Raw genomic sequence first — 115,343 nt, forward strand, 5'->3', positions numbered from 1 at the left:
CGTGGCCGGAGGACGCCCAGGAGATCACGTTGCCCTGCGGGTCCGTGATGGACACGATGGTGTTGTTGAACGTGCTCTTGATGTGAGCGGCACCGTGCGGAACGTTCTTCTTGTCCCTGCGCCGTGCCTTCTGGGTCTTCTTCGGACCGGTGCTGCGTGACTTGGGAGGCATTACTTCTTCTTTCCTGCGACGGTGCGCTTCGGACCCTTGCGGGTGCGGGCGTTGGTCTTGGTGCGCTGTCCACGCACGGGCAGACCACGACGGTGTCGCAGGCCCTGGTAGCAGCCGATCTCGATCTTGCGGCGGATGTCCGCCTGAACCTCGCGACGGAGGTCACCCTCGACCTTGTAGCTCTCCTCGATGTACTCGCGGAGCTTGGCGAGGTCCTCGTCCGTCAGATCCTTGCTGCGCAGGTCCGGGTTGACACCCGTGGCCTCGAGGATCTCCTTGGAGCGGGTACGGCCGATGCCGTAGATGTACGTGAGTGCGATCTCCATCCGCTTTTCGCGGGGAAGATCGACACCTGCGAGACGTGCCATGTGGCATTCCTATTCGGTGTGCGGAGGTCTGCTCCCAGCCCGTCCCCTGCGTCGAAGAACTGTGTGATTCATAAACACAGTGGGGCCCCGGCCTCCGTACCGGGGGTTGATCGCGCAGCTCCTCGACGGATCGAGGATCGTAACCACGCGACTGGTGCTGGAAGGTCTTCGTGCTTGTTGCCAAGCAGATCTTCGAGACGAAGGTGGATCTAGCCCTGACGCTGCTTGTGGCGCAGGTTCTCGCAGATCACCATGACCCGACCGTTACGGCGGATCACCTTGCACTTCTCGCAGATCTTCTTGACGCTAGGCTGAACCTTCACGTAAGTCCGATCTCCTGTATGTGCGCCGCCGGACACGGCAGAGCCGGCCCGGCGACATGATTCTCCCCGACCGTGTGGCCGGGGAAGCTTCGTTACTTGTAGCGGTAGACGATGCGTCCACGCGTGAGGTCGTAGGGAGAAAGCTCCACGACAACGCGGTCCTCGGGAAGGATACGAATGTAGTGCTGACGCATCTTTCCGCTGATGTGGGCGAGAACCTTGTGCCCGTTCTCCAGCTCGATGCGGAACATCGCATTGGGCAGCGGTTCGATTACCCGGCCCTCGACCTCGATTGCCCCGTCTTTCTTAGCCATATCCTCCGCGATCCGTTGTTCGGCGTTGTGGTTGCATCGGCATCCGTTACCGTGACGCTCGGCAACTCCGGGACCGGACACGAACCGAGATTCGAAGGAATTCGACACGGGACCGATCGGAGCGCAGCGCGCACCACCGATCAATGGTACGGGAAGTTGACCGTCCAGGACAAATGAGCTCGGGCACACTCGTGCCCACGACCAGGAGGAGGACCGCACGTGCGGGCGTTGATCCAGCGGGTGACCACGGCGGCAGTGGCGGTGGACGGAGCCGAGGTGGCCCGTATCACGCCGGCCGAAGGTGGTCACGGCCTGCTCGTGCTGGTCGGCGTCACGCACGACGACGACGAGGCCAAGGCCGCGACACTCGCCCGGAAGGTGTGGACGATGCGCATCCTCGAGGACGAGCGCTCCGCCTCCGACGTCGGCGCCCCGATCCTGGTGGTCAGTCAGTTCACGCTCATGGCCGACACGAGGAAGAGCCGGCGTCCGTCGTGGTCGGCCGCCGCTCCCCGCCCGATCGCCGAACCTCTCGTCGATGCGTTCGCGAACGCTCTACGAGATCTCGGCGCGACGGTGGAGACCGGGAAGTTCGGGGCCCACATGGAGGTGAGCCTCGTCAACGACGGACCGGTCACGCTCCTCGTCGAGGTCTGAACCACGCGGCGTGACCGCGACCGTCACTCCGGCCGGACGGTGAGGATGCGGGGGCCGTCCTCGGTGACCGCGACCGTGTGCTCCCAGTGCGCGGCCCGGCTGCCGTCGACGGTCACGACCGTCCACTCGTCGTCGAGGACCTCGGTCTCGTAGGTACCGAGGGTGAGCATCGGCTCGACGGCGAGCACCGACCCGACGACGAGCTTCGGGCCCTTGCCCGGCTTGCCCTCGTTGGGGAGGAACGGATCCATGTGCATCTCGCGCCCGATGCCATGACCGCCGTAGCCGTCGACGATGCCGTACGAGCGGCCGTGCAACTTCTCGGCGACATGCGTGCCCTGCTCGATCGCGTGCGAGACGTCGGTCAGGCGGTTGCCCGGGAGCATCGCCGCGATACCGGCCTCGAGCGACAGGCGGGTGGCCTCGCTCAGGTCGATGTCGGCCTGCGACAGCTCCCCGATCCCGAAGGTCCACGCCGAGTCGCCGTGCCAGCCCTCGAGGATCGCGCCGCAGTCGATCGAGACGAGGTCGCCCTCGGCGAGCACCACCGACGCGGACGGGATGCCGTGGACGACGACCTCGTTGACCGACGAACAGATCGAACCGGTGAAGCCGTGGTAGCCCAGGAAGGACGGAACGGCCCCCGCATCACGGATGACCGATTCCGCCACCTGGTCGAGTTCCAGGGTGCTCACGCCCGGCTTGGCCGCCTCACGCACTGCGACGAGTGCGGCACCGACCACGGCTCCCGCCGCCGCCATCGCGTCGAGTTCACCCGAGGTGCGGAACGGAACCACTGAGCGCTTGCGCCCGAAACCCATATCGAACTACCCGTCTACTTTCCGAGTGCGGACAGTGCCCGCGAATTGATCTCCTCGACCTCACCGATCGCGTCGACCGTGATGATCGAGTCGGCGTAGTAGTCGAGCAGCGGGGCCGTCTCCTCACGGTAGACCCGGAGACGGTTGCGGATCACGTCTTCGGTGTCGTCGGCGCGACCGCGGGCGAGCATGCGCTCGACCACGACGTCCTCGTCGATGACGAAGGAGAGCACGCCGTCGAGCTCGACGCCGAGATCCTTCAGGATGTTCTCGAGTTCCTTGGCCTGCTCCACGCTGCGCGGGAAGCCGTCGAGGAGGAAGCCGTTGGCGGCGTCGGGCTCGGCCAGACGCTCACGCACCATGTTGTTGGTGATCTCGGCGGGAACGAGCTCCCCCGCGTCGATGTACTTCTTGGCCTCGACTCCGAGCGGGGTGCCCTGCCCGATGTTCGCGCGGAAAAGATCGCCCGTCGAGATGGCGGGGACGCCGAGCTTCTCGGACAGAATCGCGGCCTGTGTGCCCTTGCCGGCACCGGGAGGACCGAGCAGTACAAGTCTCACTTGAGGAACCCTTCGTAGTTGCGCTGCATCAGTTGACTTTCGATCTGCTTGACAGTGTCCAGCGCGACACTGACGAGAATGAGAACCGCGGCGCCACCGAAGATGCTCGAGGCCGTCTGGCTGCCGGACAGGAAGAAGTTCGGCAGCGTCGCGATGAGACCGAGGTAGATCGAGCCCGGAACCGTGATGCGGTTGAGCACGAAACTGAGATATTCGGCGGTCGGGCGACCGGGGCGGATGCCCGGGATGAAGCCGCCGTACTTCTTCATCTCGTCGGCCCGCTCCTCCGGATTGAAGGTGATGGCGACGTAGAAGAAGACGAAGAACACGATCAGCGCGAAGTAGATCGCGATGTAGACCGGGTTGTTCGGATTGACCAGGTACTCGTTGATGATCCGCTGCCACCAACTCGGATCCGGGTTCGTCGTGGCACCGGTGAGCTGCGCAACGAGGTTGGGCAGGTACAGCAGCGACGACGCGAAGATGACAGGGATGATGCCCGCCTGGTTGACCTTCAGCGGCAGGTAGGTCGACGACCCGCCGTACATACGACGGCCGACCATGCGCTTGGCGTACTGGACCGGGATGCGGCGCTGACCCTGCTCGATGAACACGACGCCGGTGATGAGGGCCAGGGCCACGACGCAGACGATCGCGAAGACGAGACCGCCGCGGGATTCGAGGATCATGCGACCCTCGCTCGGCAGCGCGGCCGCGATACCGGAGAAGATCAACAGCGACATGCCGTTGCCGACACCGCGTTCGGTGATGAGCTCACCGAACCACATGACGACGGCGGCACCGGCGGTCATCACCAGCACGATGACGACCATCCCGAAGATGCTGTCGTCGGCGAGGATCGGCTCCGAACAGCCCTGCAGCAGCTGCCCTCGGGCGGCGAGGGCGACGATGCCGGTGGCCTGCAGGACGGCGAGCGCGACGGCGAGATAACGCGTGTACTGCGTCATCTTGGCCTGGCCGGACTGGCCCTCCTTGCGCAGTTCCTCGAAGCGTGGAATGACCACGGTGAGCAGCTGGACGATGATGCTCGCGGTGATGAACGGCATGATGCCGATCGCAAAGACCGACAGCTGCAACAGTGCGCCGCCGGAGAACAGATTGATCAGCGAGTAGATGCCGGCCTGCTCACTGCCGGCGAGCTGATCGACACAGGCCTGGACGTTGCCGTAGTCGACGCCCGGGGACGGCACGGTAGCACCGAGGCGGTACAGCGCCACGAGCCCGAGGGCGATGAGAATCTTCCGCCTCAGGTCCGGTGTCCTGAGGGCCGAGACGAAGGCGGAAAGCAAAGATCCTCCTGGCGGGCCGATCGGGGACGACGGATCGAGAAGGATCCGTCGGACGGTGGACAACTCTGAAACTCTAACAGTGGGCCCCGATGAGAGGGGTAGCCCGGTAGCCTATGTCACCGCTGCGAACGCAGCCTGTGACACCGCTGTGAACGCGCGAACGGCCGCGGTGCAGATATCTGCACCGCGGCCGTTCGACAGCCGTGACTCACACGCGAAAGTACAGGTCAGGCCTGGACGGTCGCGCTGCCACCGGCTGCAGCGATCTTCTCCTGAGCGGAGGCCGAGAACTTGTCGGCGGTGACCTGCACGGCCACCGTCAGCTCGCCCTCGCCGAGGACCTTGACGAGCTGGTTCTTGCGAACCAGACCCTTCGCCACGAGGTCCGCGACACCGATCTGTCCACCCTCGGGGAACACGCGAGCGATGTCCCCGACGTTGACGATCTGGTACTCGGTACGGAATGCGTTCTTGAAGCCCTTGAGCTTCGGCAGACGCATGTGGATGGGCATCTGGCCACCCTCGAAGGCCGGCGACACGTTCTTGCGTGCCTTCGTGCCCTTCGTACCGCGGCCGGCGGTCTTGCCCTTCGAACCCTCACCGCGTCCGACGCGGGTCTTGTCCGTCTTCGCACCCGGAGCCGGGCGCAGGTGATGCAGCTTGATGGTCATTCTCAGACCTCCTCAACAGTGACGAGGTGACGCACCACGTTGATGAGGCCGCGGTTCTGCGCGTTGTCCTCGCGGACGACGGACTGGCGGATCTTCCGCAGACCGAGGGTCCGGAGGCTGTCGCGCTGATTCGACTTGGCCCCGATGGTGCTCTTGATCTGGGTGATCTTCAGCTCTGCCATTACTTCACGCTCCCAGCAGCCTGTGCACGTGCGCGCAGCATGCCGGCGGGAGCAACTTCCTCGAGGGTGAGGCCACGGCGAGCCGCGACTTCCTCGGGACGCTGCAGACCCTTGAGGGCCGCAACCGTCGCGTGCACCACATTGATGGCGTTGTCGGAGCCGAGCGACTTCGACAGGATGTCGTGGACACCCGCGCACTCCAGCACCGCGCGCACAGCGCCACCGGCGATGACACCGGTACCGGGGGAAGCCGGACGCAGCAGGACGACACCGGCTGCAGCCTCTCCCTGGACGGGGTGGGTGATGGTTCCGCCGATGAGCGGGACGCGGAAGAAGTTCTTGCGAGCTTCCTCGACACCCTTCTGGATGGCCGCGGGAACTTCCTTGGCCTTGCCGTAGCCGACGCCGACCAGGCCGTTGCCGTCGCCCACGATCACCAGAGCGGTGAAGCTGAAGCGACGACCGCCCTTGACGACCTTCGACACACGGTTGATCGAGACGACACGCTCGATGTAGTTCGACTTCTCGGCAGCGTTGCCGCCGCGCGAGTCGCGGTCGCGGCGGTCGCGACCGCCACGGTTGTCACCGCTGTTGGGGTTCTGTCCGGCGGGGCCGTTGCCGCCGTCACGCCGCTGACGTCCCGGCATCAGGCGTTCCTTCCGTTCGAGAAAATGGTCATCAGAACTTCAACCCGCTTTCGCGAGCCGCGTCCGCGAGGGCCGCGATGCGTCCGCTGTAGGTGTGGCCACCGCGGTCGAAGACCACGGCTTCCACGCCGGCAGCCTTCGCGCGCTCGGCGATCAGCTGACCGACCTTCGCGCCGCGAGCCTTCTTGTCGCCCTCGAGAGCGCGCACATCGGGTTCGATGGACGACGCTGCGGCGAGGGTGGTGCCCGTCAGATCGTCGACCAGCTGCACGTGCAGGTGGCGCGACGACCGGTTGACGACGAGGCGGGGACGCTCGGCGGTGCCGGAGATCTTCTTGCGGAGGCGGAAGTGACGACGCGTCTTCGAAAGGCGACGCGTGGTGGAGGCGTCCTTGCCGCGCGGGATGCGCTTGGCCTTCTGGTTCTCGGTCTGGCTCATGATCACTTACCCGTCTTTCCGACCTTGCGACGGACCTGTTCACCCTCGTAGCGGATGCCCTTGCCCTTGTACGGGTCGGACTTGCGCAGCCGGCGGATGTTGGCCGCGATCTGGCCGACCTTCTGCTTGTCGATGCCCGAGATCGAGAAGCGCGTGGGGTTCTCGACGGCGAACGTGATGCCCTCGGGAGCCTCGATCAGCACGGGGTGGCTGTAGCCGAGCGAGAACTCGAGGTCCTTGCCCTTGAGAGCCACGCGGTAGCCGACGCCGTGGATCTCCATCTTCGTGGTGTAACCCTCGGTCACGCCGACGATGAGGTTCTGCACGAGCGTCCGCGACAGGCCGTGCAGCGCGCGGCTGCGACGCTCGTCGTTCGGGCGCGTGACGTTGATTGCCCCGTCCTCGCCCTTGGCGACGGCGATCGGCTCGGCGATCGTCAGGGACAGGTTGCCCTTGGGACCCTTGACTGCAACATCCTGGCCGTCGATGGTGACCTCGACGCCCGAAGGAACTGCAACGGGGAGTTTTCCGATTCGCGACATTGTGGTGGCCTCCCTTTACCAGACGTAGGCGAGGACTTCCCCGCCCACTCCCTGCTTGGCCGCCTGGCGATCGGTGAGCAGACCGGAGGACGTGGAGATGATCGCCACGCCGAGGCCGCCCAGGACCTTGGGCAGGTTGGTGGATTTCGCGTACACGCGCAGGCCGGGCTTCGACACGCGACGCACGCCGGCAAGGCTGCGCTCACGGGAAGGTCCGTACTTGAGGTCGACGATGAGGGTCTTGCCCACCTCGGCGTCCTCGGTGCGGTAGTCGGAGATGTAGCCCTCGCGCTTGAGGATCTCGGCGATGTTCACCTTGATCTTCGAGGACGGGAGCTTGACCTCGTCGTGGTACGCCGTGTTGGCGTTACGCAGACGCGTCAAGAAGTCTGCGATGGGGTCGGTCATGGTCATGGCTGACCTGTTCACCTTTCTCGATGCGGTTCCCATGCAACGCCGGAACGTGCCGGCCGTGGGCCTACATCGAAACTCGGTTCGATAGCGGGTTCGTCGGCCGGATCGGCGACGAACCCATGACAGCGTGACAGTGGGCGGAGAACATCTCGTCCTCCGCCCACCGCTCACGTCACCAGGAGCTCTTGTGAACTCCCGGAAGTTCTCCGCGGTGTGCCATCTCGCGAAGGCAGATGCGGCAGAGTCCGAACTTGCGGAAGACCGAGTGCGGGCGCCCGCAGCGCTGGCAGCGGGTGTAGGCGCGCACCGCGAACTTCGGCTTCTTGTTGGCCTTGTTGACCAGTGCCTTCTTAGCCATGGGCTCAGTTCTCCTTGAACGGGAAGCCGAGGTGCTTGAGCAGGGCACGGCCTTCTTCGTTGTTGGTAGCGGTGGTCACGACAGTGATGTCCATGCCGCGCGGGCGATCGATCTTGTCCACGTCGATCTCGTGGAACATCGACTGCTCGTTCAGGCCGAACGTGTAGTTGCCGTTGCCGTCGAACTGGTTGCCGTTGAGGCCGCGGAAGTCCCGGATACGGGGAAGCGCGATGGACACGAGACGGTCCAGGAACTCCCACATGCGGTCGCCGCGCAGCGTGACGCGCGCACCGATCGGCATGCCCTCGCGCAGCTTGAACTGTGCGATGGACTTGCGGGCCTTGCGGATCTCCGGCTTCTGACCGGTGATGAGCGCGAGGTCGTTGACGGCTCCGTTGATGAGCTTCGCGTCGCGGGCGGCGTCGCCGACACCCATGTTGACGACGACCTTCACGACGCCGGGGATCTGCATGACGTTCGCGTAGTCGAACTCCGCGTTCAGCGCGTCCTTGATCTCGGCGCGGTAGCGGGCCTTCAGGCGCGGCTGGGTCTTGTTCTCGGTGGAAGTCATGTCAGAGGTCCTTCCCGTTCTTCCGGGAAATCCGAACGCGCTTGCCGGTTTCCTCATCGGTGCGGTAGCCCACGCGGGTGGGGTTTCCGTCCGAGTCGACGACCGCAACGTTGGAAACGTGGATCGGGGCCTCCTGCGTCACGATGCCGCCGGAGGAGGCGCCACGCTCGTTCGCAGAGACGGCGGTGTGCTTCTTGATACGGTTCACGCCCTCGACGAGGACCTTGTCGGTCGCCGGGTAGGCCGCGATGACCTTGCCCTTGGCGCCCTTGTCCTTGCCCGAGATGACGAGCACGGTGTCACCCTTGTGCACCTTCATCACAGCACCTCCGGAGCGAGCGAGACGATCTTCATGAACCGCTTGTCGCGGAGCTCGCGACCGACGGGTCCGAAGATGCGGGTGCCGCGAGGATCGTTGTCGCCCTTGATGATGACGGCAGCGTTCTCGTCGAACTTGATGTAGGAACCATCCGGACGGCGGCGCTCCTTGGCGGTGCGCACGATCACGGCCTTGACGACATCGCCACGCTTGACGTTGCCGCCGGGGATCGCGTCCTTGACGGTGGCGACGATGACGTCACCGATTCCGGCGTAGCGACGGGACGAGCCACCGAGAACGCGGATGCAGAGGATCTCCTTGGCACCCGTGTTGTCGGCGACGCGCAGTCGCGACTCCTGCTGGATCACTTACTTCTCCTTGACCTGGATTGGTGTGTACGTCAGATTTCCGACCTGGACGTACGCGGTCGTCGGTCGCCTGCGGCGCACGTGCGAATCACACACGGGTCCCGTAAGCAACCCGTCCAGAGTAGGCCATATACCGTACGCAGGGCAAATTCGCGAATTGTGATGTCACTCCCCACCCCGGAACCGGGCGTGTCGCAGCGACGTCCACCGCTCCCCCGCGCGAGGGCTGTACCTACTACCGGACGCACAGCACCCCACCGCCCGCGGTGCAGGTGGTGGGGTGCTGCATGTTCTCGGTCCCGTCGAGGACGAGGAGGCCTTACTTGGCCTTCTCGAGCACCTCGACCAGACGCCAGCGCTTCGACGCGGACAGCGGACGGGTCTCCATCAGCTGCACGCGGTCGCCGATGCCGGCCAGACCGTTCTCGTCGTGCGCCTTCACCTTGGTCGTACGGCGGATGATCTTGCCGTACAGCGGGTGCTTCACGCGGTCCTCGAGCTCGACGACGATGGTCTTCTCCATCTTGTCCGAGACGACGTAACCGATGCGGACCTTGCGGCTCGCGCGCTGTTCCTGGTTGCTCACTGCCTTTTCCTCACTCATGCCACGTCACCCGCATTCGGGCCGGTGGCCAGTCCGAGCTCGCGCTCGCGCAGCACCGTGTAGATACGGGCGATCTCGTTGCGCACGACGCGGAGCCGACGGTTGTTGTCCAGCTGGCCGGTGGCCATCTGGAAGCGGAGGTTGAACAGCTCTTCCTTGGCTTCGCGGAGCTTGTCGGTCAGCTCTTCGTCGCTCAGCTCGCGGAGTTCCGCGGCGGGGGTACCGGTAGCCATCAGAACTGCTCCTCCCTCGTCACGATGCGGCACTTGCAGGGGAGCTTGTGCATCGCGCGACGCAGGGCCTCGCGCGCAATCTCCTCGTTGGGGTAGCTCATCTCGAACAGCACGCGACCGGGCTTGACGTTCGCGACCCACCACTCCGGCGAACCCTTACCGGAACCCATGCGGGTCTCGGCAGGCTTCTTGGTGAGGGGGCGATCCGGGAAGATGTTGATCCAGATCTTGCCGCCACGCTTGATGTGCCGGGTCATGGCGATACGAGCGGACTCGATCTGCCGGTTGGTGATGTAGGCCGGCTCGAGAGCCTGGATGCCGTAGTCACCGAAGGCCACCTGGGTTCCGCCCTTGGCGCCACCCGTACGGCTCGGATGGTGCTGCTTGCGGTGTTTGACCCGCCGGGGGATCAACATTGCGTCAGCCCTCCTTGTTCTCGGTCGAGGCAGGGGCGTCGCTCGATGCGGCGCGGCCGGCCTCGGTGCTCGTCGCGGTGGTGCCCGACGCGCCGGAACGACGCGGGCGGCTCGGACGCTCACGACGCGGCCGGTCGGCGGGAGCAGCTGCAGCAGCAGCGAGCTCACGACGGCCACCGACGATGTCGCCCTTGTAGATCCAGACCTTCACGCCGATGCGGCCGAAGGTGGTCCGTGCCTCGTAGAGGCCGTAGTCGATGTCCGCGCGCAGCGTGTGCAGCGGGACGCGACCTTCGCGGTAGAACTCCGAACGCGACATCTCGGCGCCACCGAGGCGGCCCGAGCACTGCACGCGGATGCCCTTGACGTTCGGCTGACGCATGGCCGACTGGATGGCCTTGCGCATCGCACGACGGAAGGCGACGCGGTTCGAGAGCTGCTCGGCGACGCCCTGCGCCACGAGCTGAGCCTCGGACTCCGAGTTCTTGACCTCGAGGATGTTCAGCTGGACCTGCTTACCGGTCAGCTTCTCGAGCTCGGCGCGGATGCGATCGGCCTCGGCGCCGCGGCGTCCGATGACGATGCCCGGACGAGCGGTGTGGATGTCCACACGCACACGGTCGCGGGTGCGCTCGATCTCGACCTTCGCGATGCCGGCGCGCTCGAGGCCGGAGGCCAGGAACTTGCGGATCGCGACATCTTCCTTGACGTAGTCCGCGTACTGCTTGTCCGCGTACCAACGAGACTTCCAGTCGGTGGTGACGCCCAGACGGAAGCCGTGCGGGTTGATCTTCTGGCCCACTACTGAGCTCCCTTCCGGCGGTTACGAGTCGAGGCCGACCCGACGCTTTCCACGATCACGGTGATGTGGCTCGACCGCTTGCGGATGCGGAACGCACGGCCCTGGGCACGCGGCTGGAACCGCTTCAGGGTCGCACCCTCGTCCACGTACGCAGTCGCGACGACGAGCGTGCTGGGGTCGAGGTTGTAGTTGTTCTGCGCGTTCGCAGCGGCCGACGCGATCACCTTGGCGACCGGCTCGGCCGCGGCCTGCGGCGCGAACTTGAGGATGGCCAGGGCCTCCTCGACGGACTTACCGCGAACGATGTCGACGACGCGGCGCGCCTTCATCGGGGTCACGCGCACGTGGCGCGCAACAGCCCGAGCGCTGTTGGTGGTGGTTTCAGTGCTCATCGACGCTTGCTCTTCCGGTCGTCCTTGATGTGGCCCTTGAACGTACGGGTCGGCGCGAACTCACCGAGCTTGTGACCGACCATGGACTCCGAGACGAACACCGGCACGTGCTTGCGTCCATCGTGGACAGCGAACGTATGACCGATGAAGTCGGGCAGAATCGTGGAACGGCGCGACCAGGTCTTGATGACCTGCTTGGTGCCCTTCTCGTTCTGCGTGTCCACCTTCGCCAGGAGGTGGTCGTCGACGAACGGGCCCTTCTTGAGGCTGCGTGGCATTCTCTAACTCCCTCCTTGACTAGCGCTTCTTGCCGGTACGGCGACGACGGACGATGAGCTTGTCGGACGCCTTGTTCTTGCGGGTGCGGCCCTCGGGCTTGCCCCACGGGCTGACCGGGTGGCGACCACCCGAGGTCTTGCCCTCGCCACCACCGTGCGGGTGGTCGACCGGGTTCATCACGACACCACGGACGGTCGGGCGCTTGCCCTTCCAGCGCATACGGCCGGCCTTGCCCCAGTTGATGTTCGACTGCTCGGCGTTGCCGACCTCGCCGACGGTGGCGCGGCAGCGCACGTCGACGCGGCGGATCTCGCCGGAGGGCATACGCAGCGTGGCGTAGGTGCCTTCCTTACCGAGGAGCTGAATGCTCGCACCGGCGGAGCGGGCCATCTTGGCGCCGCCACCCGGACGCAGCTCGACCGCGTGGATGGTCGTACCCGTCGGGATGTTGCGCAGCGGCAGGTTGTTGCCGGGCTTGATGTCGGCGTTGGGGCCCGACTCGACCGGAGCACCCTGCACGAGGCCCTTGGGGGCGATGATGTAGCGCTTCTCGCCGTCCACGTAGTGGAGCAGCGCGATGCGCGCGGTGCGGTTGGGGTCGTACTCGATGTGAGCGACCTTGGCCGGCACGCCGTCCTTGTCGTTGCGACGGAAATCGATCAGGCGGTAGGCGCGCTTGTGTCCGCCACCCTTGTGACGGGTGGTGATGCGGCCGTGCGCATTACGTCCACCGCGACCGTGCAGCGGGCGCACCAGCGACTTCTCGGGCGTCGACCGAGTGATCTCGGCGAAGTCCGCCACGCTGGCGCCACGACGGCCCGGCGTAGTCGGCTTGTACTTACGGATTGCCATGAGTCTTCTCGTCCTCTATCTCTCGAGAGTTCCGATCGCTAGGCGACCGGGCCTCCGAAGATCTCGATGGGCTTGCTGTCGGCCGTGAGGGTCACGAGCGCGCGCTTGGTGTTCTTGCGCTTGCCGTAACCGAACCGGGTCCGCTTGCGCTTGCCCTGACGGTTGGCGGTGTTGACGCTGCTCACCTTGACGCCGAAGACCTTCTCGACGGCAATCTTGATCTGCGTCTTGTTCGAGTCCGGGTGGACCAGGAAGGTGTAGGTGCCCTCTTCCATCAGCCCGTAGGACTTCTCGGAGACGACGGGAGCCAGCAGGATGTCGCGAGGATCGGCGATCGTGCTCACTTGCTCTCCTCCTTAACTTCCTGGCCGGACTCGGCCGGCCCGTGGATGAACGTGTTGAGCGCCTCGACGCTGAACACGACGTCATCGCTGTAGAGCACGTCGTAGGTGTTCAGCTGATCCGGCGCGAGCGCGTGGACGTTGGGAAGGTTCTGAACCGACTTCCACGCCGCCACGTCTTCACGGCCGACGACGAGCAGGACCTTCTTGCGGTCGCTGATCTCGCCCAGGAACGTGCGAGCACTCTTCGTCGACGGGGTCTGACCCGCGACGAGTTCGGTGATCACGTGGATGCGCTCGTTGCGCGCCCGGTCGGAGAGGGCTCCGCGCAGGGCGGCGGCCTTCATCTTCTTGGGGGTGCGCTGGCTGTAGTCGCGCGGCTGCGGGCCGTGGACGGTGCCACCGCCGGCGAACTGCGGCGCACGGGTCGAGCCCTGACGTGCGCGGCCGGTGCCCTTCTGGCGGTACGGCTTCTTGCCACCGCCGCGGACGTCGCCGCGGGTCTTGGTGGCGTGCGTTCCCTGGCGGGCCGCGGCGAGCTGCGCGGTGACGACCTGGTGCAGCAGCGCGATGTTCGCGGGAGCGTCGAAGATCTCGGCGGGGAGATCGACGGAGCCGGAGGTCTGGCCACCGGGGGCCTTGACGTCCAGGGTCAGCTTGGTTGCGGTCTCGGTGCTGGTCATGCCCGTGCACCACCCTTCACTGCGGTCTTGACGATCACGAGGCCGCCCTTGCGACCCGGGATCGCGCCCTTGATCAGCAGCAGACCGTTCTCGGCGTCCACCTTGTGGACCGAGAGGTTCTGCGTCGTGATGCGGTCGGAGCCCATACGGCCGGACATGCGCGTGCCCTTGAACACGCGGCCCGGGGTGGCGCAACCACCGATGGAGCCCGGACGACGGTGCACGGCCTGCGTACCGTGCGACGCACCCTGGCCGGCGAAGCCGTGACGCTTCATGGTGCCGGCGAAGCCCTTGCCCTTCGAGGTGCCGGTGACGTCGACGTAGGCGCCGTCCTCGAACACCTCTGCAGTGAGTTCCTGGCCGACCTCGTACTCGGAGGCGTCCTCGATCCGGAGCTCGACCAGGTGACGGCGCGGCGTGACGCCGGCCTTCTCGAACTGGCCGCGAACCGGCTTGTTGACCTTGCGCGGCGCGATGGCACCGTAGGCGAGCTGCACGGCGTTGTAGCCGTCGCGCTCCTCGGTGCGGATCTGCGTGACCACGTTCGGTCCGGCCTTGACGACGGTGACCGGGACGACCCGGTTGTTCTCGTCGAAGACCTGGGTCATGCCGAGCTTGGTGCCCAGGATTCCCTTGATCTGGTTAGTCATGTGTTGTCTCCGCTGCGTCTTTCACAAGCTCGCTGTAATCGAATGTCACTGAATGTTGACGTCGACACTCGCCGGGAGATCGATGCGCATGAGCGCGTCGACGGTCTTCGGCGTCGGGTCGAGGATGTCGATGAGCCGCTTGTGCGTCCGCATCTCGAAGTGCTCGCGCGAGTCCTTGTACTTGTGCGGCGAGCGGATGACGCAGTACACGTTCTTTTCAGTGGGCAACGGCACCGGGCCGACCACGCGGGCACCCGTACGGGTCACCGTCTCGACGATCTTGCGCGCAGATGCGTCGATCGCCTCGTGGTCATAGGCCTTGAGCCTGATGCGGATCTTCTGTCCCGCCACGCTTAGTGTCCTTTTCTTGCCGCGTTTCGTGATCCCCGGCGGAGCCGGAAACCACCTCGTCTGCACAGTTCCCCAGGGAACGGCGACCGAGAACAGCACTCGAAACACAGTGCGAGCCGGACGTATCCGATCCGCTTGCCGCTGTTCATCTGTCATTGTTCTCCGGTCCACGCGGTCGGGCGTGTCGGCCCGCCGCTCATTCCCCGGCGTCGATGCTCGAAGGCTTCGACACCACAAGGAACGGAACCGGCTGCGCTCCGCAGGAGCACACAGGGGTACTGCTTCCGTCTTGCATGTGGCCGCGACCAGGCCGTGAGGCTCGATCCGCGACTGTCACGTCTTTCCCGTTCCGAGCCGCGAAACATCCATGGCCCGGTCAAGGCAACCCGACCAGTATGCAGGAGCACGGCCGAGAGTTCAACTCACGACGGTGCGTGATCTGCACCTCGGCGATACGCCGCGCGGTGGGGTCCGCGTGGTCGAGCCTAGCCGATGGGGTTCATCGGCAGGGTCCGAACCGGAGCGGCCGCCCCGATCGTATTCGTCGGGTCGGGGCCGGGACCCGGCGGCACCTGCGCCACCTCGGGGACCCGCGCGCCGGCGGCGACGAGTTGCGGCTCGTCACGCCAGACCGGCAGCGCCTCCTGCAGTTCGAGCCCGATGCCGATGAGACGTTCGTCCTGCCACGGCCGCGCGCCGAGCTGCACACCGACCGGCATCCCTGTCGCGGTGGAGTACCCGGCGGGCAGCGTCACCACGGGGGCACCGGAGTAGTTCGCCCAGCGCACGGGACCCGTCACTCCGGCCGTGACGCTGATGCCGAGGAACTCCTGGCGCCGTGCGCCGTCGACGGAGGCGCCGGGCAGCATGATCGCGTCGAGATCCTGGTCGACGAACATCCGGTTGTAGTCGCTCTGGTAGCGCAGGCGGTCGCGTTCGAAGGTGAGGTAGTCGCCTACCGGCACGGCCAGCGAGGCCACTGCCGTGCCTGCGGCCACCGCGTTCTCGGGACGGTACAGGCCGAGCCGGTCGGTGAACTGCTGGTGGTAGGCGCCCATCTCGACCTGGTCGCCGGTCGCGAGGGATTCGGGCAGCGGCGGCATCGTCACCGGGACGGTGACCGCGCCGAGCGACTCCGCCACCCGCGCCGCGTCGTCGACGACGCGCTGCACGGCCTCGGGAGGTGCGGGATTCGTGTTCACGGGCAGGCCGATGCGCACGCCGGCGAGGGGACTCGCTCCACCGGCCGGCGTCACCGGATAACCACCCTCGGGAACGTCGGGGCCGAGTGCCGTGATCGGGTCGGCCGGGTCCGCGCCCGCGAGCACGGTCATCATCAGGGACGCGTCCGCAACACTGCGGCCCATCGGACCCACGTGGTCGCGGGTCCAGGTCAGCGGGATCATGCCGTGCGAGGTGATGCGCCCGTAGGTCGGCTTGATCGAGGAGACACCGCAGGCGCTCGCCGGGAACCGGACCGAACCGCCGGTGTCGCTGCCGAGCGCGAGGGGCGCGAACCGTGCGGCGAGCACGGCCGCGCTGCCGCCCGACGATCCGCCGGGCGACATCTCGGTGTTCCACGGGTTGCCCACCTGTGGGGTGGCGACACCGATCGCGAACTCGTCGGTGTGCGCGTGCCCCATGAGCACCGCGCCGGCGTCCTCGAGTCGACGCCACACACCCGAGTGGCCGGCCGCGATGTTGCCCTCGAGCACGCGGCTCGACGCCGTGAGCGGTAGTCCGGACACCGCGAAGATGTCCTTGAGCGCGATCGGAAGCCCGCACACGAGCGGTGCCGGGGCCTGATCGCGGCGCGCGCGGGCGAGTCGCTCCCCCGCCGCGTCGGCCGCCGCGTAGGCGACCTCGGGGTAGAGCCGGATCCACGCACCGATCGCTCCGTCGTACGAGCGGGTGCGGTCCAGACAGGCGTCGAGCAGTTCCCGGGGGTGCAGTTCGCCGGCGTGCAGCAGCGCTGCCGCCTCGACCGCACTCATCCTCGCGGGATCGGTGACGGTGTCGGGTGGAGGAAGCCTGCGTGGCGGAGCCGCACGACCGCTCCCCGCGGTCGCACCCCACGCGAACAATCCGCCGGCGGCCCCTCCCAGTAACCGTCGGCGTGATACTCCGGTGCTCACCCCGCCAACCAAACCACGAACTGCGTCACGATCCGGGCGAGGCGGGGAATGTGTGCCACATGTCACCCCCGGCCGTGATGCCGTCGAGACCGTGCGGTGATAATGCGAGCCGTCCACCAGAGGAAGGCGCATGCCATGAACTCGTCCGCTTCGTCCGGATCATCACGGTCTCCGAAGATTCGTCGGCGACCGCAGCTCTCGGACGACGTGGCGGCGCACGTGAGAAACCTCATCATGTCCGGCGGTGTGCGACCCGGCGATTTCGTCCGTCTGGACGAGACCGCGGCCGAACTCGGGGTGAGCGTGACCCCGGTGCGCGAGGCTCTGCTCACCCTCCGTGGTGAGGGGCTCGTCGAACTCGTCCCCCATCGCGGGTACGTGGTGTCCCCGCTCGACAGATCGGACATCGACGACATCTTCTGGCTCCAGGGCAGACTCGCCGAGCGGCTCGTGGAGCGCGCCGCGACCCTGATGACGGCCGAGACCCTCGCGGAGCTCGACGAGCTGGCCGCGCGTTTCGCCGAGGCCGTGCGGGCCGGTGACGGCGCGCGCATCGAGGACCTCGAATTCGAGTTCCACCGGACGTTGAACCGGGTGGCGCGTTCGCGCAAGCTCGCGTGGTTCCTCCACAACGCGACCCGGTACACCCCCGTGCACTTCTACTCCGACGATCGCAACTGGGGGACGGCGGCGATCGCCTCGCACGAGCGGTTGCTGCAGGCGCTGCGCACCGGTGACGTCGAGGCCGCCGGACGCGAGACGCGCGAACACTTCACCGACGGGGCCCACCGACTCGTCGAACACCTCGAAGATCTCGGCGTCTGGTCCTGACCGACCGGCGTGAACACCCCGAGGGGAACGGACGTCGGCGCCGACGCGCATGTCCGTCCACCCCTCCCGGGATCGTGCGCACCGGTACGATTCCGACGGTGACGGACCGACCCGTCCCCGACGGGGACCGAGATCTACGGCGGGGTGTGATGTGAGCGATCACGACCAGGCAGTTCTCGTGGAGGACGTCCACAAGTCGTTCGGCGACGTCCACGCACTCGACGGGATCAGCTTCTCTGCACCGCCGGGCCGTGTCCTCGGCATCCTCGGCCCGAACGGCGCCGGCAAGACCACGATGGTCAAGGTGCTGTCGACCCTGTTGCGTCCCACCTCGGGTCGCGCCGTGGTCGCCGGGCACGACGTGGTCGCCGACGCCGCAGCGGTCCGGCGTTCGATCATGATGACCGGCCAGTTCGCCGCGCTCGACGACACCCTCACCGGCCGGGAGAACCTGATCCTGTTCGGCCGCCTGATGGGCCTGGACAAGAAGTCCGCCACCCGGCGTGCCGACGATCTGCTCCGGGAGTTCGATCTCGTCGACGCCGGTCGCCGCCCCGTGAAGGGCTACTCCGGCGGTATGCGCCGCCGGGTCGACATCGCGTGCGGCCTCGTGGTCCGTCCCAAGGTGGTGTTCCTCGACGAGCCGACCACCGGTCTCGACCCGCGCAGCCGACAGGGCGTGTGGTCGCTGGTGGCGGCGCTCAAGGACCAGGGCATCACGGTGTTGCTGACGACGCAGTACCTCGAAGAGGCCGACGTGCTGAGCGACAACATCATCGTCATCGACAAGGGCATCGTGATCGCGGAGGGCACCGCGAACCAACTGAAGTCCTCCGCGGGTGGCACCCACTGCGAGATCGTTCCGGCCGACCCACGGGCGATACCCGATATCCTGCACGTCCTGGACGGCCTTCTCCCCCAGGACGTCCTGGTGGGCACGGTCCCCGACACGGATCGGGTGTCCGTCCCGGCGCCGGACGGTGCCGCGACCCTCACCGAGGTGCTGCGGCGCATCGAACCCCTGGGCATCGAACTCGCCGACATCGGTCTGCGACGTCCCTCGCTCGACGACGTCTTCCTCCGACTCACCGGGCACTCCGCATCCGCTCCGGACGGCAACCCGACGGACGGCGACCCCACGGACGGCGGCCCGACAGCACTGCCCGAGGCGGAACGAGCGGAGCCTGCGCCGGCAGGTGAGCGGCCGTGACGGCCCGCACCGACGAGACGGTCCGCGGGACGGAAGCCCCCACCGTCTCGTTCACCGACTCCTCGTCCACCCCTCCCGCACGCCGGGGAGGTGTCCACCGCCGGATCACGCCGTCGGGAGTCGAGCAGTGGTGGGTGCTGACACTCCGGTCGTTGCGCACGATGGCGCGGTACGGCGAACTGGTCCTCGCGGTCCTGGCACCGTTCGTCTTCGGTCTGAGTTTCTATCTGCCGCTCAAGTTCGTCATGCAGTTACAGGGCATCGACTACGCGCAGTTCCTGATGCCCATCATCGTGTTGCAGTCGATGGCGTTCACCGCCATCTCCGCGGCGCAGCTGGCAGCACAGGAGGGCACGACCGGTGTGACCTCGCGTCTGCAGACGATGCCCGTCGCCCCGGCGGCGCCCCTGGCGTCACGGATGACGGCGAGCATGGTGCGGTCGGTCATCTCCTTGGCCGCGGCGATCGGATTCGGTTATCTCATCGGTTTCCGTTTCTCCGCCGGGCCCGGGCAGGCAGCGTTGTTCTGCGCGACCGCACTGATCATCAGCCTGTTGTTGTGCCTGGGCGCCGACGCGATCGGATGTCTGTTCCGGAGCCCCGAGGCCACAGCGCAGGCGCTGACCCTGCCGCAGCTGATCCTCGGGATGCTCTCGTGCGGTTTCGTGCCCGAGGAGGGATTCCCCGAGTGGATCAGACCGTTCGTCCGCAACCAGCCGATCTCGCAGTTCTCCTTCGCGATGCGCGACATGGCCCAGGACGGCGTGACCTGGGAGGTCTTCCGGCCGAGCCTGTTCTGGATGATCGGGCTGGCCGTGATCTGCATCCCGGGCGCCGTGTGGGCCGCGACGAGGCGGGAGTGAGTCGATGAGCAAGACCGTCGAGACACAGCGGGCACGGGCCCGATCGCGGGAGCGGGCAGGGACTCCGGGTCGCGCCTTCGCCTATCCCGAACCGGATCGTGTCCGCAGCGAGAGTTCCCTCGGCGCACTGTGGGAGCACAGTCGCCTGCAGTGCGGTCGACTGCTGCTCAGATGGGCCCGCGATCCGGCCACGATGATCCAGGCGCTCATCTATCCGGCGCTCACCCTGGTGATGTTCCGCATCGTGCTCGGCGACAGCATCACCGCCGCGACCGGCTATTCGTCGATCTTCGGCACCGTGCCCATGATCGTGCTCGTCGGCGCGATGTTCGGCTCGGTCGTCAGCGCGGTGGGGCTGCGCACCGAACGCGATTCCGGCCTGCTGAGCCGGTTCCACACGCTGCCCGTCCACCGCTCGTCCGGTCTGGTGGGACGATTGATGGCGGAGATGGTGCGCGTGTTCGTCACCTCTCTCGTGATCTTCGCCGCCGGCATGGCGTTGGGTTTCCGGTTCACGCAGGGCATCGGCCCCACCCTGCTCAGCCTCGTGGTCCCGCTGATCTTCGGTCTGGGATTCGCGATGATGGTGACGGCTCTGGCGACCCTGCCGGGACGCACACCCCTCGTCGAGACCGTCTCGATCCTGTGCACCCTGCTCATGTTCTTCAACTCGGGGTTCGTGCCGGTCATGGCATACCCGAGCTGGCTGCAACCCGTGGTGGCGAACCAGCCGATGTCCTGCGCGATCGACACCATGCGCTCGCTCGCGATGGGTGGTCCGATCGCGGAACCGTTCCTGAAGACCGTCCTGTGGTCGGCCGGGATGGTGGCGATCTTCGTGGTCCCCGCCGTCGTCGGATACCGGCGCTCGGCCGAACAGAATTGATCTTCCACTCTCCGGACCACCCCGCGACCTGCTGTTACGCTGTCCCGCGATCCCGACCCGTGTGAACGCCGTACCCAGAGCGTTCGCCGAGGAGTTTCGTATGTTCCGTTTTCGTCGCAGCACACTCGTGTCCGGCGTCGCCGTCCTCGCCGTCTCCGCATCGGCACTCGTCGCGCCGGCGATCTCGGCCGCCGATCCGATCCCGGCCGACCGGCGGGATGCCGATCCGGCGGCCACCGCCCCCGCTCCCGTACCGCTCCCCACCTCGGCGGATGCGCCGGACAGTCGCCTCGCTGCCCTGCTGAGCACGATGGGCCAGGGCATCGACGGTGCGAACGACCTCGGGTGTGTGCCGTCGCCGGAGCATCCACGTCCGGTCGTCCTCGTGCACGGCACCGGGGCGGGCATGTACCCGACATGGACCTATGTCGCGCCCGAACTCGAACGGCTCGGGTACTGCGTCTACGCATTGAACTACGGCGCCGCGCAGGGGTATCTCGATCCCGATCGCACGGTGTGGGGCGTGTCGAACATCGAGAGGTCCGCCGAGGAACTCGGAACGTTCGTCGACGCGGTCCTCGAGCACACCGGCGCCGGGCAGGTCGATCTCGTCGGTCACTCCCAAGGTGGTGTCGTCTCCCGCCAGTACCTGAAGTTCGAGGGCGGCGCGAACCCGGCCGATCCTGCCCTCAACCGCGTCCGGAACCTCGTGATGCTGGGTGCGACCAACCACGGCACCACCTTCAACGGTCTCCAGCAGCTCTACACGGTGCTCGCCGTGCTCGGCCTGACGAACGGCAGCGATGCGGTGGCCGAGTTGTTGTTCCGCGGCACCGATCTCGGTGCCGCCGGCCAGCAGCAGTTGATCGGCTCGCGCATGCTCAGCAATCTGAACAAGGACGGCGACACCCGTCCCGGCGTGACGTACACGTCGATCGCCACGCGCTACGACCAGATCGTCACGCCACCGGAGAGCTCGTTCCTGCGGCCCGGACCGGGCGCCGAGGTCCGCAACGTGTGGGTCCAGGACGGCTGCCCGAGTTCCCCCGCCGACCACTCCACGATCCTCATGCGGCCCGAATCGCTCCATCTGGTGAAGGCCGCCCTCGACCCCGACTACGCGGCCGGAAACTCCGTGCCGTGCCCGGCGCCCGAGGCCGGATAGCGCCGTCGCACCTCGGTCGACCGTCGAACACCGAACGTCGAACACCGAACGTCGAACACCGAACGTCGAACACCGAACGCAGAAGGCCCCTACCGCTACGCGAGCGGTAGGGGCCTTCTGCTGTGCTCTGTCGCCGAGCCTGTCAGTCCGAGAGACCGAGGGCCTTCTCGAGGACGGGCCACGAATCCTTGAGGTCGTCCTGCCAGTAACCCCACGAGTGGGTGCCGGAGTCGCGGAAGTTGTAGGTGGCGGGGATGCCCAGCTGGTCGAGGCGGCCACGGAGGTTGTGCGTGCAGTAGTTGGTCGCAGCCTCGATGACACCGCCGACGACGATCTGGTTGGCGAGCACGTCGACCTCACCGTCGATCTGCGGGCCGTTCAGGGTGTCGTGGACACCCGGCAGTCCGGTGCCGTTGGAGATGTACAGATCGAGCCCGCGCAGCTCCTCGGCGTGCACGTAGGGGTCGTTCTCGACCCAGGCCGGATCATCGAGCTCGCCCCACATGTTGCGGGTGTCGCCGCCACCCCAGGTCTCGACGACGAGCTTGACGAACTGCTGACCGATCGGGTCGGAGGTCTGCGCGCATCCGCTGTAGGCCGCGACGCCCTGGTACAGGCCGGGGGCAGCGATGGGCAGCTGCAGGACGGACGTACCCGAGGACGACAGACCGGCGATCGCGTTGACGCCGTTGGTGCCGAGCGCGGCGTCGATCAGCGGCGGGATCTCCTTCGTCAGGAAGGTCTCCCACTTGTTGACGCCGAGCTCCGGGTCCTCGTTCTTCCAGTCGGTGTAGTAGCTCCACTTGCCGCCGACCGGCGAGACGACGTTGACGTTCTTGTCCTTGAAGAACTCGATCGCGTCGGTACGGAAGCGCCAGGTCGCGCTGTCCTCGCCGCCGCCGGCGCCGTTGAGGAGGTACAGCGTCGGGCGCGGTTCGCTCGTGTCGGCCGGACGCCAGACGTCGAGCAGGATCTCCTTGTCCATCGAAGCGGAGTACACGTAGACCAGCAGCTGCTGCTCGCCGTAGTTCTCGATACGAGTGATCTTCGAGCCGTTCTCGCTGGTCACCGACTCGATCGGCTGAAGCGTGTCCGCGACCGGGTCCGCCCCGGCGGTCACGCCGCCGAAGAACAACGGCAGGGCGACGACCGCCGCGGAGACCGCAGCGAACCTCACCTTCCGAGCTCGCGTCCTCGACTGGACAACCTTCATTCCGACAACCTCCTCAGACCCGCTTCCGGGCGTGGGCTACAGACCTCGGGCGGGGCCGAGGCGCGCCGTCCGGCGCAGCACAACGTGTATCGACGAATCGTTCGTGCACATTACCGCGACCGACGGTCTCCTCCACTTTCGGCGACCACCCGTGTGGCGGCGTCGAGCGCCGGCGCGATGATCTCGATGGCGGACGGCTCCATCATCTCGCCGTGCGCACCCGGCACGAACCGGGTCCGGATACGGCCCGACACGAACGGTCGCCACAGATCTGCGGCGTCCGCCTCCGTCGGGTGCTCCTCCGTCGCACTGAAGAACTCCATGTCGCCGGCGAACACCTCAGGGTCGTGACCGTTGATCAGTTCGGGCGAGGTCACGGCCGCGGAGAACAGGCCCTGCACCCGCTCCACGTCGAGGTCGATCAACCCGTCCGGCACGGCCCGGACCAGCGCTTCCGCAGCTTCCTGCGGAAGACCGCCGTCGAGTGCGGTGGTGTCCACAAAGACCCCGAAGGCACGCAGGTTCTCCGCGAGTTCGGTCGCGAACCGGTCGGTGTCGATCCGCGGGATGCTGTCGATGAGGGCGAGGCCCTCGACCTGCAGTCCGCGTGCCTGCACCTCGACCGCGACGGCGTGCGCGAGCACACCGCCGAGCGACCATCCGATGAGGCGGTATCGGCCGCCGGGTGCGGCGGCGACGATCTCGTCCGTGTACCTCCGCGCGAGATCGGCGAGCGAGGATGCGACGAAGCCGGGTTCGCGCAGAGCCGGCGTCTGTACGCCGTACACCGCGCTGCTCGTCGCGAGTCGCGCTGCCAGAGGCGCATACGGCCAGGCCAGTCCGATCATCGGGTGGAAGCAGAAGACCGGTGTCGTCGCATCGCCCGGACGCAGCGTGACGAGCACGTCCGACGCCGCGTTCGCGGTCCCTGCGGAATCGACGTCCGCTCCGTCCACGGCCGCGGCCAGCCGCGACGCGAGAGCCTCGACAGCCGGCGTCTCCAGCAGCCACGGGACGCGGACCTGCAGTCCGGTCTCGTCGCGCAGCCGCGCGACCACCTGGGTGGCCACGAGGGAGTTGCCGCCGAGGTCGAAGAAGTCGTCGTCGAGACCGACCTGCTCGGCGTCGAGGGCGTCGGCGTACACCCGCGCGACGACCTCCTCGAGGTGGGTGCGCGGAGCGCGGTACGGGCGGGTCCGTGTCTCCGGTTCCGGCAACGCCGCGCGGTCGAGCTTGCCGACGTGCGTCAGCGGCACGGCGTCGAGCACGACGATGTCGTCGGGAACCATGTGCTGCGGCAACGCTCGGGCAGCCGCGCGGAGCAGATCGTCCGTGTCGACGACGTGGCCGGCCGTCGCGGTCACGTACGAGACGAGCCGGACACTGCCGGTGTCGTACCGGCGGGCGACGGTGACGGCGAAGTCCACGCTCGGATCGTGTCGCAGGACGGCGTCGATCTCGTCGAGTTCGATACGGAAGCCGCGCACCTTCACCTGGAAGTCCGACCGACCCACGTAGGCGATCTTCCCGTCGTCGGTCCACCGGACCACGTCGCCGGTACGGTAGAGGCGTCCACCGGATCCGAACGGATCGGCGACGAAGCGCTCCGCCGTGAGACCGGGCCTGCGGTGGTATCCGCGTGCGATCTGCACTCCCGACATGTACAGCTCGCCGGGCACACCGACCGGCACCGGCCGCAGGCGCCTGTCGAGCACGAGCGCGCGGACACCTCGGATCGGTCCTCCGATCGTGATCGGGTCCCCGGGCGCCAACGGTTCGCTGATCGTGGTCACGATCGTGGTCTCCGTCGGACCGTAGACGTTGTGGAACGCCCGTCCGGGCGCCCAGCGCGCGACCAGTTCCGGCGGCACGGCCTCGCCGCCGGCGGCGAGCACCCGGAGCCCGTCGAGTCCCTCCGGATCGAGGGTGGCGACCGCCGCGGAAGTGATGAACGCGTGCGTCACGCGCTCGGAGCGGATCAGCTCGGCGAGTTCGCTGCCTCCGTAGATACCCGGGGACGCGACGACGAGGGTGCCGCCTCCGCCCACGGCGAGGAGCAGTTCGAGCATGGAGGCGTCGAAACTCGGCGACGCGAAGTGCAGCGCCCGGGTGTCGGCATCCAGTCCATAGTGTTCACGCTGCGCCGCAGTGAAATTCGCCAATCCGGAGTTCGACACCACGACGCCCTTCGGAAGGCCCGTGGACCCCGAGGTGTAGATGACGTAGGCGGTGTTGTCCGCTCGGACCGGACGGACCCTCTCGTGCGCGGCGAACGGTTCGTCGGACAGGGCCTCCAGCTCGGTGAGCGTCGCGGGGTCGGTCAGGTCGACCCACTGCACGTCGCCGGGCAGCCGCTCCCGCTCGGCCGAGACGGTGAGGCCGAGGACGGCCCCCGAGTCGGAAAGCATGTGGGCGACACGGTCGGCCGGATAGTTCGGATCGACCGGCACGTAGGCGGCTCCGGCGCGGGCGACCGCCCACACGGCGGTGATCGAGTCGAACGACCGCGTCAGTCCGAGCGCGACCACATCCTCCGTCCCGATGCCCCGGCCGACGAGCAGCCTCGCCAGTCGCGACGACCGGGCGTCGAGTTCGGCGTAGGTCAGCGAGCGTCCGTCGTGGACGACCGCGACGCCGTCGGGGTTGCGGACGGCGGTCTCCGCGAGCAGATCACCGAGCGGCACCGCGGGCAGTGCGGGTCCGCCCCACCGGTCGGCGAGGTCCTCGATCTCGGCCGCGTCGAGATACGGCAGCGAGTCCACCGAGGCGTCGGGATCGGCGACGAGCGCATCGAGGATACGGACGTACCTGGCGGCCAGCGTCGCCACGTCCTCCGCGGCCAGGATGTCGCTGCGGTACTTGAACGCGAGCGTCAACGCCTCCTCGGAGGTGACGACGGCCGTGAGCGGATAGTGCGTCGCGTCCCGGGCGTTGACACCGGCGACGACGAGTCCGTCGATCGATCCCGCGGCTTCGATTCCGCTGCGGTCGACCGGATAGGACTCGTACACGAGCAGCGTGTCGAACAACGCTCCCGTACCGGCACGCTGCTGGATCTCGGCGAGCCCGACGTGATGGTGATCGAGCAGTTCGGCCTGCTCGCCCTGGATGCGGCGGAGCAGATCGTGCCCGGTCTCGCCGGCGCCGAGGCGCACCCGCACCGGGAGGGTGTTGATGAACAGTCCCACCATCGCCTCGACGCCGGGGAGGTCCGCGGGCCGGCCCGACACGGTGGTGCCGAATACGACGTCGTCGCGGTCGGTCGTGCGGGCCAGGAGGACGGCCCAGGCGCCCTGCAGCACGGTGTTGACCGTGACGCCGAGCCGCGTGGCCGTGTCCGCGAGGAGGTCGGACCGTTCACGACCGAGGTCGATCCGGTGCTCGTCCGGGGTGCCGCCCGTGCCGTCGGTGTTGCCCCCGGCCAGCAGGGTGGGCTCCTCGATCCCGTCGAGCGAGCGTATCCACGCTTCGACGGAGGTCTCGTGGTCGCGACGCGCGAGCCACTCGAGATACGCCCGGTAGGACGGTGCCCGGCCGAGGACGCCCGCATCACCGCGGGTCGCGTAGAGCACCAGCAGGTCCTTCATCAACAGCGGCATCGACCAGCCGTCGAGCAGGATGTGGTGACTCGTGACGGCGAGGGTCCAACTGTCGTCACCCGTGCGGACGAGGACGAAGCGGATCAGCGGCGGCTCGGCCATGTCGAACGCGACGGCCTGTTCCGCTCGCAGCACATCGGCGAGTACTGCGGAGTCCTCGCCCCGGATGTCGACCTCGCGCCACGGAAGGGTGACCTCGTCGACGACGACCTGGACGGGGATGCCCGATTCGCTCGCGACGAATGCCGTGCGGAGGTTCGGGTAGCGCCCCAGCAGCGCATCCGCCGCCGCGCGCAGCCGCTGCGCGTCGACCACTCCCGCGAGGTGGACGAGCACCTGCGTGCTGTAGGCGTCGGAGTGCCCCTCCGCCAGGAGTGCGTGGTAGAGCAGGCCGGCCTGGAGCGGAGCGAGCGGCCAGGCGTCCGCCGCGCCGGGGTACCGCGACTCCCACAGGTCGATGTCGCGTTGGGTGACGTCGACCAGCGACAGGTCGGACGGGGTCCGTCCGCCGGCAGCCGGGCGCGTGGCGTGCGCGGCGAGGGCTTCGAGTGCGCGCACCCAGCGCTGCGCGAGATCCTCGACGTCGGCGCGGTCGAGCAGACCGGACGCGTAGCCGAAGTTCGCTCCGAGCTCGCCTCCGAGGACGACGGCGTTGATGTCGACGGCGGCGAGGGCCGGGGCGTCGGGATCGTCGGTTCCGGACAGGTCCCCGAGGTCGCCGGCGGGCAGCCACCCGAGTTCCGGCACGCGGTCGGTCGAGACCTCACCGGCGTCGAGCCGGCCGAGATAGTTGAAGCTGATCTGACCGGCGGGAGTCGCAGCCAGACGGGTGGAGGTCTCGGGGTTGCAGTACCGGAGGAGCCCGTAGCCGATGCCCTTGTCGGGGACGCGGCGGAGATCCTCCTTGACCGCCTTCAGTGCCGCACCCGCGCTCGCACCACCGGCCGCGGCGTCGTCGAGGTCGACGTCGGTCAGGTCGAGCCGCACGGGGAACATCGTCGTGAACCAGCCGACGGTGCGCGAGAGGTCCGAGCCCGGTACGACGTCCTCCTCGCGGCCGTGGCCCTCGAGACGGATCAGTGCCGATCGCACGTCCGTACCCCGCGCCCGCCGCCACTCGGCCAGGGCCAGTGCGAGACCCGTGAGCAGCACGTCGTTGACCGAGCCGTGGTAGAGCTCGGGAAGGGTGGTCAGCAACGTCTCGGTGGTCGCCGCGTCGACCCGGACCGGCACCTTCACGACCGTCGACGCCAGGTCGACCGACGGGTCGAACGGGCGGTCGCCGAGCAGCGGGTCGGGTCCGTCGAGAACGGATGTCCACAACGGCAGTTCCGTCACGCGTCCGGCGGCACCGTCGACGAGGGCGTGCGCCCAGGTGCGGAACGACGTGCCGACGGGCTGGAGGGCGGGCTGCTGCCCGTGATCGATCTGGGCCCACGCGGTGACGAAGTCGGGCACCAGGATCCGCCACGACACCCCGTCGACGACGAGGTGGTGCGCCACCACGATCAGCCGTCCGGTCCGTGTCGCCCCGGCAGCGGGGTCGAGCCAGACGAACTGCGTGACGATGCCCTGCGACGGAGCGAGACGCCCCTCGGCGGCGTCGAGTTCGCGCGCGGCGATCTCGACCCACTGGTCGTCGCCGGCATCCGCGGGAACCTCGACGCGCGTCACGAGCGCATCGACGTCGACACTTCCCGGCACGGAGGTCGACAGCACCCACTCACCGGAACCGTTGTTCCGCAAGCACGCCCGGAGCATGTCGTGCCGGTCCACCACGGCGGCGATCGTCGCCACCACGTCGCTGCGTCCGATACCGGCGGGCAGTTCGAGTGCGATGGTCTGCGTGTAGCGATCGAAACCGCCGCCACGCTCGACCATGTACCGCACGATCGGGGTGAGCGGGATCTCGCCGACGCCGCCGCCCTCGAGTTCGCGCAGCACCGGTTCGGATCCCGTTCCGGCGCGCGCCACTTCGGCGAGACCGGCCACCGTGCGCTGCTCGAACACCTCGCGCGGGGTGAACACGACACCCCGCGCCTTCGCGCGGGACACCAGCTGGATCGACACGATGCTGTCGCCACCGAGGGCGAAGAACGAGTCGTCGATCCCGACCCGTTCGAGACCGAGCACGTCGGCGAAGACCTCGGCGATGGTCTCCTCCGTGGGTGTTCGCGGCGCTCGGAACTCGCGGTCGCTGGTGAACACCGGCGCGGGCAGCGACCTGCGGTCGAGCTTGCCGTTCGGGGTCAGCGGCAACTCGTCGAGCACGAGCACCGCATCGGGAACCATGTAACCGGTGAGGAATTCACCCACCCGTTCGAGCACCTCGGACGGGGCGACCGTGTGCCCGGCCCGCGGCACGACGTAACCGACGAGCTTGTCCCCCGTGTGCTCGTCCGACCACACGGACGCGACGGCGTGCGCGACACCCTCCACACCGGTCAGTGCCGCCTCGATCTCGCCGAGTTCGATGCGGAAGCCGCGCAGCTGCACCTGCAGGTCGCTGCGACCGGCGTATTCGAGCTGCCCGTGCGCGTTCCATCGGGCGACGTCACCGGTGCGGTACATGCGCGAGCCCGGCGCACCGTAGGGATCGGCGACGAACCGCCCGGAGGTCAGCTCGGCACGACCGAGATAGCCGCGTGCGAGCTGGCCACCGCGGACGTAGATCTCGCCGGGCACGCCCACCGGGACGGGCTGCAGACGGGCGTCGAGCACGTAGATGCCGAGGCCGGGGATCGCGCGACCGACGGCGCTCGCCTGATTGTCGACGTCGGCAGCGGACAGTTCGAGATGCGAGACGTGCACGGTGGTCTCGGTGATGCCGTACATGTTGACCAGGCGCGGCGCTCGCCCTGAATCCCCGTGCCGCCGATACCAGCCGGCCAGGCGACGCAGATCGAGTGCCTCACCACCGAACACGACGTACCGCAGGGACAGCGGCTGCGCATCCGGATCCTGCTCGGCCACAACGGCGTCCGCCTCGGCGATCTGGTAGAAGGCCGACGGGGTCTGGTTGAGCACCGTGATCTTCTCGCGCCGCAGGAGGGCGTGGAAGTCCTCCGGGGACCGGGAGGTGTGGTAGTCGACGACCACGAGGCGACCACCGTGGAGCAGCGGACCCCACAGTTCCCACACGGAGAAGTCGAAGGCGTAGGAGTGGAACAGGGTCCACACGTCGTCGGCGTCGAATCCGAAGGCGGGCGCGGTGTTCTCGAACAGTTCGAGCACCGTGCGGTGCGGGATCTGCACGCCCTTGGGCCGGCCTGTGGAACCGGAGGTGTAGATGACGTAGGCGAGGTTGTCGCTGCGCAGCGGTGCCGCGCGCTCGTCGTCGGAGAGCGGATCGGCCGACCGCGTCGACAGGTCGAGCCGTTCGAGGTCGATCACCGGGACGTCGGTGGCGGGCAGCGCATCCGGCTCCCCCGCCACGAGCACACACACCGGCGCCGCGTCCTCGAGCATGAAGGTCAGACGCTCGGCCGGGTAGGTGAGGTCGATCGGCAGATAGCCACCGCCGGCCTGCTGCACCGCGAGCAGCGCGACGACGAGTTCCTCCGTGCGCGGCAACGCGACTCCGACGAGGGCGTCGGGACGGACACCGCGGTCGACGAGTTCGCGCGCGAGGCGGTTGACCCGCGCGGACAGTTCGGCGTAGGTGAGCTGCCGGTCGCCGAAGGTCACGGCGACCGAATCCGGGTGCGCCTCGGCGGCCTCGCGGAAGCGGTCCACGAGCGTGACGTCGGGGACTCGGGTACCGGGCTCGTTCCACGCCTCGAGCACCTCGGTGCGTTCGGCCGGGTCGAGCAGCGGGACGTCGCCGATCACGGACTCGGGATCGGTCGCCACCGCGGCGAGCATGCGACCGAGACGGTCGCCGAAGCTGCGTATCGTCGCCTCGTCGAACAGGTCGACGGCGTAGGTCAGCACGACGTCGAGGCCGCCGGGAGCGCCGTCCGCGTCGAACCGCTCGACGACGGTGACCTGCAGGTCGAACTTGGCGTGGGCGACCGGGACGTCGAAACCTTCGACGGCCAGGCCCGGCAGTTCGAAGCGGGACTGCCCGAGATTCTGGAAGGTCAGAGCGATCTGGAACAACGGGTGGCGCGCCTGCGACCGTTCCGGGTCGAGGACCTCCACGAGCCGTTCGAACGGCAGGTCGGCGTGCCCGAACGCCCCGAGGTCGCTCTCGCGCACCCGTCCGAGGAGGTCGGCTAAGGTGTCGGAGGGGCGCACCTCGCTGCGCAGCACGAGCGTGTTGACGAACATGCCGATCATGTCGTCCAGCAGCTGCTCACCGCGTCCGGCGATGGGGGCGCCGATCACGATGTCCTCGGTGCCCGACAGTCGTGCGAGGACGGCCGCCAGGGCGCTGTGGAAGACCATGAACAACGACGCGCCGCGCTCGCGCGCGAGACGATCGAGTGCCGCGTGCGTCCGCGCGTCGATCTCCACGGCGGTGTTCGCACCCCTGCCCGAGGCGACCGCGGGCCGCGGACGGTCGGCGGGCAGGTCGATCTGCTCCGGGATGCCCTTCAGGGCGTGACGCCAGTAGGCGAGCTGGCGGGCGATGGGGGACTCCGGGTCGTCCTCGGAGCCGAGCACCTCCCGCTGCCACAGGGTGTAGTCGGCGTACTGGACGGGAAGCGGCGCCCAGTTCGGCTGCAGCCCTTCGGTTCTGGCGCTGTATGCGACCATGACGTCGCGGGCGAGCGGGCCCATCGAGAAACCGTCACCGCTGATGTGGTGGAGCACCACGACGAGCACGTGGTCGTCGTCGGCGAGACGCAGCAGCCGGATCCGCAGCGGGACCTCCGCCGTGACGTCGAAACCGGCATCGAGGATCGCGGCGACCTCGTCCAGGATGTCGGCAGGATCGACCTCGGACGGTTCGATGTCGGGAACGACGGACGCCGCCGGGAGGACGACCTGGTGGGCGATGCCGTCGGTCTCCGGGTAGACGGTCCGCAGGGACTCGTGCCGCAGCACCACGTCGCCGACGGCACCGCGCAGGGCGTCGAGATCCAGCGATCCGCGCAGCCGGATCACGAGCGGCAGGTTGTTCACCGCCGAATCCGGTTCGAACCGGTTGAGGAACCACATCCGCTGCTGCGCCAGCGAGAGCGGCACGTGGTCGGGCCGGGTGCGTGCCGTGAGCGGGACGGCTGCGGCACCGGCCGTCGACGACTCGATGTGGGCGGCGAGGGATTCGACGACGGGGTGTTCGAAGAGCGACCGCACCGCGACGCGCATGCCGAGTGCGGCCCCGAGTCGCGCAGCGACCTGCGTGGCGACGAGCGAGTTGCCGCCGAGGTCGAAGAAGTGGTCGTCGCGTCCGACCCGGTCGACGCCGAGGACGTCGGCGTAGACGTTCGCGACGATCTCCTCGATCGGGGTGCGGGGAGCGCGGAATTCGCGGACCTCGAAGACGGGTTCCGGTAGGGCCTTGCGATCGAGCTTGCCACTGGTGTTGAGCGGGAACGCGTCGAGCACGACGACCGCCGACGGCACCATGTACGACGGCAGGACGCTGCGCACGGCATCGAGCAGGACCGCCTTGTCGACGGCGTGCCCGGGCGCCGGCACGACGTAGGCGACCAGCTGCTCACCGGTCGGTGTCGGCACGACGAGCGCGACGGCCTGGCTCACCTCGGCGCAGCCGAGCAGCGCCGTCTCGATCTCACCGAGTTCGATGCGCTGACCGCGGAACTTGACCTGGAAGTCGGTGCGGCCGAGATAGTCCAGGACGAGGGCACCGTCGGCGCTGCGGCGCCACCGCACGAGATCGCCGGTGCGGTACATCCGGCTCCCCCGCGCCCCGAGGGGGCTCGCGACGAACCGGTCGGACGTGAGATCGGGGCGCTTCTCGTAACCGCGCGCGAGTTGCACGCCACCGAGATACAGCTCGCCCGGCGTACCCACCGGGGTGGGACGCAGACGCGAATCCAGCACGTACACCTGCACGTTCGCTTCGGGAACGCCGATCGGCACGGAATGGTCGCCGTCCTCGGCGGGCCAGTAGGTCGCCGAGACCGCGGCCTCGGTGGGGCCGTAGAGGTTGTGGACCGCCGCGTCACCGAGACGCCGGAAGGCCGTCACGGTCTCCGGCGGCAGAGCCTCGCCGATGACGAAGACGTGGCGCAGACCCGCGCAGCTGCCCGCCGGGGCGTGAGCGGCGAAGACGGTGAGCATGGACGGGACGAAGTCGGTGAGCGTGACGCCGTACCGGACGATCGCGTCGGCCACGTAGGCCGGGTCGCGGTGACCGTCGTGGGTCGCGACGACGAGTGTTCCGCCGGTGCGCAGCGGCAGGAAATAGCCCCACAGCGACACGTCGAAGGTCGTGGCGGTCTTCTGCAGGTACACGTCGTCGGCCGAGATGTCGTACTCCGCGGCCATCCACTCGAGCTGGTTGACGATCGCCTCGTGCGGGACGGATACACCCTTCGGACGTCCGGTGGATCCGGACGTGAAGATCACGTAGGCCGGCGAGGCCGGCCGGACGGCGCCCCGCAGTTCGTCCTCGCGCACCGGCTCTGTTGACAGTTCGGGCAGATCAGGGTCGTCGACGAGGATCACCTCGACGCCGGCGGGAAGGTCGTCGGCGTCGGCGGTGGTGCTCAGTACGCACACCGGTCGTGCGGTGTCGAGGATATGACCGATCCGGTCGGCCGGGTGGTCGGGGTCGAGCGGCACGTAGGCGCCACCCGCCGTGACGACGGCGTACATGGCGACGACCAGGTCGATCGAACGCCGGATGCCCAGTGCGACGAGCGATTCGGGTCCGACACCCCCCGAGATCAGGTGACGGGCGAGTCGGTTGACCAGCGCATCGAACTCCGCGTAGGTGAGCGCGTCGTCGCCGAAGACGACCGCGGTGGCGTCCGGGGTCGAGGCGACCTGCGCACGGTAGCGCGAGAGCAGGGTCTGCGCGGCCACCGGACGTTCGGTGGCGTTCACCTCGACGGTGAGCGTCTGCCGCTCCGGCGCGGCCAGCAGGTCGACGTCACCGACAACCGTGTCGACGTCGCCGGTGAGCGCTTCGAGAACCGTCACGAGGCGGACGGCGAGCGACCGCACCGTCGCCTCGTCGAAAAGGTCCGTGGCGTACGTGAACTGGGCGCCCATACCGGCCGGCCGTCCCTCGACCTCCCGCGGTCCGACGGTGAGCTGCAGGTCGAACTTGGCGATGCTGCCACCGAGATCCACCGGCTCGACGTCCAGTCCGGGCAGGGCGAGTTCGGGTTGTTCCATGTTCTGGAAGAACAGGGCCACCTGGAAGAGCGGATGGTGACCGGCGGAACGAACGGGGTCGAGGACCTCCACGAGCCGCTCGAACGGCAGGTCGGCGTGGGCGAACGCGTCGATGTCCGAGGCGCGGACCTCGCGCAGGACGTCGGCGAACGTCCGATCGGGCGTGACGGTGGTCCGCAGCACGAGCGTGTTGACGAACATGCCGATCAGATCGTCGAGCGCCTGCTCGCCGCGGCCCGCGACCGGGGTGCCGATCGCGATGTCGCTCGCACCCGAGATCCGGGACAGCAGAACGGCGAAGGCGGCGTGGACGACCATGAACGGCGAACATCCTGCCGCCCGGCCGAGTTCGACGACGGCCTCGTGCAGGGCCGGGTCGATCTCGAACTCGACGGTGGCACCGCGACCCGACGCCTCGACCGGACGGGGCCGGTCGGTGGGCAGTTCGAGACGATCCGGCAGATCGGCGAGAACTGAAGTCCAGTAGGCGATCTCCTTCGAGATCGTCGACTCCGGATCGTCCTCGTCGCCGAGGACCGCGCGCTGCCACAGGGTGTAGTCCGCGTACTGCACGGCCAGCGGTTCCCAACCGGGCGCCGTGCCCGACGTGCGGGCGAAGTAGGCGGTGACGAGATCGCGCACGAACGGCTCGATGGACGTGCCGTCGGCGGCGATGTGGTGGACGACGATGATCAGGACGTGCTCGTCCTGCGCCGTGGTGACGCCGGCGGCGTCGCGCGAGATGCGGAGCAGTTCGAGGCGCAGCGGGACCTCGGCGGTGACGTCGAAGCCGGTCGTCACCGCGCGCACCACCCGGCCGTGCACCTCGGCCTCCGTGACGTCCTCGGCCCGCAGCGTCGGTGTCGCTTCAGAGGCGGGCAGGATCAGCTGACTGCCCACCCCGTCGTGGTCCGGATAGACGGTGCGGAGCGTCTCGTGACGTTCGACGAGGTCGGCGACCGCGGCGCCGAGCGCTTCGGTGTCGAGTGTCCCGCGCAGACGCAGTGCGACGGGGATGTTGTTCGCGGCCGAGGCGGTGTCGAATCTGCTCAGGAACCACATGCGCTGCTGCGCGAGCGAGAGGGGGATCGTCTCGGGGCGCGGACCGGCCACGAGGGGGATCCGGTCGTCACCGGTGAGGGGTTCGACCAGGGCCGCGAGCTGCGCAACCGTCGAACCCTCGAAGAGCAGGCGTGCAGGCACCCGCACGCCGAGGCGCTCGCTCAACCGCGCCGCCACCCGCGTGGCGACCAGCGAGTTGCCGCCGAGATCGAAGAAGTCGTCGTCGAGACCGACCCGCGTGGAGTCGAGTCCCAGCACGTCGGCGAACACTGCGGCGATCGCGAGCTCGGTGCCGGTCTCCGGGGCCCGGAACTCGGTGACGATCGGTCCCGGATCGGGCAGCGCGTCGCGGTCGAGCTTGCCGGTGGGCGAGAGGGGGATCTCGTCGATCGGCACGATCGCCGAGGGCACCATGTGGGCCGGGAGGCGCTCCGCAGCGAGGGCCGACAGTTCCTGCGGGTCGACCGTCGCGCCGGGCGCGGCGTGCACGTACGCGACCAGCTGGGTCTGCCCGGACGGGCCCGTCCGCGCGAGCGTCGCCGCGAAGTCCACTGCTGGCGCGGACGCCAGCACGGCGTCGATCTCGCCGAGTTCGATGCGGAAGCCGCGGACCTTGACCTGGAAGTCGTTCCGGCCGATGTAGACGATGGGTGATGCGGCGTCGCGGGGTCCGCGGACGAGGTCGCCGGAACGGTACATGCGCGCGCCGCCGGGGGCCGCGACGAACCGGGCGGCGGTCAGCTCCGGTCGTCGGTGGTATCCGCGGGCCACGCCCGGGCCCGACAGGTAGAGCTCGCCCGTCACTCCGGCCGGAACGGCGTGCAGTCGCGTGTCCAGCACGTGCGCGGTGGTGTTCCTGATGGGCGCACCGATCGTGATCTGGTCACCCGGAGCCAGCGGGTCCGAGATGTTCGTCATGATGGTCGTCTCGGTCGGACCGTAGCCGTTGAAGAATCGTCGGCCCGGAGCCCACCGCTCCACCAGATCCGGAGGGCACGCTTCACCGCCGACAACGATGCAGTCGAGCACCTCCAGGCCCGTCGGGTCGACCGAGGCCAGCGCGGCCGGCGTGACGAAGGCGTGCGTGACGCCCTGTCGCACAACGAGTTCAGCGAACTCCTCGCCGCCGTACACGGAGGTCGGGGCGATCACCATCGTCGACGAGGCGCCGATCGCCAGCAGCAGTTCGAGGATCGAGGCGTCGAAGCTCGGGGACGCGAAGTGCAGCGTGCGCGAGTCGGAGGTCAGGGCGTACCGCTCCACCTGCTCGGTGCAGAAGTTCCCCAGACCCGAATGGGTCACGACGACGCCCTTCGGCCGTCCCGTCGACCCCGAGGTGTAGATGATGTATGCCGTGTTCTCGACCCGCAGCGTCCGTACCCGTTCGTCGAACGAGACGGGCTCGGACGGAAGAGCCGCGAGTTGCTGCGCGATCGCGGGGTCGTCGAGTGCGATCCATCGGGTCGTGGAGGGCAGGGCGGGTTCGTTCTCGGCGAGGGTCAGGCCGAGTGCCGCGCCGGAGTCGACCGTCATGTGCTCGACGCGGTCGGCGGGATAGTTCGGGTCGACGGGCACGAAGGCGGCACCGGTCTTCGCGACCGCCCAGGTAGCGAGCACCGAGTCGATCGACCGGGCGATCGCGAGCGCGACGACGTCCTCGGGACCGACACCGAGGCCGATGAGATACCGCGCGAGACGCGACGACGCCTCGTCGAGCTCGGCGTAGGTGAGCGAACGGTCGTCCTCGACCACTGCGGTCGCGGAGGGGTCGCGTTCGACGGCAGCGGTGATCAGCTGGGGAAGCAGCGCGGCCCTGGCTCCGCGACGCTCGGGACGCCTGCGTGGCCGCCGCCGCTCGGTTGCCGCAGGGCGGGCATCGCCGGAGGCTTCGATACGAGCACCGCCGGTGGCTCCACCGTTCCCCTCGGCCCCCTGCTCGCCGACCTTACGCAAGGCTTCACTCACCACTGGTCCCGATCCCTCGTACGTCCCGTTCCGGCCGCGGCCACCCGGTTGTTACCGGGCAGTCATGTGCCCATTAGAGCATCGGCGGCCGGAGAGCCATGTTACGGCCGTGGGCGCGCACGTCACGGTGGGACGACCCGGTCCGGGCCGCCCCACCGTGGCGGGATGTCGAGTTGTGGCCGGTCAGCGCCTCTCGTCGAGACGGCGACCGATGGCGGGTCCGATGACCGCCCACGCCTTCCTGGTGGCCATGTCCCAATGGGAGACCGGCACCTCACGCGTGGTCACCAGCCCGTTCACGTAGGGATACCAGGCCTCGGTGGAGGACATCGGGCGATCGGTCTCGGCGACGAAGACCGTGAGGTCACCGTCGTAGACCTCGGGACGATGCACCGCGAGGACCGAGTACGAGTGCCGGACGCCCTCGACGATCCGGGTGATCCGTTCCGGGGAGAGGCTGTCGAACGGCGCCGGCAGAGCCTGCACCACCTGCTGCGCGCTCTCGGCGGTGAGCTCGGTGAGGGGGATCTCCGCAGCCGGGCCCTCGGCCGGGATGCCGAGTACGTTCGCGACCGTCGGGGCGGTGGCCGCGGTGCGCTGCGCGTCGGTCCGCGCGGCCCCGGTCTCGGGGTAGGCGTCGAGGATCGCGAGGGTCGGGACCTGCTCCCCCGCCCGTCGCAGCCGGACCGCGACGGCGTGGGCCAGGATGCCGCCCATGGACCATCCGACGAGATGGTAGGGGCCGTGCGGGTGCGCCTGCCGGATGAGCCGGACGTACTCGTCCGCCCAGGCGCCGATGTCGCCGGGCAGGTTGCCCGCCTCGCCGAGCGCGGGCGACTGCAGACCGTAGACGGGACGGTCGCCGAGGTACGGCACGAGACCGGCGAAGCCCCACGCGAGGCCGGTGACGGGGTGGATGCAGAACACCGGTGCACCGTCCCCACCGGAACGCAGCGGCAGCAGCGGGTCGAGACCGGCACTCCCGAGCGTGTCCGTCTCGGACGTGCTGTGCGAGTCGATCCGGGCGGCGAGTTCCTCCACACCCGGGCGCAGGAACAGCCACGGCAGCTCGACGTGGGCGTCGAGGCGGTCCCGCAGGCGCGCGGCGACCTTGACCGCGCTGAGCGAGTTGCCGCCGATGCCGAAGAAGTCGTCGTCGAGACCGACCGGGTCGTCGCTGCCGAGCACTTCGGCGTAGACCGACGCGACCGTCGCCTCCGTGCCGGTGCGCGGGGCGCGGTAGGGCGCCGTGACGACCTCCGCCTCCGGGAGGGCCTTGCGGTCGACCTTGCCGTTGACGTTCAGCGGGAGGGCGTCGAGGGTCACGAAGCCCTGCGGGACCATGTAGGACGGCAGCGTCCGCGCCAGCGCGCCGCGGATCGCGGTGATGTCGGGGGCTCCGCCGGTGGGGACGACGAAGGCGACGATCCGGTCGCCGTGCTGCACCGTCACCACCGCGTCGCGGATCTGCGGCAGCGCCCGCAGCGCGGACTCGATCTCCCCGAGCTCGATGCGGAAACCACGCACCTTCACCTGGAAGTCGGCCCGGTCGAGGTATTCGAGCGTGCCCGACAGCTGATCGTCGTCGAACCGCCAGCGCACGAGGTCGCCGGTGCGGTACAGGCGTGTGCCGGGGTCGCCGAAGGGGTTGGCGACGAACCGCTCGGCGGTCAGTTCCGGTCGGCCGGAGTAGCCGCGCGCGAGCTGGGTTCCTGCGAGGTAGAGCTCCCCGGCCACTCCCGGGGGCACCGGGTGCAGCCGCTCGTCGAGGACGAAGACCTGCGTGTTGGGGATCGGGCCGCCGATCGGAACCGAGCTCTCCCCCGTCTCGGTGACGCGGTGCGCGGTCACCGAGACCGCCGCCTCCGTCGGCCCGTACAGGTTGACGAGGTCGGTGTCCGACCGTTCGAGGGTGCGTTCGGCCGTGTCGACGGGAAGCACCTCACCGATCGCGAGCACTCGTCGCAGCGAGTCGGGCAGTTCTCCGTCGGCGTCGTCGAGCAACGCGTCGAGCATCGAGGGCACGACGTGCAGGGTCGTCACGTGCTCGCGGCGGATCAGGTCGTTGAGGTAGGCCGGGTCGCGGTGGCCGTCGGGTGCGGCGACGACGAGTTTCGCGCCGGAGGTCAGCGACGACCAGAACTCCCACACCGACAGGTCGAAGGTCGCTGCGGTCTTGAGCAGGACGGCGTCGCCCACACCGAGGCGGTATTCCTTCCGCTTCCAGACGAGCTGGTTGACGATCGCCTCGTGCGGCACGACGACGCCCTTCGGCCGTCCCGTCGACCCGGACGTGTAGATCACGTAGGCGGCGTTGCTCGCGCGCAGCGGAGCGAGGCGGTCGGCGTTGCGGATCTCCTTGCCGCTGTAGGCGGCGAGGTCGACGGTGTCGACCTCGATGGTCGGCCGGTCGCCGGGCAGGTCGAGGCGGTCGCGGCTCGTGGTGAGGATGCAGGCGGGGTCGGCGGATCCGAGGATGTACTCGACGCGTTCGCGCGGGTGGTCGGGGTCGAGCGGCAGATACGCGCCGCCGGCCTCGACGACCGCGTACATCGCGACGACGAGGTCGATCGAACGTCGGATCGGGAGCGCGACGACCGTCTCGGGACCGACGCCGTGCTCGATCAGCATCCGCGCGAGGCGTCGGACCCGGTCCGCGAAGTCCCCGTAGGTGAGTTCGCCGTTCGCGTCGACGAGCGCGCATGCCGTGGGCGTCGTGCGGGCCTGATCGTCGAACAGGTCGGCGAGGGTCCGGCCGGGGCCCACCGCGATCTGCTCGGCCTCCCAGGCTTCGAGCATCGCGGCGAGCTGGTCGGGCTCGTGCAGGTCGATGTCGCCGACGACGACGTCGGCGTCCTCGGCGACGGAGCGCAGGATGCGCAGGTAGCGGTCGACCATTCGCCGGATCGAGGCTTCCTCGAACAGGTCGGTGGCGTAACCGAATTCGATGTCGAATCCACCCGGCCCGCCGTCGATGCCCTTGTCGACGATCGTCACGTGCAGGTCGAAACGGACCGACGAGGACGACGCGTCGAGCGCCTCCACACGCAGGCCCGGCAGCTCGAGCGTGTCGATGGTGAAGTTGTGGTACGACAACCCGACCTGGAAGAGGGGGTGCCGGGACGGCGACCGAACGGGGTCGAGCACCTCGACGAGCCGTTCGAACGGGATGTCGGCGTGGTCGAAGGCGTCGATGTCGACGGTGCGGGCCTGCTCGAGCAGATCGGCGAAGGTGCCGCCGAGATCGACCTCGGTGCGCAGCGCGAGCATGTTGACGAACATGCCCACGACACCGTCGAGTTCGGGCGCCGAACGCCCGGCGACCGGGGTCCCGATCACGACGTCGTGGGTGTTCGACAGGCGTGCGAGGAGTGCGGCGAGTGCGGCGTGCACGACCATGAACGGGGTGGTTCCCGCCCGGCGGGCGAGGCCGGTGATCGCCTCGTGGACGTCGTCCTCGAGTTCGACGCGCACGGCACCGCCGCCCGCGCCGAGGATCGCAGGTCGCACGTGGTCGGTGGCGAGATCGAGATGCTCGGGGACACCGGCGAGCGCGTCCGTCCAGTACGCGAGCTGACGGCCCGCGATCGATTCGGGGTCGTCGTCGGTGCCGAGGACCTCCCGTTGCCACAGCGTGTAGTCGGCGTACTGCACCGGCAGCGGCGCCCAGTCGGGCGCGTGCCCACCGACACGTGCGGTGTACGCGGTGACGAGGTCGCGCACGAGCGGCGCGAGCGAGGTGCCGTCGCCGGCGATGTGGTGCAGGACGAGAACGAGCACGTGCTCGTCGGGTGCGGTCGCGAACAGGTGCGCACGGACCGGAACCTCGGCCGTGACGTCGAATCCGCGGCCCGCGACGCGCGCGAGATGCTCCGGCAACTCGCCGGCGGGCACCTGCTCGACCGGAACGTCGACGACGCGTGCTCCCGGTTCGAGGATGCGCTGCTCACCCACACCGTCGATCTCGGGGTAGACGGTACGGAGGGTCTCGTGGCGCTCGACGAGGTCGGCGAACGCCGCGCGCATCGCGTCGACGTCGAGTCCACCGGTCAGACGCACCGCGAGAGGGATGTTGTACAGGGCGGATTCGGGATCGAGGCGGTTGAGGAACCACATGCGCTGTTGCGCGTAGGACAGCGGCAGGTGTGCGGGTCGCGGGCCGGCGACGAGCGGTACCGCGCGATCGGAGCCGGCCGCGTCGAGGTGCCGGGCGAGTGCCGCGACGGTCGGCTCGTCGAACAGCGCGGCCGCGCGGACGGTGACGCCGAGACGCGCCCGGAGGCGGCCGACGACGGACGTCGCGAGGAGCGAGTTGCCGCCGAGATCGAAGAAGTCGTCGTCGAGTCCGACCCGGTCCACACCGAGGACATCGGCGAAGACATCGGCGACGGCCTTCTCGGAAGCGGTGACGGGAGCGCGGAATTCGGCGACGGTCGTTCCCACCTCGGGAAGTGCCGCGCGGTCGACCTTCCCGGAAGGGGTCAGCGGGATGCGGTCGAGGGGCACGACCGCGGCGGGGACCATGTACGTCGGGAGCACGCCGGCGACGTGTTCGACGAGGCTGCCCGGATCGGGCGGGCCGTCGGTGCCGTGCACGTAGGAGACGAGTTGGGTCTCCCCGGCAGGGGTCTCGCGGCCGACGGTGAGGGCGAAGTCGACCCCCGGGTGCGACGCGAGTGCGGCGTCGATCTCCCCGAGTTCGATGCGGAATCCGCGGACCTTGACCTGGAAGTCGTTACGGCCCACGTAGACGATGCCCGACGAGGGCGTCTCGGGTCCGCGCACGACGTCGCCGGTGCGGTACATCCGCGCACCTCCCGGCGCTGCGACGAATCGCGCTGCGGTGAGCCCTGGGCGACCGAGATACCCGCGGGCCACCCCCGGCCCTGCTGTGTAGAGTTCGCCCGCGACACCGACGGGGACGGGGTGGAGTCGCGAATCGAGCACGGTCTCCGTGACATTGCCGATGGGAGGTCCGATCGTCACCCGGTCGCCCGGGGTGAGGGGTTCGGAGATGTTCGAGACGATGGTCGTCTCGGTGGGTCCGTAGACGTTGTGGAAGCGGCGGCCCGGCGCCCATCGCGTCACGAGTTCGGGCGGGCACGCCTCGCCGCCCACCGCGACGGTGCCGAGTACCTCGAGACCGGCCGGGTCCACCGAGGCCAGCGCAGCGGGTGTGACGAATGCGTGGGTGACCCCGTGCTTCCGCACGACGTCCGCGAACTCGGTTCCGCCGAAGACGGTCAGCGGGGCGACGACCATCGTCGACGACGCACCCACCGCCAGCAGGAGTTCCAGCACGGAGGCGTCGAAACTCGGTGACGCGAAATGCAATGTGCGCGACTGCGGCGAGAGCCCGTAGCGCTCCACTTGTTCGGCGCAGAAGTTGGCGAGTCCCGAATGCGTCACCACGACGCCCTTGGGGCGACCGGTCGAGCCGGACGTGTAGATGACGTACGCCGCGTTCTCCGCGCGGACGACACCGCGTCGCTCGTCGAAGAAGACGGGCTCCGAGGACATCCCGGCCGAATCGGCGCGCACCTCGGCCGAGTCGAGCACGAGTGCGGGTGCCTCTCCCGGCAGCGCGCCGGCGTGTTCCTCGGTGGTCAGGACGAGCCCGGCCCCCGAATCGTTCAGCATGTAGGCGATGCGATCGGCAGGGTAGGTGGGGTCGACGGGCACGAACGCCGCGCCTGTCTTCGCCACCGCCCAGGTCGCGAGGACGGATTCGAGCGAGCGAGTGAGGAACGGTGCCACGCGGTCCTCGGGACCGATTCCGCGCGAGATCAGAAGACGTGCAAGGCGTGACGATGCCGCGTCGAGTTCGCGGTAGGTGAGAGCGCCGGATTCGGAGACGACGGCGATACCGTCCGGATTCCGTTCGACGGCGACGGCAAGCAGATGGGCCAACGATGCGGTCGGTGCGCTGCGGCGCAATCTCCGAGGCCTGCTCGACGTGCGGATCCCGGAAACGGATCCCTCGTCCGAGGGGGCCGAGTCGAAGTCCATCGCATTCGTCGTCATACCACTCCCCGCTTCGCGCCGGGGGACGGTACGGCTGATCAACGCACGCCGAAACAGGCACGCGTCCTAGCGCATCGACGTGATCAGGCCCCCGACAGCCGGATCACGTTCGCCGAACTACACGAGTTTTGCACAGTAGTACAGACGCTGCCACTTCAATCGCCGACACGGAGTGTCGAGTCGCGCTCGTAGGCTTCACAATTCGGACATACGCGTCGGTTGCACCAGGCGGCGAGGAGTGGTCCGACGGTGCGACACGCATGCTCTCCCGTCATCGCCCAGTGGGACACGTCGATGTCGTGGCGATGTACCCGTCCGGTGACGAACTCGGTCCAGTCCCGCCGGGAATCGTCTTCCGGCGACGACGAACTCCGCGACCCCACGAAGAGCAGGTCGCCGTCGAAGCGTTCCGGCAGATGCCGTTCGAGGACGTCGAACGAGTGGCCGATACCGGCGAGCAACGACTCGACGGACGGGAAGACGTCGCCACCGTGTTCGACACGCTCGAGAATCGATGTGATATCCCCGACATGCGGCGTCGCGCGGTCGCCGTTGTCGAGACCGCTCAGCGCCGCGAGGGCCACCGACTGCGGATCGACGGACTCCGGCAGCGGGGCCGGGACGTGCGCGTCGAGCAGGACGAGGGAGCCGACGGAGCTCCCGCGTCGTTGCAGTTGCACGGCCATCTCGTGCGCGATCACTCCGCCCATCGACCACCCCACGAGGTGGTAGGGACCGTCGGGATGTGCGCGCCGGATCTCGTCCACGTACAGGGCCGCCCACTCCCGGATCGATCCGGGAAGCTCCTCGGTGCCCGACAGCGCGGGAGACTGCAGTCCGTAGACCGGACGACCGGCCTCGACGAACTCCGCGAGCCGCGAGAATCCCCAGGCGAGGCCGACGACGGGGTGGACGAAGAAGACCGGCTCACCGGTGGCGGGTCCCGTGCGCAGGGGGAACACGACGTCGAACGCCGTGGACGCCGACTCCTCACCGTCGCGCTCGCTACGTTCGATTCGCTCCGCCAGCTCGGCGACGACGGGGTGGGCGAACAACCACTCGAGAGGCACGGGACGCTCCAGCGCCGCCGCGAGTTCGCTGACCGCCCGGACCGCGACCAACGAGGTACCGCCCGAGCGGAAGAAGTCGTCGTCACGTCCGACCGACTCGATGCCGAGGACCTTCCCGAACACCTTCGCCACGGCGGATTCGACGGCGGTGGCGGGCGGACGGTGCTCGGCCGGCGCGGCCGGGACGAGTGGGAGGGCATTCCGGTCGAGTTTGCCGGTGCTCCCCTTCGGCAGGCAGTCGATCGCGCGGATGTCGACCGGCACCATGTAGTTCGGTAACCGTTCGCCGAGTGAGGTCCGCAGGGCGGCGGTGTCCGGTGCGGTGCCGTCCGAGGTGACCACGAAGGCCACCACGCGGTCGCCACGATGTGCGTCCTGCTGCACCGTTGCCGCCGCGGCAGCGACGCCGGGGCATGCCCGGAGTGCGTCCTCGATCTCACCGAGCTCGATCCGGAACCCACGGATCTTCACCTGGAGATCCCGGCGACCGACGTAGTCGAGTTCGGGTCCGCGTGCGGTCGTCACCCAGCGCACCAGGTCCCCGGTCCGGTAGAGACGCCCTCCGCTGCCGAAGGGGTCGGCGACGAACCGGCCGGCGGTCTCACCTGCCCGCGCGACGTAGCCGCGCGCGAGTTGCTCGCCGGACAGGTACAACTCCCCGACCGCGCCGAGCGGGACCGCACCGAGACGGTCGTCGAGCACGTGGACGCCCGTGTTCCACACCGGTGTCCCGATCGGCACGCCGTGGACGTCGGCGTCGGTCACCGGGTGATCGGTCACCGAGACGGCCGCTTCCGTCGGCCCGTAGAGATTCACCAGTTCGGCGTCGCTGCGGGCCGCGAACTCCCGCGCGGTCGCGGCGGGCAGGGACTCGCCGATGGACAGCACACGCCGAAGCGTCGACGGGAGTCGGTCCTCGACCCCCGACAGGAGCATGCCGAGCATCGTCGGGACCCCGTGGAAGGTGGTGACCCGTTCGCGTTCGAGCAGGGCGATCATGACGCGAGGGTCGGGGTGGCGTCCCCGGTCGGCGATCACCAGCCGGCCACCGCACGTCGACCAGCCCCAGAACTCCCAGACCGACAGGTCGAAGGTCGCCGGGGTGTGCAGGACCGACACGTCGTCGGGTCCGAGGTCGAACCGCTCCCGCAGCCAACGCATCTGATTGGTGACCGCACGATGGGTGACCGCAACACCCTTGGGGACCCCCGTCGAACCGGAGGTGAACAGGACGTACGCGATGTTCTCCGGTCGCAGCGGGGCGAGCCGCTCGGCATCGGTCACCGGCGCCGCGGACAGTCTCGCGTGGGTGGGATCGTCGACCTCGATCACCGCAGCACCGCCGAGATCGACGTCCGCGGACGCCCCACCCGCACGCACGACGACGGCGGGTTCGGCGGCCGCGACGATCTGCGCGATGCGTCCGGACGGCAGGGAGGGGTCGAGTGGAACGTAGGCTCCGCCGGCGACGGACACCGCGTACATCGCGATGACCAGCTCGACGGATTGCCCGATCATGAGGCCGACCCGGGTCTCGGGGCCGACACCGGCCGCGATCAGCGCACGCGCACACCGGTTGACGCGCTCGTCGAATTCCCTGTAGGACACCGACGTTCCCTCGTGGACGAGGGCGATCGCATCGGGGCGACGATCGGCGTGCGCCCGGAACGGATCGGGAAGGACGGATGCGTCCGGACTGCAGTGCTCTCCCCTGCCGATGTCGAGCAGCCTGGTCCGCTCGCTCTCTCCGATCATGTCGGCATCGCCGACGGGACGTGACGGGCAGTCCACGAGTGCGGCGAGCACGCGCGTGAACATGGACGAGAACGAGCGGGCGGTCTCCTCGTCGAACAGGTCGGCCGCATACGTGAGCCGACCCGCCAGCCCACCGCACCGTCCGTCCTGGTCGACGCGCTCGCCGACGAGCAGATGCAGGTCGAACTGCGAGATACGGGTGTCGGGGACCAGACTCTCGACGGACAGACCGGGAAGGTCGAGCCGGGACGGTGCGAGGTTCTGGAACGACAGGCCCACCTGGAAGAGCGGGTGCCGTGCCAGGGATCGGGCCGGATCGAGCGCTTCGACGAGCCGCTCGAACGGCAGGTCGGCGTGGTCGAAGGCCTCCAGCACCGTCGCGCGACTGCGGTCGAGGAGTTCGTCGAAGGATTCAGCGGGGTCCACGACGGTCCGGAAGACGAGGGTGTTGACGAACATGCCGATGAGGTCGTCGAGCAGTGGATCGGTGCGCCCGGCGACGGGGGTACCGATGGCGATGTCGCGCGTCGCCGACAACCGGGCGAGCATCACCGCGAAGGCGGCCTGGGCGACCATGAACGGGGTCGCACCGTGACGCGCGGCGAGTTCGCGCAACTGCTCGTGGACGTGGGCGTCGACCTCGACGTCGACACTACCTCCGCGGTGCGACTGCACGGTCGGCCGGGGACGGTCGGTGGGCAGATCGAGCTGGTCGGGCAACCCGTCGAGGGCGCGCCGCCAGTAGTCGAGTTGCCGCGCGGCGACCGATTCCGGGTCGGATGCATCACCGAGCGCATCCCGTTGCCACAGTGCGTAATCCGCGTACTGGACGGCCAGCGGCGGCAGCTCCGCCGTGGTCCCGGTCGCGCGGGCGGCATAGAAGGCGGCGAGGTCGCGGGTCAGCGGCGCGAGCGACGCTCCGTCGGCGGCGATGTGGTGGACGACCACGACGAGCACGTGTTCCGTTGCGTCACGGCCGCTTTCGACACTGCCGCTGCACCGGAGCAGTCGGGCCAGAACCGGAACCTCACGGGTGACGTCGAACCGGGTCGAGAGGACTGCGTCGACCTCGGACTGCACGGCGTCGAGTTCGACCTCGACCGGCAGGAGCTCCGGCAGGAACGCCTCGACCGGAAGGACCTCCTGCACCGGGACACCGTCGATCTCGGGGTAGACGGTGCGGAGCGATTCGTGCCGAGCGACGAGATCGCGCACCGCCGCCTGCATCGCCTCGGCATCGAGATCTCCGGTCAGCCGGACGACGATCGGAATGTTGTATGCCGCAGAAGAATCGAATCGTCCGAGGAACCACATGCGTTGCTGCGCCAACGACAACGGCACCCGCTCCGGACGCTGCCGCGCCGCCAACACCACACTCCCGACCCCGGCACCGGCGGTGCCGGTATCGAGACGGGCCGCCAACTCCTGCACCGACGACGCCTCGAACACCACCGGCACCGCCACCCGATACCCCAACCGCGCCGACAACCGCGCCACCAACCGCGTCGCCGCCAACGAATTACCACCGAGATCGACGAACGAATCGTCCAACCCGACCCGCTCGACCCCCAGAACCTGCGCGACCTCCTCGGCGACGGCCACCTCCACCGGCGTCCGCGGAGCCCGATACTCGGCCACCTCGAACACCGGCGCCGGCAACGCCGCCCGATCGACCTTCCCCACCGGCGTCAACGGCACCTCGTCGAGCACCGTCACCGACGACGGCACCATATAACCGGGCAACACCTCCCCCACCGCGGCGCGCACCTGCCCCGGATCGAGCACCACCCCCGCCTCGGGCACCACATACGACACCAACGCCGACTCCCCCGACGCCAACGCCGCCCCCACCGTCACCGCGAAACCGACCCCCGGCACCGACGACAACACCGCATCGATCTCCCCCAACTCGATCCGGAACCCCCGGATCTTGACCTGGAAATCACTGCGCCCCACATACTCGAACACCCCATCGGCGCCGCGACGCACCAGATCCCCCGTCCGGTACATCCGAGCCCCCGGAGTGAACGGATCGGCCACGAACCGCGCCGCGGTCAACCCGAACCGACCGTGATAACCCCGCGCCACCTGCGCCCCGGCCACATACAACTCACCGACCACACCCTCGGGCACCGGACGCAACCGCTCATCGAGCACGAACGCCCCCACCCCCGCGATCGCCGACCCGATCACCACCGGCGCATCGGACACCAACTCCGCCGACGAGGTCGCCAGAATCGTCGTCTCCGTCGGACCATAGGCATTGAAGAACCGCCGCCGACCCGGCACCGACCACCGCCGCACCAGATCCGGGGTGAACGACTCCCCCGCCACCACCACCACACGCAGATCGTCCAAGCCCGCAGGATCCATCGACCCCAACGCACCCGGCGTCATGAACACATGCGACACCGACTGCGACGCAATCACATCCGCCAGATCCGGACCACCACCGACCCCCGCCGGCGCCACCACCACCGTCGCCCCCGCCGAGAACCCCACCCCCAACTCGAGCAACGACACATCGAAACTCGGCGAACACACATGCAACACCCGCGACGAAGCATCGACCCCGAAATGCTCACGCTCGGCCGAGATCACCCCACCGACACCGGCATGCGAGACCACCACACCCTTCGGCCGCCCCGTCGACCCCGAGGTATAGATCATCCACGCCGCATCCGACAGCTCGAGCGAACGCACCCGATCCGCATACGACACCGGACGCGACGACAACTGCCCCACCTGCGCAGCCACCGACACCTCGTCGACCGCCACCACCGGCACCGACCCCGCCGCCTCAGCCACCACCTGCGCCACCGACGCCACCGTCAACGCCAACACCGCACCCGAATCGGCCACCATGAACTGCACCCGCTCGGCCGGATAACCCGGATCCACCGGCACAAAAGTCGCCCCCGACTTCGCCACCGCCCACAACACCACCACCGACTCGAGCGACCGCGGCACCGCCACCACCACCGCATCCCCCGGCCCCACCCCACGACCGATCAACCACCGCGCCCACCGCGACGACACCGCATCGAGCTCCCGATACGACAACGACCGAGAACCCTCCACCACCGCCACCGCATCACCGGCCGACTCCACCGCCGACACCAACAACTGCGGCAACAACACACCACGACGACCACGGGTCATACGCGGAGCACGAGGGCGAGCACGGTCCTGGCTCCGTGCCCTCATGCGGTGGGTTCCCCCATCCGTGTGCGCGTCCCCGAGCGTGCTCGGCCCCCGACAAGACCTCTGTGCAACACGGAACAGCTCTCCTTCCGGCCGTGGACACCCCGAACGAACTCGGCCGGGAAGTAAAGTTACCTTTCCGCAATCATTCCTGCAGGACCCAGGGGGAACGCAGGTCGGAGAGTTTGCCGGCGAGACCGGCGGACAGCTCCGCACCGTCGTGCGCCGGTCCGTCCGTGACGACGACCGCCACGAGATCCTCGGTGTCGGGCAGAGCGGCGAGTTCGTCGGCCGGGACGAAGCCGTGGGTCACCCACTCCTCGTCGACGAGGATGCCCGGATCATGGTCGGGACCGGCGGGAACGACGACGGCACCGGTGATCGCCGCGGCCAGGACGGCGAAGACCGTCCACTGGTCGAGGCGGGAACCGGCGAGAAGGACCCGCGACTCGTAGGTCAGATCGAGATCCTTCCGGCCGCGCCGCAGCGCCGCGACGACCGCACCGTGGGTGAGCTCGAGTTCACTCGTCCGGACGGCCGTGTCATCGGGGCCGAGGACACCGGAACGGTCGGTGTACGCAATCGAGCGGGTCGGCTGCTCCGCGACGAGGGCGAGCGTCTCCGGATCGTCGACGAACGTCCCCGCGACCGAGGACGGCAGATCGTCGCTGCGTGCGAGGGTGGTCAGCACGTGGTCGGCAGTGACCGTGGGGTCGACCGTGACGGCGGCTCCCGTCTTGACGGCGGCCCACACCGCAACGATCAGGTCGGGACCGACCGGAAGGTCGACGGCGACGGTGCGACCCGGACCCGCTCCGCGGGAGATGAGGTACCGGGCCCACTGCGACGACCGGCGCTCGACGTCGACGAAGCCGAGCTCGGTGTCGCCCACCACCACGGCGGGCGCCTCGGGATCGGACTCGACCGCGATCTGCAACTCCTGGACGACGGTCCGGTCGACCGTCTCGAGAGCGGTTTCCCGCACCGGAACGGCGACCGAGGTGGTTGCCGCCTCGCGCTCGGTCTCGGTCCGGACCTCGATGTCGCCGACCACCGAACCGGGATCCGCGGCAACGGCGTCGAGGACCGTCACGAAGCGTTGCGCGAGTGCCTGCGCCGTCGTCTCGTCGAAGAGATCGACGGCGTAGGTGAGCGCGATCCGCATGCCGTTGTCGTCGGCGAGCGGCTCCACGGTCACCTGCAGGTCGAATTTCGCGGCGAGCACCCCCGAATCGAGTGCTTCCACCGTGAGCTCGGGCAGTTCGAGCCGGGCCGGTTCGAGGTTCTGGAACGAGAGCATCGTCTGGAAGACGGGATGACGTGCCGGCGACCGGGTGGCGACGACCTCGTCGACGATGCGCTCGAACGGGATGTCGGCGTGCGCGAACGCTTCGAGATCGGCGGTGCGTGCCTGTCCGAGGATGTCGGCGAAATGCGCGCCCGGATCGACGTCCGTGCGCAGCGCGAGTGTGTTCACGAACATGCCGACGATGTCGTCGAGCACCCGTGAGCCGCGTCCCGCGACAGCGGTGCCCACGACGACGTCGCGCGAACCGCTCATCCGCGCGAGCAGGACGGCGAGCGCGGCGTGGACGACCATGAACAACGACGCGCGGTTCTCGGTCGCCAGTGCCTCGAGCCGCTGCCGGGTCGACGCGTCGACCTCGGTGAAGACCGTGGCCCCGCGCAGGCTCGGTACCGCGGGGCGCGGCCGGTCGGTGGGAAGGTCGAGCAGGTCCGGCACCCCGGCCAGCTGCTGCTTCCAGTAGGCGAGCTGGCGGCCTGCCGGCGAGTCGGGGTTCTCGGCGTCGCCGAAGGTCTCCTGCTGCCACGTCGCGAAGTCCGCGTACTGCACCTCGAGCGGCGGGCGATCGGGGCGCGATCCGGACAGCCGGGCGACGTAGGCCTCCATGAGGTCGCGCGCCAACGGCACGAGCGAGGCGCCATCGGCCGAGATGTGGTGCACCACGAGCGCGAGGACATGATCGTCGGAGACGACCGGGCCGGCGCTGCCGCCGGCAGAGATCGAGACGAGGCGACCGCGCACGGGTGGCTCGGAGGACACGTCGAATCCCTGCGCGGCGACGTCGACCACGGCCTCGAATGCCTCCTGCTCGGAGGCCACCCGGATCACCTCGAGCGGCGGCATCGACTCCGCATCCAGAATCTTCTGGAAGGGGCCCTGCTCGTCCTGCGCGTAGACGGTGCGCAACGTCTCGTGACGCTCGACGACGTCGCCCACCGCTGCGGTCAGCGCATCGATGTCGAGCGCACCCCTCAGGCGGATGGCGAGCGGGATGTTGTAGGTCGCGGAGCCCGGATCGAGCTGGTTGAGCACCCACATGCGCTGCTGCGCGAGCGAGAGCGGGATGCGATCGGGACGCGGCCGTGCGACGAGTTCCGGCACAGCCCGATCGGAACCGCCGGCGTCGACGCGCGCCGCCAGACCCTCGACGGTGGGATCCTCGAACAGTTCCCGGATGGCCAGGCTCGCTCCGGTCGCCTCGTTGATGCGCGCGACGACCCGCGTCGCGACGAGGGAGTTGCCGCCGAGGTCGAAGAACGAGTCGTCGGCACCGACGCGTTCGATGCCCAGCACCTCGGTCCAGACCTGCGCGACGATCCGTTCCGATTCGGTGGCCGGTTCGCGGAAACGATCGGCGTCGATGTCGATGCGGGGTGCGGGGAGAGCGCGCCGGTCGAGCTTGCCGTTCACCGTGAGCGGCAGTTCGTCGAGCACGGTCACCACATCGGGAACCATGTACCCCGTGAGGAATTCGGACGCGTGCGCGCGCACCGCGGCCGCGTCGACGGTCTCACCGGTGCGGGCGACGACGTAACCGACGAGACGTTCGCCGAGTCCGTCGTCCCGGACCATGGCGACGGCCTGTGCGACACCCGGAGCCTGCAGTAGCTGCGACTCGATCTCGCCCAGTTCGATGCGGAAGCCGCGGAGCTGGACCTGCGAGTCGCTGCGACCCGCGTATTCGAGGATGCCTTCACCGTTCCACCGCGCGATGTCGCCGGTGCGGTAGAGGCGACCGCGACCGAAGGGGTTCGCGACGAAGCGCGCGACCGTCAGGTCGGGGCGTCCGAGATATCCGCGGGAGAGCTGGTCGCCGGAGATGTACAGCTCGCCCGGCACGCCGGCGGGCACGGGATGCAGGCGCCGGTCGAGGACGTAGGCGTCCAGTCCGGGAAGCGACCGTCCGATCGCGCTGGCGGCACCGGCCTTCGCGAGGGTGCGGTCGATGGGCTGGTACGACACGTGCACCGTGGTCTCGGTGATGCCGTACATGTTCACCAGTTGTGGGCCGGCGGGGTGACGATCGAACCAGCCCGCGAGCCGGGCCGGGTCGAGTGCCTCGCCGCCGAAGACGACGTAGCGCAGCGCGAGCGGTGCCGTGTCGGCGGCGAGAGTGCGATCGGCCTCGTCGAACTGGTAGAACGCCGAGGGCGTCTGGTTGAGCACCGTGACGCCCTCGCGGCGGACGAGCTGTGCGAACAGCTCGGGTGACCGGGAGGTGAGGTAGTCGACGACGACGAGCCGGCCCCCGTACAGCAGCGGTCCCCACAGTTCCCACACCGAGAAGTCGAAGGCGTAGGAGTGGAACAACGTCCACACGTCGTCCGGGCCGAAGCCGAAGCGGGGCTCGGCGTTGGCGAAGAGGGTCAGCACGTTCCGGTGCGTGACGGCGACACCCTTGGGGCGGCCGGTCGAACCGGAGGTGAAGATGACGTACGCGAGATCGTCCGGTTGCGGCGATGCGATCCGGTCGGTATCGGTGAGCGGATCGGTGGAGACCGAGTCGTCGTTCTGTGCGTCGGCGACGTCGAGCATCTCGATTCCGCTGCCGCGCAATGCGTCCGCTCCGGGCTCGTCGCCGAGTGCATCGGAGGTGAGGATCACACGGGGCCGCGCCTGGTCGAGGATGTACCGCACGCGATCCTGCGGATGCGCGGTGTCGATCGGCAGGTAGGCGCCGCCGGAGAGTACGACCGCGGTGAGGGCGACCACGAGGTCCTCGGTCCTCGGCAGGGCCACCGCCACGAGCGTGCCCGGTCGGACGCCTGCGGCGACGAGTCGGCGTGCGATCCGGTTCGCGCGGGCACCGAGTTCGGCGTACGTGAGGGTCGTCTCCCCGTGGGTCACCGCGGCATTCGCGGCGTGCGCGCGGACGGCCACGTCGAAACGGGCAGCGAGCGTGGCCGGTTCGGCGACCGGGACGGACTCGCCGAGCGTGTTCCACTCGGTGAGGATGCGGTCGAGCTCGCCGTCGGTGACGAGCGGCACGTCGCCGACCGCGACGCGCGGATCGGTGGTGACCGCCTCGAGGATCCGCGAGAATCGTTCTCCGACAGCGGCGACGGTCTGATGATCGAACAGTTCGGTGGCGTAGTTGAATTCCACCACGAGGCCGGAAGGATCGCCGGCGGCGTCGACGACATCCGCGACGGTGACCTGCAGATCGAACTTGGCGACCTGCGCGTCGAAGTCGATACCGGAGACGGTCAGCTCGGGCAGTTCCAGCTGCGAGACCGGCATGTTCTGGAAGGTGAGCATCACCTGGAAGAGCGGGTGGCGCGCCTGCGAACGAGGCGGATCGAGCACCTCGACGAGCCGCTCGAACGGCACGTCGGCATGGGTGAACGCCTCGAGGTCGGCCGTGCGCACCGAGTCGAGGAAATCACCGAAGGACGCATCGGGTTCGACGGGTGTACGCAGCACCAGGGTGTTGACGAACATGCCCACCAGATCGTCGAGCGCGGCGTCGCCGCGGCCGGCGACGGGAGTGCCGATGGTGATGTCGTCGTCACCGCCGAGCCGGGCGAGAAGCACGGCGAGCGCGGCGTGGACGACCATGAATTCCGTTGCGCCGCTGCGGCGGGCGAGATCGGCGATCGCTGCGCGGACCCGCTCGCCGAGGGTGAGTCGGTGCGAGGCACCCCGATAGCTCGCGACGGCCGGCCGGGGACGATCGGACGGCAGCGTCGCCTCTTCGGGCAGATCCGCGAGGGTCCGCGTCCAGAAGTCCGTCTCGCGCGCCATGAGCGACTCGGGGTCGGACTCCTCGCCGAGGACCTCGCGCTGCCAGAGTGTGTAGTCCGCGTACTGCACCTCGAGCGGTGCCCATCCGGGTTCCCCGCCCGCGACACGCGCGGCGTAGGCCGTCACCACGTCGCGGGTCAGCGGTCCCATCGAGTAGCCGTCGGCGGAGATGTGGTGCACCACGACGACGAGCACGTGCTCGTCCGGGGCCACGGAGAACAGGCGCACTCGGATCGGAACCTGCTGCGTCACATCGAAACCGGTAGTGACCGCTTCGGCGACCCGGGCCGGGACCTCGTCGGCTCCGACGGTCTCGGGACGGACCTCGACGACCGCGTCCGCGACGGGCAGCACCTGCTGGTAGCCGACACCGTCGATCTCGGGGTAGACGGTACGGAGCGATTCGTGGCGTTCCACCACGTCGGAGACCGCCGCCTGCAGCGCATCGGCGTCCAGTCGTCCCGAAAGACGAATGGCCACAGGGATGTTGTTCACGGCGGAATGCGGTTCGAGCCGGTTGAGGAACCACATGCGTTGCTGCGCCAACGACAACGGCACCCGCTCCGGACGCTGCCGCGCCGCCAACACCACACTCCCGGCACCGGCCCCGGTATCGGCGGTGTCGAGACGGGCCGCCAACTCCTGCACCGACGACGCCTCGAACACCACCGGCACCGCCACCCGATACCCCAACCGCGCCGACAACCGCGCCACCAACCGCGTCGCCGCCAACGAATTACCACCGAGATCGACGAACGAATCGTCCAACCCGACCCGCTCGACCCCCAGAACCTGCGCGACCTCCTCGGCGACGGCCACCTCCACCGGCGTCCGCGGAGCCCGATACTCGGCCACCTCGAACACCGGCGCCGGCAACGCCGCCCGATCGACCTTCCCCACCGGCGTCAACGGCACCTCGTCGAGCACCGTCACCGACGACGGCACCATATAACCGGGCAACACCTCCCCCACCGCGGCGCGCACCTGCCCCGGATCGAGCACCACCCCCGCCTCGGGCACCACATACGACACCAACGCCGACTCCCCCGACGCCAACGCCGCCCCCACCGTCACCGCGAAACCGACCCCCGGCACCGACGACAACACCGCATCGATCTCCCCCAACTCGATCCGGAACCCCCGGATCTTGACCTGGAAATCACTGCGCCCCACATACTCGAACACCCCATCGGCGCCGCGACGCACCAGATCCCCCGTCCGGTACATCCGAGCCCCCGGAGTGAACGGATCGGCCACGAACCGCGCCGCGGTCAACCCGAACCGACCGTGATAACCCCGCGCCACCTGCGCCCCGGCCACATACAACTCACCGACCACACCCTCGGGCACCGGACGCAACCGCTCATCGAGCACGAACGCCCCCACCCCCGCGATCGCCGACCCGATCACCACCGGCGCATCGGACACCAACTCCGCCGACGAGGTCGCCAGAATCGTCGTCTCCGTCGGACCATAGGCATTGAAGAACCGCCGCCGACCCGGCACCGACCACCGCCGCACCAGATCCGGGGTGAACGACTCCCCCGCCACCACCACCACACGCAGATCGTCCAAGCCCGCAGGATCCATCGACCCCAACGCACCCGGCGTCATGAACACATGCGACACCGACTGCGACGCAATCACATCCGCCAGATCCGGACCACCACCGACCCCCGCCGGCGCCACCACCACCGTCGCCCCCGCCGAGAACCCCACCCCCAACTCGAGCAACGACACATCGAAACTCGGCGAACACACATGCAACACCCGCGACGAAGCATCGACCCCGAAATGCTCACGCTCGGCCGAGATCACCCCACCGACACCGGCATGCGAGACCACCACACCCTTCGGCCGCCCCGTCGACCCCGAGGTATAGATCATCCACGCCGCATCCGACAGCTCGAGCGAACGCACCCGATCCGCATACGACACCGGACGCGACGACAACTGCCCCACCTGCGCAGCCACCGACACCTCGTCGACCGCCACCACCGGCACCGACCCCGCCGCCTCAGCCACCACCTGCGCCACCGACGCCACCGTCAACGCCAACACCGCACCCGAATCGGCCACCATGAACTGCACCCGCTCGGCCGGATAACCCGGATCCACCGGCACAAAAGTCGCCCCCGACTTCGCCACCGCCCACAACACCACCACCGACTCGAGCGACCGCGGCACCGCCACCACCACCGCATCCCCCGGCCCCACCCCACGACCGATCAACCACCGCGCCCACCGCGACGACACCGCATCGAGCTCCCGATACGACAACGACCGAGAACCCTCCACCACCGCCACCGCATCACCGGCCGACTCCACCGCCGACACCAACAACTGCGGCAACAACACACCACGACGACCACGGGCGCGCTCGCCGCGCGCCGGGCGCGCAGCGCGCTCGGGGCGTGCGCCGCGTTCGGGGCGGGGTGCGCGCTCGGGCCGGGGCGCGCGTTCGGGACGGGGTGCACGTTCGGGACGCGGTGCCCGGCTGCGGGCACCGTCCTGCGTCTCGCGGGGTTGCGTCTCCGACGGGAAATCGGACGAAGAGGATGCGTTCACCGGAGAGGCCCCGTTCGAGCTGCCATCGTGTCGTGAACGCATGAAAAAGCCCATACCCTTCGCTTTCGATCCCAACGGTCGCGTCTGCGAACCGAGCAAGCATAGTCACCCGCCGGAGACGGGCGAACTTACTCGGCAGTAACCCCATGGGGTTCATCTCTCCGACCACTCCCGACGTTACCGGCGCATCCCGCGGGGACTCGTCCGCCGAGGTGGTGGGGCCGGCCGAAGCGGCCCCACCACATCGTCAGTCCAGGTCAGCGAGCCGGTACAGGCGGTGTGCCGCGCCCCACTCCTCGAGCAATCCGTCGGGGGCGTCGTCCACCACGACGACGGCCGCGAGGTCCTCGAGCGACCCGGGTTCGAGTGTGCTCAGCGACGCCTCGGGCAGGTGCACGTGGGTGACCCACTCGTTGTAGAGCACGCTGTCCAGTGCCGTACCCGACGACGCGCCCTCGGGTACGACCACGACGACGGCACCGGTCGCCGTGACGACCAGCGGTTCGAGTGCCACCGCCTCGATGTCGACACCGCCCACCGCGAGGCTGCGCGACTCGTAGGTCAGCTCGTACCGATCCCGCAGCGTGCCGATCCGCTCGACCAGCTCGGCGTTCGTGAACGTCCGCGAGGGCAGCACGAGCGCCGGGTCCGCCGAGCCGACCGGACGCAACCGGTCGGCGTAGGTCACCGGATCCGCCGGCTGCGCAGCCAGCTCGTCCCGCACACCGGGCTCGTCGACGACCAACCAGCTGTCCGCACCGTTCGCCGCGGTACCGGCGACCGTCAGTCCCAGAGCGGCTCCGGCGGGCAGCTGCCCGTCGACGCGAGTGGGATCGACCGGCACGATCGCGGCACCGGTCTTGACCACCGCCCACTGGGCGACCACGGACTCCACCGAACGCGGGATCGCGACCGCAACCACGTCGCCGGTGCCGAGGCCGCGGCCGATGAGCAACCGAGCCAGGCGGGACGACCGTGCGTCGAGTTCCCGGTAGGCGATCTCCGTTCCCTCACCGCCGATCTCCGGATCGGCCGGGAGCGAGAGCGCCGGCGCCGCCGGATCCTCCTCGACCACCTCGGCGAAGACCGTGGCCAGCGTCCGCGCGCCGGTGTCCACGGCCGCGCTGGACGGTCCGGACTCGGCGACGATGCGGGCGAGTTCCTCCGCATCGACGAGGTCGATGTCGCCGACCGCCGACTCCGGATCGGCGGCGAACGCGTCGAGCACGCGCACCAGCCGCTCCGAGATGTTCCTGACCTCCGACTCGGCGAAGAACCGCTCGAGGTACTTGAAGGTCAGGTCGATCTGCGTGTCGGCGACCGTCATGAGAGTGATCGGGTAGTGCGTGGCGTCCTTGACCCCGACCCCGGTGATCGTCATGCCGTCGATCGACCCCGCGGCGTCGGACAGTGCCTCGCGGTCGATCGGGTACGACTCGAACACCAGCAGCGAGTCGAAGCCGATCGGGTTCCCGATCCGCTGTTCGATCTCGGACAGTCCGACGTAGTGGTGGTCGAGCAGACCGGCCTGTTCGGACTGCAGGCGCTGCAGCAGCTGCGCCACCGACTCGTGCGGATCGACCCGCACGCGCACCGGCAGGGTGTTGATGAACAGACCGACCATCGACTCGACGCCGGGCAGGTCGGCGGGGCGACCCGAGACCGTGGCACCGAACACGATGTCCGGGTTGCCGGTGATGCGGCCGAGCAGCACACCCCAGGCGGCCTGCACGAGCGTGTTCACCGTGACGCCGAGCTCCGTGGCCAGCATCGTCAGCCGGGCGGTGTGATCGGTGTCGACCAGGACGGAGACCTTCGAGATCGTCTCGTTGTCGGGATCGCGCTGGACCGGCGCGATCACCGTCGGCTCGGAGAGCCCCTGGAGTGTCTGTGCCCACGCGTCGAGCGAGGCGGCGTGGTCCTGCTCGGCGAGCCAAGCGAGGAAATTCCGGTAGGAACGCACGCGCGGCAGCACCGTGCGGTCTCCGCGCAGCACGTACAGGGCCATGAGGTCCTGCATGAGCAGCGGCATCGACCATCCGTCGAGGAGGATGTGGTGGCTCGTCACCGCCAGGTGGTAGCGATCCGCCCCGGACCTCACGAGCAGGAACCGCATGAGCGGTGCCGTCTCCATGTCGAAACGCCGGGCCTGCTCGTCGGCCAGCACATCGGCGAGTTCCACCTCTCGGACGTCGTCCGCCCGATCGGTGAGATCGACCGTCCGCCACGGCAGTTCGACCTCGTCGAGTACGAGCTGCAGCGACTGCCCCTCGTCGTCGGTGACGAACGCCGTGCGGAGGTTCGGGTACCGGTCGAGCAGCGCCTGCCCCGCGTCCCGCAGACGGTCGGGATCCACCGCGCCCTCCAGGTCGAGGACCGCCTGCATCGTGTAGACGTCGACGCGCTCGTCGATCGTCATCGATGCGTGGAAGAGCAGACCGGTCTGCAGCGGCGACAGCGGCCACACGTCGATCAGCGACGGGTAGCGCTGCTCCCACGTCTCGATCTCCTTCTGGTCGATGTCGACCAGCGGCAGATCGGACGGGGTCAGGCCACCTGCGGCCGGCGACGCGGCGTGCCGCGCGAGTGCGCTCAACGCCTCGAGCCAGTGCTGCGCGAGTTCGTCGACGTCGTCGCGGTCCAGCAGACCCGCTGGGAAGGCGATGTTCGCCCCGAGCTGTGGGCCGTCCGCACCGTCGGAGACCACGGCGTTGATGTCCACGCTCGCGTTGGCGGGCATGTCGGCGTCCTGGGTCACGTCGAGCTTGCCCAGCGCGTCGGTGGGCGCCCAGCCGATCTCGGCGAGCCCTTCCGGCACGTCCGCCGAGGAGACCCGGCCGAGGTAGTTGAAGCTGACCTGCGGCGAGCGTGCGATCTCGGCCAGGCGCGCCGACGATTCCGGATCGAGGTAACGCAGCAGACCGAAGCCCATGCCCTTGTCCGGGATCCCGAGCAGCTGCTCCTTGACGGCCTTGACCGCCGAACCCATCGCGGCACCGCCGGCGAAGGCGTCGTCGACGTCCACGCCGGCGAGGTCGACCCGCACCGGGTAGGCACTGGTGAACCAGCCGACCGTCCGCGACAGGTCGGCGCCCGGCACCACAACCTCCTCACGACCGTGACCCTCGAACTTCACGAGGGCGGACGAGGATTCGACGCCACGGTCGCGGCGCCAGCGCACCATCGCCAATCCGAGCGCGGCCACCAGACCGTCGGCGACACCGCCGCGGAACAGGGACGGCACCGACGTCAGCAACGCATCGGTGTCGGCCGCCGGGACGGAGATCTCCAGTCGCTGCACCGTCGCCATCGTGTCGACGGCGGGATCGAACGGGCGGGCGCCCAGGTCCGGATCCGGTCCCTCGAGGATCCGTTCCCACAGCGGCAGTTCGCTCCGTCGCGACGGAGCCGCTTCGACGAGGCCGTGGGCCCAGCGACGCAGCGACGTCCCAACCGCCTCGAGCTGCGGCTCCTGACCGGAGACGATCTGGCCCCAGGCCAGCCCGAGATCCGGCAGCAGGATGCGCCACGACACACCGTCCACCACGAGGTGGTGGGCGACGACCGTGAGGATGCCCGAGCGGGTGTCGCCGAGGTCGAACCACAGGAAGCGGATCACGGAACCGCTCGACGGATCGAGACGGCCGAGGGCCGCATCGATCTCGCGGTTGGCGATCTCCGTCAGCTCGGCGTCGTCGACGTCCGGGGACAGTTCGACGCGGTCGAGGATCGCTCCGGGTTCGACCGTGCCGGCCGCGCGGACCCGCAGGACATGCGTGCCGTCGGCACCGCGTTCGAGGATCGAGCGCAGCGCGTCGTGGTGGTCGATCACCGCGCCGATGGTGCGGGTCAGCACGTCCCGGTCGATGCCCTGCGGCAGCGTGACGGACACGAGCTGCGAGAACCGGTCGAAGCCGCCGGGCCAGCCGAGCACGTCGCGCATGATCGGCGTGAGCGGCACCTCGCCGACACCGCCGCCGGGCAGCTCGGTCAGGCGGATGGGGCCGGAACTCTCCGCACGCGTGGCGACCTCGGCGAGACCCGCCACCGAACGACGCTCGAAGACGTCGCGCGGCGTGAACACCACACCTCGGGCCTTCGCCCGCGAGACGAGCTGGATCGACACGATGCTGTCGCCACCGAGCGCGAAGAACGACTCGTCGACACTCACCTTGTCCAGGTGCAGAACCTCCGCGAAGACCTCCGCGATGATCTGCTCGACCTCGCTCTCCGCAGCCCGGTACTCGCGCTCCTCGATCACCGGCTCCGGAAGAGCATCACGATCGAGCTTGCCCACCGGCGTCAACGGCACCTCGTCGAGCACCACGATCGCCGACGGCACCATGTGCGGCGGCAACGACCGCGCCACGAACTCCGTCAGCTCCGCCGTGTCGACCGTCCGGCCGCGGACGGGCAGCACGTACGACACCAGCACCGTGGCACCGGAGCCGGTCGTGCGGCCCAGGGTCGCCGCGAAGTCCACCGCCTCGTGTTCGGTCAGCGCCGCGTCGATCTCGCCGAGTTCGATGCGGAAACCGCGCACCTTGACCTGGAAGTCGCTACGGCCGACGAACTCGAGTTCGACGGGGCCGCCGTCGATCGAGCGCCAGCGCACCACGTCGCCGGTGCGGTACATGCAGGATCCGTCGGCGCTGTACGGGTTGGCGACGAATCGCTCCGAGGTCAGGCCGCTGCGACCGTGGTAGCCGCGTGCGAGTGCACCACCGGCCATGTACAGCTCACCGGCGACACCCTCGGGCACCGGCTGGAGCCGGGCGTCGAGGACGAGCGCGGAGACCCCGTGCGTGGGATTACCGATCGTGATCGGCCGTCCCGGCTGCAGCTTGCCGAAGGACGAGATGATCGTCGTCTCGGTCGGGCCGTAGCCGTTGAAGTACTTCCGTCCCGGCGCCCACCGCGCGAGCAGTTCGGGCGTGGTGACGTCGCCGCCGACGGAGACCACCTCGAGGCTGTCGATGCCGGTCGGATCCATCGTGCCCAGCACCGCGGGCGTGATGATCGTGTGGGTCACGCGCTCGGTCTTCAGCAGCTCGGCGAGATCCGGGCCCCCGATGATCCCGGCGGGCACGATCACCAGCGTGGCGCCGCTGGAGAACGCCGCCATCCACTCGAGCACCGACGGGTCGAAGCTCGGCGAGCAGATGTGCAGGAAGCGGTGGCCGGCCCGCAGGTGGTAGAGATCCACCGCGGTGTCGACCACTCCCCCGAGTCCGGTGTGCGTGACGACGACACCCTTCGGTCGACCGGTCGAACCCGACGTGTAGATCACGTAGGCCGGCTGGTCGAGCCGGATCGGGCGCAGTCGCTCGGCGTCGGTGATCGGATCGGCCGACCGTGCCTCGAGTGCGGCGGCGGTCTCCGCCGAGTCGAGCACGAGCCAGTCGGCCTCGTCCGGCAGGCCGTCGATGTGCGCGCCGCCTGTGATGCCCAGTGCCGCACCGGAATCGGACAGCATGTAACGCACGCGGTCGGCCGGATAGGTCGGGTCGACCGGCAGGTGTGCGGCGCCGGTCTTCGCGATCGCCCACACGCTCAGCACCATCTCGTACGACCGCGGGTACGCGACCGCGACGATGTTCTCCGGTCCGACACCACGCTCGATGAGCAGGCGTGCCAGTCGCGACGAGGTCTCGTCGAGTTCCCGGTAGGTGATCGAGCGACCCTCGTAGCGCACCGCCACGGCATCGGGGTCCATCGCGACACCGGTCGTGAGGATGTCGGTGAGGCTTCCCCCGGCACTGACACGGTCGCCGTGGACGTGGGTGAGCCGGTCGAATTCGTCCGCGTCGAGGATCGCCAGGTCGCCGACCGGTGCCTGCGGATCGTCCAACGCACCGGTGAGCAGCATCGAGAACCTGCGCGCGAACTCCTCGACGGTCCGCCGATCGAACAGGGCCGTCGCGTAGGAGAACTCGGCTCCGAGGCCGGCGGGCTCGCCCGTCTCGTCGTACTGCTCGCGCAGCGTCAGGGACAGGTCGAACTTCGCGGTGTCGACGTCGAAGGGGACACCCGAGACCGTCAGGCCCGGGAGTTCGAGACCGGCCGACGGCAGGTTCTCGAACGACAGCGCCACCTGGAACAGCGGGTGGCGGGCGGTCGACCGCTCCGGCGCAAGGATCTCCACGAGCCGCTCGAACGGGATGTCCGCGTGGGCGAACGCCTCGAGGTCGGTCTCCCGGACCCGGGCGAGCAGCTCGGTGAAGCTCTCCCCGCCGTCCACCCGGCTGCGCAGCACGAGCGTGTTGACGAACATGCCGATCATGTCGTCGAGTTCGTGCTCGCCACGGCCCGCGATCGGGGTACCGATCGCGACGTCGTCGGTGTCCGCCATGCGGGCGAGGAACACCGCGAGCGCGGTGTGCATCACCATGAACATCGTCGTGCCGGTCCGGCGTGCGAGTTCGGCGACGGCGCGGTGCGTCTGCGCGTCGATCGTGAGTCCGACCGTGCCGCCGGCGAACGACTGCACCGGCGGGCGCGGACGGTCCATCGGCAGGTTCAGCTCGTCCGGAAGTCCGGCGAGGGCGTCCTGCCAGTACGCCGCCTGGGCGGACAGCACGCTCTCGGGATCGTCCTCGGAGCCGAGCACCTGACGCTGCCACACCGCGAAGTCGGCGTACTGCACCGGCAGCGGTGTCCAGCCCGGTTCCTCCCCGTGTGCACGGGAGAGATAGGCGGTCATGACGTCCCGGGTCAGCGGAGCCATCGACCAGCCGTCGGCACTGATGTGGTGGACGACGAAGACCAGCACGTGGTCGGTCTCGCTCAGGCGCAGCAGCGCCACCCGCAACGGCAACTCCGCGGTGACGTCGAAACCGGTGGTGACGATCTCGCGGATCCGGTCCGGCACGTCCGCCGGGTCGACGTCCTCGGCGACGACCTGCGGTGCCGCATCGGCCGTGGGCAGGACGAGCTGGTAGGGACGCCCGTCGTCTTCCGGGTAGATCGTGCGCAGCACCTCGTGACGGTCGAGCATGTCGCGGACCGCCGCCTGCAGGGCCTCGACGTCGAGCGCACCGGTGAGCCGCACGGCGACCGGCAGGTTGTCGGCGGCCGACGAGTTGTCGAAGCGGTTGAGGAACCACATGCGCTGCTGCGCGAGCGACAGCGGGATGCGGTCGGTGCGCGGCTGCGGCACGAGCGGGGCACGCCCGGTCGTACCGGTCTGCCGTTCGGCGTGCGCGGCGAGCGCCTCGACGGTCGAGGCCTCGAACAGGGCCCGCACGGGGACCCGGACGTCGAGCGCGGACCCGAGGCGGGCGACGAGCTGCGTGGCGATCAGCGAGTTGCCGCCGAGCGCGAAGAAGTCGTCGTCGAGACCCACGCGGTCGACGCCGAGCACGTCGGCGAAGGTGCCCGCCACGATCTCCTCGACCGGCGTGCGCGGCGCGCGGAACTCGCGCACCTCGAAGGTCGGCGCGGGCAGCGCCTTGCGGTCGAGCTTGCCCGAGGTGTTGAGCGGGAACTCGTCGAGCACCACCACGGCGGCGGGCACCATGTACGACGGCAGGGAGCCGGAGACGAACTCGATCAGCGCACCGCTGTCGATCTCGTGACCCGGCACCGGCACGACGTAGCCGGCGAGCTGGTCGCCGGTCTGGGTCTGGGCCACGAGGACCGCAGCCTGGTTGACCGATTCGTGTGCCAGCAGGGCGGTCTCGATCTCGCCGAGCTCGATGCGCTGACCGCGGAACTTCACCTGGAAGTCGGTGCGGCCGATGTACTCGAGCTCGCCGTCGCCGTTCCACGTCACGAGGTCGCCGGTGCGGTACATCCGGTCGCCCGGTGCGCCGAACGGGTTGGCGACGAACCGGTCGGACGTGAGATCGGGTCGCCGGACGTAGCCGCGCGCGAGCTGGACACCCGCGAGGTAGAGCTCACCCGGGACACCCACCGGCACCGGCCGCAGACGACCGTCGAGCACGTATGCGCGGACGTTCCACTCGGGCACACCGATCGGCACGACGTCGACCGGCCCCTCGGCGGGCGCCTGCCAGGAGGTGGCCGAGACCGCGGCCTCGGTCGGTCCGTAGAGGTTGTCGATGTCCGCGGAGCTGATCCGGCGCACACCGTCGATCGTCTCGGGCGGCAGGGCCTCACCGATGACGAAGATGTCGCGCAGTGTGCTGCACGAGGCGGCGTCGGCGTGCGCGGCGAAGACGGTGAGCATCGACGGCACGAAGTCGGTGATGGTCACCTTCTCGCGGGCGATGACCTCCGACAGGTAGGCCGGGTCGCGGTGGCCGTCGGGGGTGGCGATCACGAGCTTCGCACCCACGCTCAGCGGCATGAAGAAGCCCCACAGCGACACGTCGAAGGTCGTCGCGGTCTTCTGGAAGTACACGTCCTCCGAGGTCATCTCGAATTCGTGCAGCATCCATTCCGTCTGGTTGACGATCGCGCGGTGCGTCACGGCCACGCCCTTCGGCCGTCCGGTGGAGCCGGACGTGAAGATCGCGTAGGCGGTGTTGTCGGGACGCAGCGGCGAGAGCCGGTCCTCGTCGCGGACCGGCGTCGCCGGCACGGCCGCGAGGTCGAGCCGGTCGATCTCCACCGCGTCGACGGCGGTTCCCGACGGGATCTCGAACTCGTCGCGCGCCGTGGTCACGATGCACACCGGATCTGCGGTGTCGAGGATGTGGCGGATGCGGTCGGCCGGATGATCCGGATCGATCGGCACCCAGGCGCCGCCGGCCCGCACGATCGCGTACATGCCCACGAGCAGTTCCGTCGAGCGGCGGACGGCGAGGCCGACCAGCGACTCCGGCCCCACACCACGGCCGATCAGGTGCCGGGCGAGCCGGTTGACCCGCGCGTCGAACTCGGCGTAGGTCAGTTCCTCGCCCTCGTAGGACAGCGCGACCGCATCCGGGGTGCGTGCCACCTGCGCGTCGAAACGCGTGGTGAGCAGTGCGGTCCCGTCGAGGGCATGATCGGAGTCGTTCCACGCGTGGAGGATCCGGTCGAGTTCCTCGGAGCCGAGCAGCGCGATGTCGCCGACCGGCATCTCCGGCTGCTGCGCCATCGCCTCGAGTGCGCGAACGAAACGCTCGACGAGTGTCTCGACCTGGTCGCGGTCGAACAGTGCTCGCTGGTAACGCAGTTCGACCTCGAGCGCGGAGCGCAGGTGCACGAACAGGCTCAGCGGGTAGTGGGTCGCGTCGTGGGTGCCCACACCCGTGACAGCCATGCCGTCGATGGAGGCGGACTGCTCGGCGAGGGCTTCCTCGTCGAGCGGGTACGACTCGAACACCGTGAGCGTGTCGAAGGCGACCGACGGACTCGTCGCCCGCTGGATCTCGGTGAGTCCGAGATGGTGGTGGCCGAGCAGTGCGGCCTGCTCACCCTGCAGGCGTTCGAGGAACGCCGAGACGGGCTCGTCCGGATCGAAGGCGACCCGCACGGGCAGCGTGTTGATGAACAGGCCGACCATCGACTCCACACCGGGCAGGTCGGCGGGGCGACCCGAGACCGTGGCGCCGAAGACGACGTCCTCGGCACCGGTGAGGCGGCCGAGCAGCACGCCCCAGGCGGCCTGCACGAGCGTGTTCACCGTGACGCCGAGGCGCGCGGCGGCGCCGCTGACGGCGGCCAGTCGCTCGGCGTCGAGTTCGACCTTCACCCGGTCGTCGCCCTGGAGCCCGGGATGGCGCGGGGTCTGCGGAGCGAGCAGCGTCGGCTCCTCGAAGCCGGCGAAGGTCTGCGCCCACGCCTCACGCGAGGATTCGCGGTCGCGGGCGGTGACCCATTCGAGGAAGGAGCGGTACGAGCGCACCCGCGGCAGCAGGGACACCTCTCCCCTCGTCGCGTACAGGGCCATGAGGTCCTGCATCAGCAGCGGCATCGACCAGCCGTCGACCAGCACGTGGTGGGTGGTCACGCCGAGCTGGTAGCGGCCGTCGCCGAGGTGCACGAGGACGAACCGCATGAGCGGTCCGGTGTCCATGACGAAGCGGCGTGCCTCCTCGTCCTTCCAGAACGGCACCGTGGCGGTGACGCCGTCCGCGGCGACCTCCGCGGACATGTCGACGGTGCGCCACGGCACCTGCACGTCGTCGAGGACGAGCTGCACCGAGTCGCCGTCGGCGTCGGTCACGAAGACCGTCCGCAGGTTGGCGTGCCGGTCGAGCAGTGCCTGCGCGGCGCGGTGGAGCCGCTCGGGATCCACTTCTCCCTCGAGGTCGAGGACGGCCTGCATCGTGTAGACGTCGACGTCGTCCTCGCCGGTCATCAACGCGTGGAAGAGCAGACCGGACTGCAGCGGCGACAGCGGCCACACGTCCGCCAGCGACGGGTAACGCACGTGCCAACGGTCGAGATCGGCCTGGGTGACCGACACGAGCGGCACGTCGGAGGGCGTGAGCCCACCGGCGGCGGGGTCGGCGGCGTGCGTGACGAGCGCTGCGAGGGCGGCCCGCCAGTGCTGCACGAACTCGTCGACGTCCTCGCGGTCGAGCAGACCCGCGGGGAAGGCGATGTTCGCGCCGAGCTGCGGGCCGTCCGCGCCGTCGTTGACGATCGCGTTGATGTCGATCGCCGCGCTCGCGGGCATGTCGGCGTCGAGGGCGGCGTCGACGCGTCCCAGCGCGTCGGTCGGGGCCCAGCCGATCTCGGCGAGTTCCTCCGGCACGTCCGCGGAGGACACGCGACCGAGGTAGTTGAAGCTGATCTGCGGTGAGCGTGCGATGGCGGCGAGCCGCGCCGACGATTCCGGATCGAGGTAGCGCAGCAGACCGAAGCCCATCCCCTTGTCCGGGATGGCCAGCAGCTGTTCCTTGACGGCCTTGACCGCCGCACCCATCGCGGGACCACCGGTGACGGCGTCGTCGACGTCCACACCGGCGAGGTCGACCCGCACCGGGTAGGCGCTGGTGAACCAGCCGACCGTCCGGGACAGGTCGGCGCCCGGCACCACGGATTCCTCGCGGCCGTGACCCTCGAACTTCACGAGGGCGGAGGAGGATTCGATGCCGCGGTCGCGGCGCCAGCTCACGAGTGCCAGTCCGAGCGCGGCCACCAGACCGTCGGCGACACCGCCGCGGAACAGGGCCGGCACCGTGGTGAGCAGTGCATCGGTCTGCGCGGCGTCGAGGTTCATCTCGATGCGTTCGACGGTGGAGGTGACGTCGACGGCGGGGTCGAAGGGACGCTCGCCGAGCAGTGGGTCCGGTCCCTCGAGGATCCGTTCCCACAGCGGCAGCTCCGACCGGCGCTGTGCTGCGGCATCCACCAGGCCGTGGGCCCAGCGGCGCAGCGACGTCCCGACGGCCTCGAGCCGCGGCTGCTCACCGGAGACGATCTGTCCCCAGGCCAGACCGAGGTCGGGCAGCAGGATGCGCCACGACACACCGTCCATCACCAGGTGGTGGGCGACGACGAGGAGCACGCCGCGACGTTCGGTCGAGCCGAAGTCGAACCACACGAATCGCAGCACCGAACCGGCGAACGGGTCGAGCGCTCCGAGCGCGGAATCGAGTTCGCGGGAGGCGATCTCGGTGAGCTCGGCGTCGTCGACGTCGGCCGCGACCTCGACCCGCGACAGCAGGGCGTCCGGATCCACGGTGCTCGCGGAGCGGACCCGCAGGGTCACCTCTCCGTCGGCATCGCGTTCGAGGATCGAGCGCAGCGCGTCGTGATGGTCGACGACCGCACCGATGGTGCGGGTCAGCACGTCCCGGTCGATGTCGGCCGGGAGGGTCACGGCGACGGTCTGCGAGAAGCGGTCGAAGCCGCCGGGCCAGCCGAGGACCTCGCGCATGATCGGGGTGAGCGGCACGTCGCCGACACCGCCGCCGGGGAGTTCCTCGAGTCGCTCGGTCTGCGTCTCGTCGGCGCGGGTGGCGACCTCGGCGAGGCCCGCCACCGAACGACGCTCGAAGACATCGCGCGGCGTGAACACCACACCCCGCGCCTTCGCCCGCGACACCAACTGGATCGACACGATGCTGTCGCCACCGAGCGCGAAGAACGACTCGTCGACACTCACCTTGTCCAGATGCAGAACCTCCGCGAACACCTCCGCGATGATCTGCTCGACCTCGCTCTCCGCAGCCCGGTACTCACGCTCCTCGATCACCGGCTCCGGCAACGCATCACGATCGAGCTTGCCCACCGGCGTCAACGGCACCTCGTCGAGCACCACGATCGCCGACGGCACCATGTGCGGCGGCAGCGAGCGCGCCACGAACTCCGTCAGCTGTGCGGTGTCGATCGTGCGGCCGCGGACGGGCAGCACGTACGACACGAGGACGGTCGCGCCGGACGGGGTGGACCGCCCCACCGTCGTCGCCCAGTTCACCGACTCGTGTGCACTGAGGACCGCGTCGATCTCCCCGAGTTCGATGCGGAAACCGCGCACCTTGACCTGGAAGTCGCTGCGGCCGACGAACTCGATCTCGAGCCGGTCCTCGACGGGCCGCCACCGGACGACGTCGCCGGTGCGGTACATGCGGTCGCCGGGTTCGCCGTAGGGGTTGGGGACGAACCGCTCTGCGGTCAGCGCGTTGCGGCGGTGGTAGCCGCGGGCGAGTGCCCGGCCGGCCACGTAGAGCTCACCCGCCATGCCGGCGGCCACGGGGCGCAGACGCGAGTCGAGCACGAGGGCCGTCATACCCACGATGGGTTCGCCGATGGTGATCGGACGTCCGGGTTCCATCTCGCCGAAGGTCGACACGATGGTCGCCTCGGTCGGGCCGTACGCATTGACGTAGGTGGTGCGCTGCGACCATTCGGCCAGCAACTCCGGCGTCGTCACGTCGCCACCGACGGAGAGCACCTCGAAGCTGTCGATGCCCGTGGAGTCCATCGTGCCGAGCACCGCCGGCGTGATGATGGTGTGCGTCACGCGCTCGGTCTTCAGCAGCTCGGCGAGATCCGGACCGCCGATGATCCCGGCGGGCACGATCACGAGCGTCGCGCCGAATGCGAAGGCCGCCATCCACTCGAGCACCGACGGGTCGAAGCTGGGCGAGCAGATCTGCAGGAACCGCGATTCGGAGGTCACCCCGTACAGATCGGTGACCATGTCCTTCAGGCCCGCCAGACCCGTGTGGGTGACGACGACGCCCTTGGGCTTGCCGGTCGACCCCGACGTGTAGATCAGGTAGGCCGGGTGGTGGACCCGGATCGGGCGTACCCGGTCGGCGTCGGTGATCGGTGCGGCGGAGCGGGATTCGACGTCCGCGGCGAACGCCGGGTCGTCGAGCAGCAGCCATTCCGCGTCGTCGGGCAGTCCACCGACGTACTCGGACGACGTGATGCCCAGGGTGGCCCCGGAGTCGTCGAGCATGTAGCGCACGCGGTCGGCCGGATAGGTCGGGTCGACGGGGACGTGCGCCGCACCGGACTTGGCCACGGCCATGACGGTGACCGTCATGTCGTACGAGCGCGGGAACGACACGGCCACGAAGTTCTCCGGGCCGATGCCGCGATCGATCAGCACCCGCGCGAGCCTCGACGAGGTCTCGTCGAGTTCGCGGTAGGTGATCGACCGTCCCTCGTACCGCACCGCGACGGCGTCGGGATCCATCGCGACCCCACGCGTGAGGAACTCGGCGAGGGTGCTCGGTTCGGTGACGACGTCGTGTCCGCGCATGGCCGTGAGCTGCGCGAACTCGTCGTCGGCGAGCAGCGGCAGGTCGCCGACCGGGGCACGGTCGTCCGTGAGGATGCCGCCGACCAGTCGGGTGAACCGCTCGGCGAAACGCTGGATCGTGCTCTCGTCGAAGAGTGCACTGGCGTAGGAGAATTCGGCGGACAGGCCGGCGGGTGCGCCGGATCCGTCGATGTGTTCGCGCAGGGTCAGGCCCAGGTCGAACTTCGCGGTGTCGACCTCGAACGGGACGCCGGAGACGGTGAGCTCGGGCAGTTCCAGAGCGGTCTCGGGCAGGTTCTCGAACGACAGGACCACCTGGAACAGCGGGTGGCGTGCCGTCGACCGCTCGGGGTTGAGGATCTCCACGAGCCGCTCGAACGGGATGTCGGCATGGGCGAACGCCTCGAGGTCGGCCTCGCGCACCCGTGCGAGCAGGTCGGAGAAGCCCTCACCCGTGTCCACCCGGCTGCGCAGCACGAGGGTGTTGACGAACATGCCGATCAGGTCGTCGACCTCGGCCTCGCCGCGACCCGCGATGGGCGTGCCGATCGCGACGTCGTCGGTGTCGGCCATCCGTGCGAGGAAGACCGCGAGCGCGGTGTGCACGACCATGAACATCGTCGTGCCGGTCCGCCGTGCGAGCGCCGCGAGACCGCGGTGCGTGTCGGCATCGAGGAGGAAGTCGACCTTGCCGCCGGCGAAGGACTGCACCGCGGGACGCGGCCGGTCCATCGGCAGGTTCAGCTCGTCCGGGAGCCCGGCGAGGGTGCGCTTCCAGAAGTCGGCCTGCGCCGCGAGCAGGCTCGCGGCATCGTCCTCGTCGCCGAGCACGTCGCGCTGCCAGATCGCGAAGTCGGCGTACTGCACGGGCAGCGGTGCCCAGCCGGGGGCCTCGCCCTCGGCGCGGGACATGTAGGCCGTCATGACGTCGCGGGTCAGCGGCGAGATGGACCAGCCGTCGGCGCTGATGTGGTGGACGACGAAGACGAGCACGTGATCGCGCTCGGAGAGCTCGAACAGTCGTGCGCGCAGCGGGATCTCGGTGGTGACGTCGAACCCGCGGGAGACGACCGCCGTCACCTTCGACAGCAGGTCACCCTCCGTGGCCGATTCGACGTCGATGTCGGGCGCGGCCTCCGCGACCGGGAGGATCAGCTGGTAGGGCTGCCCGTCGATCTCGGGATAGACGGTGCGGAGCACCTCGTGCCGGGCGAGCAGGTCCTGGACCGCTGCCTGCAGCGCACCGAGGTCGAGTGCCCCGGTCAACCGGACCGCGACCGGGATGTTGTTGACGGCCGATTCCGGTTCGAATCGGTTGAGGAACCACATCCGCTGCTGCGCGAGAGACAGCGGCGCACGCTCGGGCCGCGGCTGCGGCACCAGCGGCGGACGTGCCGCCGCACCGGTGTGCTGCTCGGCCGCGACGGCGAGCGCCGCGACACTGGGGGCCTCGAACAGCACGCGCACGGGGACGCGGGTGTCGAGTGCCGCCCCGATCCGCGAGACGACCTGGGTGGCGAGCAGCGAGTTGCCGCCGAGTTCGAAGAAGTCGTCGTCCACACCCACGCGGGTGAGGCCGAGGACGTCGGCGAACACGCCGGCGACGATCTCCTCGACCGGGGTGCTCGGGGCGCGGAATTCGCGGGTCTCGAAGACCGGCTCGGGCAGGGCCCTGCGGTCGAGCTTGCCGTTGACGTTCAGCGGCAGCGCGTCGAGCGTCACGAACGCCGACGGCACCATGTACGACGGCACCCGGGCACCGAGCGCGGACCTGATGGACTCGATGTCCGCCTGCGCATCGTCCGCGGGCACGACGTAGGCGACGAGCTGGGTGCCGACCCGCTCGTCCTCCCGGGCGATCACCGCGACATCACGCAGCGCATCCATCGCACGCAGGGCGGACTCGATCTCACCGAGCTCGATGCGGAAACCACGCACCTTCACCTGGAAGTCCGTGCGCGACAGGTAATCCAGCTGCCCGTCACGGGTCCACCGCACCAGGTCGCCCGTGCGGTACAAGCGTTCTCCGTCACCGAACGGCGAGGCGACGAACCGCTCCGCGCTCAGATCCGGGCGCCCGAAGTAACCACGCGCCAACTGTGTGCCCGCGAGGTAGAGCTCACCGGCGACACCGGCCGGAACCGGATGCAGACGCTCGTCGAGCACGTAGACACGGGTGTTCCACTCGGGCACACCGATCGGCACCGACGCACCCGAGGTGTCGGTGACATCGCCGGCGGTGACCGACACCGCGGCCTCGGTCGGGCCGTAGAGGTTCACGAGCCGCGCCCGGTTGTGGGTCAGGAACCGCTGGGCGGTCGCCGGCGGCAGCGCTTCGCCGATGGCGAGGATGTGGCGCAGCGAGGGAGCCAACACTCCGTCGGCGTCGACCATCAACGCTTCGAGCATCGACGGCACCACGTGCAGCGTCGTCACCGACTGCTCGGTCAGCAACCGGTTCAGATAGGCCGGATCGCGATGACCGTCCGCCGACGCGATGACCACCCGGCCGCCGGAGACCAGCGCGGACCAGAACTCCCACACCGACAGGTCGAACGTCGCGACCGTCTTCAACAACACCGCATCATCGGCACCGAGACCGAAATGCTCACGCTTCCACAGCAACTGGTTGACGATCGCCGCGTGCGGCACCGCCACACCCTTCGGCCGACCCGTCGAACCCGACGTGAAGATCACGTACGCCGTGTTCGTCGCACGCAGCGGCGCGACCCGCTCGGTATCGGCCACCGGCGCCGCGGACAGTTCGGACAGATCCAGGGTGTCGAGCAGCAGGGTGGGGACAGACTTCTCCCCCGGTGCCGTGAACTCGTCGCGCTCGGTGGACAGGATCACCACCGGAGCAGCCGTGTCGAGGATGTAGGCGTTGCGATCGTCCGGCTGATCGGGATCGACCGGCACGTAGACGCCACCGGCCTTGACCACCGCATACATACCGACGAGCAACTCGACCGAACGACGCATCGCCAGCGCCACCGTCGACTCCGGACCCACACCCTCCGAGATCAACCTGCGCGCAAGACGATTGACCCGCGCATCGAACTCCGCATAGGTCAGCGACTCGCCCTCGAACACCAACGCCGTCGCATCCGGCACCCGCGAAACCTGCTCGTCGAACAGATCCACCAGGGTCGCCGAGGCGGTGGGGTGCACGGTGTCGTTCCACGCCTCGAGCACTCGCGCAGTTTCCGCGGTGTCGAGGAGCGACAGATCGCCGACCGGCAGGGCCGGATCGGCGACCACGGCGTCGAGCACGCGGATGAACCGGGCGGCGAACTCCGCGACGGTCGATTCGTCGAACAGATCGGTCGCGTACGTGAAGTAACCGGTGATGCCCGTGGGCGTGCCGTCGTCGCTGTAGCGGTCGGTGACGATCAGGTGCAGGTCGAACTGCGAGATCTCCATGTCGGCGTCGAGACCGGCGATGGTGAGACCGGGGAGTTCGAGTGCGGCCTGCGCGAGGTTCTGGAACGACAGACCCACCTGGAACAGCGGGTGCCGTGCCGTGGACCGTGCGGGGTTGAGCACCTCGACGAGCCGCTCGAACGGCACGTCGGCGTTCGCGAACGCGCCGAGGTCGGCCTCACGGGTCCGTCCCAGCAGCTCGGTGAACGACGCGTCCGACTCGACGTGGGTCCGGAACACCAGCGTGTTGACGAACATGCCGATCAGGTCGTCGAGTTCGCGCTCGCCGCGACCGGCCATCGGCGTGCCGATCGCGATGTCGTCGCTCGAGGACATGCGTGCGAGGAACACCGCGAGCGCGGTGTGCAGCACCATGAACATCGTGGTGTTCGTGCGCCGGCCGAGGTCGGCGAGGCGCCGGTGGAGGTCGGCCTCCACCGTGAAGTCGACGCGGCCGCCCCGGAACGACTGGACCGCGGGACGCGGCCGGTCGCTCGGGAGATCGAGCTGGTCGGGCAGGCCGGCGAGCGCCTGTTTCCAGTACTCGACCTGCTCGGCGGCGAGCGATTCGGGATCGTCCTCGTCGCCGAGCACCTCGCGCTGCCAGATGGCGAAGTCGGCGTACTGCACCGACAGCGGCTCCCACGCGGGGGCATCGCCCTGCGACCGCGCGACGTAGGCCGTCATGAGGTCGCGCGTGAGCGGCCCCATCGACGAGCCGTCGGCGGAGATGTGGTGGACCACGAAGGCAAGGACGTAGTCGGATTCACGGACCCGGAACAGTCGCGCGCTCAGCGGCACGGCCGTAGTGACGTCGAAGATCGTCGCCGCGAGTTCCTGGACGGCGGCGACGATGTCCGCTTCCGGCACGTCCACCGGAGTGAGGTCGGGAACCGCCTGCGCGGCCGGAACGATGACCTGGACGGGACCGTCCTCGGTTTCCGGGTAGAAGGTGCGCAGCGATTCGTGGCGGGCCACGACGTCGCCGACTGCGGCCTGCAGCGCGTCGACGTCGAGATCGCCGGTGAGCCGGATCGCGATCGGCACGTTGTAGGCCGACGATTCGGTGTCGAAGCGGTTGAGGAACCACATGCGCTGCTGCGCGAGCGACAACGGGATGCGTGCGGGCCGCTCGACGGCTTCGAGAGGCCGGCGGTCGTCGCCGCGCTGCGACTCGACCGCACCGGCGAGCGATTCGACGGTGGTGTTCTCGAAGAGGGCGCGCACCGGAACCTTCGCACCGAGTGCGGCTCCGAGCCGGGAGGCCACCTGGGTGGCGAGCAGCGAGTTGCCGCCGAGTTCGAAGAAGTCGTCGTCGAGACCGACCCGTTCGACGCCGAGCACCTCGGCGAAGACCGCGGCGACGGCCTGCTCGGCCGGCGTGACGGGGGTTCGGAACTCACGGGTCTCGAAGACCGGCTCGGGCAGGGCCCTGCGGTCGAGCTTGCCGTTGACGTTCAGCGGCAACGCGTCGAGCGTCACGAACGCCGACGGGACCATGTACGAGGGCACCTGCGTCGCCAGGTCGCTCCTGACCGTCGCCACGTCCAGGGTGTCGGCTTCGGTGGGCACGACGTAGGCGACGAGCTGGGTGCCGACCCGCTCGTCTTCCCGGGCGATCACCGCGACATCACGCAGCGCATCCATCGCACGCAGGGCGGACTCGATCTCACCGAGCTCGATGCGGAAACCACGCACCTTCACCTGGAAGTCCGTGCGCGACAGGTAATCCAGTTGCCCGTCACGGGTCCACCGCACCAGGTCGCCCGTGCGGTACAAGCGTTCCCCGTCACCGAACGGCGAGGCGACGAACCGCTCCGCACTCAGATCCGGGCGCCCGAAGTAACCACGTGCGAGCTGCGCACCGGCCAGATACAACTCGCCGGCGACACCGGCCGGAACCGGATGCAGACGCTCGTCGAGCACGTAGACACGGGTGTTCCACTCGGGCACACCGATCGGCACCGACGCACCCGAGGTGTCGGTGACATCACCGGCGGTGACCGACACCGCGGCCTCGGTCGGACCGTACAGGTTCACCAACCGGGCGGCGTTGTGCTCGACGAACCGCCTCGCGGTGGCCGGCGGGAGGGCCTCACCGATCGCCAACACCTGCCGCAGGGACGGCGTGAGGGTGCCGCCCGCATCGACCATCAGAGCCTCGAGCATCGACGGCACCACATGCAGCGTCGTCACCGACTGCTCGGTCAGCAACCGGTTCAGATAGGCCGGATCGCGATGACCGTCCGCCGACGCGATGACCACCCGGCCGCCGGAGACCAGCGCCGACCAGAACTCCCACACCGACAGGTCGAACGTCGCCACCGTCTTCAACAACACCGCATCATCGGCACCGAGACCGAAATGCTCACGCTTCCACAGCAACTGGTTGACGATCGCCGCGTGCGGCACCGCCACACCCTTCGGCCGACCCGTCGAACCCGACGTGAAGATCACGTACGCCGTGTTCGTCGCACGCAGCGGCGCGACCCGCTCGGTATCGGCCACCGGCGCCGCGGACAGTTCGGACAGATCCAGGGTGTCGAGCAGCAGGGTGGGGACAGACTTCTCCCCCGGTGCCGTGAACTCGTCGCGCTCGGTGGACAGGATCACCACCGGAGCAGCCGTGTCGAGGATGTAGGCGTTGCGATCGTCCGGCTGATCGGGATCGACCGGCACGTAGACGCCACCGGCCTTGACCACCGCATACATACCGACGAGCAACTCGACCGAACGACGCATCGCCAGCGCCACCGTCGACTCCGGACCCACACCCTCCGAGATCAACCTGCGCGCAAGACGATTGACCCGCGCATCGAACTCCGCATAGGTCAGCGACTCGCCCTCGAACACCAACGCCGTCGCATCCGGCACCCGCGAAACCTGCTCGTCGAACAGATCCGCCAGGGTCGACGTCTGCTCGACCGCACGGTCGGTGGCGTTCCACGACTCGAGGATCTCGACCCGCTCCGATCCGTCGAGCATGTCGATGTCGCCGACGGCCGTGGCCGGGTCGGTGACGATCGCCTCGAGGACACGCACGAAGCGCTGCGCGAAGCCCTCGACCGTCGACTCGTCGAACAGATCGGTCGCGTACGTGAAGGTGGCGTCGATGACGTCGGGCGCACCGTCGTCGTCGTAGTGGTCGAACACCGTGAGTTGCAGGTCGGTCTTGGCGAGCTGCAGCTCGAAATCGGTGGAGCTCACCGTCAGACCGGGCAGTTCGAGCTGGGTACGCGCCAGGTTCTGGAACGACAGACCCACCTGGAAGAGCGGGTTGCGGGCGGTCGAGCGCACCGGGTTCAGCACTTCCACCAGGCGTTCGAACGGCACGTCGGCGTTCGCGAAGGCACCGAGGTCGGTCTCACGGGTGCCTTCGAGGAGTCGCTCGAAGGACTGGGCCGGGTCGACGTCGCTGCGGAAGACCAGCGTGTTGACGAACATGCCGATCAGGTCGTCGAGCTCGCGCTCGCCGCGACCGGCCATCGGGGTGCCGATCGCGATGTCGCGGGTACCCGAGAGCCGCGCCAGCAGGGTCGCGAAGGCCGCGTTGACGACCATGAACAACGTCGCGTTCTTCGACCGCGCGAGGTCCTGCAGGCCGCGGTGCAGTTCGGGCGAAATCGTGAACTGCAACGATTCGCCGCGGAAGCTCTGGCTCGGCGGACGCGGGCGGTCGGACGGGAGATCGAGCTGGTCGGGCAGGCCGGCGAGGGCCTGCTTCCAGTACTCGACCTGCTTCGCGGCCAGCGATTCCGGATCGTCCTCGCTGCCGAGCACCTCGCGCTGCCACAGCGCGTAGTCGGCGTACTGCACGGGCAGCGGCTCCCATGCCGGGGCGTCGCCGTGCGAGCGCGCCGCATAGGCCGTCATCAGGTCGCGGGTCAGCGGGCCGACCGACGCGCCGTCGGCCGACACGTGGTGCACGACCAGCGCGAGGATGTGCTCGTCGTCGCTGACGCGGAAGATGCGCACCGCGACGGGCACCTCGGAGGTCACGTCGAAGGTCGTCGACATGAAGGCGACGATCTCGGGTTCGAGTTCGGCCTCCGCGACCTCGCGCACGACGAGTTCGGGCAGCGCACCGTCGAGCGGGAGCACCACCTGGTGCGGGCCCTCCGGCGAATCCGGGTAGATGGTGCGGAGCGATTCGTGCCGCGCGATGACGTCGCGTGCTGCCGCACGGAGTGCCTCGACGTCGAGGGTACCGACGAGCCGCACGGCGATCGGGATGTTGTCGACCGCGGAGGACGCCGTGTCGAACTGGTTGAGGAACCAGTAGCGCTGCTGCGCGAGCGACAGCGGAACCCGGTCGGGTCGTTCGGTGGCGACGAGGGGCCGGCGCGGACCGCCGGAGACCCCGCGTTCGAGGCGCGCCGCAAGCTCTTCCACGGTGGAGGCCTCGAACAGCAGGCGCAGCGGCACGGTGGCGTTCAGCGCGGCACCGATGCGGGAGACCACCTGGGTGGCGATGAGCGAGTTGCCGCCAAGGGCAAAGAAGTCGTCGTCGAGGCCGAGGCGGTCGACACCGAGGACCTCGGAGTAGATCGACGCCACGACCTGCTCGGTGGACGTGGTGGGAGCGCGGAACTCCTTGACCTCGAAGACCGGGTCGGGCAGTGCCTTGCGGTCGAGCTTGCCGGACGCACCGAGCGGCATGGCGTCGAGGAGCACGTAGGTGGCGGGCACCATGTAGGCCGGCAACTGTGCGGACAGTGCCGCACCGGCCGCCACCTGATCGAAGGTCGCACCGGCCTGCGGGACGACGTAGGCGACGAGCTGGTCCTGACGGACGAGCACGACGGCCTGATCGACCTCGTCGAGGGCGAGCAGCGCGGTCTCGATCTCACCGAGTTCGATGCGCAGACCGCGGAGCTTGACCTGGAAGTCCGTGCGGCCGATGTAGTCGAGTTCGCCGGTCCCCTCCGTCCAGCGCACGAGGTCGCCGGTGCGGTACAACCGCTCACCGTCGCCGAACGGCGAGGCGACGAAGCGCTCGGCAGTGAGGTCGGGGCGCTGCATGTACCCGCGCGCGAGCTGGGTGCCCGCGAGATAGAGCTCTCCCGCGACCCCCACGGGCACGGGTGCGAGACGCTCGTCGAGGACGTAGACGCGGGTGTTCCACACGGGGGCACCGATCGGCACGGAGACCGTGTCGGCGTCGGTGGCCTCGTGGTAGGTCACGTCCACGGCCGCCTCGGTGGGGCCGTAGAGGTTGTGCAGGCCGGCGTCGGACAGCAGTGCCCGCGTGCGTGCGGCCAGTGCGGACGGAAGCGCCTCACCGGAGGCGAAGACGTGGCGGAGCGACGTGAGTTCGTCGGCCGACGCCTCGGCGACGAACACCGCGAGCATCGACGGCACGAAGTGCACGACGGTCACGCCGCGGCGCTCGATCACCGAGGTCAGGTACCGCGGATCGCGGTGACCGTCCGGCACGGCGACCACCAGTCGGGCACCGATCTGCAAGGGCCAGAAGAACTCCCACACCGACACATCGAAGGTGAAGGGGGTCTTCTGCAGCACCACGTCGGCGCCGGTGAGCGGGTACTCGTGCTGCATCCAGCGCAGGCGGTTGACGATCGCGCCGTGCGGCACCGCCACACCCTTCGGCCGTCCGGTGGACCCGGACGTGAAGATGACGTAGGCGGTGTTCGACGCCCGCAGCGGGGACGTCCGCTCGGCGTCGGTGACGGGATCGGACGCCGTCGCGGACAGGTCGAGGGTGTCGACGAGCAGGCTCGGGACGGACCTCTCCCCCGGCACGGAGAATCCGTCGCGAGCGGTGGTCAGCACCACCACGGGAGCGGCGGTGTCGAGGATGTAGCCGTTGCGATCCTCCGGCTGGTCCGGGTCGATCGGCACGTAGGCACCACCGGCGGTGACGACCGCGTACATGCCGACCAGCAGATCGAGCGAGCGACGCATCGCCAGACCCACCCGCGCGTCGGGGCCGACGCCGAGTGAGATCAGGTGCCGCGCAAGACGGTTCACACGCTCGGAGAACTCGCCGTAGGTCAGCGACTGGCCCTCGAACTCCACCGCGACCGCATCCGGCGACCGCCGGACCTGCTCGGCGAACAGATCGACGAGGGTCGAGGTGCCGTCGAGCGCGTGGTCGGTGTCGTTCCACTGCTCGAGGACCTGCACGCGTTCGGCGTCGTCGAGCAGGTCGACATCACCGATCGCGGCGGAGAGATCACCGGTGACCGCATCGAGGAGACGGACGAAGCGCTCGGCGATGCGCTCGACGGTGCGGGTGTCGAACAGATCGGTGGCGTAGGTCAGGCCCACCGAGTACTCGGCGGCACCGGTCGCGGTCGGCGTCTCGGTGACGACGAACTGGAGGTCGAACTTGGCGGTCGCGATGTCGAGGTCGACGGCCTCGACGGTCAGCCGCGGAAGTTCGAGCGTGCCGGTCTCGAGGTTCTGGAACGACAGCATCACCTGGAACAGCGGGTGGCGTGCGGTGGAGCGCTCAGGGTTGAGCACCTCCACGAGTCGTTCGAACGGCAGGTCGGCGTGACCGAACGCTTCGAGGTCGGCGCCGCGTACCCGGCCGAGCACCTGCTCGAACGACTCGCCACCCTCCACCCGGGTGCGCAGCACCAGAGTGTTGACGAACATGCCCACCAGGTCGTCGAGCGCCGCGTCGCCACGACCGGCCACCGGGGTGCCGATCGCGATGTCGTCGGTGCCCGACAGCCGCGCCAGCAGCACGGCCAGCGCGGCGTGCACCACCATGAACGGGGTCGCGTTGCGTTCGCGGGCGAGCGTGACGATGCGGTCGTGCAGCGTCTCGTCGATGGTGAACTCGTGCAGGGCACCCCGGTTGGTGGCGACGGCAGGGCGCGGGTGGTCGGCCGGCAGGTCGAGTTGCTCGGGCAGACCCGCGAGCGTCTCCCGCCAGAAACCGACCTGCGAGGAGATGACCGACTCCGGATCGTCCTCCGAGCCGAGCACCTCCCGCTGCCAGATCGCGAAGTCGGCGTACTGCACCTGCAGCGGCTCCCAGCCGGGTTCGCCGCCGGCGGCGCGGGCCGCGTAGGCGGAGACGATGTCGCGGGTGAGCGGGCCCATCGAGAAACCGTCGGCGGCGATGTGGTGCACGACGAGCGCGAGCACGTGTTCGGTCGCCGACACCGCGAACAGCTGCGCCCGGAAGGGTGCCTGCGTGGAGACGTCGAAGCCGGACGAGACGAGATCGGTGATGCTCTGCACCAACTGCGTCTCGGCGACGTCGACCGGCGTGAGGTCGGGTTCGACCTCGGACACCGGCAGCACCTGCTGGTAGCCCACACCGTCGACGTCCGGGTAGATCGTCCGCAACGACTCGTGCCGGCCGAGCACGTCGACCACCGCGGAGCGCAACGCCTCGACGTCCAGGGCACCGGTCAACCGGATCGCGCCGGGGATGTTGTTGACGGCCGATTCCGGTTCGAATCGGTTGAGGAACCACATCCGCTGCTGCGCGAGCGACAGCGGGACCCGCTCGGGACGTTCCTGCGCGACGAGCGGCGTGCGGCCCTGGGCCTCACTCTGCTCGACGCGGGCGGCGAGGGCGGCCACACCCGGCGCCTCGAACAGGACACGAACGGGCACAACGGTTCCCAGTTCGGAACCGAGGCGCGCGACGACCTGCGTCGCGATCAGCGAGTTGCCGCCGAGGGCGAAGAAGTCGTCGTCGAGTCCGACACGGTCGACACCGAGGACGTCGGCGAACACGCCGGCGACGACCCCCTCGACCGGGGTCGTGGGTGCACGGAAGCCGCGAGCCTCGAAGACCGGGTCGGGCAGCGCCTTCCGGTCGACCTTGCCCGAGCTGCCGAGCGGCATCTCATCGAGGACCACGAACTGCGACGGCACCATGTAGGCCGGCAGCACCGCGCTCAGCGCGGCCTGCGCGGCGTCGCGGTCGAAGGTCGTGTCGGGGGCCGGAACCACGTACGCGACGAGCTGATCGCGGCGCACCTGCGCGGCGGCCTGCGACACCCCGGTGTGGTCGAGCAGCGCGGTCTCGATCTCCCCGAGCTCGATGCGCAGACCGCGGAGCTTGACCTGGAAGTCGGTGCGGCCGAGGTACTCGAGATCGCCGCTGCGGTCGTTGCTCCAGCGCACGAGGTCGCCCGTGCGGTACAGGCGCTCACCGTCGCCGAAGGGCGAGGCGACGAAACGCTCGGCGGTCAGATCGGGGCGGCCGACGTAGCCACGCGCCACCTGCACGCCCGCGAGATACAACTCGCCCACGACACCGGCGGGAACCGGCGACAGCCGCGAGTCGAGCACGTAGGCGCGGGTGTTCCACACCGGAGCACCCATCGCGACGGAACCGCCCGTCGTTCCTGCGACCGGGCGGGCGGTGGCGTGCACCGTGGCCTCGGTGGGGCCGTAGAGGTTGTGGAGCTCGGCGTCGCTGATCCGCAAGAACTGCTCGGCCACCGACAGCGGGAACGCCTCACCGGCGACGAGCACGGTGCGCAACGACACGCAGTCGTCGGCGGACACCGACGCCGCGAACACCGCGAGCATCGACGGGACGAAGGAGGTCGCCGTCACCGCACGCTCACGGATGACGGTGCCGAGATAAGCGGTGTCGCGGTGACCGTCCGGAACCGCGATCACCATGCGCGCACCGACGGCCAGGGTGCCGAACAACTCCCACACCGACACGTCGAAGGTGAACGGGGTCTTCTGCAGCACCACGTCGTCGGGGCCGATCCCGTATTCGGTGGTGATCCACCGGATCTGGTTGACGACCGAGGCATGGGCCACGGCCACACCCTTCGGGCGTCCCGTCGAACCGGAGGTGAAGATCGAGTACGCGGTGTTCGACGGTCGCAACGGCGCGACGCGATCGGCGTCGGTGACGGGCTCGGCCGGGGTCGCGGACAGGTCGAGCCCGTCGATCGCGAGCGACGGCACCGATGCCGTGGCCGGCACGGAGAATCCGTCGCGCTCGGTGGTCAGCACCACCACGGGAGCGGCCGTGTCGAGGATGTAACCGTTGCGATCGTCGGGCTGATCCGGATCGATCGGCACGTAGGCACCACCGGCCGTGACGACCGCGTACATACCGACCAGCAGATCCAGCGAGCGGCGCATCGCCAGACCCACCGACGCCTCCGGCCCGACACCGAGCGAGATCAGATGCCGCGCAAGACGGTTCACACGCTCGGAGAACTCGCCGTAGGTCAGCGACTCGCCCTCGAACTCCACCGCGACCGCACCCGGCGACCGCCGGACCTGCTCGGCGAACAACTCCGCCAGGGTCCGGGCATCGCCGAGTTCGTGCTCGGTGGCGTTCCACGTGGCGAGCACATCGGTGCGCTCGGCGTCGTCGAGCAGCGCGACATCACCGACCGGGAGTGCGGGTTCGGTGACGACCGCGGTGAGGATCCGGGTCAGGCGCTCGGCGAAGGACTCCATCGTCCGGGCGTCGAACAGATCGGTGGCATAGGTGAGGTCGACGAGATAGCCCTCGGCGGTGGCGTCGTCCGAGACGGTGACCTGCAGGTCGAACTTCGCCAGTGCCGCGTCGACGTCGAGCGCCGAGACGGTCAGGCCGGGCAGTTCGAGGGAGTCGGCGTCGAGGTTCTGGAACGCGAGGAGCACCTGGAACAACGGGTGACGTGCCGTCGACCGCTCGGGGTCGATGATCTCGACGAGCCGCTCGAACGGCAGGTCGGCCTGCCCGAACGCTTCGAGGTCGGCGCCGCGCACCCGGCCGAGCACCTGCTCGAACGACTCGCCACCCTCCACCCGGGTGCGCAGCACCAGGGTGTTGACGAACATGCCCACCAGATCGTCGAGCGCCGCGTCGCCACGACCGGCCACCGGCGTGCCGATCGCGATGTCGTCGGTGCCCGACAGACGCGCCAGCAGCACGGCCAGCGCCGCGTGCACGACCATGAACTCGGTGGTGGAGGTGCGGCGGGCCAGATCGCGGACGGCGGAACGGAGTTCGGAGCCCAGGACGAACCGGTGCGAGGCACCGCGGTAGCTCGCGACGGCCGGTCGCGGACGGTCTGCCGGCAGATCGAGCTGCTCGGGCAGACCCGCGAGGGTCTCCCGCCAGAACGCGACCTGCGAGGAGATGATCGACTCCGGATCGTCCTCCGAGCCGAGCACTTCCCGCTGCCAGATCGCGAAGTCGGCATACTGCACGGCGAGCGGCTCCCACTGCGGGGCGTCGCCCGAGACGCGTGCGGCGTAGGCCGTCACGACGTCGCGGGTCAGCGGACCCATCGAGAAACCGTCGGACGCGATGTGGTGCACGACCAGCACCAGCACGTGCTCGGCCGCGGTCCCGGTCTCGGTGACGGCGAACAACCGGGCCCGGAAGGGGACCTGCGTCGTCACGTCGAAGCCGGTGCCGACGATCTCGGTTGCCCGGGCGATCAGATCGGACTCCGCCACAGCGACCGGCGTCAGGTCGGGCACCACCTCGTCCACCGGCAGCACCTGCTGGTAGCCCACGCCGTCGACGTCCGGGTAGACCGTCCGCAGCGACTCGTGCCGGCCGAGCACGTCGGTCACCGCGGCCTGCAGGGCCGCCGCGTCGAGTGCCCCCGACAGGCGGATCGCCACGGAGATGTTGTTGACCGCCGATTCGGGCTCGAAGCGGTTGAGGAACCACATCCGCTGCTGCGCGAGCGACAACGGCACCAGTTCCGGACGCACCTGCGGGACCAGCGGTGCGCGTCCGTCGCCGCCCGAGGCCATGGCGGCGTCGACGAGCGAGGCCAGTTCGGCCGCGGTCGGGGCATCGAAGAACTCACGGACGTCGATGCGGACCTTGTGGTCGGCGCTCAGCCGCGCGACGACCCGCGTCGCACTGAGCGAGTTGCCGCCGAGTTCGAAGAAGTCGTCGTCGACACCGAGCCGCTCGACGCCGAGGACCTGCTCGAACGCCGCAACGACGGCGTGCTCGGTGGCCGTCGACGGTGCGCGGTACTCGCGCTGCAGGGAGCTGAAGTCCGGGGTGGGCAGCGCCTTCCGGTCGAGCTTGCCGCTGCCGCCGAGCGGGAACTCGTCGAGTTCGACGAACAGCGACGGCACCATGTAGTCGGGCAGGCGCCGGCGCACGGCGTCGGCGAGCTCGGACCGCTCGATGTCGCGGCCGTCGGTGACGAGATAGGCCACGAGGTGGTCGCCGAGCGTGGGGTCGGAGTGCACGACGACGACCGACTGCCGCACGCCCGGGTGGTCGAGCAGCGCCGATTCGATCTCGCCGAGTTCGATGCGCAGACCGCGCAGCTTCACCTGGAAGTCGGTGCGGCCGATGTACTCGATCTGTCCGTCGTCGTTCGTCTTCACGAGGTCGCCGGTGCGGTACATGCGGTCGCCGGGCTCGCCGAACGGATCGGCGACGAAGCGATCGGAGGTCAGATCGGGGCGACGGAGGTAGCCGCGCGCGAGCTGGACGCCCGCGAGGTAGAGCTCACCCTCGACACCGTCCGGGACGGGACGCAGGCCCTCGTCGAGGACGTAGAGGCCGGTGTCGGCCACGGCGGCACCGATCGGCACGACGGTGTCGTCGGCCGAGGTCGCGAAGTAGGTGACGTCGACCGCGGCCTCGGTGGGCCCGTAGAGGTTGTGCAGACGCGCCGAGGAGATCTCGTAGAAGCGGGCGACGGTCTGCGGGGGCAGCGCCTCACCGGACGCGAAGACGTAGCGGAGGGTGCTCACCGACGCGGCGGTGGGCTCGGTGAGGTAGACGGCGAGCATCGACGGCACGAAGTGCGCGATCGTCACACCGCGTTCGATCATCGTCTGCGCGAGGTAGGCGGGGTCGCGGTGCCCGTCCGGCACGGCGATCGTGAGGCGGGCGCCCACCTGCAGCGGCCAGAAGAACTCCCAGACCGACACGTCGAAGGTGAACGGCGTCTTCTGCAGCACCACGTCGTCGGCGCGCATCCCGTACTCGGACTGGCGCCAATCGATGTTCGCGACGATCGCCCGGTGCTCGACGGCGACGCCCTTGGGTCGTCCCGTCGAACCCGACGTGAAGATGACGTAGGCGAGGTGATCGGCCGTGAGCGCGCCGCGGCGCTCCTCCGGGGTGATCGGCTCGTCGGAGATCTCGGACAGGTCGAGGGTGTCGATCGTCAGCGCCGGGACGGAACCGGGGAGATCGACGGCGTCGCGTTCGGTGGTGACGACGGCGACCGGCTCGGCGATCTCGAGGACGTAGGCGAGGCGGTCGGCCGGATGGTCGGGGTCGAGCGGCACGTAGGCGCCACCGGCCTTGACGATCGCGTACATGCCGACCAGCAGGTCGAACGACCGGCGGACGGCGAGACCGACCCGTGCGTCGGGGCCCACACCGAGACCGATGAGGTGACGTGCGAGACGGTTGGCGCGGGCATCGAATTCGCGGTAGGTCAGGGCCTGCCCGTCGAACTCGAGAGCGACCGCCTCGGGGGTCCGCGCCACCTGGGCGTCGAAACGCGCCACCAGTGTGTCGGGATCGACCGTGGCCGGTGCTGCTGCATCGTCGCCGAGGACCTCGACGGCGTCGGCCAGCAGGGCGTCGACCACCCCCGCGAGACCCGGAGCACCCAGCAGAGCGGGCGCGATGTTCGACAGGACGACCGGGAACAGCGCGTCGAAACCGAGCGCGCCACCCATGGCGGTGTCGAGCGTGGCGATCTCGTCGCGCAGGCGCGCGTAGCCGACACGGGTGTCTCCGTCGGTGAGGGCGACGCGGTCGGGTTCGATCTCCGCGACGGCGGCGAGCAACCGGGGAAGGTCCTCGATCGCCAGCGCCGGCTTGCCCGCCATGTCACCCGTCATCTACGTCAGCCTCCTGAAATAACCTGCGCTCGGCATCGCGCTGTGCACGCGACACCGCCCCCCGCTGCCACCCGGCACCGTACTGGCCGGGCAGTCGAACGACAGCCGATCTTCCATTATCCCGAAGTGACCGACACAGGACTAATCCGCGTCTCTCACCGCATCGGCATCGACGCCTTCCGCGACGGCGATCACATCGCGCACCAACTGTGCGAGACCGTCGGCGCCGAGTTGGGGCAGCATCCCCGGTACGAGGCCGTTCAAAACCACCGACACGAGCGCTTCGGCGGTGAGCGCACCGCCGGTCGTGGTGGCCATGGTGTCCAGACGCTGGGCGAACTCGCCGAGTGTGACCTCGCGCTCACCGTGCCGGAAGGCGACGGTGTCCGGGGCCACGGCGGCCGCTGCCGCCACGAGCGCCGGCAGATCGGCGACGGTGCGCGCCTTCTTCGGCCGGGCCGCCCGCGTCCGCTCGGCATCCGTGCGGATGTCGATCGAACGGAGGACGACCTGCGGGTCGGCGCCGACGGCCTCGAGGATCCGGACGAAGCGATCGCCGAAGGTCTCGACCGTCGCGGCGTCGAACAGTGCCGTGGCGTAGGTGAAGGTCACATCGAGCGCGGTCAGTGCTCCCGACTCGGAGAACCGTTCGACCACCGTGCACTGCAGGTCGAACTTCGCCTGGTCGGCTCCTGTCTCGAGCGCGGTCACCTCGAGCCCCGGCAGGGCGAAGGTGCCGGTGTCGATGTTCTGGAAGGTGAGCATCGCCTGGAACAGCGGGGTGTACGCGCTGTTGCGTCGCACCCCGAGACGTTCGACGACCCGCTCGAACGGCACGTCGGCGTTGCCGAACGCCGCGAGGTCCTTCTCCTTGGCCTGCGCGAGCAACTCCGCGAAGGTCGCCGAGCCGGCCACCCGGGTTCGGAGCACCAGGGTGTTGACGAACATGCCGACGAGGTCGTCGAGCGCTTCCTCACCACGACCGGCGGTCGGTGTACCCACCGCGATGTCCTCGCTGCCCGACAGGCGGGCGAGCAGTACCGCGAAGGCGGCGTGCATCGTCATGAAGACCGTCGCGTTGTGCTCGCGGGCGGTCTTCTCGATCCGCTGCGCGAGTTCCTCACCGATCGTGAAGGTGAACGACTCACCGACGGTGGACTGTCGGGCGGGGCGCGGACGATCCGTGGGCAGGGCGAGAACCTCCGGGACACCGGAGAGTTCGTCGGCCCAGTAGTCGAGCTGACGCGACAGCTCGCTCCCGGGATCGTCCTCGGAGCCGAGAACGCTCTGCTGCCACAGCGTGTAGTCGGCGTACTGGACCTCGAGCGGTGCCCAGCCCGGGGTCTCCCCCGCCGCGTGCGCGAGATAGGCGGTCATCACGTCGCGCACGAGCGGACGCATCGAGTACCCGTCGGCGCTGATGTGGTGCGCGACGACCGCGAGGACGTGCTCGTCCGCGGCGAGACGCAACAGCGCGACCCGCACCGGCGGGACCGGCGCCGTCACGTCGAATCCGCTGCCGAGGATCTCGGTGAGACGCTCGACGAGTTCGTCGGCGGTCACGTCCACCGGGGCGAGTTCGGGCACGGCCTGCGCGACAGGCAGCACGACCTGCACCGGACCGTCACCGCTGTCCGGGTAGACGGTGCGCAGCACCTCGTGCCGTGCGAACAGGTCGGCGACCGCGGCGCGCAGGGCATCCACGTCGAGCGCACCGGTCAGGCGCACGGCGACGGGGATGTTGTAGACACCCGATTCGGGATCGACCCGGTTCAGGGTCCACATGCGCTGCTGGGCGAGCGACAGCGGCACCTGCTCGGGGCGCGGGACGGTCGTGAGCGCCGGACGGGCACCCTCGCCCACCGACGGCCGGATGCGGGCGGCGAGCGCCACCACCGTGGACGACTCGAACACCGTCCGGACGGGCACGCGGGTGTCGAGTGCGGCACCGAGCCGGGCGGCGAGCTGCGTCGCGAGCAGCGAGTTGCCGCCGAGTTCGAAGAAGTCGTCGTCGAGACCGGCCCGTTCGACACCGAGCAGTTCGGCGACGGTCGCAGCCACGATCTCCTCGACGGGATCGGTCGGGGCACGGAACTGCCCCGCGTCGAGTTCGGGGTCGGGCAGGGCCCGCCGGTCGAGCTTGCCGTTGGTGTTCAGCGGCAGCGCCTCGAGTTCGACGAAGGCCGACGGCACCATGTACGACGGCAGTCGCTCCGCGAGCGCCGTCCGTGTCGCAGCGGCGTCGAACGCCCGTGTCGCACCCGTGTCGAACGCCCGTGTCACACCGGAATCGAACGCGTCGGTGGCCGGCACGACGTAGGCGACCAGACGGTCGCCGAGGTGGGCAGTGTTGCGCACCAGGACGGCGACGTCCTTCACGTCCGGCAGCTCGCGCAGGACGGTCTCGACCTCGCCGAGTTCGATGCGGTAACCGCGCACCTTGACCTGGAAGTCGGCCCGGTCGAGGTATTCGAGGCGACCGGCACGGTTCCACCGGACGATGTCGCCCGTGCGGTACATGCGTCCGCGCCCGTACGGGTCGGCGACGAACCGGTCCGCGGTGAGGTCGGGACGGTCGTGGTAGCCCCGCGCGAGCTGGGCACCCGCGAGGTACAGCTCGCCGGAGACGCCCGGCGCCACCGGTCGCAGCCGGTCGTCGAGGACGTAGACGGCGGTGTTCCACTCGGGCACACCGATCGGGACGACGGTGCGGTCGGCGTCGTCGACCTCGTGGACGGTCACCGAGACCGCGGCCTCGGTGGGCCCGTAGAGGTTGTACAGCGTCGCGGTGTTGTCCGCGCGGAACTGCTGGGCCACCGCCGCGGGCAGCGCCTCACCGATCGCGAGGATCCGCCGCAGCGACGGCGCCACCGGACCGGCCGCGACCGTCATCAGCATCGACAGCATGGACGGAACGGTGTGCAGCGTGGTCACCTGCTCGTCGCGCAACAACGCGAGCAGGTGGTCGGGATCGCGGTGTCCGTCGGCGGTGGCGATCACCAGTCGGGCGCCGGAGGTGAGCGCCGACCAGAACTCCCACACCGACAGGTCGAACGTCGCGACGGTCTTGAGCAGCACCGCGTCGTCGGACCCGATGCCGAAATACTCACGCTTCCACAGCAACTGATTGACGATCGCGGCGTGGGAGACCGCGACGCCCTTGGGGCGTCCGGTCGAACCCGACGTGAAGATCACGTACGCCGTGTTGTCCGGCCGCAGCGGAGCCGACCGGTCGTCGTCGGTGATCGGATCGTCGGAGAGCCCGGCGAGGTCGAGGCCGTCGAGTTCGACGACCGGCGCCGTGCCGTGCTCGACCCGGTCACCGCTCGTCGTCACGATCGCGACGGGAGCGGCCGTGTCGAGGATGTAGGTGTTGCGCTCGGCGGGCTGGTCCGGGTCGACCGGCACGTAGGCCGCGCCGGTCTTCGCGATCGCGTACATGCCCACGAGCAACTCGGGTGAACGACGGATCGCGAGCGCGACCCGATCCTCCGGGCCCACACCGAGACCGAGCAGGTGCCGGGCGAGACGGTTGACCGACGAGTCGAACTCGCCGTAGGTCCACCGCCGGCCCTCGTACACGAGCGCGACGTCGTCGCGGTGTGCGGCGACCTGCTCGTCGAACAGACCGACGAGGGTCGCTCCGGTGTCGGTTCCGTGGGCGGTGTCGTTCCACGCGCCGAGCACCGCGTCGCGCTCCTGCGGGAGGAGCAACGCGTGATCACCGACGGGCAGGGCCGGCGACTCGACGAGCGCTTCGAGCAGCTGCTCGAAACGGGCCGCGACGGCTTCCGCGGTCTCGCGGTCGAACAGATCCGTCGCGTAGGTGAGGATCGCGTCGATGCCCTGCGGCGCGCCGTCGTCGCCGTAGCTGTCGGCGACGATCAGGTGCATGTCGAACTGGGCGGTGCCGCCCTCGAGGTCGACCGGTTCGATGTCGAGCCCGGGCAGGGCGAGTTCGGAGCGGCTCTGGTTCTGGAACGAGAAGCCGACCTGGAACAGCGGATGCCGGGCCGTCGAGCGGGCCGGGTTCAGGACCTCGACGAGACGCTCGAACGGCACGTCCGCATGCGCGAAGGCCTGCAGATCGGTTTCCCGTGCCGCGGACAGCAGTTCGTCGAAGGACGCACCACCGTTCACCTCGAGCCGGAGCACCAGCGTGTTGACGAACATGCCGATGATGTCCTCGGTGGCCTGCTCGGTACGACCCGCGATGGGGGTGCCCACCGCGATGTCCGTCGAGCCGGACAGGCGCGCGAGCAACGCCGCGAAGGCCGCGTGCACGGCCATGAACACCGTCGCGTTCCGGTTGCGTGCCAGGTCGCGCAGCTCCCGGTGCAGATCGGCACCGATGGTGAACTCCACGCGGTCGCCGCGGAAGCTCTGCTGCGCCGGCCGCGGACGGTCGAGCGGCAGGTCGAGCTGATCGGGCAGGTCGGCGAGCGCGATGCGCCAGTAGCCGAGCTGCTCGGCGGCGGTGGACTCCGGGTCGTCCTCGGAGCCGAGGACCTCCCGCTGCCACAGCGCGAAGTCGGCGTACTGCACCTCGAGCGGCGCCCACGCCGGATCGCTGTCCGCGGACCGGGCGGCGTAGGCCGTCATGACGTCGCGGACCAGCGGCACCATCGACGAGCCGTCGGCGCTGATGTGGTGGACGACGGTGACGAGGACGTGATCGTCGTCGGCGACGCGGAGCAGATGCATCCGCACCGGCACGTCGACGGTGACGTCGAAGCCGACCGCGGCGATCTCCCGCATCCGCGGTTCGAGATCGGCGGCGGCGACGTCCACCGGTTCGAGCTCGGGCCGGACCTGCGAGGCCGGCAGGATGCGCTGCACCGGACCGGATTCGGTCTCGGGGTAGACGGTGCGCAGGGACTCGTGCCGCGCGACGAGGTCGGCGACCGCGGCACGCAAGGCGTCGACGTCCAGTGCGCCCGTCATCCGCAACGCGAACGGGATGTTGTAGGCCGTCGAGTCGGGATCGAAGCGGTTGAGGAACCACATCCGCTGCTGTGCGGGAGACAGCGGGATCGACTCCGGCCGGGTCCGGGCCGTGAGCGCCACTCGTCCACCGCGACCGGACTCCTGCTCGACCCGCGTCGCGAGTTCCGCGACGGTGGACGCCTCGAACAACGCCCGCACCGGCACCTGCGCGTCGAGCGCGGCACCGAGCCGGGAAACCACCTGCGTCGCGATCAGCGAGTTGCCACCGAGCGCGAAGAAGTCGTCGTCGGCGCCGATGCGGTCGACACCGAGCACCTCGGCGAACACGCCCGCCACGATCTCCTCGATCGGGGTGCTCGGCGCGCGGAAACCACGCGTCTCGAACACCGGCTCGGGCAGCGCCCGACGGTCGAGCTTGCCGTTGACCGTCAGCGGAATCGCATCGATCACCACGAACGCCGAGGGCACCATGTACTCCGGCAGGACCACGGCGACACCGCTGCGCAGCGCTTCGGTGTCGATCGACATGCCGTCGTGCGGAACCACGTAGGCGACGATCCGGGCCGCTCCCGGGGTGTCCTCACGCACGATGACCGCGGCGTGGGCGACCTCGTCCTGCGCGAGCACCGCGGCCTCGACCTCACCGAGCTCGATGCGGAAACCGCGGATCTTCACCTGGTCATCGGCGCGTCCGAGATATTCGAGATCGCCCGAGACGACCCAGCGTGCGACGTCACCCGTCCGGTACAGCAGCGCACCGTCGGACGAGAACGGATCGGCGACGAAACGTGCCGCCGACAGCTCGGGACGACGCAGGTAACCACGCGCCAACTGGCCGCCGCCGACGTACATCTCACCGGCCACACCCACCGGTACCGGCTTGAGCCGCCGGTCGAGCACGTACACCCGCAGACCCGCGATCGGGACACCGACCACGCTCGCGGACGCACCCTGCGCCAGGTCGGCACCGATCTCCCGGTACGACACGTGCACGGTCGTCTCGGTGATGCCGTACATGTTCACCAACCGCGGTGCTGCGCCGATCCCCCGTCGCTGCGCTCGCCCCGCATCCCCGTGACGCTCGAACCACCCGGCCAGACGACGCGGCTCGAGCGCCTCACCACCGAAGATCACGTACCGGAGCGACAACTGTGCCTCGTCGGCCGCGACCCGATCGGCCTCGACCAATTGGTAGAACGCCGACGGAGTCTGATTGAGCACGGTGACCCGCTCACGGATCAGCAACTCGCGGAAGGCTTCCGGCGAACGCGACGTGAAGTAGTCGACCACCACCAGGGTCCCGCCGTAGAGCAGCGGACCCCACAGCTCCCACACCGAGAAGTCGAAGGCGTAGCTGTGGAACATCGTCCACACGTCCGACGAGTCGAAGCCGTACACCGATTCGGTGTTGACCATCAGCCGCACCACATTGCGGTGCGGGATCAGCACACCCTTCGGGCGTCCGGTCGATCCCGATGTGTAGATCACGTACGCGAGGTTCGTCGACGTCAGCGGGGCACGACGCTCCGCGTCGAGGATCGGCGCGTCGTCGACCTCCGACAGATCCAGACGGTCGATCTCGACAACCGGCACCGAAGCCGGGAACGCCACCTCGACGTCCGAGGTGGTCACGACCGCGACCGGCGTCGCGTCCGAGACCAGGAACTCGATCCGGTCGGTCGGCGAGTTCGGGTCGATCGGCAGGTAACCGGCACCGGCCTCGAGCACCGCGAGCAGCACCACGATCAGATCGAGCGAGCGCGGCATCGCGACCGCGACCAGATCCTCCGGTCCGGCACCGACATCGACGAGATGACGTGCCAGGCGGTGCACCCGCGCACCGAGTTCGCGGTAGGACAACTGCTCGTCGCCGAACCGCACTGCGACCGCGTCGCCGCGTTCGGCGACGCGCGCCTCGAACATGTCGACGAGTGTCGTGCCGGCCGGTGCGACGTCGTCACCCAGCGAGTTCCAGCGCGAGACGACCAGTTCGCGTTCGAAGTCGTCGACGATCTCGATGTCGCCGACCACCGCTGCCGGATCCTCGGCCACCCCGCGCAGGATGCGCAGCAGCTGCTCCGCGAACGCCGCGACCCGCAGGTCGTCGAACAGATCGGTCGCGTAGGTGACGGCGAAGTCCATACCGGCCGCCGAGCCGTCCTCGCCGACGGTCTCGGCGAAGGTGAACTGCAGGTCGAACTTGGCGGTGGGCGCCTCGTAGTCGACCGCCGCGGCGGTGACGCCGTCGAGGTCGAATTCGACCCGGCCGGTGTTCTGGAAGGTCAGGGCCACCTGGAACAGCGGGTGGCGCGCCTGCGAACGCTGCGGGTCGAGGATCTCCACGAGCCGCTCGAACGGGACGTCGGCGTTCGCGAAGGCGTCGAGGTCGGTGTCGCGCACCTCGGCGAGGAGGTCCTGGAACCGGATGTCGTTGCGCACACCGATACGCAGCACGAGCGTGTTGACGAACATGCCGATGAGGTCGTCGAGGGCGGCCGCGCCGCGGCCCGCGATCGGCGTGCCGATCGCGATGTCCTCGCTGTCGGACAGTCGCGACAGCAGCACCGCCAGCGCCGCGTGCACAACCATGAACAGGGACGTGTTCCGCTCCCGGGCAAGGCTTTCCAAAGCCGAGTGCAGCTCGGGTTCGATGCGGAACCGGCTGGTGCGTCCGGTGTTCGACGCGACCTCGGGGCGAGCACGATCCGACGGCAGGTCGAGCTGGTCGGGAAGGTCCGCCAGCTGCGCGGTCCAGTACTCCACCTGACGCGACAGCACCGAACGCGGATCGTCCTCGGAGCCGAGGACGTCGCGCTGCCACAACGCGTAGTCCGCGTACTGCACCTCGAGCGGCGCCCAGCTCGGGGTCTCACCGCGCGAACGGTTCGCGTAGGCGACCATGATGTCGCGCGCGAGCGGCCGCAGCGAGAAGCCGTCGGACGCGATGTGGTGGACCACGAGGAACAACACGTGCTCGCGCGCGCCGAGCGAGAACAATACGACTCGCAGCGGCACCTCGCTCGTGACGTCGAAGCCGGCCGAGGTGAGCTGCTCCGCGCGCTCGAACAGGGTGCTCTCGTCGACCCGTTCGACGGACAGCTCCACCTCGTAGGGCGGCTGCACCGACTGGTGGCCCACGCCGTCGATGTCCGGGTAGACCGTCCGCAGCGACTCGTGCCGCTCGACGACGTCGCCGAGCGCGGTGCGCAGCGCCCCGACGTCGAGGTCGCCGGTGAGGCGGACACCGACGGGGATGTTGTTCGCCGCGGAGGCCGGGTCGAAGCGGTTGAGGAACCACATGCGCTGCTGTGCGGGCGACAGCGGGATCCGTTCCGGACGCTCGCGCCGTTCGAGGGCGGGCCGCGAACCGGCTCCCCCGAACTGTTCGACGCGGACCGCGAGGGTCTCGACGGTGGGGGCGTCGAACAGGGCACGGACGGGGACGGTCGTGTCGAGGGCGTCGCCGAGACGGGCGACCACCTGCGTCGCGACGAGCGAGTTGCCGCCGAGCGCGAAGAAGTCGTCGGTGCGGCCGACGCGCGGGACACCGAGCACCTGCGCGAAGACACCCGCGACGATCTCCTCGACCGGCGTGCGCGGCGGCATGAACTCCTGCACCTCGAAGGTCGGTGCGGGCAGCGCGCGACGGTCGACCTTGCCGCTCGTGTTGAGCGGCAGCGAGTCGAGCGCGACGATCGCGGCGGGCACCATGTACGACGGCAGTCGCGAGAGCAGCGCGGTCTTGACGTCCGCCGGGTCGATGTCGGCGCCGGCGATCGGCACGACGTACGAGACGAGCTGCGGTCCTGATCGGGGATCCTCACGCACCACCGTCACGGCACGACCGATCGCGGGCTGCGCGGTGAGCGCGGTGTCGATCTCGCCGAGTTCGATCCGCAGACCGCGCAGCTTGACCTGCTGGTCGGTGCGGCCGATGTAGTCGAGTTCGAGACGGTCGCCGCCGGCGGTGCGCACCCATCGCACGAGGTCGCCGGTGCGATACAGGCGGCCACCGGAGGTGGAGAACGGATCGGCGACGAAGCGTTCCGCGGTCAGGTCCGGCCGACCGTGGTAGGCGCGGGCGAGCTGCGCACCGGACAGGTACAGCTCTCCGGCGACTCCCACCGGGACGGGCCGCAGGCGCGCGTCGAGGACGCGAGCGGCGGTGTTCCACACCGGCGAGCCGATCGGCACCGCGGGGTGGTCGTCGGGTTCGGCGGTGCGGTGCAGCGTCTGGATGGTGGTCTCGGTGGGACCGTAGAGGTTGTGCACCGGTGCTGCGCCGAGCTTGCGGAAGCGGGCGGCGCTCTCCCCGGAGAGGCTCTCGCCGCCGCAGAAGACGTGGGTGAGCGAGGCCGCGGCCTCCTCCCCCAGGTGCTCGAGCACCGCGTCGAAGACGGTCGGGACGAACTGGACGACGGTGATGCCGGCCCGGGCGATCTCGGCGGCCATTCCGGCGGGTTCGCGGTGCAGGCCCGGCGATGCGACGACCGTGCGTGCGCCGGCGTGCAGCGGCAGGAAGAGTTCCCAGACCGATGCGTCGAAGGTGACCGGGGTCTTGAGGAGCACCCGGTCGTCGGCTGAGAGGGCGAATTCGTCCTGCATCCACGACAACTGGTTGACCACCGCGCCGTGCGGCACGGCGACGCCCTTGGGGCGGCCGGTGGAACCGGAGGTGTAGAGGACGTAGGCGAGGTGCTCGGCTCGCAGCGGACGGGTCCGCTCGTCGTCGCGGACGGGCGAGCCGTCGCGGCCGGAGAGGTCGACGGCGTCGATCTCGACGGTCGGGATGTCCCCGAAACCGGTCCGGTCCCGGAGCTCGTCCCAGGATGCGACCAGAACCAGTGAGGGAGCGGAGGATTCGAGGACGTACGCGATGCGGTCGGCGGGCTGATCGAGGTCGAGCGGCACGTAGGCGCCGCCGGCGGCGATCACGGCGTGGACGGCGACGAGCATGTCGACGGACCGGCCGATCGCCACGCCCACCCGGGTCTCCGGGCCGACGCCCAGCTCGACGAGGTGGCGTGCGAACGCGTTGACCCGTTCCCCGAACTCGCGGTAGGTCAGCGGCGTTCCGACCGCGTCGGTGCCGGGCACGACGGCGAGGGCGTCGGGCGTGCGGGCGACCTGCGCGTCGAGCAGGGCGGGCAGGGTCGCGGTCGTGCCGAGCTCGGTGCGGGCACCGTGCGCGGCGGCGTCGACGGCGTCGCGTTCGCCGGCGGTGAGCAGCGGCAGCTCGTCGATCCCGGTGGCGGGAGTCGCCGTCGCGGCGGCGAGCAGACGGACGAACCGCTCACCGAGGACGTCGATCGTCTCGGCGTCGAACAGATCGGTCGCGTAGGAGAGTTCGACGACCCAGCCGTCGGACGATGCGCCCTCGGTGTCGGCATCGAGAACCGTCACCACGAGGTCGAACTTGGACAGTCCGTTGTCGAGGGGCACGTTCGTGACCGACAGTTCCGGCAGCTGCAGCGACACCTGTCCGAGATTCTGGAAGGCCAGCATCACTTGGAACAGAGGGTTGTGCGCCTGGGTGCGGACCGGGGCGAGGACGTCGACGAGACGCTCGAACGGGATCTCGGCGTGGGCGAACGCGCCGAGGTCGACCTCGCGGACGTGGGCCAGCAACTCGTCGAAGGTGGCGGTGACGTCCACCCGGGTCCGCAGGACGAGGGTGTTGACGAACATGCCGATCAGGTCGTCGAGGGAGCGTTCGCCGCGACCGGCGATCGGCGTGCCGATCGCGATGTCGTCGGAGGCGCTCAGGCGCGCGAGCAGCGTCGCGAGCACCGCGTGCACGACCATGAACTCGGTCGTGCGCCGCTGCTGCGCGAGACGTTCCACCGCGGCGCGCAGTTCGGGGTCGATCGTCAGCCGGGTGACGGCACCGCGGTACGACGCGACCGCCGGACGCGGCCGGTCCGTGGGCAGGCCGAGGCTCTCCGGCAGGTCGGCGAGGGTGTCGGTCCAGTAGTCGATCTGGCGGGCCAGCACCGACTCCGGATCGTCCTCCGCGCCGAGCACCTCGCGCTGCCAGAGGGTGAAGTCGGCGTACTGGATTTCCAGCGGGGTCCAGGCCGGAACCTCGCCCTGCGACCGGGCCGCGTAGGCGATCATGATGTCGCGGGTCAGCGGCACCATCGAGAAACCGTCGGCGGCGATGTGGTGCAGGACCGCGACCAGCACGTGCGAGTCGGGTCCGGTCTCGAACAACCGCACCACCATCGGCACGTCGCGCACGACGTCGAAGGTGGTCGCCGCGAGTGCCCGCAGTTCGGCGGGCAGACGGTCGGCGTCGATGCGGGTGACGGTCAGCTCGACCGGCACCTCCGAGACCGGGAGCACCTTCTGGTAGCCGTAGCCGTCGACGTCGGGGTAGACGGTGCGGAGCGATTCGTGCCGTGCGACGACGTCGCGCAGCGCGGTCCCGAGCGCGGAGACGTCGAGCGCACCGGACAGGTGCACGGCCACAGGGATGTTGTTGACCGCGGACTCCGGGTCGAAGCGGTTGAGGAACCACATGCGCTGCTGCGCGAGCGACAGCGGAACCCGTTCGGGGCGGCGCCCGGCGACGAGCGGTGTGCGGGCCGCACCCGACGAGTCGGCCTCGACGGCCGCGGCGAGCGCCTCGACGGTGGACGCCTCGAAGATCGCGCGCAATGCCACTCGGCCACCGAGGGATTCGCCGATACGGGAGACGGCCTGTGTTGCGATCAGCGAGTTGCCGCCGAGCGCGAAGAAATCGTCGTCGAGACCGACGCGGTCGAGTCCGAGGACGTCGGCGAAGACCGACGCGACGATCTGTTCGACCGGGGTCGTCGGGGCGCGGAACTCCTCGACCTCGAAGACCGGGGCCGGCAGGGCCTTGCGGTCGAGCTTGCCCGACGATCCGAGCGGGAACTCGTCGAGCACGACGTAGACCGACGGCACCATGTAGGCCGGCAGCGAGCCGGCGAGACGACGCGAGACGGCGGTGGTGTCGAGCGAGCGGCCGTCGGTGGCGACGAGATAGGCGACGAGGTGTTCACCGGAGTGGGCGTCCGAGCGCACGAGCACGACGGCCTGGTCGACGTCGTCGAGCGCGAGCAGGGCAGTCTCGATTTCGCCGAGTTCGATGCGCAGGCCGCGCAGCTTGACCTGGAAGTCGGTGCGGCCGATGTATTCGAGTTCGGCACGTGCCGTGCGTGCGTCGGAGGCCTCCCGGGCGACCCACCGCACGAGATCGCCCGTGCGGTAGAGCCTCTCCCCCGCCCCGTACGGCGAGGCGACGAAGCGTTCCGCCGTCAGGTCCGACCGCGCGACGTAACCGCGCGCCAGCTGGACACCCGACAGGTAGAGCTCACCCGCGACACCGACCGGCACCGGATGCAGTCGGCCGTCGAGGACGTGGACGCCGGTGTTCCAGACCGGGACGCCGATGGGCACCGACACCGAGTCGGCGGCGGTGACCTCGTGGTAGGTCACGTCGACGGCCGCCTCGGTGGGGCCGTACAGGTTGTGCAGGCGAGCGCCCGGCAGGATCGACCGCAGGCGTGCGGCGACCGAGGCGGGCAGTGCCTCGCCCGAGGCGAAGACCATCCGCAACGACGAGGCCGAGGCCGCGGCGTTCTCGGCGACGAAGACCGCGAGCATGGACGGCACGAAGTGCGCGACCGTGACACCGCGGTCGGCCATGACCCGGGCGAGATAGGCCGGGTCCCGATGACCGTCGGGCAGCGCGATCTCGAGGCGCGCACCGATCTGCAGGGGCCAGAAGAACTCCCACACCGACACGTCGAAGGTGAACGGCGTCTTCTGCAGCACCACGTCGTCGCGGCCGAGGCCGTACTCGTCCTGCATCCACAGCAGGCGGTTGACGATCGCGCCGTGCGGCACCGCGACACCCTTGGGGCGTCCCGTGGAGCCGGACGTGAAGATGACATACGCGGTGTTCGTCGGCGTGAGCGTGGCGATGCGGTCGGCGTCGGTGATCGGGCCGGACGGCAGGTCCGACACATCGAGCGTGTCGATCTCGATCGTGCGCACGGCCGCGGTCGACTCGAAGGCGTCGCGGGTGGTGGTCAGCACCGCGACCGGCGCCGCCGTGTCGAGGATGTACGCGTTGCGGTCGGCGGGCTGGTCGGGGTCGAGCGGCACGTAGGCACCGCCGGCCTTGACGATCGCGTACATGCCGACGAGGAGGTCGAGGGATCGCCGTACCGCGAGTCCGACGGTCGACTCCGGTCCGACACCCTGCGAGATCAGATGGCGGGCAAGGCGGTTCACCCGCGCGTCGAAGTCCGCGTAGGTCAGCTGCTCGCCCTCGAAGGCCACGGCCACGGCGTCGGGATCCGTCGCGACCCGGGCGTCGAACAGGTCGACGAGAGTGGCCGGTTCCAGCTCGTGCGCGGTGTCGTTCCACGATTCGAGGACCGCGAGACGCTCGCCGGCGTCGAGCAGGTCGATGTCGCCGACGACGACCTCCGGCTCGCGCACCACGGCCTCGAGGATGCGGACGAAGCGATCGGCGAATCCGCGCACCGTCGAGTGATCGAACAGGTCGGTCGCATAGGTGAACGCCGCTCCGAGACCGTTCGGCGTGCCGTCCTCGGCGAAGTCCTCGGTGAGGGTGAGCTGCAGATCGAACCTGGCGACCGCCGTGTCGATGTCGAGCACGTCGAGGGTCAGGCCACGCAGTTCGACGTGCGCGGCGCGCAGGTTCTCGAACGAGAGCATCACCTGGAACAGCGGGTGCCGGGCGGTGGAGCGCGCCGGGTTGAGCACCTCGACGAGCCGCTCGAACGGCACGTCGGCGTGACCGAAGGCGCCGAGCGCCGCGTCGCGCGCCCGGGCGAGATGCGTGGTGAAGGGCGTACCCGAATCGACATCGGTGCGCAGCACGAGGGTGTTGACGAACATGCCGATCAGGTCGTCGAGCGCCTGCTCGCCGCGACCCGCGACCGGGGTACCGATCGCGATGTCGTCCTGACCGGACATCCGCGCGAGCAACACGCTCAGGGCTGCGTGCACCACCATGAACAGCGACGCGTTGCGGGTGCGCGCCAGGGCCACGAGCTCGCGGTGCAGTTCCGGATCGATCGAGAAGTCCACGGTCGCACCGGAGTACGACTGCACGGCCGGGCGCGGACGATCGGCGGGCAGATCGAGCTGGTCGGGCACACCGGCGAGGGTGCGACGCCAGTAGTCGAGTTGCCGGGAGATCAGCGACTGCGGGTCGTCCTCGGCTCCGAGTACCTGCCGCTGCCACAGCGTGTAGTCGGCGTACTGCACCGGCAGGGGCGCCCACGAGGGCTCCTCCCATTCGGTGCGGGCGGTGTAGGCGACCATGATGTCGCGCGCCATCGGACCGGTGGACCAGCCGTCGGCCGAGATGTGGTGCACGACGAGCGCGAGTACGTGCTCCTGGTCGTCGAGTTCGAACAGCTCGGCGCGGATCGGCACGTCCGACGTCACGTCCAGGCCGGTGAAGACCAGGCGCCGGACGGAGGCGGGCAGCTCGTCGGGGGTGATCCGGGTCGGGGTCAGATCCGGCACGACCTCCGCCGCGGCACGGACGACCTGGTGCGGTCCGTTCGGCGAGTCGGGGAAGACGGTGCGCAGCGACTCGTGCCGATCGATGACGTCCATGATCGACACCTGCAGTGCGGCGACGTCCAGTTCGCCGGTCAGGCGCAGTGCCATCGGGAGGTTGTAGGTGGACGACCGCGGATCGAAGCGGTTGAGGAACCACATGCGCTGCTGTGCGAGCGACAGCGGAACACGTTCGGGCCGCGGCATCTTCGTCAGAGCGATGCGCGCTCCGCGACCTGCCTCCTGCTCGACGCGCACCGCCAGGGCCGCCACCGAGCTGGATTCGAACAGCGCCCGCACCGGCACCTGCGCGTCGAGGGCGACACCGAGCCGGGAGACGACCTGCGTGGCGAGCAGCGAGTTGCCGCCGAGCTCGAAGAAGTCGTCGTCGAGACCCACGCCCTGGACGCCGAGCACCTCGGCGAAGACGTTCGCGACCGTTTCCTCGATGGGTGTGGTCGGGGCACGGAACTCGCGGTAGCTGATGCCGAGATCGGGTTCGGGCAGGGCACGGCGGTCGAGCTTGCCGACCGGATTGAGCGGCACCTCGTCGAGCACGATGATCTGCGAGGGCACCATGTACGACGGCAGGGAGCGGCCGACGTGATCGGCGAGTTCGGCAGGATCGATCTGCTCGTCCCCGTGCACGTACGCGACGAGCGCGGTCTGGCCCGACGGCATCTCGTGGCCGACGGTGGTCGAGAAGGCGACCAGGGGGTGGGTCAGCAGCGCGGCGTCGATCTCGCCGAGTTCGATGCGGTAGCCGCGGACCTTGACCTGGAAGTCGGCGCGGCCGGCGAACTCGATGCGGCCCTGCCCGTCCCAGCGCACGATGTCGCCGGTGCGGTACATGCGGGTTCCGTTCGCGCCGAATGGGTTCGCCACGAATCGGTCGCCGGTGAGCGCCGGACGGCGGTGGTAGCCCCGGGCGAGCACGTCGCCCGCGAGATAGAGCTCACCCGCGACACCGGCGGGGACGGGACGGAGCCGGCTGTCGAGGACCAGGGCGTGCACGCCGGCCACGGGCCGTCCGATGGTGATCGGACCGGACGGTTCGAGGAGGGCGCGCGTCGAGACGATCGTGGTCTCGGTCGGTCCGTAGGCGTTGTAGAAGCGACGGCCGGGCGCCCAGCGGGAGACGAGATCGGCTGTGGACACGTCGCCACCGACGTTCACGACGCGCAGGGCGTCGAGCCCGCTCGGGTCGACGGAACCGAGCACCGCCGGGGTGATGACGGTGTGGGTGACGCCGGTGCGTTCGATGAGCGCGCGCAGTTCGGCGCCGCCGTAGATCGACGGCGGTGTCACGACGAGTTCGGCGCCGGTGGACCCGGCGAGCGTCCAGTCGAGGACCGTCGGGTCGAAGCTCGGCGAGCAGATGTGCAGGAGCTTCGATTCCTCTGTCACGCCGTACAGTTCGACGGTCTCGCGGACGAGACCGGCGAGGCCGCGGTGGGTGACGGCGACGCCCTTGGGCTTGCCCGTCGAACCGGAGGTGTAGATGACGTAGGCGGTGTGGTCGAGGCGCAGCGGCGCAGCGCGGTCGGCGTCGGTGAGCGGGCCGTCCGGGCACGACGCGCACGCGTCGACGAACTCGGGGTCGTCGAGCCGGATCCACTCGGTGGCCGACGGCAGACCGGTGGCGTGCTCCCCCGTCGTCAGGCCGAAGACGGCCGACGAGTCGTCGAGCATGTGGGTGACGCGTTCGGCCGGGTATTCCGGGTCGACGGGCGTGTAGGCGGCGCCGGTCTTGGCGACCGACCACACAGCGAGCACCATCTCCCACGACCGCGGGAAGGCCAGCGCGACGATGCCGTCGGGCCGGGCACCGCGCTCGACGAGCCGCCGGGCGATGCGGTTCGACCAGGTGTCGAGTTCGCGGTAGGTCAGGACGGTGTCGCGGTCGCGGACCGCGACACGGTCGGGATGCTCGACGGCGCCGGCGGTGAGCAGCTCCACCAGGGTGCGGGCCTCGGCGGGCTCGGGTCCCGTCGCCGTGAGCAGGCGTTCGGCCTCTCCGGGAGAGAGGATCGCCAGGTCGCCCACGCAGGTCGACGCATCGGCGACGATCCCCGCGAGGATCCGCGCGAAGCGTTCGGCGAAGACGGCGACCGTCGCCGCGTCGAACAGGTCGGTGGCGTACTCGAACAGGGCGTCGAGGCCGGCGGGTTCGCCGTCGTCGCCGGTCTTCTCGGTCACCCACAGCTGGATGTCGAACTTCGAGATCGGCACGTCCAGTTCGGCGCCGACGGCGTGGACTCCCGCGAACGAGACGTCGCGCGCGGTTCCCGGTTCGAGGGACAGCGCGGCCTGGAACAGCGGGTGACGCGCGGTCGAGCGGGGCGGATTGAGCACCTCGACGAGACGCTCGAAGGGAACGTCGGCGTTCGAGAACGCCGTCAGGTCGGTCTCCCGGACACCGGCGAGGTAGTCCTCGAACGACATGCCGGGATCGATCCGGGTACGCAGGACGAGGGTGTTGACGAACATGCCGATCAGGTCGTCGAGGTCCTTCTCCCCGCGACCTGCCACGGCGGTACCGATGGCGATGTCGTCGGATCCGCTGAGGCGGGACAGCAGGGCGGCGTAGGCCGCGTGGACGACCATGAACAGCGACGCGTGCTGCTTGCGGGCGAGGTCGACGAGACCGCGGTGGGTCTCGGCGTCGATCTCGAAGCGGTGCTTGTCGCCGTTGTAGGAGGAGACGGCGGGACGGGTCCGGTCGGTGGGCAGGTCGAGCTGGTCGGGCAGACCGTCGAGCTCGTTCACCCAGTAGTCGAGCTGCTGCGCTGCAACGGAATTCGGGTCGGCTTCGTCACCGAGAGCCTCGCGCTGCCAGACGGCGTAGTCGGCGTACTGGACGGGAAGCGGCGTCCAGCTCGGCTTGTTCCCCTCGGCGCGGGCGCTGTAGGCCGTGACCACGTCGCGGGCGAACGGGCCGAACGAGGAGCCGTCGGCGGCGATGTGGTGCAGCACCATCGCCAGGACGTAGTCGTCGGGGGCGAGCCGGTACAGCGCGACCCGGAAGGGGACGTCGCGGACGACGTCGAAACCGCGGCTCGCGAGGTCGACGACGGCCGCGTGGAGGTCCTGCTCGCCGACGTCGATCGGCTCCAGCGGGACGACGACCTGCTCGACCGGCAGGATCATCTGCTGCGGTTCGCCGTCCACCTCGGGGTAGACGGTCCGCAGGCTCTCGTGCCGCGCCACCACGTCGGCGAAGGCGTCGGACACCGCTGCGGGATCGACGGCGCCGGTGAGCCGCACCGTGAACGGAAGGTTGTAGGCGGCGGTGCTGACGTCGAAGCGGTTGAGGAACCAGATCCGTTGCTGCGCAGTCGACAACGGCAGCACGTCCGGTCGCGGCCGGGCGACGAGCGGGGACCGCGCGCCGGTACCGATCTGCTTGGCGAGCCGCGTCGCGAGACCCACGACGGTGGACGCCTCGAACAGCACACGCACGGGCACCTGGGTGTCGAGCGCGGCTCCGATGCGGGAGACCACCTGGGTGGCGACGAGGGAGTTGCCGCCGAGTTCGAAGAAGTCGTCGTCGAGACCCACACGTTCGACACCGAGGACCTCACCGAACGCTTCGGCGACGGCACGCTCGGCGGGGGTGCGCGGCTCACGGAAGATGCGGGTGCTGCTGAAGACCGGCTCCGGCAACGCCTTCCGGTCGAGCTTGCCGCTCGTGTTGAGCGGCAGCGCGTCGAGCACCATGAGCGACGCCGGAACCATGTACGACGGCAGCGACCGGCCGGCGTGGTCGGCGAGATCGGAGGTGTCGATCGTGCGGCCGGGAGCCGCGACGACGTACCCCACGAGCTGGTCGCCGGTGGGGGTCGCCACCACGAGCACCACGGCCTGCGAGACGGCGGGGTGCGCGAGCAGCACCGCTTCGATCTCGCCGAGCTCGATGCGCTGGCCGCGGAACTTGACCTGGAAGTCGGTGCGGCCGATGTACTCGAGCAGACCCGTGCCGTCGGCGGCGGTCTCCCAGCGCACCAGGTCGCCGGTGCGGTACATCCGTTCGCCGGGCGCCCCGAAGGGGTCGGCGAGGAAACGGTCGGAGGTCAGGTCGGGACGGTCGAGATATCCGCGCGCGAGCTGGACACCGGCGAGGTAGAGCTCGCCGGGGCGGCCCACCGGCACCGGACGCAGCCGCCGGTCGAGGACGTATGCGCGGCTGTTCCACTGCGGAACGCCGATCGGGACGCTGTGCACGTCGCCGGGAGCGGCCCGGTGGTAGGTGATGGAGACCGCGGCTTCGGTGGGTCCGTACAGGTTGTGGAGTCCGGCCGAGCACATGCGCGCGAAGTCCGCGGCGGTCTCCGACGGCAGGGCCTCACCGATGACGAAGACGTGCCGCAGCGAATCACACGTTCCGGCAGGCGCATTCGCGACGAAGACCGTGAGCATCGACGGCACGAAGTCGGTGATCGTGACACCGTGCTCGGCGATCCTGTTCGCGACGTAGACCGGGTCGCGGTGCCCGTCGGGCGTCGCGATCACGAGGGTCGCGCCGACACGCAGGGGCATGAAGAAGCCCCACAGCGACACGTCGAAGGTCGTCGCGGTCTTCTGCAGGTACACGTCGGAGGACGTCAGACCGTACTGGTCGTTCATCCACTGGATCTGGTTGTCGATCGCCACGTGGCTCACGGCCACGCCCTTCGGCCGGCCCGTCGAACCGGAGGTGAAGATGACGTAGGCGGTCGTGTCCGGAAGGATCGGTCCGCGTCGTTCGGCGTCGGTGAGCGGCGCCGTGTCGAACCGCGAGTGGTCGAAGGTGTCGACCTCGATCGTGGGGATGCCCTCGGGCAGCGTCACGTCGTCGCGCGCCGTGGTGAGCACCGCCGCGGGGTGGGCGGTCTCGAGGATGTACGCGGTGCGATCGGCCGGGTGGTCGGGGTCGATCGGCACCCAAGCGCCACCCGCCTCGACGATCGCGTACATGCCGACGACGAGCTCGAGCGAGCGTCGGATGGACAGTCCGACGAGGGACTCGGGGCCGACCCCGAGATCGACCAGTGCCCGGGCGAGGCTGTTCACGCGCGCGGCGAATTCGGCGTAGGTCAGCGATTCGCCCTCGAAGACCAGCGCGGTCGCGTCGGGAGAGGTCGCGACCCGGTCGTGGAACTCCGCGAGCAGGTCGCGGCGCTGCACGGGATGGTCGGTGCGGTTCCAGTCGCGGACGACCCGGTCGAGTTCGGTGCCGCCGGCGAGCGGGATGTCCCAGACGGGCCGGTCGGAGGCCGAACCGACGAAACGGTCGAAGAACTCGACGAACCGCGCGTGGTCGGAGGCGGCCCGGTCGGGTCCGTAGAGATTCGGGTTCGACTCGAAGTCGATGTGGGTGTTGTCGCCGCTGGTGTAGACGTTGACGCCGAGGTCCTCGATCAGACCGGTCGACAGGATGTTGATCCGTCCCACCATGTCGCCGAGGCGGACCTCGTTGTCGAACAGCATGATGTTGACCCACGGCCCGAAGAAGGTGGACTGTGCTCCACCCGCGGAGCTCGCATCGCGGTCGCGGACGATGTCCTCGTGCCGGTAGCGCTGGTGACGCAGCGCGCCCGAGACGGCGGCACCGGACGCCGCGATGAGGTCGTGGACGGTGGTCTCGTCGGTCACGCTCAACCGGAGCGGGACGACGTTCGAGACCATGCTGCCGGAGCGGCGCAACAGGGCGGTGGTGCGGGCGGCGACGGGCAGGCTCAGGACGACATCGGTCTGCCCGGTCATCTGGGCGACGTAGGCCGCGAACGCCGCGATGACGGCGGTCGCGAGGCTCGTGTTCTCCTGCTCGGACAGCTGCTCGACGCGGCGTTCGGTCTCGTCCGACAGCGCCGCGCTGTCGATGCGGCTGACCGGCGCGGGCGCCGCGGTTCGGCCGGCGAGGCTCGTGGGCTCCTCGATGCCCTCGATCTGCTGCGCCCAGTACTCGCGGTCGTCGGCGAACCGCTTCGATCCGCGGTACTCCATCTCGACGTCGTAAACCTTGCGCAGATCGGACGCGAGGCTCGGGGACGGTTCGACGCCGTCGACCGACGCCGTGTAGAGCTCGGCGATGCGGGTCATGAAGGTCGCGGCGGCGAAACCGTCGAGCGCGAGATGGTGGACGCGGTTGTACCAGAAGTAACGACGGTCACCGATGCGCAGGACCGTCGCGGAGATCAGCCGGTCGCGGAGGACGTCGACGGGGCGGCTGCGGTCGTCGCGCATCCAGTCGAGCGCGGCCCGACGGGGGTCGGGCTCGCCCCGAAGATCCTCGTAGCCGACGGAGTCGTCGAGCGTGAGGTCGACGAGCTGGTAGGGCTGGGCGTCGACCTCGATGAACCGGAGGAAACCCGATCCCATCTCGCGGGCGGCGCGGACGCTCGCGGCGTGCAGCAGGTCGAGGTCGAGGTCGCCCTCGAGTTCGACGTACTGAGCGATGTTGGCGGGCACCGTCGGGTCGACGTGCTGGGCGAACCACATGCCCAGCTGTGCCGGCGAGAGCGGAAAGGCCCCGGGCGGCACGACGCCCTGCGAGTTCCCCGCGTCCGATCCGCCGTTACCCAGCGAGTCCAATCCCCAACCTTTCTCTCACCGTCGCGCAATCCCCCATCGGCGGTGGCTTGCGCAGCGCACAACCCTCTCGGTTTATCTGCTGAGCAGGTGAGGATCGTTACGGCGTGGTCGGGCGGTAGGACTCTCCGCAGGACCGGACGCAGCAACGGATCCCCAGCCTGTCGGCCGAGGCGCCCGAAGCAGGTTACCCGCCGGTCATCACCGGAGCCCATGACATACGCACCGGCCCCAATCTACAGGGTGCCCACTCGGGCGCCGACCGACTGTCACCGAGTGCACCGAGTACGGACGATCACGTCCACGCCACGGCGATGATCACATTGAGAATGCCCAGACCGCCGACGACATGGGCGAGTGTCGCGGTCGAACCGGGATTCTGCTTCTCCTTCTTCAGACCGACGAAGGCGACGACCAGCACGGCGAGGGCGACCAGCAGCTTGATGCCGATCTTCATGTGGTTCACCTCGACGACGTCCTGCGCCTCCCGGAGGCCCACCAGGGCCAGACCCGTCACGACCTGCAGGATCGCGCCGTGCAGCATGCCGGCCACGACGCGGGGTTCCTTGATGACCGCGAGCCACGATCCGATGATGCCCGCGAGGCCGATGAAGTGCAGGATGAGGAAGATCTTGATGGCGATGTCCATGGGCGCAATCCGACCATTCCGGGCGTGGGCTGTCCAGTAAGGCGACACTCAGCGAGTGCCCGGGATCACGCCTGGCTGCGGTACCAATCGAGCAGGTCCGGGTCGTCGATCGCGGTGCGGTCCACCGCCCTGGCGGGATCGGCTCCCTGCAGGATCCGTTTGAGAGGAACTTCGAGCTTCTTACCGGTGCGGGTGTGCGGCACCCCGGGCGCGGCGACGATCTCGTCGGGCACGTGCCGGGGCGAGGCGTGCTCGCGCACGGCCGCACGGATCCGTTCCTTCAGGTCGTCGGTGAGCGTGGCGCCCTCGGCGAGGACGACGAACAGCGGCATGCGGTACGTGCCGTCGGGTCGTTCGATGCCGAGCACGAGCGACTCGACGATCTCGGGCAGGGTCTCCACGGCCTGGTAGATGTCGGCACTGCCCATCCGCACACCGTGACGGTTGAGCGTGGAGTCGGACCGGCCGTGCATCTCGAAGGTGTCGTGCTCGGTGATCGTGATCCAGTCGCCGTGCCGCCACACGCCCGGATAGACGGAGAAGTAGGAGTCGCGGTAACGAGTGCCGTCCGGGTCGTTCCAGAACCGCACCGGCATGGACGGCATGGGAGCGGTCACGACGAGTTCGCCGACCTCTCCGCGCACCGGCCGCCCCGTCTCGTCGAAGGCGTCGACCGCCACGCCGAGGCAGGGCACCGAGATCTCCCCCGGCCACACCGGCACTGTGGGGACGGCCCCGACGAAGGCCGTGACGACATCGGTCCCGCCGGAGATGGACATCACCTGCACGTGCTCCCCCGCGTTGTCCGCCAGCCACAACGACGACGAGGCGGGCAGTGTCGAGCCGGTGACGCCGACGCCGCGGAGGGCCGACAGATCGTGGTCGTCCTGCGGGACGACACCGGCCTTGATGCAGGCCAGCACGTAACCGGGGCTCGTCCCGAGCACCGTGACGTTCTCGTCGGCTGCGATCCGCCACAGGCGATCGACCTCGGGATGGGACGGGGCGCCGTCGTAGGTGACGACGGTGCATCCCACGAGCAGGCCCGAGAGCAGGAAGTTCCACATCATCCAGCTGGGGCTGGTGTACCAGAGGAAGCGGTCGCCGGGACGGAGGTCGAGGTGCAGCGACAATGCCTTGAGGTGTTCGAGCAGAACACCGCCGTGGCCGTGAACGAGGCCCTTCGGCGGACCCGTGGTGCCCGAGGAGAAGACCACCCACAGCGGGTGATCGAAGGCGACGGGCAGGGGTTCGAGTTCGGCGTCACCGGAGACGGCGTCCTGCCAGTCCAGAACGGCCCCCGCGTATGCGGCGGCATCGAACGGTGTCTCACCGGTCGACACGACGACCGTCAGGGCGAGACCGGGCATCGCGGCGCGGAGCCGGTTCACCTCGTCGACGCGGTCGTGTCGCCGTCCCGCGTAGCGGTATCCGGTCGCCGTGACGAGTGCCCGCGGTTCGAGCCTGCCCAGACGGTCGATCGCCGCGGGCACGGCGTAGTCCTGTCCACAGCCCGCCCAGACGGCCCCGATGCTCGCCGTGGCGAGCAGGGCGACGATCGCTTCGGGGATGTTCGGCAGGTAACCGACGACACGATCACCCTCCCCCACCCCGTGCGCGCGGAGCGTCGCGGCGAGCGCGGCCGTCCGGCGTTCGAGTTCGGACCAGCAGACCTCGCGCCGGCGTCCCTCCTCGTCGAGATGGACGATGGCGGCCTCGTCCGGGGGACGCTCCCGGAAGACGTACTCGGCGAAGTTCAGTCGCGCGCCCGGGAACCACACGGCACCGGGCATGGAGGCGTCGGCCAGAGCCGGGCCGGGATCGGTGTGGGAGACGACGTCGAAGGCGTCCCACACTGCCTGCCAGAAATCACCGGGCTCGTCGACGGACCACTGCCACAACGCCCGGTAGCCGGGCAGGTCGAGTCCGTGTCTCTCCTCGACGAACCGGGTGAATCCGGTGACGTTCGCCTGCTCGATGTCGACGTCCGTCGGAGTCCATTGCGGTTCCACCACAGTTCACCTCCCGGTCCGGGACCGTACCTGAAGACGGGTGAAGGCCCCGCCCGGACCGGCCGGGGACCGTCGTGCACGGACGGACTGCCCGTGCACGACGTCCGAGACGTCCGAAACGGAGCCTCACGCGAGGACTCCCGGCTACCGCCGCTCGCGCGTCGCAGACGTGTAGATGAGAGTGAGCACCACAGCGACGGCGATGGAGATGATCCACCGGATCCAGTCGATGCCGGAGGTGTCCTCGTTGCCTTCGGACGAGATCAGACCCCAGATCCAGTAACCGATCAGCGCACCGATGATGCCGATGACGATGGTGATGAGCATCCCCATCGCCTGCTTACCCGGGATCACCAACCGGGCGAGGATGCCGATGACTGCGCCGAAGATGATCGTGCCGATGATCTGTCCCATGGTGAGCCTCTCTGTTCGGCGCCGCACCTGCGGGCGGCGCAACCTCGACGACCATGTACCCCATCAGTGTCGATCATGAACGGCTCACACGAGGCGGATTCGACGTCCCTTCCGGGTGAATTTCCTTCTCCGGCAGGGCCCGGATCTCACCGGGCCCCCTCTGTTCCTGCCGCCTCGAGGAGCGCGATCGCTTGTTGACGCATCTCCACCTTGCGGACCTTCCCGGTCACCGTCATCGGGAACTCCTCGACCACGTGCACATAGCGCGGGATCTTGTAGTGGGCGAGTTTCCCGGTGCAGAACGCCCGGAGCGACTCGGCGTCGAGCGGTTCGGCGCCCTCGCGCATCCGGACCCACGCCATCAGCTCCTCGCCGTACTTCACGTCGGGCACGCCGACGACCTGGGCGTCGAGGATGTCCGGGTGGGTATAGAGGAATTCCTCGATCTCGCGGGGATAGATGTTCTCCCCACCCCGGATGACCATGTCCTTGATCCGGCCCGTCACCGAGACGTATCCGTCCTCGTCCATGACGCCGATGTCGCCGGTGTGCATCCATCGGGCCGAGCCGATCGCCTCGGCGGTCTTGTCGGGCTGATCCCAGTAGCCGAGCATCACCGAGTAACCGCGGGTGCACAGTTCGCCGGGTTCGCCGCGCGGCACCGTCAGTCCGGTGACGGGGTCGACGACCTTGACCTCGAGATGTGGGCCGACACGACCGACGGTGCTCACACGCCGCTCGATGCTGTCGTCGCTGCGGGTCTGCGTCGAGACCGGGGAGGTCTCGGTCATGCCGTAGCAGATCGAGACCTCGCTCATGCCCATCCGGTCGATGACCTGCTTCATCACCTCCACCGGGCACGGTGATCCCGCCATGATGCCGGTGCGCAGACTCGACAGGTCGTAGTTGTCGAATCCCGGGTCGGCCAGTTCGGCGATGAACATCGTCGGCACGCCGTAGAGCGACGTGCACTTCTCCTCGGCGACCGCACCGAGCGTCGCAGCGGGGTCGAATCCCGGCGCCGGCAGCACGATGGTCGCGCCGTGGCTCGTGCACGCGAGATTGCCCATCGTCATGCCGAAGCAGTGGTACAGCGGGACGGGGATGCAGACCCGGTCGCGTTCGGTGTAGTGGCACAGCTCGCCGACGAAGAAACCGTTGTTGAGCACGTTGTGGTGACTGAGGGTGGCGCCCTTGGGGAAACCCGTGGTGCCCGAGGTGTACTGGATGTTGATCGGGTCGTCGGGCGACAGCGCCGCCTGGGCCGAGTCGAGCGGCGCCCGGTCCTCGGTGAGCGCGGCGCGGCCGGACTCGACGAGTTCGTCCCATCGCGGCGAGTCGAGCAGGACGACGTCCTCGAGGTCGGGGCAGTTGGGCCGGACGGTCTCGATCATCGTCGCGTAGTCGGAGGTCTTGAACGTCGGGGCGGACACCAGCATCCGTACACCGGCCTGCTCGAGGACGTACTGCAGTTCGTGCGAGCGGTAGGCGGGGTTGATGTTGACGAGGATCGCCCCGATCTTCGCAGTCGCGTACTGCACGAGCACCCACTGCCAGCAGTTGGGTGCCCAGATGCCGACACGGTCGCCCTTGGTGATGCCCGCCCGCAGCATGCCGAGCGCGAGCTCATCGACATCCGCGACGAATTCGGTGTAGCTCCAGCGCTTTCCGGCGGCGGAGTCGACGAGTGCCTCACGGTCGCCGAAGCGGGCGGCGGTGCGGTCGAGGTTGTCGCCGATGGTGTCGCCGAGTAACGGGACGTCCCAGGCACCCTGGGTGTAGCTGGGCAGACGGTCGACGTCGAGGCCGGACATCGCATTCTCCTTCACGAGACGGGGATACGGCTGTGGTGGCGGTCGTCGGGCTGCTGCCGGACGACCGCCACCGGGGGGTGGATCGGTTCGGAACGGATCCACCGGGAATGGATCAGAGGGCCCGGTCGCGGGTCTCCACAAGTGCCGCGGTGCAGACCAGGCTCACGAGGCCGATTCCGGCCAGCATGATCCCGATCGCGATACCGCCGTAGGAGGCGGCGAGCGGTGCGGCGATCATCGGCGGGATGGCGCCGCCGAGGACCCCGGCGAAGTTGTAGCCCAGACCGGCGCCTGTGTAGCGGTAACGGGTCGCGAACATCTCGGGCAGCAGTGCTCCGCACGGTCCGTAGGCGATACCGAAGATCGCGAGGGTGATCATCATCCCGAGCACGAACGCGATCGGTGAGCCGGTGTCGAGAAGCGGGAACAACACCAGTGCCCAGACCACGGAGAAGGCGCACGAGACCATGATGACCTTCTTGCGCCCGAAGCGGTCGGAATACAGCGCGGACAGCACGATCGCGAGACCGAAGACGAGCGACGAGGCGATGCCCACCATCAGGACGAACGGCCGGTCGAATCCCAGCTCGGAGGTCGCGTAGCTGGTCAGGTAGGCCGTGCCCATGTAGAAGAAGGCGAACATGATGGCCAGCGCGCCGCCGGCGAGGAAGATCTCCTTGGCCTGGTAACGCAACGCGTCGAGGAAGGGCAGCCGGCGCGGGGCCTCGACCTCGGCGACCGGGGCGTTACGGCGGGCTTCCTGCTCTGCACGAAAGACGGGGGTCTCCTCGATGGCGAGGCGCATGTAGAGGCCGATGCCGACGAGAACGATGCTGAGCAGGAACGGGATCCGCCAGCCGTAGTTCAGGAAGGCGTCGTTGGTGTCGCCGAGTGCGAGACCGGTGAACAGGAAGGTGCCGCTCGACAGGGCGAAGGCGATGGCGGGACCGAGCTGCGGGAACATCGCGTACAGACCGCGTCGGCCCGGTGGCGCATATTCGGCGGTGAGCAGGGTCGCGCCGGCCCACTCACCGCCCACTGCGAAGCCCTGGGCGAATCGCAACAGTACGAGGATGATCGGGGCGGCGACACCGATAGTCTCGGCGCCGGGCAGAAGGCCGATGAGCAGGGTGGAGATACCCATCAGCAGCAGCGTGGAGATCAGCGTCTTCTTGCGTCCGATGCGATCACCGAAGTGGCCGAACAGCATTGCGCCCACGGGGCGGGCGATGAAGGCGACGGCGAAGGTCGCGAAGGAGGCGACGGTACCCGCGGTCGATCCGAGCGCGGGAAAGAAGACCGTCGGGAAGACGAGCGCTGCGGCGGTGCCGTAGATGAAGAAGTCGTAGAACTCGATCGTCGTGCCCATGCAGCTGGCGACGGCGACGCGCCGGATACCGGGCCCTTCCTTCGAGGGGCCCGCGTGGCGGGGTGTGGATGGGTCGGGACGCGAACGTCCCACCGGTCCGGCGACGGGGGGTTCGGCAGCCCCCGGGGTCGACACACTGGTCACGTGAGTCCTCCGTTGTCCGTTCGAACCGCGGGCGTGATCGCCTCGGCGGATGAACGAAAACGTAGTGATGCCGGTCACCCCCTCACCACCCCCGAAAGGGGGGTGGGGGTGACCGGCATCACATAGTGTGCCGAACGAACGAAATTCTCAGCGGCCGGCGGCGCCCGCGATCTCCTGGCGCATCTCGCCCCACACGGAGGCGTAGGAGTCGATGTTGGCGGCCGTGGCCCACGCGAGCGAGCCGCCCTTGATCTTCTCCAGGGCCTCGGCGAACAGGTCCTGGTACCGCGACAGGCGCGGCACGAACGCCGACACGTCGTCGAACAGGCTCTGCGCCCGGCGGTCGAGATCGATGAGGCCGTCGACGAATCCGTCGGCGTCGGCATTCTCGAGGAGCGCGTTGAGTTCCTCGTCGAGCGGGAGGAACTGGTCGTAGAGCTCCGAGATCGAATCCTCGTCGATGGAGACCCGCTCGGCGTCGAGCTGATCGTTCAGCTCGGAGGTGCCCTTGTCGGTGAGGCTGATGCCGCCGTCGTTCTCCGACGCCTTGCCCTGCTCGAGGAGTGCGGCCACCGCAGCCTGGCCGGCCGCCACCGACACACCGAGGTGCGCGGCGAGCACCTCGGCCGTGACCTGCTTCTTCAGACGCACCGTCTGCAGCAGTGCCAGTTCGTCCACGTTGCCTGCGAAGGCCATGCCCACTCCTCGTCGCACCCGCCGGGCGCCCACGTCGTCGTCCGGAATCCGGCCGGATTCCGCTCCGATTCTGACGCACACCGGCAACGGGCAGGTGAGTCACCCTCCTCCCGGTGGGATCACGCAGATCGGATCACGAGGACAGGCCGGGCACCGGGCACGCGTCGGCGGCCTCGGCGACCACCGTGGGTACATCGGACACGGCGGGCTCCACGCCGGCCTCCCGGTCCCGCCCGGTGAGCGGCCGGTCGGCTTCCAGGAGGGCCAGTTCGTCGGGAGTGAATGCGCGCCCCCGACTGAGGAAACGCACCCCCTCCGGACTTTCGAGACTGAACCCGGAGCCGCGTCCGGGCACCACGTCGAGGACGAGACAGGTGTGCTTCCACGCCTCGAACTGCGAACCGGAGATCCACACCGGCACGGCGTCGGCGCCGACCGGCGGATCCGAGCGGGTCTCCCCTGCCCCGAGGCGCAGATCGAGGACTCCGAGGAGCACGTCGCGGTCGCCGACGACGAAATCGCCGTCGGGATAACACATCGGCGCGGAGCCGTCGCAGCATCCGCCGGACTGGTGCATCATGAGCGGTCCGTTGCGCTGCGCGAGGCGGCGCAGCAGGGCGACGGCGTCGACGGTCGCCACGAGTCGCGGGACGGTCACAGGCCTGCCTTTCCGTTGGGGTGCACGATGTTCCGAGCGTATGGCAACGGCGCCTGCCACGTCGTGCGGACGTGACAGGCGCCGAAGTTCGGATCAGAAGAAGCCCTGTGCCTTGGGAGCGTAGGACACCAGGAGGTTCTTCGTCTGCTGGTAGTGGTCGAGCATCATGTGGTG

The 115,343-nt window shown here is 69.2% G+C and carries 50 protein-coding genes (2 of these 50 running past the window's edge); 6 read left to right on the plus strand and 44 right to left on the minus strand.

Annotated features, from left to right (window positions below; genetic code table 11):
• The 4 genes from rpsK to infA all read right to left on the minus strand — a co-directional run.
• Window positions 1–172, minus strand: partial view of a 30S ribosomal protein S11 gene (gene rpsK / locus AC0LPE_RS17220; RefSeq protein WP_006554585.1) — the beginning only. 242 nt of this gene lie to the left of the window's left edge; 172 of the gene's 414 nt are visible here — the first part of the coding sequence; its start codon is at window positions 170–172; the stop codon falls past the left edge of the window.
• On the minus strand, window positions 172–540 hold the full coding sequence (gene rpsM, locus AC0LPE_RS17225) for a 30S ribosomal protein S13 (RefSeq protein WP_016694609.1): 369 nt from the start codon (window positions 538–540) through the stop codon (window positions 172–174). The genes rpsK and rpsM overlap by 1 nt, the downstream gene beginning before the upstream one ends.
• Window positions 541–749: 209 nt before the next feature.
• Window positions 750–863: a 50S ribosomal protein L36 gene (gene rpmJ / locus AC0LPE_RS17230; protein ID WP_003938068.1), complete on the minus strand. Its 114-nt coding sequence runs from the start codon at window positions 861–863 to the stop codon at window positions 750–752.
• A gap of 92 nt (window positions 864–955) precedes the next feature.
• The gene (infA, locus tag AC0LPE_RS17235) at window positions 956–1,177 is read right to left on the minus strand and encodes a translation initiation factor IF-1 (protein ID WP_006554587.1); all 222 of its coding nucleotides are present in this window, start codon (window positions 1,175–1,177) and stop codon (window positions 956–958) included.
• Between the two features lie 219 nt (window positions 1,178–1,396).
• On the opposite strand from infA, the gene dtd reads away from it, so the two are divergent.
• Window positions 1,397–1,834 carry a D-aminoacyl-tRNA deacylase gene (gene dtd / locus AC0LPE_RS17240; protein ID WP_059382409.1) on the plus strand — a complete coding sequence of 146 codons (438 nt, stop codon included), beginning with the start codon at window positions 1,397–1,399 and terminating at the stop codon, window positions 1,832–1,834.
• A 23-nt stretch (window positions 1,835–1,857) separates the two neighbouring features.
• Here dtd and map read toward each other — a convergent pair whose 3' ends face one another.
• From map to AC0LPE_RS17365, 25 genes are all read right to left on the minus strand, one after another.
• Window positions 1,858–2,655: a type I methionyl aminopeptidase gene (gene map / locus AC0LPE_RS17245; protein ID WP_490604880.1), complete on the minus strand. Its 798-nt coding sequence runs from the start codon at window positions 2,653–2,655 to the stop codon at window positions 1,858–1,860.
• Between the two features lie 14 nt (window positions 2,656–2,669).
• Window positions 2,670–3,215, minus strand: a complete 546-nt coding sequence (locus AC0LPE_RS17250) for an adenylate kinase (RefSeq protein ID WP_006554590.1) — start codon at window positions 3,213–3,215, stop codon at window positions 2,670–2,672.
• Window positions 3,212–4,525, minus strand: coding sequence for a preprotein translocase subunit SecY (gene secY, locus AC0LPE_RS17255; protein WP_059382411.1), 1,314 nt, complete (start codon window positions 4,523–4,525; stop codon window positions 3,212–3,214). Before secY ends, AC0LPE_RS17250 begins: the two co-directional genes overlap by 4 nt.
• Before the next feature lie 227 nt (window positions 4,526–4,752).
• On the minus strand, window positions 4,753–5,196 hold the full coding sequence (gene rplO / locus AC0LPE_RS17260; protein WP_006554592.1) for a 50S ribosomal protein L15: 444 nt from the start codon (window positions 5,194–5,196) through the stop codon (window positions 4,753–4,755).
• 2 nt (window positions 5,197–5,198) lie between these two features.
• Window positions 5,199–5,378, minus strand: coding sequence for a 50S ribosomal protein L30 (gene rpmD, locus AC0LPE_RS17265; RefSeq protein ID WP_006554593.1), 180 nt, complete (start codon window positions 5,376–5,378; stop codon window positions 5,199–5,201).
• Window positions 5,378–6,025: a 30S ribosomal protein S5 gene (gene rpsE / locus AC0LPE_RS17270; protein WP_006554594.1), complete on the minus strand. Its 648-nt coding sequence runs from the start codon at window positions 6,023–6,025 to the stop codon at window positions 5,378–5,380. Before rpsE ends, rpmD begins: the two co-directional genes overlap by 1 nt.
• Window positions 6,026–6,056: 31 nt before the next feature.
• Window positions 6,057–6,464, minus strand: coding sequence for a 50S ribosomal protein L18 (gene rplR / locus AC0LPE_RS17275; RefSeq protein WP_006554595.1), 408 nt, complete (start codon window positions 6,462–6,464; stop codon window positions 6,057–6,059).
• A 2-nt stretch (window positions 6,465–6,466) separates the two neighbouring features.
• Entirely contained in the window at window positions 6,467–7,006 is a 540-nt protein-coding gene (gene rplF / locus AC0LPE_RS17280; RefSeq protein ID WP_016694616.1) for a 50S ribosomal protein L6, read from the minus strand.
• A gap of 15 nt (window positions 7,007–7,021) precedes the next feature.
• On the minus strand, window positions 7,022–7,420 hold the full coding sequence (gene rpsH, locus AC0LPE_RS17285; protein WP_006554597.1) for a 30S ribosomal protein S8: 399 nt from the start codon (window positions 7,418–7,420) through the stop codon (window positions 7,022–7,024).
• Between the two features lie 172 nt (window positions 7,421–7,592).
• The gene (locus AC0LPE_RS17290) at window positions 7,593–7,778 is read right to left on the minus strand and encodes a type Z 30S ribosomal protein S14 (protein ID WP_006554598.1); all 186 of its coding nucleotides are present in this window, start codon (window positions 7,776–7,778) and stop codon (window positions 7,593–7,595) included.
• A 4-nt stretch (window positions 7,779–7,782) separates the two neighbouring features.
• Entirely contained in the window at window positions 7,783–8,349 is a 567-nt protein-coding gene (gene rplE, locus AC0LPE_RS17295; RefSeq protein WP_006554599.1) for a 50S ribosomal protein L5, read from the minus strand.
• A gap of 1 nt (window position 8,350) precedes the next feature.
• Window positions 8,351–8,668, minus strand: coding sequence for a 50S ribosomal protein L24 (rplX, locus tag AC0LPE_RS17300; RefSeq protein WP_060654858.1), 318 nt, complete (start codon window positions 8,666–8,668; stop codon window positions 8,351–8,353).
• Window positions 8,668–9,036: a 50S ribosomal protein L14 gene (rplN, locus tag AC0LPE_RS17305; protein ID WP_006554601.1), complete on the minus strand. Its 369-nt coding sequence runs from the start codon at window positions 9,034–9,036 to the stop codon at window positions 8,668–8,670. The genes rplX and rplN overlap by 1 nt, the downstream gene beginning before the upstream one ends.
• A 319-nt stretch (window positions 9,037–9,355) precedes the next feature.
• Window positions 9,356–9,640, minus strand: a complete 285-nt coding sequence (rpsQ, locus tag AC0LPE_RS17310; RefSeq protein WP_024101619.1) for a 30S ribosomal protein S17 — start codon at window positions 9,638–9,640, stop codon at window positions 9,356–9,358.
• A complete protein-coding gene (gene rpmC, locus AC0LPE_RS17315; RefSeq protein ID WP_006554603.1) occupies window positions 9,637–9,873 on the minus strand; it encodes a 50S ribosomal protein L29 in 237 nt (78 codons plus the stop codon). Before rpmC ends, rpsQ begins: the two co-directional genes overlap by 4 nt.
• On the minus strand, window positions 9,873–10,289 hold the full coding sequence (gene rplP, locus AC0LPE_RS17320) for a 50S ribosomal protein L16 (protein ID WP_490604881.1): 417 nt from the start codon (window positions 10,287–10,289) through the stop codon (window positions 9,873–9,875). The genes rpmC and rplP overlap by 1 nt, the downstream gene beginning before the upstream one ends.
• A gap of 4 nt (window positions 10,290–10,293) precedes the next feature.
• A complete protein-coding gene (rpsC, locus tag AC0LPE_RS17325) occupies window positions 10,294–11,091 on the minus strand; it encodes a 30S ribosomal protein S3 (protein ID WP_006554605.1) in 798 nt (265 codons plus the stop codon).
• Complete coding sequence (gene rplV, locus AC0LPE_RS17330) at window positions 11,091–11,483, minus strand: 50S ribosomal protein L22 (protein WP_006554606.1); 393 nt, start codon at window positions 11,481–11,483, stop codon at window positions 11,091–11,093. The genes rpsC and rplV overlap by 1 nt, the downstream gene beginning before the upstream one ends.
• Entirely contained in the window at window positions 11,480–11,761 is a 282-nt protein-coding gene (rpsS, locus tag AC0LPE_RS17335) for a 30S ribosomal protein S19 (protein ID WP_003938088.1), read from the minus strand. The genes rplV and rpsS overlap by 4 nt, the downstream gene beginning before the upstream one ends.
• Before the next feature lie 19 nt (window positions 11,762–11,780).
• A complete protein-coding gene (rplB, locus tag AC0LPE_RS17340) occupies window positions 11,781–12,614 on the minus strand; it encodes a 50S ribosomal protein L2 (RefSeq protein ID WP_024101620.1) in 834 nt (277 codons plus the stop codon).
• A gap of 38 nt (window positions 12,615–12,652) precedes the next feature.
• On the minus strand, window positions 12,653–12,958 hold the full coding sequence (gene rplW, locus AC0LPE_RS17345) for a 50S ribosomal protein L23 (RefSeq protein WP_006554608.1): 306 nt from the start codon (window positions 12,956–12,958) through the stop codon (window positions 12,653–12,655).
• Window positions 12,955–13,638, minus strand: a complete 684-nt coding sequence (rplD, locus tag AC0LPE_RS17350; protein WP_016694619.1) for a 50S ribosomal protein L4 — start codon at window positions 13,636–13,638, stop codon at window positions 12,955–12,957. The genes rplW and rplD overlap by 4 nt, the downstream gene beginning before the upstream one ends.
• On the minus strand, window positions 13,635–14,288 hold the full coding sequence (gene rplC, locus AC0LPE_RS17355; protein WP_006554610.1) for a 50S ribosomal protein L3: 654 nt from the start codon (window positions 14,286–14,288) through the stop codon (window positions 13,635–13,637). The genes rplD and rplC overlap by 4 nt, the downstream gene beginning before the upstream one ends.
• A gap of 45 nt (window positions 14,289–14,333) precedes the next feature.
• Window positions 14,334–14,639 carry a 30S ribosomal protein S10 gene (gene rpsJ, locus AC0LPE_RS17360; RefSeq protein WP_003938093.1) on the minus strand — a complete coding sequence of 102 codons (306 nt, stop codon included), beginning with the start codon at window positions 14,637–14,639 and terminating at the stop codon, window positions 14,334–14,336.
• Window positions 14,640–15,124: 485 nt separating this feature from the next.
• Window positions 15,125–16,633 carry an amidase gene (locus AC0LPE_RS17365; RefSeq protein ID WP_301850085.1) on the minus strand — a complete coding sequence of 503 codons (1,509 nt, stop codon included), beginning with the start codon at window positions 16,631–16,633 and terminating at the stop codon, window positions 15,125–15,127.
• 276 nt (window positions 16,634–16,909) lie between these two features.
• On the opposite strand from AC0LPE_RS17365, the gene AC0LPE_RS17370 reads away from it, so the two are divergent.
• From AC0LPE_RS17370 to AC0LPE_RS17390, 5 genes are all read left to right on the plus strand, one after another.
• A complete protein-coding gene (locus AC0LPE_RS17370) occupies window positions 16,910–17,605 on the plus strand; it encodes a GntR family transcriptional regulator (RefSeq protein ID WP_088897613.1) in 696 nt (231 codons plus the stop codon).
• 151 nt (window positions 17,606–17,756) lie between these two features.
• On the plus strand, window positions 17,757–18,815 hold the full coding sequence (locus AC0LPE_RS17375; RefSeq protein WP_490604882.1) for an ATP-binding cassette domain-containing protein: 1,059 nt from the start codon (window positions 17,757–17,759) through the stop codon (window positions 18,813–18,815).
• A complete protein-coding gene (locus tag AC0LPE_RS17380) occupies window positions 18,812–19,678 on the plus strand; it encodes an ABC transporter permease (protein WP_490604883.1) in 867 nt (288 codons plus the stop codon). Before AC0LPE_RS17375 ends, AC0LPE_RS17380 begins: the two co-directional genes overlap by 4 nt.
• Window positions 19,679–19,682: 4 nt before the next feature.
• A complete protein-coding gene (locus tag AC0LPE_RS17385) occupies window positions 19,683–20,564 on the plus strand; it encodes an ABC transporter permease (RefSeq protein WP_088897611.1) in 882 nt (293 codons plus the stop codon).
• 100 nt (window positions 20,565–20,664) lie between these two features.
• Entirely contained in the window at window positions 20,665–21,729 is a 1,065-nt protein-coding gene (locus AC0LPE_RS17390) for an esterase/lipase family protein (protein ID WP_088897610.1), read from the plus strand.
• Window positions 21,730–21,871: 142 nt separating this feature from the next.
• Here the strand turns inward: AC0LPE_RS17390 and AC0LPE_RS17395 are convergent, their stop codons facing one another.
• The 15 genes from AC0LPE_RS17395 to adh form a co-directional block, all read right to left on the minus strand.
• Window positions 21,872–22,942: an alpha/beta hydrolase gene (locus tag AC0LPE_RS17395; protein ID WP_172414901.1), complete on the minus strand. Its 1,071-nt coding sequence runs from the start codon at window positions 22,940–22,942 to the stop codon at window positions 21,872–21,874.
• A 110-nt stretch (window positions 22,943–23,052) separates the two neighbouring features.
• A complete protein-coding gene (locus tag AC0LPE_RS17400) occupies window positions 23,053–36,753 on the minus strand; it encodes a non-ribosomal peptide synthetase (protein WP_490606365.1) in 13,701 nt (4,566 codons plus the stop codon).
• Between the two features lie 255 nt (window positions 36,754–37,008).
• Window positions 37,009–42,849, minus strand: a complete 5,841-nt coding sequence (locus AC0LPE_RS17405) for an amino acid adenylation domain-containing protein (RefSeq protein ID WP_490604884.1) — start codon at window positions 42,847–42,849, stop codon at window positions 37,009–37,011.
• A gap of 155 nt (window positions 42,850–43,004) precedes the next feature.
• Complete coding sequence (locus AC0LPE_RS17410) at window positions 43,005–48,809, minus strand: amino acid adenylation domain-containing protein (RefSeq protein ID WP_490604885.1); 5,805 nt, start codon at window positions 48,807–48,809, stop codon at window positions 43,005–43,007.
• Between the two features lie 214 nt (window positions 48,810–49,023).
• On the minus strand, window positions 49,024–56,550 hold the full coding sequence (locus AC0LPE_RS17415; RefSeq protein WP_490604886.1) for an amino acid adenylation domain-containing protein: 7,527 nt from the start codon (window positions 56,548–56,550) through the stop codon (window positions 49,024–49,026).
• A gap of 193 nt (window positions 56,551–56,743) precedes the next feature.
• Complete coding sequence (locus AC0LPE_RS17420; RefSeq protein WP_490604887.1) at window positions 56,744–86,326, minus strand: non-ribosomal peptide synthase/polyketide synthase; 29,583 nt, start codon at window positions 86,324–86,326, stop codon at window positions 56,744–56,746.
• Window positions 86,327–86,467: 141 nt separating this feature from the next.
• Window positions 86,468–107,416: a non-ribosomal peptide synthase/polyketide synthase gene (locus tag AC0LPE_RS17425; protein ID WP_490604888.1), complete on the minus strand. Its 20,949-nt coding sequence runs from the start codon at window positions 107,414–107,416 to the stop codon at window positions 86,468–86,470.
• 292 nt (window positions 107,417–107,708) lie between these two features.
• On the minus strand, window positions 107,709–108,062 hold the full coding sequence (locus tag AC0LPE_RS17430; RefSeq protein WP_490604889.1) for a hypothetical protein: 354 nt from the start codon (window positions 108,060–108,062) through the stop codon (window positions 107,709–107,711).
• A gap of 65 nt (window positions 108,063–108,127) precedes the next feature.
• The gene (locus tag AC0LPE_RS17435) at window positions 108,128–110,074 is read right to left on the minus strand and encodes an acetoacetate--CoA ligase (RefSeq protein WP_490604890.1); all 1,947 of its coding nucleotides are present in this window, start codon (window positions 110,072–110,074) and stop codon (window positions 108,128–108,130) included.
• 144 nt (window positions 110,075–110,218) lie between these two features.
• Window positions 110,219–110,488: a GlsB/YeaQ/YmgE family stress response membrane protein gene (locus AC0LPE_RS17440; protein WP_490604891.1), complete on the minus strand. Its 270-nt coding sequence runs from the start codon at window positions 110,486–110,488 to the stop codon at window positions 110,219–110,221.
• Window positions 110,489–110,634: 146 nt separating this feature from the next.
• Window positions 110,635–112,302 carry an AMP-binding protein gene (locus AC0LPE_RS17445; protein WP_490604892.1) on the minus strand — a complete coding sequence of 556 codons (1,668 nt, stop codon included), beginning with the start codon at window positions 112,300–112,302 and terminating at the stop codon, window positions 110,635–110,637.
• A 112-nt stretch (window positions 112,303–112,414) separates the two neighbouring features.
• Window positions 112,415–113,815, minus strand: a complete 1,401-nt coding sequence (locus AC0LPE_RS17450) for an MFS transporter (RefSeq protein WP_088897114.1) — start codon at window positions 113,813–113,815, stop codon at window positions 112,415–112,417.
• 147 nt (window positions 113,816–113,962) lie between these two features.
• Entirely contained in the window at window positions 113,963–114,511 is a 549-nt protein-coding gene (locus AC0LPE_RS17455) for a hypothetical protein (RefSeq protein ID WP_490604893.1), read from the minus strand.
• A 133-nt stretch (window positions 114,512–114,644) separates the two neighbouring features.
• The gene (locus tag AC0LPE_RS17460) at window positions 114,645–115,169 is read right to left on the minus strand and encodes a DUF779 domain-containing protein (protein ID WP_088897112.1); all 525 of its coding nucleotides are present in this window, start codon (window positions 115,167–115,169) and stop codon (window positions 114,645–114,647) included.
• 93 nt (window positions 115,170–115,262) lie between these two features.
• A protein-coding gene (adh, locus tag AC0LPE_RS17465) for an aldehyde dehydrogenase (protein WP_088897131.1) crosses the window boundary here: on the minus strand, window positions 115,263–115,343 show its 3' portion. It continues 1,443 nt past the right edge of the window; 81 of the gene's 1,524 nt are visible here — the last part of the coding sequence; its start codon lies off the right edge, out of view; it ends in the stop codon at window positions 115,263–115,265.

The organism is Rhodococcus sp. S3 (assembly GCF_058211795.1).

Excerpts from the sequence above, each read along its gene's own strand:
- rpsM (WP_016694609.1), bottom strand. The coding sequence starts at position 540 with ATGGCACGTCTCGCAGGTGTCGATCTTCCCCGCGAAAAGCGGATGGAG.
- infA (WP_006554587.1), bottom strand. The coding sequence starts at position 1,177 with ATGGCTAAGAAAGACGGGGCAATCGAGGTCGAGGGCCGGGTAATCGAA.
- map (WP_490604880.1), bottom strand. The coding sequence starts at position 2,655 with ATGGGTTTCGGGCGCAAGCGCTCAGTGGTTCCGTTCCGCACCTCGGGT.
- rplO (WP_006554592.1), bottom strand. The coding sequence starts at position 5,196 with ATGACCATCAAGCTGCATCACCTGCGCCCGGCTCCGGGTGCGAAGACG.
- rpmD (WP_006554593.1), bottom strand. The coding sequence starts at position 5,378 with ATGGCAGAGCTGAAGATCACCCAGATCAAGAGCACCATCGGGGCCAAG.
- rpsE (WP_006554594.1), bottom strand. The coding sequence starts at position 6,025 with ATGCCGGGACGTCAGCGGCGTGACGGCGGCAACGGCCCCGCCGGACAG.
- rplR (WP_006554595.1), bottom strand. The coding sequence starts at position 6,464 with ATGAGCCAGACCGAGAACCAGAAGGCCAAGCGCATCCCGCGCGGCAAG.
- rplF (WP_016694616.1), bottom strand. The coding sequence starts at position 7,006 with ATGTCGCGAATCGGAAAACTCCCCGTTGCAGTTCCTTCGGGCGTCGAG.
- rpsH (WP_006554597.1), bottom strand. The coding sequence starts at position 7,420 with ATGACCATGACCGACCCCATCGCAGACTTCTTGACGCGTCTGCGTAAC.
- AC0LPE_RS17290 (WP_006554598.1), bottom strand. The coding sequence starts at position 7,778 with ATGGCTAAGAAGGCACTGGTCAACAAGGCCAACAAGAAGCCGAAGTTC.
- rplE (WP_006554599.1), bottom strand. The coding sequence starts at position 8,349 with ATGACTTCCACCGAGAACAAGACCCAGCCGCGCCTGAAGGCCCGCTAC.
- rplX (WP_060654858.1), bottom strand. The coding sequence starts at position 8,668 with ATGAAGGTGCACAAGGGTGACACCGTGCTCGTCATCTCGGGCAAGGAC.
- rpsQ (WP_024101619.1), bottom strand. The coding sequence starts at position 9,640 with ATGAGTGAGGAAAAGGCAGTGAGCAACCAGGAACAGCGCGCGAGCCGC.
- rpmC (WP_006554603.1), bottom strand. The coding sequence starts at position 9,873 with ATGGCTACCGGTACCCCCGCCGCGGAACTCCGCGAGCTGAGCGACGAA.
- rplP (WP_490604881.1), bottom strand. The coding sequence starts at position 10,289 with ATGTTGATCCCCCGGCGGGTCAAACACCGCAAGCAGCACCATCCGAGC.
- rplV (WP_006554606.1), bottom strand. The coding sequence starts at position 11,483 with ATGAGCACTGAAACCACCACCAACAGCGCTCGGGCTGTTGCGCGCCAC.
- rpsS (WP_003938088.1), bottom strand. The coding sequence starts at position 11,761 with ATGCCACGCAGCCTCAAGAAGGGCCCGTTCGTCGACGACCACCTCCTG.
- rplB (WP_024101620.1), bottom strand. The coding sequence starts at position 12,614 with ATGGCAATCCGTAAGTACAAGCCGACTACGCCGGGCCGTCGTGGCGCC.
- rplD (WP_016694619.1), bottom strand. The coding sequence starts at position 13,638 with ATGACCAGCACCGAGACCGCAACCAAGCTGACCCTGGACGTCAAGGCC.
- rplC (WP_006554610.1), bottom strand. The coding sequence starts at position 14,288 with ATGACTAACCAGATCAAGGGAATCCTGGGCACCAAGCTCGGCATGACC.
- AC0LPE_RS17365 (WP_301850085.1), bottom strand. The coding sequence starts at position 16,633 with ATGAGTGCGGTCGAGGCGGCAGCGCTGCTGCACGCCGGCGAACTGCAC.
- AC0LPE_RS17370 (WP_088897613.1), top strand. The coding sequence starts at position 16,910 with ATGAACTCGTCCGCTTCGTCCGGATCATCACGGTCTCCGAAGATTCGT.
- AC0LPE_RS17385 (WP_088897611.1), top strand. The coding sequence starts at position 19,683 with ATGAGCAAGACCGTCGAGACACAGCGGGCACGGGCCCGATCGCGGGAG.
- AC0LPE_RS17390 (WP_088897610.1), top strand. The coding sequence starts at position 20,665 with ATGTTCCGTTTTCGTCGCAGCACACTCGTGTCCGGCGTCGCCGTCCTC.
- AC0LPE_RS17395 (WP_172414901.1), bottom strand. The coding sequence starts at position 22,942 with ATGAAGGTTGTCCAGTCGAGGACGCGAGCTCGGAAGGTGAGGTTCGCT.
- AC0LPE_RS17405 (WP_490604884.1), bottom strand. The coding sequence starts at position 42,849 with ATGACGACGAATGCGATGGACTTCGACTCGGCCCCCTCGGACGAGGGA.
- AC0LPE_RS17415 (WP_490604886.1), bottom strand. The coding sequence starts at position 56,550 with ATGGGCTTTTTCATGCGTTCACGACACGATGGCAGCTCGAACGGGGCC.
- AC0LPE_RS17420 (WP_490604887.1), bottom strand. The coding sequence starts at position 86,326 with ATGACGGGTGACATGGCGGGCAAGCCGGCGCTGGCGATCGAGGACCTT.
- AC0LPE_RS17430 (WP_490604889.1), bottom strand. The coding sequence starts at position 108,062 with ATGGACATCGCCATCAAGATCTTCCTCATCCTGCACTTCATCGGCCTC.
- AC0LPE_RS17440 (WP_490604891.1), bottom strand. The coding sequence starts at position 110,488 with ATGGGACAGATCATCGGCACGATCATCTTCGGCGCAGTCATCGGCATC.
- AC0LPE_RS17445 (WP_490604892.1), bottom strand. The coding sequence starts at position 112,302 with ATGTCCGGCCTCGACGTCGACCGTCTGCCCAGCTACACCCAGGGTGCC.
- AC0LPE_RS17455 (WP_490604893.1), bottom strand. The coding sequence starts at position 114,511 with ATGGCCTTCGCAGGCAACGTGGACGAACTGGCACTGCTGCAGACGGTG.